At 71.8% G+C, this 112032-nt stretch carries 120 protein-coding genes and 3 tRNA genes; 48 read left to right on the top strand and 75 right to left on the bottom strand.

Features of this window, described 5'->3' with window-relative positions:
* Positions 1-81 precede the first annotated feature (81 nt).
* The 3 genes from AB0I60_RS32450 to AB0I60_RS32440 all read right to left on the bottom strand — a co-directional run bounded on the left by AB0I60_RS32450 (position 82) and on the right by AB0I60_RS32440 (position 1184).
* Positions 82-156, bottom strand: a tRNA-Val gene (locus AB0I60_RS32450).
* 40 nt (positions 157-196) lie between these two features.
* Entirely contained in the window at positions 197-661 is a 465-nt protein-coding gene (locus AB0I60_RS32445; RefSeq protein ID WP_360736646.1) for a peroxiredoxin, read from the bottom strand.
* Positions 662-752: 91 nt separating this feature from the next.
* Positions 753-1184, bottom strand: coding sequence for a DUF3052 domain-containing protein (locus tag AB0I60_RS32440; RefSeq protein ID WP_360736643.1), 432 nt, complete (start codon positions 1182-1184; stop codon positions 753-755).
* Positions 1185-1478: 294 nt separating this feature from the next.
* Between AB0I60_RS32440 and aceE the strand changes: the two genes are divergently transcribed.
* The 3 genes from aceE (at position 1479) to AB0I60_RS32425 (ending at position 7849) form a co-directional block, all read left to right on the top strand.
* On the top strand, positions 1479-4226 hold the full coding sequence (aceE, locus tag AB0I60_RS32435; RefSeq protein WP_360736640.1) for a pyruvate dehydrogenase (acetyl-transferring), homodimeric type: 2748 nt from the start codon (positions 1479-1481) through the stop codon (positions 4224-4226).
* A 400-nt stretch (positions 4227-4626) separates the two neighbouring features.
* On the top strand, positions 4627-6618 hold the full coding sequence (locus AB0I60_RS32430; protein WP_360736638.1) for a substrate-binding domain-containing protein: 1992 nt from the start codon (positions 4627-4629) through the stop codon (positions 6616-6618).
* Positions 6611-7849: an ABC transporter substrate-binding protein gene (locus AB0I60_RS32425; RefSeq protein WP_360736636.1), complete on the top strand. Its 1239-nt coding sequence runs from the start codon at positions 6611-6613 to the stop codon at positions 7847-7849. The genes AB0I60_RS32430 and AB0I60_RS32425 overlap by 8 nt, the downstream gene beginning before the upstream one ends.
* A gap of 55 nt (positions 7850-7904) precedes the next feature.
* On the opposite strand, the gene pnuC is transcribed toward AB0I60_RS32425, so the two are convergent.
* The 3 genes from pnuC to AB0I60_RS32410 form a co-directional block, all read right to left on the bottom strand.
* The gene (gene pnuC / locus AB0I60_RS32420; RefSeq protein WP_360736633.1) at positions 7905-8531 is read right to left on the bottom strand and encodes a nicotinamide riboside transporter PnuC; all 627 of its coding nucleotides are present in this window, start codon (positions 8529-8531) and stop codon (positions 7905-7907) included.
* Between the two features lie 485 nt (positions 8532-9016).
* Positions 9017-9835 (bottom strand): hypothetical protein, encoded by an 819-nt coding sequence (locus AB0I60_RS32415; protein ID WP_360736631.1) that lies wholly within the window; start codon positions 9833-9835, stop codon positions 9017-9019.
* Between the two features lie 369 nt (positions 9836-10204).
* Positions 10205-11758 carry an alpha/beta hydrolase gene (locus tag AB0I60_RS32410; protein WP_360736629.1) on the bottom strand — a complete coding sequence of 518 codons (1554 nt, stop codon included), beginning with the start codon at positions 11756-11758 and terminating at the stop codon, positions 10205-10207.
* Positions 11759-12038: 280 nt separating this feature from the next.
* On the opposite strand from AB0I60_RS32410, the gene AB0I60_RS32405 reads away from it, so the two are divergent.
* From AB0I60_RS32405 to AB0I60_RS32385, 5 genes are all read left to right on the top strand, one after another.
* Complete coding sequence (locus tag AB0I60_RS32405; protein ID WP_360736626.1) at positions 12039-13226, top strand: helix-turn-helix domain-containing protein; 1188 nt, start codon at positions 12039-12041, stop codon at positions 13224-13226.
* 170 nt (positions 13227-13396) lie between these two features.
* Positions 13397-14332, top strand: coding sequence for an ACP S-malonyltransferase (locus AB0I60_RS32400; protein WP_360736623.1), 936 nt, complete (start codon positions 13397-13399; stop codon positions 14330-14332).
* The gene (locus AB0I60_RS32395) at positions 14329-15306 is read left to right on the top strand and encodes a beta-ketoacyl-ACP synthase III (protein ID WP_360736620.1); all 978 of its coding nucleotides are present in this window, start codon (positions 14329-14331) and stop codon (positions 15304-15306) included. Before AB0I60_RS32400 ends, AB0I60_RS32395 begins: the two co-directional genes overlap by 4 nt.
* 64 nt (positions 15307-15370) lie before the next feature.
* Positions 15371-15610: an acyl carrier protein gene (locus AB0I60_RS32390; protein ID WP_360736617.1), complete on the top strand. Its 240-nt coding sequence runs from the start codon at positions 15371-15373 to the stop codon at positions 15608-15610.
* Positions 15607-16842 (top strand): beta-ketoacyl-[acyl-carrier-protein] synthase family protein, encoded by a 1236-nt coding sequence (locus AB0I60_RS32385; RefSeq protein WP_360736615.1) that lies wholly within the window; start codon positions 15607-15609, stop codon positions 16840-16842. The genes AB0I60_RS32390 and AB0I60_RS32385 overlap by 4 nt, the downstream gene beginning before the upstream one ends.
* Positions 16843-16897: 55 nt before the next feature.
* On the opposite strand, the gene AB0I60_RS32380 is transcribed toward AB0I60_RS32385, so the two are convergent.
* The gene (locus tag AB0I60_RS32380) at positions 16898-17470 is read right to left on the bottom strand and encodes a hypothetical protein (RefSeq protein WP_360736613.1); all 573 of its coding nucleotides are present in this window, start codon (positions 17468-17470) and stop codon (positions 16898-16900) included.
* Between the two features lie 501 nt (positions 17471-17971).
* On the opposite strand from AB0I60_RS32380, the gene lanKC reads away from it, so the two are divergent.
* The 4 genes from lanKC to AB0I60_RS32360 all read left to right on the top strand — a co-directional run bounded on the left by lanKC (position 17972) and on the right by AB0I60_RS32360 (position 24195).
* Positions 17972-20503: a class III lanthionine synthetase LanKC gene (gene lanKC, locus AB0I60_RS32375; protein WP_360736610.1), complete on the top strand. Its 2532-nt coding sequence runs from the start codon at positions 17972-17974 to the stop codon at positions 20501-20503.
* Between the two features lie 44 nt (positions 20504-20547).
* Complete coding sequence (locus tag AB0I60_RS32370; protein WP_360736607.1) at positions 20548-20712, top strand: SapB/AmfS family lanthipeptide; 165 nt, start codon at positions 20548-20550, stop codon at positions 20710-20712.
* A 157-nt stretch (positions 20713-20869) separates the two neighbouring features.
* Positions 20870-22462, top strand: a complete 1593-nt coding sequence (locus tag AB0I60_RS32365; RefSeq protein WP_360736605.1) for an ABC transporter ATP-binding protein — start codon at positions 20870-20872, stop codon at positions 22460-22462.
* Positions 22462-24195 (top strand): ABC transporter ATP-binding protein, encoded by a 1734-nt coding sequence (locus AB0I60_RS32360; RefSeq protein WP_360736603.1) that lies wholly within the window; start codon positions 22462-22464, stop codon positions 24193-24195. Before AB0I60_RS32365 ends, AB0I60_RS32360 begins: the two co-directional genes overlap by 1 nt.
* Positions 24196-24486: 291 nt before the next feature.
* Here the strand turns inward: AB0I60_RS32360 and AB0I60_RS32355 are convergent, their stop codons facing one another.
* A complete protein-coding gene (locus AB0I60_RS32355; protein WP_360736601.1) occupies positions 24487-24987 on the bottom strand; it encodes a DUF3145 domain-containing protein in 501 nt (166 codons plus the stop codon).
* A gap of 384 nt (positions 24988-25371) precedes the next feature.
* Between AB0I60_RS32355 and AB0I60_RS32350 the strand changes: the two genes are divergently transcribed.
* Positions 25372-26616, top strand: coding sequence for a hypothetical protein (locus tag AB0I60_RS32350; RefSeq protein WP_360736598.1), 1245 nt, complete (start codon positions 25372-25374; stop codon positions 26614-26616).
* 63 nt (positions 26617-26679) lie between these two features.
* Here AB0I60_RS32350 and AB0I60_RS32345 read toward each other — a convergent pair whose 3' ends face one another.
* From AB0I60_RS32345 to AB0I60_RS32330, 4 genes are all read right to left on the bottom strand, one after another.
* Positions 26680-27051, bottom strand: a complete 372-nt coding sequence (locus tag AB0I60_RS32345; protein ID WP_360736596.1) for a hypothetical protein — start codon at positions 27049-27051, stop codon at positions 26680-26682.
* A 117-nt stretch (positions 27052-27168) separates the two neighbouring features.
* The gene (locus AB0I60_RS32340) at positions 27169-28545 is read right to left on the bottom strand and encodes an NAD(P)/FAD-dependent oxidoreductase (protein WP_360736593.1); all 1377 of its coding nucleotides are present in this window, start codon (positions 28543-28545) and stop codon (positions 27169-27171) included.
* Positions 28546-28581: 36 nt separating this feature from the next.
* Positions 28582-29322 (bottom strand): TetR/AcrR family transcriptional regulator, encoded by a 741-nt coding sequence (locus AB0I60_RS32335; RefSeq protein WP_360736591.1) that lies wholly within the window; start codon positions 29320-29322, stop codon positions 28582-28584.
* A 130-nt stretch (positions 29323-29452) separates the two neighbouring features.
* Positions 29453-30139: a hypothetical protein gene (locus AB0I60_RS32330; protein ID WP_360736589.1), complete on the bottom strand. Its 687-nt coding sequence runs from the start codon at positions 30137-30139 to the stop codon at positions 29453-29455.
* Between the two features lie 332 nt (positions 30140-30471).
* On the opposite strand from AB0I60_RS32330, the gene AB0I60_RS32325 reads away from it, so the two are divergent.
* Positions 30472-32727 carry an AAA family ATPase gene (locus AB0I60_RS32325; protein ID WP_360736586.1) on the top strand — a complete coding sequence of 752 codons (2256 nt, stop codon included), beginning with the start codon at positions 30472-30474 and terminating at the stop codon, positions 32725-32727.
* A 16-nt stretch (positions 32728-32743) separates the two neighbouring features.
* Here AB0I60_RS32325 and crcB read toward each other — a convergent pair whose 3' ends face one another.
* The 3 genes from crcB to AB0I60_RS32310 are packed head-to-tail and all read right to left on the bottom strand — an operon-like array spanning position 32744 to position 33904.
* Positions 32744-33091: a fluoride efflux transporter CrcB gene (gene crcB / locus AB0I60_RS32320; RefSeq protein WP_360736583.1), complete on the bottom strand. Its 348-nt coding sequence runs from the start codon at positions 33089-33091 to the stop codon at positions 32744-32746.
* Positions 33088-33477, bottom strand: a complete 390-nt coding sequence (locus AB0I60_RS32315; protein ID WP_360736581.1) for a CrcB family protein — start codon at positions 33475-33477, stop codon at positions 33088-33090. Before AB0I60_RS32315 ends, crcB begins: the two co-directional genes overlap by 4 nt.
* Positions 33467-33904 carry a MarR family winged helix-turn-helix transcriptional regulator gene (locus AB0I60_RS32310; RefSeq protein WP_360736578.1) on the bottom strand — a complete coding sequence of 146 codons (438 nt, stop codon included), beginning with the start codon at positions 33902-33904 and terminating at the stop codon, positions 33467-33469. Before AB0I60_RS32310 ends, AB0I60_RS32315 begins: the two co-directional genes overlap by 11 nt.
* A 294-nt stretch (positions 33905-34198) precedes the next feature.
* Here AB0I60_RS32310 and AB0I60_RS32305 point away from each other — a divergent pair, with 294 nt between their 5' ends.
* Entirely contained in the window at positions 34199-35806 is a 1608-nt protein-coding gene (locus AB0I60_RS32305; RefSeq protein ID WP_360736576.1) for a diguanylate cyclase, read from the top strand.
* Positions 35807-35816: 10 nt separating this feature from the next.
* Here the strand turns inward: AB0I60_RS32305 and AB0I60_RS32300 are convergent, their stop codons facing one another.
* From AB0I60_RS32300 to AB0I60_RS32280, 5 genes are all read right to left on the bottom strand, one after another.
* A complete protein-coding gene (locus AB0I60_RS32300) occupies positions 35817-37175 on the bottom strand; it encodes an NAD(P)(+) transhydrogenase (Re/Si-specific) subunit beta (protein ID WP_360736574.1) in 1359 nt (452 codons plus the stop codon).
* Positions 37172-37447 carry an NAD(P) transhydrogenase subunit alpha gene (locus AB0I60_RS32295; RefSeq protein WP_041312230.1) on the bottom strand — a complete coding sequence of 92 codons (276 nt, stop codon included), beginning with the start codon at positions 37445-37447 and terminating at the stop codon, positions 37172-37174. Before AB0I60_RS32295 ends, AB0I60_RS32300 begins: the two co-directional genes overlap by 4 nt.
* A complete protein-coding gene (locus AB0I60_RS32290) occupies positions 37444-38553 on the bottom strand; it encodes an NAD(P) transhydrogenase subunit alpha (RefSeq protein WP_360736571.1) in 1110 nt (369 codons plus the stop codon). The genes AB0I60_RS32295 and AB0I60_RS32290 overlap by 4 nt, the downstream gene beginning before the upstream one ends.
* Positions 38554-38633: 80 nt before the next feature.
* Positions 38634-39785 carry a nitric oxide synthase oxygenase gene (locus AB0I60_RS32285; RefSeq protein WP_360736568.1) on the bottom strand — a complete coding sequence of 384 codons (1152 nt, stop codon included), beginning with the start codon at positions 39783-39785 and terminating at the stop codon, positions 38634-38636.
* 200 nt (positions 39786-39985) lie between these two features.
* Complete coding sequence (locus tag AB0I60_RS32280) at positions 39986-41074, bottom strand: FAD-dependent monooxygenase (RefSeq protein WP_360736566.1); 1089 nt, start codon at positions 41072-41074, stop codon at positions 39986-39988.
* A gap of 103 nt (positions 41075-41177) precedes the next feature.
* On the opposite strand from AB0I60_RS32280, the gene AB0I60_RS32275 reads away from it, so the two are divergent.
* Entirely contained in the window at positions 41178-41762 is a 585-nt protein-coding gene (locus AB0I60_RS32275) for a TetR/AcrR family transcriptional regulator (RefSeq protein WP_360736563.1), read from the top strand.
* Between the two features lie 257 nt (positions 41763-42019).
* On the opposite strand, the gene AB0I60_RS32270 is transcribed toward AB0I60_RS32275, so the two are convergent.
* From AB0I60_RS32270 to AB0I60_RS32260, 3 genes are read right to left on the bottom strand one after another with little or no spacing between them, the layout of a single operon-like run.
* Positions 42020-42259 (bottom strand): helix-turn-helix transcriptional regulator, encoded by a 240-nt coding sequence (locus tag AB0I60_RS32270; RefSeq protein ID WP_360736561.1) that lies wholly within the window; start codon positions 42257-42259, stop codon positions 42020-42022.
* Positions 42256-43110, bottom strand: coding sequence for an ABC transporter permease (locus AB0I60_RS32265; RefSeq protein ID WP_360736558.1), 855 nt, complete (start codon positions 43108-43110; stop codon positions 42256-42258). Before AB0I60_RS32265 ends, AB0I60_RS32270 begins: the two co-directional genes overlap by 4 nt.
* Positions 43107-44018, bottom strand: coding sequence for an ABC transporter ATP-binding protein (locus AB0I60_RS32260; RefSeq protein WP_360736719.1), 912 nt, complete (start codon positions 44016-44018; stop codon positions 43107-43109). Before AB0I60_RS32260 ends, AB0I60_RS32265 begins: the two co-directional genes overlap by 4 nt.
* 230 nt (positions 44019-44248) lie before the next feature.
* On the opposite strand from AB0I60_RS32260, the gene AB0I60_RS32255 reads away from it, so the two are divergent.
* Together AB0I60_RS32255 and AB0I60_RS32250 are read left to right on the top strand one after the other, a co-directional pair.
* Positions 44249-45445 carry a cytochrome P450 gene (locus tag AB0I60_RS32255; RefSeq protein WP_360736556.1) on the top strand — a complete coding sequence of 399 codons (1197 nt, stop codon included), beginning with the start codon at positions 44249-44251 and terminating at the stop codon, positions 45443-45445.
* Positions 45445-45636: a ferredoxin gene (locus AB0I60_RS32250; protein WP_360736553.1), complete on the top strand. Its 192-nt coding sequence runs from the start codon at positions 45445-45447 to the stop codon at positions 45634-45636. The genes AB0I60_RS32255 and AB0I60_RS32250 overlap by 1 nt, the downstream gene beginning before the upstream one ends.
* A gap of 72 nt (positions 45637-45708) precedes the next feature.
* On the opposite strand, the gene AB0I60_RS32245 is transcribed toward AB0I60_RS32250, so the two are convergent.
* The 5 genes from AB0I60_RS32245 to AB0I60_RS32225 are packed head-to-tail and all read right to left on the bottom strand — an operon-like array spanning position 45709 to position 48679.
* Positions 45709-46056 carry a type II toxin-antitoxin system PemK/MazF family toxin gene (locus AB0I60_RS32245; RefSeq protein WP_360736551.1) on the bottom strand — a complete coding sequence of 116 codons (348 nt, stop codon included), beginning with the start codon at positions 46054-46056 and terminating at the stop codon, positions 45709-45711.
* Positions 46043-46273: a ribbon-helix-helix domain-containing protein gene (locus AB0I60_RS32240; RefSeq protein WP_360736548.1), complete on the bottom strand. Its 231-nt coding sequence runs from the start codon at positions 46271-46273 to the stop codon at positions 46043-46045. The genes AB0I60_RS32245 and AB0I60_RS32240 overlap by 14 nt, the downstream gene beginning before the upstream one ends.
* 53 nt (positions 46274-46326) lie before the next feature.
* Entirely contained in the window at positions 46327-48192 is a 1866-nt protein-coding gene (locus AB0I60_RS32235; RefSeq protein ID WP_360736546.1) for a glycosyltransferase, read from the bottom strand.
* Complete coding sequence (locus AB0I60_RS32230) at positions 48189-48323, bottom strand: hypothetical protein (RefSeq protein ID WP_360736543.1); 135 nt, start codon at positions 48321-48323, stop codon at positions 48189-48191. The genes AB0I60_RS32235 and AB0I60_RS32230 overlap by 4 nt, the downstream gene beginning before the upstream one ends.
* The gene (locus AB0I60_RS32225) at positions 48275-48679 is read right to left on the bottom strand and encodes a DUF6542 domain-containing protein (RefSeq protein WP_360736541.1); all 405 of its coding nucleotides are present in this window, start codon (positions 48677-48679) and stop codon (positions 48275-48277) included. Before AB0I60_RS32225 ends, AB0I60_RS32230 begins: the two co-directional genes overlap by 49 nt.
* A gap of 50 nt (positions 48680-48729) precedes the next feature.
* On the opposite strand from AB0I60_RS32225, the gene AB0I60_RS32220 reads away from it, so the two are divergent.
* Both AB0I60_RS32220 and AB0I60_RS32215 read left to right on the top strand, forming a co-directional pair.
* Positions 48730-49845 carry an LCP family protein gene (locus tag AB0I60_RS32220; protein WP_360736539.1) on the top strand — a complete coding sequence of 372 codons (1116 nt, stop codon included), beginning with the start codon at positions 48730-48732 and terminating at the stop codon, positions 49843-49845.
* A 157-nt stretch (positions 49846-50002) separates the two neighbouring features.
* On the top strand, positions 50003-50449 hold the full coding sequence (locus tag AB0I60_RS32215; protein ID WP_360736536.1) for a carboxymuconolactone decarboxylase family protein: 447 nt from the start codon (positions 50003-50005) through the stop codon (positions 50447-50449).
* A gap of 31 nt (positions 50450-50480) precedes the next feature.
* Here the strand turns inward: AB0I60_RS32215 and AB0I60_RS32210 are convergent, their stop codons facing one another.
* Positions 50481-51350, bottom strand: coding sequence for an NAD(P)-binding domain-containing protein (locus tag AB0I60_RS32210; protein ID WP_360736534.1), 870 nt, complete (start codon positions 51348-51350; stop codon positions 50481-50483).
* An 89-nt stretch (positions 51351-51439) separates the two neighbouring features.
* Here AB0I60_RS32210 and AB0I60_RS32205 point away from each other — a divergent pair, with 89 nt between their 5' ends.
* Both AB0I60_RS32205 and AB0I60_RS32200 read left to right on the top strand, forming a co-directional pair.
* Positions 51440-51823, top strand: coding sequence for a helix-turn-helix domain-containing protein (locus AB0I60_RS32205; protein WP_360736532.1), 384 nt, complete (start codon positions 51440-51442; stop codon positions 51821-51823).
* Between the two features lie 21 nt (positions 51824-51844).
* Complete coding sequence (locus AB0I60_RS32200; protein WP_360736529.1) at positions 51845-52486, top strand: Crp/Fnr family transcriptional regulator; 642 nt, start codon at positions 51845-51847, stop codon at positions 52484-52486.
* Between the two features lie 395 nt (positions 52487-52881).
* Here the strand turns inward: AB0I60_RS32200 and AB0I60_RS32195 are convergent, their stop codons facing one another.
* Both AB0I60_RS32195 and AB0I60_RS32190 read right to left on the bottom strand, forming a co-directional pair.
* Positions 52882-53079 carry a hypothetical protein gene (locus AB0I60_RS32195; RefSeq protein ID WP_360736527.1) on the bottom strand — a complete coding sequence of 66 codons (198 nt, stop codon included), beginning with the start codon at positions 53077-53079 and terminating at the stop codon, positions 52882-52884.
* Positions 53080-53090: 11 nt separating this feature from the next.
* The gene (locus AB0I60_RS32190) at positions 53091-53411 is read right to left on the bottom strand and encodes a hypothetical protein (protein ID WP_360736524.1); all 321 of its coding nucleotides are present in this window, start codon (positions 53409-53411) and stop codon (positions 53091-53093) included.
* A gap of 472 nt (positions 53412-53883) precedes the next feature.
* Here AB0I60_RS32190 and AB0I60_RS32185 point away from each other — a divergent pair, with 472 nt between their 5' ends.
* Together AB0I60_RS32185 and AB0I60_RS32180 are read left to right on the top strand one after the other, a co-directional pair.
* Entirely contained in the window at positions 53884-54744 is an 861-nt protein-coding gene (locus AB0I60_RS32185; RefSeq protein ID WP_360736521.1) for a hypothetical protein, read from the top strand.
* A gap of 112 nt (positions 54745-54856) precedes the next feature.
* A complete protein-coding gene (locus AB0I60_RS32180) occupies positions 54857-55819 on the top strand; it encodes a hypothetical protein (RefSeq protein ID WP_360736518.1) in 963 nt (320 codons plus the stop codon).
* Between the two features lie 24 nt (positions 55820-55843).
* Here AB0I60_RS32180 and AB0I60_RS32175 read toward each other — a convergent pair whose 3' ends face one another.
* The 3 genes from AB0I60_RS32175 to AB0I60_RS32165 form a co-directional block, all read right to left on the bottom strand.
* A complete protein-coding gene (locus AB0I60_RS32175; protein ID WP_360736516.1) occupies positions 55844-56452 on the bottom strand; it encodes a hypothetical protein in 609 nt (202 codons plus the stop codon).
* Between the two features lie 82 nt (positions 56453-56534).
* Positions 56535-57092: an NUDIX hydrolase gene (locus AB0I60_RS32170; RefSeq protein WP_360736514.1), complete on the bottom strand. Its 558-nt coding sequence runs from the start codon at positions 57090-57092 to the stop codon at positions 56535-56537.
* Between the two features lie 104 nt (positions 57093-57196).
* Complete coding sequence (locus tag AB0I60_RS32165) at positions 57197-57796, bottom strand: YdcF family protein (protein WP_360736717.1); 600 nt, start codon at positions 57794-57796, stop codon at positions 57197-57199.
* A gap of 915 nt (positions 57797-58711) precedes the next feature.
* Here AB0I60_RS32165 and AB0I60_RS32160 point away from each other — a divergent pair.
* The 3 genes from AB0I60_RS32160 to AB0I60_RS32150 are packed head-to-tail and all read left to right on the top strand — an operon-like array spanning position 58712 to position 61658.
* A complete protein-coding gene (locus AB0I60_RS32160) occupies positions 58712-59440 on the top strand; it encodes a hypothetical protein (RefSeq protein ID WP_360736511.1) in 729 nt (242 codons plus the stop codon).
* Positions 59441-59447: 7 nt separating this feature from the next.
* Positions 59448-61043 carry a hypothetical protein gene (locus tag AB0I60_RS32155; protein WP_360736508.1) on the top strand — a complete coding sequence of 532 codons (1596 nt, stop codon included), beginning with the start codon at positions 59448-59450 and terminating at the stop codon, positions 61041-61043.
* Between the two features lie 42 nt (positions 61044-61085).
* Positions 61086-61658, top strand: a complete 573-nt coding sequence (locus AB0I60_RS32150; RefSeq protein WP_360736506.1) for an NUDIX hydrolase — start codon at positions 61086-61088, stop codon at positions 61656-61658.
* Here AB0I60_RS32150 and AB0I60_RS32145 read toward each other — a convergent pair.
* Both AB0I60_RS32145 and AB0I60_RS32140 read right to left on the bottom strand, forming a co-directional pair.
* A complete protein-coding gene (locus AB0I60_RS32145; protein WP_360736503.1) occupies positions 61626-62798 on the bottom strand; it encodes a tetratricopeptide repeat protein in 1173 nt (390 codons plus the stop codon). The genes AB0I60_RS32150 and AB0I60_RS32145 overlap by 33 nt on opposite strands.
* A 150-nt stretch (positions 62799-62948) precedes the next feature.
* Positions 62949-63323, bottom strand: coding sequence for a hypothetical protein (locus AB0I60_RS32140; protein ID WP_360736501.1), 375 nt, complete (start codon positions 63321-63323; stop codon positions 62949-62951).
* 150 nt (positions 63324-63473) lie between these two features.
* Between AB0I60_RS32140 and AB0I60_RS32135 the strand changes: the two genes are divergently transcribed.
* From AB0I60_RS32135 to AB0I60_RS32120, 4 genes are all read left to right on the top strand, one after another.
* Entirely contained in the window at positions 63474-63758 is a 285-nt protein-coding gene (locus AB0I60_RS32135) for a helix-turn-helix domain-containing protein (RefSeq protein ID WP_360736499.1), read from the top strand.
* Positions 63755-64093 carry a WhiB family transcriptional regulator gene (locus AB0I60_RS32130; protein WP_360736496.1) on the top strand — a complete coding sequence of 113 codons (339 nt, stop codon included), beginning with the start codon at positions 63755-63757 and terminating at the stop codon, positions 64091-64093. Before AB0I60_RS32135 ends, AB0I60_RS32130 begins: the two co-directional genes overlap by 4 nt.
* Positions 64090-64419 (top strand): hypothetical protein, encoded by a 330-nt coding sequence (locus AB0I60_RS32125; RefSeq protein WP_360736493.1) that lies wholly within the window; start codon positions 64090-64092, stop codon positions 64417-64419. The genes AB0I60_RS32130 and AB0I60_RS32125 overlap by 4 nt, the downstream gene beginning before the upstream one ends.
* 223 nt (positions 64420-64642) lie before the next feature.
* A complete protein-coding gene (locus AB0I60_RS32120; protein ID WP_360736490.1) occupies positions 64643-66790 on the top strand; it encodes a cell division protein FtsK in 2148 nt (715 codons plus the stop codon).
* A gap of 225 nt (positions 66791-67015) precedes the next feature.
* On the opposite strand, the gene AB0I60_RS32115 is transcribed toward AB0I60_RS32120, so the two are convergent.
* From AB0I60_RS32115 to AB0I60_RS32105, 3 genes are read right to left on the bottom strand one after another with little or no spacing between them, the layout of a single operon-like run.
* Positions 67016-67534: a hypothetical protein gene (locus AB0I60_RS32115; RefSeq protein WP_360736488.1), complete on the bottom strand. Its 519-nt coding sequence runs from the start codon at positions 67532-67534 to the stop codon at positions 67016-67018.
* Between the two features lie 43 nt (positions 67535-67577).
* A complete protein-coding gene (locus tag AB0I60_RS32110; protein WP_360736486.1) occupies positions 67578-67913 on the bottom strand; it encodes a hypothetical protein in 336 nt (111 codons plus the stop codon).
* The gene (locus AB0I60_RS32105; protein WP_360736484.1) at positions 67891-68109 is read right to left on the bottom strand and encodes a hypothetical protein; all 219 of its coding nucleotides are present in this window, start codon (positions 68107-68109) and stop codon (positions 67891-67893) included. Before AB0I60_RS32105 ends, AB0I60_RS32110 begins: the two co-directional genes overlap by 23 nt.
* Positions 68110-68266: 157 nt before the next feature.
* On the opposite strand from AB0I60_RS32105, the gene AB0I60_RS32100 reads away from it, so the two are divergent.
* A complete protein-coding gene (locus AB0I60_RS32100; RefSeq protein WP_360736482.1) occupies positions 68267-69397 on the top strand; it encodes a hypothetical protein in 1131 nt (376 codons plus the stop codon).
* On the opposite strand, the gene AB0I60_RS32095 is transcribed toward AB0I60_RS32100, so the two are convergent.
* The 4 genes from AB0I60_RS32095 to AB0I60_RS32080 form a co-directional block, all read right to left on the bottom strand.
* Entirely contained in the window at positions 69386-70672 is a 1287-nt protein-coding gene (locus AB0I60_RS32095; protein WP_360736480.1) for a tyrosine-type recombinase/integrase, read from the bottom strand. The two genes, AB0I60_RS32100 and AB0I60_RS32095, sit on opposite strands and share 12 nt — an antisense overlap.
* A gap of 90 nt (positions 70673-70762) precedes the next feature.
* Positions 70763-70837 (bottom strand) — tRNA-Ile (locus AB0I60_RS32090).
* An 85-nt stretch (positions 70838-70922) separates the two neighbouring features.
* The gene (locus tag AB0I60_RS32085; RefSeq protein WP_360736477.1) at positions 70923-71768 is read right to left on the bottom strand and encodes an oxygenase MpaB family protein; all 846 of its coding nucleotides are present in this window, start codon (positions 71766-71768) and stop codon (positions 70923-70925) included.
* Positions 71769-72018: 250 nt separating this feature from the next.
* Positions 72019-72090, bottom strand: a tRNA-Asn gene (locus AB0I60_RS32080).
* A gap of 137 nt (positions 72091-72227) precedes the next feature.
* On the opposite strand from AB0I60_RS32080, the gene AB0I60_RS32075 reads away from it, so the two are divergent.
* A complete protein-coding gene (locus AB0I60_RS32075) occupies positions 72228-72476 on the top strand; it encodes a hypothetical protein (protein ID WP_360736475.1) in 249 nt (82 codons plus the stop codon).
* A 30-nt stretch (positions 72477-72506) separates the two neighbouring features.
* On the opposite strand, the gene AB0I60_RS32070 is transcribed toward AB0I60_RS32075, so the two are convergent.
* Genes AB0I60_RS32070 through dnaG form a run of 3 tightly spaced genes read right to left on the bottom strand, consistent with a single transcriptional unit; the run spans position 72507 to position 75707 of the window.
* Entirely contained in the window at positions 72507-73253 is a 747-nt protein-coding gene (locus AB0I60_RS32070) for a trans-aconitate 2-methyltransferase (RefSeq protein ID WP_360736472.1), read from the bottom strand.
* 52 nt (positions 73254-73305) lie between these two features.
* Positions 73306-73818, bottom strand: a complete 513-nt coding sequence (locus AB0I60_RS32065; RefSeq protein ID WP_360736715.1) for a hypothetical protein — start codon at positions 73816-73818, stop codon at positions 73306-73308.
* On the bottom strand, positions 73818-75707 hold the full coding sequence (dnaG, locus tag AB0I60_RS32060) for a DNA primase (protein WP_360736470.1): 1890 nt from the start codon (positions 75705-75707) through the stop codon (positions 73818-73820). Before dnaG ends, AB0I60_RS32065 begins: the two co-directional genes overlap by 1 nt.
* Before the next feature lie 34 nt (positions 75708-75741).
* Between dnaG and AB0I60_RS32055 the strand changes: the two genes are divergently transcribed.
* Positions 75742-76647, top strand: coding sequence for a sigma-70 family RNA polymerase sigma factor (locus tag AB0I60_RS32055; RefSeq protein WP_360736468.1), 906 nt, complete (start codon positions 75742-75744; stop codon positions 76645-76647).
* A gap of 147 nt (positions 76648-76794) precedes the next feature.
* Positions 76795-77460 carry a dioxygenase gene (locus AB0I60_RS32050; RefSeq protein WP_360736466.1) on the top strand — a complete coding sequence of 222 codons (666 nt, stop codon included), beginning with the start codon at positions 76795-76797 and terminating at the stop codon, positions 77458-77460.
* 50 nt (positions 77461-77510) lie between these two features.
* On the opposite strand, the gene AB0I60_RS32045 is transcribed toward AB0I60_RS32050, so the two are convergent.
* Positions 77511-78077: a carboxymuconolactone decarboxylase family protein gene (locus AB0I60_RS32045; protein WP_360736464.1), complete on the bottom strand. Its 567-nt coding sequence runs from the start codon at positions 78075-78077 to the stop codon at positions 77511-77513.
* A 105-nt stretch (positions 78078-78182) separates the two neighbouring features.
* Here AB0I60_RS32045 and AB0I60_RS32040 point away from each other — a divergent pair, with 105 nt between their 5' ends.
* A complete protein-coding gene (locus tag AB0I60_RS32040; protein ID WP_360736462.1) occupies positions 78183-78383 on the top strand; it encodes a hypothetical protein in 201 nt (66 codons plus the stop codon).
* Between the two features lie 95 nt (positions 78384-78478).
* Here the strand turns inward: AB0I60_RS32040 and AB0I60_RS32035 are convergent, their stop codons facing one another.
* The 3 genes from AB0I60_RS32035 to AB0I60_RS32025 are packed head-to-tail and all read right to left on the bottom strand — an operon-like array spanning position 78479 to position 81432.
* On the bottom strand, positions 78479-79525 hold the full coding sequence (locus AB0I60_RS32035; protein WP_360736459.1) for a serpin family protein: 1047 nt from the start codon (positions 79523-79525) through the stop codon (positions 78479-78481).
* Positions 79526-79571: 46 nt separating this feature from the next.
* Positions 79572-80822, bottom strand: coding sequence for a deoxyguanosinetriphosphate triphosphohydrolase (locus tag AB0I60_RS32030; RefSeq protein ID WP_360736457.1), 1251 nt, complete (start codon positions 80820-80822; stop codon positions 79572-79574).
* A 28-nt stretch (positions 80823-80850) separates the two neighbouring features.
* Positions 80851-81432, bottom strand: coding sequence for a YdcF family protein (locus tag AB0I60_RS32025; RefSeq protein ID WP_360736455.1), 582 nt, complete (start codon positions 81430-81432; stop codon positions 80851-80853).
* 104 nt (positions 81433-81536) lie between these two features.
* On the opposite strand from AB0I60_RS32025, the gene AB0I60_RS32020 reads away from it, so the two are divergent.
* Together AB0I60_RS32020 and AB0I60_RS32015 are read left to right on the top strand one after the other, a co-directional pair.
* Positions 81537-82262, top strand: coding sequence for a peptidase E (locus AB0I60_RS32020; RefSeq protein WP_360736453.1), 726 nt, complete (start codon positions 81537-81539; stop codon positions 82260-82262).
* Between the two features lie 16 nt (positions 82263-82278).
* The gene (locus AB0I60_RS32015) at positions 82279-83142 is read left to right on the top strand and encodes a hypothetical protein (RefSeq protein WP_360736450.1); all 864 of its coding nucleotides are present in this window, start codon (positions 82279-82281) and stop codon (positions 83140-83142) included.
* Positions 83143-83514: 372 nt separating this feature from the next.
* Here AB0I60_RS32015 and AB0I60_RS32010 read toward each other — a convergent pair whose 3' ends face one another.
* The 4 genes from AB0I60_RS32010 to AB0I60_RS31995 all read right to left on the bottom strand — a co-directional run bounded on the left by AB0I60_RS32010 (position 83515) and on the right by AB0I60_RS31995 (position 86550).
* The gene (locus tag AB0I60_RS32010; RefSeq protein ID WP_360736712.1) at positions 83515-84963 is read right to left on the bottom strand and encodes a SulP family inorganic anion transporter; all 1449 of its coding nucleotides are present in this window, start codon (positions 84961-84963) and stop codon (positions 83515-83517) included.
* 16 nt (positions 84964-84979) lie between these two features.
* Positions 84980-85465 (bottom strand): carbonic anhydrase, encoded by a 486-nt coding sequence (locus AB0I60_RS32005; protein ID WP_360736448.1) that lies wholly within the window; start codon positions 85463-85465, stop codon positions 84980-84982.
* Between the two features lie 154 nt (positions 85466-85619).
* Positions 85620-85958, bottom strand: coding sequence for a hypothetical protein (locus AB0I60_RS32000; RefSeq protein WP_360736446.1), 339 nt, complete (start codon positions 85956-85958; stop codon positions 85620-85622).
* A 157-nt stretch (positions 85959-86115) separates the two neighbouring features.
* The gene (locus AB0I60_RS31995) at positions 86116-86550 is read right to left on the bottom strand and encodes an anthrone oxygenase family protein (protein ID WP_360736443.1); all 435 of its coding nucleotides are present in this window, start codon (positions 86548-86550) and stop codon (positions 86116-86118) included.
* 83 nt (positions 86551-86633) lie between these two features.
* Between AB0I60_RS31995 and AB0I60_RS31990 the strand changes: the two genes are divergently transcribed.
* Positions 86634-87572: an AraC family transcriptional regulator gene (locus tag AB0I60_RS31990; RefSeq protein ID WP_360736440.1), complete on the top strand. Its 939-nt coding sequence runs from the start codon at positions 86634-86636 to the stop codon at positions 87570-87572.
* A gap of 4 nt (positions 87573-87576) precedes the next feature.
* Here the strand turns inward: AB0I60_RS31990 and AB0I60_RS31985 are convergent, their stop codons facing one another.
* The 3 genes from AB0I60_RS31985 to AB0I60_RS31975 form a co-directional block, all read right to left on the bottom strand.
* On the bottom strand, positions 87577-88329 hold the full coding sequence (locus AB0I60_RS31985) for an SMI1/KNR4 family protein (RefSeq protein WP_360736437.1): 753 nt from the start codon (positions 88327-88329) through the stop codon (positions 87577-87579).
* 5 nt (positions 88330-88334) lie between these two features.
* Positions 88335-89720 carry a glycine--tRNA ligase gene (locus AB0I60_RS31980; protein ID WP_360736434.1) on the bottom strand — a complete coding sequence of 462 codons (1386 nt, stop codon included), beginning with the start codon at positions 89718-89720 and terminating at the stop codon, positions 88335-88337.
* Positions 89721-89844: 124 nt separating this feature from the next.
* Positions 89845-90222 (bottom strand): antibiotic biosynthesis monooxygenase, encoded by a 378-nt coding sequence (locus AB0I60_RS31975; RefSeq protein WP_360736432.1) that lies wholly within the window; start codon positions 90220-90222, stop codon positions 89845-89847.
* Between the two features lie 17 nt (positions 90223-90239).
* Between AB0I60_RS31975 and AB0I60_RS31970 the strand changes: the two genes are divergently transcribed.
* The 3 genes from AB0I60_RS31970 to AB0I60_RS31960 all read left to right on the top strand — a co-directional run bounded on the left by AB0I60_RS31970 (position 90240) and on the right by AB0I60_RS31960 (position 91379).
* Positions 90240-90509 carry a hypothetical protein gene (locus AB0I60_RS31970; RefSeq protein ID WP_360736430.1) on the top strand — a complete coding sequence of 90 codons (270 nt, stop codon included), beginning with the start codon at positions 90240-90242 and terminating at the stop codon, positions 90507-90509.
* Between the two features lie 67 nt (positions 90510-90576).
* On the top strand, positions 90577-90945 hold the full coding sequence (locus AB0I60_RS31965; protein ID WP_360736709.1) for a metalloregulator ArsR/SmtB family transcription factor: 369 nt from the start codon (positions 90577-90579) through the stop codon (positions 90943-90945).
* Entirely contained in the window at positions 90942-91379 is a 438-nt protein-coding gene (locus AB0I60_RS31960) for a Fur family transcriptional regulator (protein ID WP_360736427.1), read from the top strand. Before AB0I60_RS31965 ends, AB0I60_RS31960 begins: the two co-directional genes overlap by 4 nt.
* Positions 91380-91436: 57 nt before the next feature.
* On the opposite strand, the gene AB0I60_RS31955 is transcribed toward AB0I60_RS31960, so the two are convergent.
* From AB0I60_RS31955 to AB0I60_RS31900, 12 genes are all read right to left on the bottom strand, one after another.
* Positions 91437-92228 carry a TIGR03943 family protein gene (locus AB0I60_RS31955; RefSeq protein ID WP_360736425.1) on the bottom strand — a complete coding sequence of 264 codons (792 nt, stop codon included), beginning with the start codon at positions 92226-92228 and terminating at the stop codon, positions 91437-91439.
* Between the two features lie 37 nt (positions 92229-92265).
* Complete coding sequence (locus AB0I60_RS31950) at positions 92266-93276, bottom strand: permease (RefSeq protein WP_360736422.1); 1011 nt, start codon at positions 93274-93276, stop codon at positions 92266-92268.
* A 42-nt stretch (positions 93277-93318) separates the two neighbouring features.
* On the bottom strand, positions 93319-93591 hold the full coding sequence (locus AB0I60_RS31945; protein WP_360736420.1) for a hypothetical protein: 273 nt from the start codon (positions 93589-93591) through the stop codon (positions 93319-93321).
* Between the two features lies 1 nt (position 93592).
* Positions 93593-94018, bottom strand: a complete 426-nt coding sequence (locus tag AB0I60_RS31940; protein ID WP_360736706.1) for a hypothetical protein — start codon at positions 94016-94018, stop codon at positions 93593-93595.
* A 14-nt stretch (positions 94019-94032) separates the two neighbouring features.
* Positions 94033-94857, bottom strand: coding sequence for an isoprenyl transferase (locus AB0I60_RS31935; protein WP_360736417.1), 825 nt, complete (start codon positions 94855-94857; stop codon positions 94033-94035).
* 90 nt (positions 94858-94947) lie between these two features.
* Positions 94948-95700, bottom strand: a complete 753-nt coding sequence (gene recO / locus AB0I60_RS31930; protein ID WP_360736415.1) for a DNA repair protein RecO — start codon at positions 95698-95700, stop codon at positions 94948-94950.
* Positions 95701-95724: 24 nt separating this feature from the next.
* Positions 95725-96621, bottom strand: coding sequence for a GTPase Era (gene era / locus AB0I60_RS31925; protein ID WP_360736412.1), 897 nt, complete (start codon positions 96619-96621; stop codon positions 95725-95727).
* A 310-nt stretch (positions 96622-96931) separates the two neighbouring features.
* Positions 96932-97216: a (2Fe-2S) ferredoxin domain-containing protein gene (locus AB0I60_RS31920; RefSeq protein WP_360736409.1), complete on the bottom strand. Its 285-nt coding sequence runs from the start codon at positions 97214-97216 to the stop codon at positions 96932-96934.
* 41 nt (positions 97217-97257) lie between these two features.
* Positions 97258-97602, bottom strand: a complete 345-nt coding sequence (locus tag AB0I60_RS31915; RefSeq protein WP_360736406.1) for a cytidine deaminase — start codon at positions 97600-97602, stop codon at positions 97258-97260.
* Entirely contained in the window at positions 97595-98899 is a 1305-nt protein-coding gene (locus tag AB0I60_RS31910; protein WP_360736403.1) for a hemolysin family protein, read from the bottom strand. Before AB0I60_RS31910 ends, AB0I60_RS31915 begins: the two co-directional genes overlap by 8 nt.
* A gap of 10 nt (positions 98900-98909) precedes the next feature.
* Positions 98910-99464, bottom strand: coding sequence for an rRNA maturation RNase YbeY (ybeY, locus tag AB0I60_RS31905; protein WP_360736400.1), 555 nt, complete (start codon positions 99462-99464; stop codon positions 98910-98912).
* 5 nt (positions 99465-99469) lie between these two features.
* Positions 99470-100546, bottom strand: a complete 1077-nt coding sequence (locus tag AB0I60_RS31900; RefSeq protein ID WP_360736397.1) for a PhoH family protein — start codon at positions 100544-100546, stop codon at positions 99470-99472.
* Between the two features lie 315 nt (positions 100547-100861).
* On the opposite strand from AB0I60_RS31900, the gene AB0I60_RS31895 reads away from it, so the two are divergent.
* On the top strand, positions 100862-102226 hold the full coding sequence (locus AB0I60_RS31895; protein ID WP_360736395.1) for an FAD-binding oxidoreductase: 1365 nt from the start codon (positions 100862-100864) through the stop codon (positions 102224-102226).
* Positions 102227-102281: 55 nt separating this feature from the next.
* Here AB0I60_RS31895 and AB0I60_RS31890 read toward each other — a convergent pair whose 3' ends face one another.
* The 5 genes from AB0I60_RS31890 to hrcA all read right to left on the bottom strand — a co-directional run bounded on the left by AB0I60_RS31890 (position 102282) and on the right by hrcA (position 106501).
* Entirely contained in the window at positions 102282-102623 is a 342-nt protein-coding gene (locus tag AB0I60_RS31890; protein ID WP_360736393.1) for a histidine triad nucleotide-binding protein, read from the bottom strand.
* 10 nt (positions 102624-102633) lie between these two features.
* A complete protein-coding gene (locus AB0I60_RS31885; RefSeq protein ID WP_360736391.1) occupies positions 102634-103314 on the bottom strand; it encodes a prolyl oligopeptidase family serine peptidase in 681 nt (226 codons plus the stop codon).
* A gap of 202 nt (positions 103315-103516) precedes the next feature.
* Complete coding sequence (locus AB0I60_RS31880; protein ID WP_360736389.1) at positions 103517-104251, bottom strand: 16S rRNA (uracil(1498)-N(3))-methyltransferase; 735 nt, start codon at positions 104249-104251, stop codon at positions 103517-103519.
* Positions 104248-105399 (bottom strand): molecular chaperone DnaJ, encoded by a 1152-nt coding sequence (dnaJ, locus tag AB0I60_RS31875; RefSeq protein ID WP_360736387.1) that lies wholly within the window; start codon positions 105397-105399, stop codon positions 104248-104250. Before dnaJ ends, AB0I60_RS31880 begins: the two co-directional genes overlap by 4 nt.
* A gap of 79 nt (positions 105400-105478) precedes the next feature.
* Positions 105479-106501, bottom strand: coding sequence for a heat-inducible transcriptional repressor HrcA (hrcA, locus tag AB0I60_RS31870; protein ID WP_360736384.1), 1023 nt, complete (start codon positions 106499-106501; stop codon positions 105479-105481).
* 123 nt (positions 106502-106624) lie between these two features.
* Between hrcA and AB0I60_RS31865 the strand changes: the two genes are divergently transcribed.
* The gene (locus AB0I60_RS31865) at positions 106625-107365 is read left to right on the top strand and encodes a GNAT family N-acetyltransferase (RefSeq protein ID WP_360736382.1); all 741 of its coding nucleotides are present in this window, start codon (positions 106625-106627) and stop codon (positions 107363-107365) included.
* 62 nt (positions 107366-107427) lie between these two features.
* Here the strand turns inward: AB0I60_RS31865 and hemW are convergent, their stop codons facing one another.
* The gene (gene hemW / locus AB0I60_RS31860) at positions 107428-108642 is read right to left on the bottom strand and encodes a radical SAM family heme chaperone HemW (protein ID WP_360736380.1); all 1215 of its coding nucleotides are present in this window, start codon (positions 108640-108642) and stop codon (positions 107428-107430) included.
* 296 nt (positions 108643-108938) lie between these two features.
* On the opposite strand from hemW, the gene AB0I60_RS31855 reads away from it, so the two are divergent.
* From AB0I60_RS31855 to cysD, 4 genes are all read left to right on the top strand, one after another.
* Positions 108939-110621 carry a nitrite/sulfite reductase gene (locus AB0I60_RS31855; protein WP_360736378.1) on the top strand — a complete coding sequence of 561 codons (1683 nt, stop codon included), beginning with the start codon at positions 108939-108941 and terminating at the stop codon, positions 110619-110621.
* 49 nt (positions 110622-110670) lie between these two features.
* Positions 110671-110829 (top strand): Insertion element protein, encoded by a 159-nt coding sequence (locus AB0I60_RS31850; RefSeq protein ID WP_360736376.1) that lies wholly within the window; start codon positions 110671-110673, stop codon positions 110827-110829.
* Positions 110826-111527 (top strand): phosphoadenylyl-sulfate reductase, encoded by a 702-nt coding sequence (locus tag AB0I60_RS31845; protein WP_360736374.1) that lies wholly within the window; start codon positions 110826-110828, stop codon positions 111525-111527. Before AB0I60_RS31850 ends, AB0I60_RS31845 begins: the two co-directional genes overlap by 4 nt.
* Positions 111524-112032 (top strand): sulfate adenylyltransferase subunit CysD (gene cysD, locus AB0I60_RS31840; RefSeq protein ID WP_360736372.1); only part of this gene is annotated, 509 nt, incomplete at its 3' end. The genes AB0I60_RS31845 and cysD, both read left to right, overlap by 4 nt.

Genomic DNA, 112032 nt, shown 5'->3' with positions numbered 1-112032 from the left:
GTGACCTGCGAAGGACGATAACGGGCGAATTTCGGTCCTATTCGGGAAAAATGTGAAACCGCACACAGCGACGTGGACCGGTGGTGGGCGCGACAGGATTCGAACCTGCGACCGCTCGGGTGTAAACCGAGTGCTCTTCCGCTGAGCTACACGCCCGGGGACGCCGGCCCCGAGCGGGGCGGCGCCGGGAACGCTATCAGGACTTCAGCGCGGCCACTGCCTTCTTCCACGCCTCCTGGTCGCGCGCCTCGCCGGGCGCGTTGACCTCGGCGTAGCGCACCACGCCCGCCGTGTCGATCAGGAACGTGCCCCGGTTGGCCAGGCCGGCCGCCTCGTTGAACACGCCGTACTTCGCGGCGACCTCGCCGTGCGGCCAGAAGTCCGACAGCAGCGGGAACGAGTAGCGCTGCTGCTCGGCCCACGCCTTGAGGCTGAACGGCGTGTCCACCGACACCCCGAGGACCTGGACGTTCTCGTCCTCGTAGGCCGCCAGCTCGTCGCGCACCTGGCACAGCTCGCCGGTGCAGATGCCGCTGAACGCGAACGGGTAGAACACCAGCAGCACGTTGCGCCCACCCCGGAACGACGACAGCGCCACCGGCTGCTTGTTGTAGTCGTCCAGCGTGAAGTCCGGAGCCTCCGAACCGACCTCGACCGCCATCCCACACCCTTCCGCGAACCAGCCCGAGAAGACGGGCCCCACCCCTGTGGAGCCCGCCGTCGAGCCTAGCGGCAGCGCGGTCGGGCCGTGGTCAGCGCTTGGACTTGGCCGACTTCGGGGACACCAGCCTGGTGGCCGTCCAGTCGGCGCTCGCGGTGATGTTGGAGGTCTGGGCGAGCCCCGCGGTGGACACGCTCTCGGCGATGTCACTCGGCTCCACGTGGCCCTCGCGCCCGGTCTTGGGCGTCAGGACCCAGATCACGCCCTCGTCGGCGAGCGCCGTGGTGGCGTTGATCAGGGCGTCGGCCAGGTCCCCGTCGTCGTCGCGCCACCACAGCACGACCACGTCGACGACCTCGTCGGAGTCCTCGTCGATCAGATCACTGCCGATGCGTTCTTCGATCGCGGCACGCAGGTCGTCGTCGACGTCCTCGTCCCAGCCGATCTCCTGGACCACGTTGCCCGGTGCGAACCCGAGCCTGTCGGCGACACCGATCTTGCCGGCGTCTTCCGCGGCGACCACGGCTTCCACTCCTCCAAGTACACAAGAGCGGCAGCCGGGTTCGACTGCCGCGCGATGTCACTACCAGTCGCGGTTAGCGAACACTGTCGGGCCTGCTAAGCGCAACCGTAACAGGCGGGACACGCCGCATCGGGTACCCCGGGATGCGTTCCTCCATCCGGATGAGGCACGCTGTGCACACCTCCTATTCGCGCGCGCGAGGGGCACGATCCGGAACTACCCGCGGGTAGCACTGCCCGGATCGGGCACCTCGGGTGACGATGGGAGTCAGAGACCCCGGAACGAGGAGATCCCTTGAGCCCCCAGAACACTCCCGAACGGGTGCACGTCATCCGTGACGGCCTGGCCGCCCACCTCCCGGACATCGACCCGGAGGAGACCGCGGAGTGGCTGGAGTCCTTCGACGCCGCGCTCAAGGGCGGCGGGCAGCAGCGCGCCCGCTACCTGATGCTGCGGCTGCTCGAGCGGGCCAGGGAGAGCCACGTCGGCGTGCCGTCGCTGACCAGCACGGACTACGTCAACACCATCCCCACCGAGCGCGAGCCGTGGTTTCCCGGCGACGAGGAGGTGGAGCGCCGCTACCGGGCGTGGATCCGGTGGAACGCGGCGATGACGGTGCACCGCGCGCAGCGGCCGGGGGTGGGTGTCGGGGGCCACATCTCGACCTACGCCTCCTCCGCGAGCCTCTACGAGGTCGGCTTCAACCACTTCTTCCGGGGCAAGGACCACCCCGGCGGCGGCGACCACGTGTTCATCCAGGGCCACGCGTCCCCCGGGGTCTACGCGCGGGCGTTCCTGGAGGGTCGGCTGTCCGCCGAGCAGCTCGACGGGTTCCGCCAGGAGTACTCGCACGCGGGCCCCGGCGGCGGCCTGCCGTCGTACCCGCACCCGAGGTTGATGCCGGACTTCTGGGAGTTCCCGACCGTCTCCATGGGCCTGGGCCCGATGAACGCGATCTACCAGGCCCGGTTCAACCGGTACCTGCGCGACCGGGGCATCAAGGACACCTCCGACCAGCACGTGTGGGCGTTCCTCGGCGACGGCGAGATGGACGAGCCCGAGTCGCGCGGCCTGCTCCAGATCGCCGCCAACGAGCAGCTGGACAACCTGACCTTCGTGGTCAACTGCAACCTCCAGCGCCTCGACGGGCCGGTGCGCGGCAACGGCAAGATCATCCAGGAGCTGGAGGCGTTCTTCCGGGGCGCCGGCTGGAACGTCATCAAGGTCATCTGGGGCCGCGAGTGGGACTCGCTGCTGCACGCGGACCGCGACGGCGCGCTGGTCAACCTGATGAACCAGACGCCGGACGGCGACTACCAGACGTACAAGGCCAACGACGGGGCCTACGTCAAGGAGCACTTCTTCGGCCGCGACCCGCGGACGAAGGAGCTCGTCACGCCGATGTCCGACGACGAGGTGTGGAACCTCAAGCGCGGCGGCCACGACTACCGCAAGGTCTACGCGGCGTACAAGGCGGCCACCGAGCACCACGGGCAGCCGACGGTCATCCTCGCCAAGACCATCAAGGGCTACGGCCTGGGCCCGCACTTCGCCGGGCGCAACGCCACGCACCAGATGAAGAAGATGACCCACGAGGACCTGAAGCTGTTCCGGGACAGCCTGCGCATCCCGATCGCGGACGCGGACCTCGACCCGTACCTGCCGCCGTACTACCACCCCGGCGAGGACTCGCCGGAGATCCAGTACCTGATGGAGCGCCGCAAGCAGCTCGGCGGCTTCGTGCCGGAGCGCCGCACGAAGTCCAAGGCGCTGGTGCTGCCCGGTGACAAGGTCTACGACGTGGTCCGGCGCGGCTCGGGCAAGCAGGAGGTCGCCACCACCATGGCGTTCGTCCGGCTGGTCCGCGACCTGGCCAAGGACCCGGAGATCGGGCACCGGATCGTGCCGGTCATCCCGGACGAGGCGCGCACGTTCGGCATGGACTCGATGTTCCCGGCGCAGAAGATCTACAACCCGAACGGCCAGCTCTACACGTCCGTGGACGCCCAGCTCATGCTGGCGTACAAGGAGTCCGAGCAGGGCCAGATCCTGCACGAGGGCATCAACGAGGCGGGCTCGACGGCGTCGTTCACGGCGGCGGGCACGTCTTACGCCACGCACGGCGAGCCGATGATCCCGATCTACATCTTCTACTCGATGTTCGGCTTCCAGCGGACCGGCGACGGCCTGTGGGCGGCGGCCGACCAGATGGCGCGCGGCTTCGTGCTGGGCGCGACGGCGGGCCGCACCACGCTGACCGGCGAGGGCCTCCAGCACGCCGACGGGCACTCGCTGCTGCTCGCGCACACCAACCCGGCGGTGATCGCCTACGACCCGGCGTGGTCGTTCGAGGTGGCGCACATCGTGCGGGACGGCCTGCGGCGGATGTACGGCGAGGACGCCGAGAACGTCTTCTACTACATGACCGTCTACAACGAGCCCTACCAGCAGCCGGCCGAGCCGGAGGGGCTGGACGTGGACGGCCTGCTCAAGGGCCTGTACCGGTACCAGGCGGCGCCGGGGACGGGTCCGCGCGCCCAGGTGCTGGCGTCGGGCGTGGCGATGCCGTGGGCGCTCAAGGCGCAGCGGCTGCTGGCCGAGGAGTGGGGCGTGCACGCCGACGTCTGGTCCGCGACGTCGTACTCCGAGCTGCGCCGCGAGGCGGTCGAGGTGGACCGGCACAACCTGCTCAACCCCGACCAGGAGCCGAAGGTGCCTTACGTCACCCAGGCGCTGTCCGAGGCGGCCGGGCCCGTGGTCGCGGTGTCGGACTGGATGACGGCGGTACCGGACCTGATCCGGCCTTACGTGCCGACCGACATGACGACGCTGGGCACGGACGGGTTCGGCTTCTCCGACACCCGCCCGGCGGCGCGGCGGCACTTCCTGGTGGACGCCGAGTCGATCACGGTCGCCACGCTGGCGGCGCTGGCCAAGCGCGGCGAGGTCCAGCAGTCGCTGGTGGTGCAGGCGGCGCGCAAGTACCGGATCGACGACGTGAACGCGGCCGGCCCGTCTACCTCGGACGCGGGTCTGGCGTAGCGGTCGCGCCGGCGGCCCGGTGGACCGGGCTCGTGCGGCGACGTGCGGAGGCGTGTGGGGCTCACCCGAACGGGTCGAGCCCCACACGCCTTTTGCGGTAGAGCGTGCGGTGGTCGCTCCTACGATCGGCGTCACGGATCGCGGCGGAGGCGGGCGCGACCGCGCGATGCCCGTAAGAGCCCCTGGGAGGGCGCTCAGGCCCCGCGCGGCCGTGACAGCGGGCCCGGGGAGGGGTCGGCGGTCACGAGCGCCTCAGCGGCGATCAGACACGCGTGCGGCGGGTGTTGCGCATCGCCGCGTCGCACGCGACTGTGATCTGCACCATGGAACCGGCGGAACAGGTCCGACGAGGGGGGCAATGGGGACGCCGCGGCCCGCGGTCCACCGGACGATGCTGGCGGTGGACGTCTCCGGTTTCGGCGCGCTCGACCTGAGCCAGCAGCAGGCCGTGCGGCACGGTCTGTACGGGGCGCTGGAGGCCGCGTTCGCCGAGTGCGGCGTGCCGTGGACCGACGACTGGGACGGCACCTACCACGAGGACCGGGGCGACGGGCTGTTCGTGCTGGTGCCCGCCGGCGTGCCGAACAGCCGCGTGGTCAGCGCCCTGCCCCACGCCCTGGTGGGCCAGCTCCGCCGGTACAACGCGATGTTCCGGCCGCAGACCGGGATCAGGCTGCGGGCCGCGATCACCGCCGGCGAGGTGCTCAACGACGGCAACGGCGTGATGGGCGACGGCCTGGTGCTGGCGTTCCGGCTGCTGGACTGCGCCCCGCTGCGCGAGGAGCTGAAGCGGCGGCCGGGCGAGCTGGCGCTGATCGTGTCCGACCGGTTCTACCGGGACGTGGTCCGCGAGGACGCCGGCTGCGACCCGGACTCGTTCCGGCGGGTCGCGGTGGACGTGAAGGAGGTGCGCGGCACGGCGTGGATCGGCCGTCCCGACCACCCCCGCGCGCCGACCCGGCCGCGTCCGGCGCTGCCCCGCGTGCGGTGGGCGGTGCCGGTGCTGGTCGCCCTGCTCGTCGCGCCGCTGTCCTGCGACGCGCTGCTGGCCGCGCCCGCGCCGGAACCGCCGTGCCCGGACCCGGTGCAGCTCAACGTGCTCACCTCGGCCGAGAAGGCGGACGTCGTGCGGACGCTGGCGGCCGAGTTCGAGGACCGGTCGCGCTCCTTCGACGACACCGGGTGCAAGCAGGTCGACGTGCACGTGGCGGTCGGCGCGTCCGAACCGAGCGCGGCGGCGCTGGGCCGGGGCTGGCCGGACGGCGACACGGCGGCGATGAGCCCCGAGCCGCACGTGTGGCTGCCGGACACCCGCTGGGAGCTGGACGAGGTGCGCGCGGTGCTGGAGGGCAGCGGGCGCAGCGACGTCGAGCTGGTCGACCGGGAGCCGGTCGCGTACTCGCCGCTGGTGCTGGGTGTCGCCCCGGGCCGGGCGCGGGACGGCGCGTTCCAGTGGCGCGACCTGGCCGCGTTCCGGACCCTCGCGCCGGTCGACCCGGCCGGGTCGGGCGCGGACCTGGCGGCGGCCGTCGCGCTGGAGCGGGCCGAGCTGGGCGGCGAGGTGCTCGACGCGCGGGTGCTGGGCGGCGCGGACGTGGCGCGGCGGCTGCGGGACGTGGCGCTGCGCACCGCCCCGGAACCCGCCGCCGTGTGCCCGGCGGGGGACCGCGCGGTGCTCGGCTCGGAGAAGGCGATCCGCGACCTGACCTGCCTGCGGGTGCTCTACCCGGCCGAGGGCACCGTCCACCTGAACCACCCGTTCGTGGCGGTGGTGCGGCACGACCGGCCGCCGAACCGGCGGCGCGACGCCGTGGTCGAGCGGTTCCTCGGCCACCTGCGGGACGGGCCGGCGCAGGAGGCGTTCCGGCACGCCGGCTTCCGCGACCGGGACTGGGTGCCCGAGCCGCACGAGGGCATCCGGCCGGAGCGCCCGGCCGAGCTGCCGCTGCGGGTGGACGCGGCGGCCGTGCGCGCGGCGTGGCGGGCGGCCGACCCGCCGACCCGGGTGGTGCTCGCGGTGGACGGGTCGGAGCGCGCCGAGCAGCTCGCCGTCCGGCTCACCGAGCTGGTCGGGCCGCGCGGGCGGGTGCTGCGGCTGGACTTCGCGCCCGACGAGCTGGCGGGCGTGGTGGAGCGCGGCGTCGCCGAGTTCGGCGCGGACCAGCCGATCGTGATCCTCAGCGGCGGTGCGCCGGCGGCTGCGGCGGTGCGGCCCGCCGTGCTGGACTCGCCGGTCACCGTGTTCGGCGTCGGGTTCGCCGACCGGGCGTGCTCGGCGGTCAGCCAGCTCGGGGTCTTCCAGGCCGCCTACCGGGGGGACTGCTTCGAGGAGCGGGACGTGGACGGGGCGCTGGACCGCGTCGCGGACGGGCTGTGGGGTGCGGGTGGCTAGGTGGCTGGTGCTGGTGGCGGTGCTGCTCGCGGGGTGCGTCGCGCCGACCGCCGACCCCGCGCGCGACGGCCAGGGGCGGATCACCTTCGTGGACAGCTGGGACCTGTCCAAGCGGCAGATCAAGCAGCGGGTGGACGAGTGGAACGCCCGTGCGGGGCGGCACGAGCAGGTGACGTACGTGCCGCTGCCGTCGCCCACGGACGCCTACCGCGCCCAGCTCATGGCCCGCGCGCAGGACCTGGTGGGCGCGCGGGGCGACTACCAGGCGCAGTGCTACGACGTGATGACGTTGGACGTGGTGTGGACGGCGGAGTTCGCCGAGGCCGGCTACCTGGCCCCGCTCACGCCCGCCGAGTTCGACGTGGACCGGTTCCTGCCGGCGGCGGTGGAGTCCTCCACGACCGGGGACGGGCGGCTGTGGGCGGTGCCGTGGCGGGCCGACGCCGGGGTGCTCTACTACCGGTCCGACCTGCTGTCCGCCGCGCACGAGGTGTCGCCGCCGACCTGGTCGGACCTGGAGCGGATCGCCGAATCGCTCGGGCCGGCGAACGGGATGGCCGGGTACGTCGGCCAGCTCGACCGGTACGAGGGGCTGACCGTGAACGCCCTGGAGGCCGTGTGGGCGCACGGCGGCGGCCCGGTCCCGCAGTGGGACTCGGCGGAGGCGCGGGCCGGGATCGGGGCGCTGGCGCGGGGTGTCGAGGAGGGGTGGATCCCCCGCGACGCGCTGACCTACGACGAGTCGGACAGCCTGCGGGAGTTCGCGGAGGGCCGGGCGGTGTTCCTGCGCAACTGGCCGTACGCGCGGGCGCTGCTGGAGGCGTCGCCGCTCAAGGGCCGGTTCGGCATGGCGGCGCTGCCCGGCCCGGCGGCGCTGGGCGGGTGGAACGTGGCGGTGTCGAGGTGCTCGAAGCACCAGGCGACGGCGCGCAAGTTCATCCGGTTCCTGACCGGCGAGGACAGCCAGCGGGCGCTGCTGGAGCAGGCGGGCTACCCGCCGACCCTGCGGGCGCTGTACCGGGAGCCCGCCCTCAACGCCCGCCTTCCCCACCTGGGCGTGCTGAGGGGCGCGCTGGTCACCGCCCGCAACCGCCCGCCGACGGCGCACTACGACGAGGTGTCGCGGGTCGTGCAGGGCGCGGTGCACGCGTCCCTGCGCAACCCGGGCTCGCTGGACGCGGAGCTGGGACAGCTCACGAGCGACGTGACCCGGGCCCTGAGCGGGCGCTGACCGCTGCGCGCAGCCGACCGGTGCGGGCGGGTCGAGGGCGAGGCGGGTCGGGGGGTCAGTGGGTCGGTGCGAGGGCGGCGGCTCGTTTCGCCTCGCGGTTCCAGCCGATCCAGCCCCGGACCACCAGGGCGGCGAACACCGTGTAGACCGCCGCACTGAAGTACAGGCCCGCCTGGAGCTGCAACGGCACGCCGATCGCGTCCACCACCAGCCAGACCAGCCAGAACTCCACCAGGCCGAGCCCCTGCAGCGCGAACGCCAGGACCGTGCCGACGAAGATCGCCGCGTCCGGCAGCGGGGCCCGGGACGCGTCGAGCGCGGACAGGGCCAGCGCGAACACCGCCGTGCCGACCGCGAACGCCGCCACCACCGCGATCCGCTCCCGCAGCGTGCCCCGGCGGACCACGACGCCGAACACCGGGTCGCGCCGCCGCGTCCACGCCCACCAGCCGTACACCGTGATCAGCGCGATCACGACCTGCCGCGCGGCGGTGCCGCCGAGGTGCGCGGACAGGTAGACCACGAACAGCAGCGTGACCGAGACGAGCTGCACGGGCCACGTCCAGAGCGTCCGGCGCTGCGCCAGGTACACCACGACCAGCGCGAACACCTGGCCGATGAACTCGGCGTAGGACACGAACTCGCCGAACACCGTGAAACCGTGGTCCATCAGGGCCCGCATCGCGCTCTCCCATCGTCTCTTCGGCGGGAACACCGGACCGCGCCGGCGGATTCCCGGCGTAACGCCGGCCACAGCTCTCGTGGACACCTCGACTCCGGCCGGACCACGCCTCACGCCCACCTTCCCACCGCACGGGACCGTCGTCTTGCCCCTGATTGCTCTCTTCGCCGCCGCCACGCGGGCGGCGCGGTCGTGCCCGTGCCGGCTCGCGGGCGACCCGGCCGGCGGTCGGGAGCGACCTCGGGCCGCCGGCGACCGGCAGGCGGCCCGGGTGTACGAAGTGGACGGTGGCTGGTCTCGTCCACTGTGGAAAGAAGTCCGGACGCGAAGGAGCCCCGCCTGGGTGAAGGCGGGGCTCCTGTTCTTCCGCTGTTCGGGTGGTTCCGCGCGACGTCGAACGGGGCGCGAGCCGGGGGTCCGGGCCGTCGGTGGACCCTCTGCGACCCGGCGGTTCCGCCCGGACGGGCGGGCGGAACCCGGGGTGCTCAGCGGTCCGTCGGGGGGATCTGCATCCCGGCGGGCGGGGTCGGGGCGTCCGGCTGCACCGGGTGGGTGGAGCGGGTCGTGGCCGAGGCGGACGCCGTCGCGCGGGGCGGCGAGGACATCGGGTCCTGGGACTGGCGCGGCGCGGGGGTGCGGTTGGCGGTCTCCTGCTGCATCCGCTGGAGCCAGCCCTCCCACCGCTGCTGCATCGGCCGCACCAGGCCGCCGCCGACGCCGACCACGATCACGCCCGCCACGGTGGCCAGCACGGTGATCAGCACCGGCAGGGTCACCGAGACGGCGATGCCGAGCTGGTTGAGGGCCGCGATCACGCCCAGCGCCAGGATGAAGCCGTAGGTGATGCCGCCGAGCACCCTGGTGTACGGGCGGTTGCCGAGGGCACCGGTGACCAGGCCGCGCAGCGCCTTGCCGATCGCCGCCGCGACCAGCACGAGCACCATCGCCACCACGATCCGGGGCAGGTACGCGATCACGTCGTTGAGCAGCGCGCTCACCGCGTTGTCGGTGCCGAACACGCCGAACGCCAGTTGCAGCGCGATCAGCAGCACGAAGTAGTAGACGATCTTGACGATCAGGCCGGACGCGTCGATCGGCGACTGCGCCATCGCACCGCCCAGGCCCGACTTCTCCACGAGGCGGTCGAAGCCCACCCGCTTGAGCAGGAAGCCGACCCCCTTCGCGAGCGCCTTGGCGATGAGCCAGCCGACCAACAGCACCAGCAGGAAGCCGAGGAGTTTCGGTACGAACGTGGCGATCATCGCCCACGCCTGTCCGAGTCCATCGGTGATCTGGGAGCCCACGACGCCCCTCCTCGATTGTCGTTCGATGTCGCTTGGAGAGATCGTTTCCCAGCCCGCTTCACCCGGCAACCTGAAGTGGTGGCACGAAAGAGTGACTGACGTGGCGCGTTCGGCCGGAACAGTCCAGAGTGGAATCACCGGTGGGGACCGGGGAGAGGGAAACGCCCGATGCGCTTCGTGCGCGTCGGGCGTTTCCGGTTTCCGGGCCCTGGCTCCGAGCCCTGGCTCCGAGCCCTGGTTCCGAGCCGGTCCGGAACCCGGTTTCGCCGGGCCGGTGTGCCGCTCCCCGGTCCGGCGGCGTTCCGGGCCACCGGGCCGTGGGACGACGACGCCCCGGGGGTGGTGCCCCGGGGCGTCGGTGAGCGCGCGTCAGGGGCGGGGGCGGGGTGGGCGCGGTGCGCCCGGCCTGGTCCACCCGGCGACGCCGGCCCCGTCCAGGTAGGACCGCACGTCGACGCGCGCGCCGACCGCCGGGCGGGGGTCGCCGGGGCAGGTCGAGCTGCTGTCCGGCAGGACGCCGTCGACCAGGTAGCGGTCGACGGCCGCGTTCACGCACCGGTTGCCGCTGCCGTACACGCCGTGCTTGCCCTCGTCCTTCACGGTGACCAGGCTGTGGCCCAGCCGCGACGCCATCGCCGGGCCGCTCTCGTACTGGGTCTGGGTGTCGCCCTCGGCCTGCACCACCACCCCGATCGGGTAGCCGTCGCGGCGCAGCTCCACCGGGGGTTCCGGCGGGGTGAACGAGCGGTACGTGCAGGTGGTCGGGGCCGCGCGGACCACGCCGAAGCCGTACGGGTAGCGGTCGCGGAAGATCCGCATGTCCTCGTAGTAGGTCTCGACGTCGGTCGGCCAGTCGATCTCGCAGACCACCGTGTTGAACACCCCGGAGACCAGCTCGGGCTGCTCGGCGCGGGCCATCTCCTCCAGGGCGGGCACCGACGCGCGGGCCGCCTCGCCCGGGGTGGTGCCCAGCAGCCGGCTCACGTTGTCGGCGAGTTCGGCCCACAGCGGCCGGTAGCGGGTGCCCACGCCGAGGGCGGAGTCGAACGTGGTGCGGGTCTGCTTGGCGGTCGGCTCGGCGGCGAGGCGGGCGGCGATCCGCTCGACGGCGGCCACGACGGCGGTGGCCGACTTGCCCAGGCCGTACTTCTGGTCGCGCGCGGCGGCCCACTCGGCCCACTGGTCGACGTTGCGCCGCAACGCGATCGCCTGCGCGCGGAACTGCCCGCGCCACACCCAGTCCGGGTGGACGGAGGAGTCCAGGACGCTGCGGTCGAGGCGCTCGGGGAACAGGCTGCCGTACACCGCGCCGAGGTAGGTGCCGTAGGAGTAGCCGAGGTAGTTCAGCTTCTCCTCGCCCAGCACCGCGCGGATGACGTCGAGGTCGCGCGCGGTGTTCGGGGTGTTGACGTGCGGCCGGATCGCCCCGCCCGACTCCCGGCACGCGTCCTCGGCGGCCCGCGCCTCGGCGGCCCACTTGGGGAAGTCCGCGTCGGACGGCCGCGAGTCGGGCGTGGCGAACTCGGGCGAGGTGCGGCAGTTCAGCGCGGTCGACGTGCCGACGCCGCGCGGGTCGAACCCGATCAGGTCGTAGACGGCGGCGGGCGCGGACTGGGCGAGCAGCGTCGGCATCTTCAGCCCGGAGCCACCCGGCCCGCCGGGGTTGATCAGCAGGACGCCGCGCCGGGCGGCCCGGTCGGTGGCCTTGCGGCGGCTGATGCGGACCGAGATGTGGTCGGTGGCCGTGTTCCGGTAGTCGAGCGGGACGACGACGTCGGCGCACTCCAGCACGGTCTCGCACGGGGACCAGGTGAGCTGCTGGGTGGTGAACGGGCTGAGGTCGGGGAAGTCGGGGCGGGTGTCGGCGGCGGCGGTGGGGAGTTGGACGGACAGTGCAGTGGCGATGGCCAATCCGGCTGACACGTGCCTGCGCACGGCGTACCTCCCGGGTGGTGGCTGGTGGCCACCCGAAGGTAGGGCGGTTGGCGGGGGGCGTCAGGTTGTGTCACTCGTTGGTGTGGGCCGGTGCCGGCGCCGCGCGGTGGTGGGCGGGAGCGGCGGCGCAGCCCGGTTCCGGCCGGGCAGCGGGCGTCGGCGCGGCGCGCGGCACCGGGTGCCCGTCCGGTGGGCGGGTGGGTGCGGCGGTGGTGCACGGGTGGTGGTCGGCGGGGGTGGGCGTGGGAGCGCGTGCGATCGTGGTGGCATGAGCGGGTCTGACGAGGTGGTGCCGGCGCTGTCTCGGGAGACGTTGCGGACCCTGCAACGGGCGTCCGGGGACCTCGCGGGTGCCAGCGTGGCCGAGATGGAGGCGCGGCTGCCCTGGTTCCGGCGGATGCCGGCCGACCAGCGGGCCGGGGTGCTGCTGCTGATCCAGAACGGGGTGGCCGGGTTCGTGTCCTGGCTGCACGACCCGCAGCAGGCGATCCGGCTGACCGCCGAGGCGTTCCGGTCCGCGCCCAAGGACCTGTCCCGCTGGGTGAGCCTGCGGCAGACCGTCGAGCTGGTCCGGATCGCCCTGGAGCTGTTCGAGCAGCTGCTGCCGAAGCTGGCCGACGGCGACGCCGAGCGGGCGCTGCTGACCGAGGGCGTGCTGCGCTACGGCCGGGAGATCGCGTTCTCGGCCGCCACCTCCTACGCGGCGGCGGCCGAGGCCCGGGGTGCCTGGGACGCCCGGCTGGAAGCGCTCGTCGTGGACGGGATCGTGCGCGGGGACGCCGAGGAGTCGCTGCTCTCCCGCGCCACCGCGCTGGGCTGGGACCCGGCCGCCGAGGCGACCGTCCTGGTGGGCAACCCGCCGTCCGACGACCCGCCCGCCGTCGTGTTCGAGGTGCGCAGCCGGGCGGCCCGGATGTCGCGGCCGGTCCTGCTCAGCGTGCAGGGGTCGCGGCTGGTCGTGGTGCTCGGCGGGGAGACCGGGACCGGTGACGCGCTGGCCCGGCTCGCCGAGGCGTTCGGGGCGGGCGCGGTGGTGGCCGGGCCGTCGGTGTCGAGCCTGGCCGAGGCCCACCGCAGCGCCAGCGACGCGCTGTCCGGGCTGCGGGCGGTCGTCGGGTGGCCGGCGGCACCCCGGCCGGTCCGGTCGCTGGACCTGCTGCCGGAGCGGGCGCTGGCGGGCGACCCCGAGGCCGAGTGGCAGCTCGTGGACCGGGTGGCCCGGCCGCTGGAGGACGCGGGCGGCGCTCTGCTGGAGACGGTGGACGCGTTCCTGGAAGTCGGGGGCGTGCTGGAAGCCTGCGCGCGGCGGCTGTTCGTGCACCCGAACACCGTCCGCTACCGGTTGCGCCGGGCCACCGAGCTAACCGGGAGGAACGCCACCGACCCGCGTGACGCGCTGGTGCTGCGCGTCGCCCTGGCCGTGGGGCGGCTGGCGCGGGCTCGCGGGTTGTGGTGACACCCGGAGGGGTGTGATGCAGGACGCACGTCCCGGGTCGTCCCGGATCGGCCGCCCTCCACAACACGGGACGTCGTTCGACGTTCATCTTTGAGTCACGTTTGTGGGGACCCTACAAACGTGGACCCGTCGTTTCGTCAGCGGCGGCATCCCGGGAGACCGCCGAAAACGTGTTCAGTGGTCGGGTGATCGCGCTCCTCGCCCCCGGACAGGGGTCCCAGACGCCCGGCATGTTCACCCCCTGGCTCGACGTCGAGGGGGCCGCCGGGCGCATCGCGGCGTGGACCGAGGCCACCGGGCTGGACCTGCTCCGGCTGGGCACCACCGCCGAGGCCGAGGAGATCAAGGACACCGCCGTCACCCAGCCGCTGGTCGTGGCGCTGGCGCTGCTCGCGTTCGAGGAGCTGCGCCGTCGGGTGGAGCTGCCGCCGGGCACGGTGGTCGGCGGTCACTCGGTCGGCGAGCTGGCCGCCGCGGCCATCGCGGGCGTGCTGAGCACCGACGACGCCGTGGCGCTGGCCGCCGTGCGGGGGGCCGAGATGGCCGCCGCGTGCGCGCTCGCGCCGACCGGCATGGCCGCCGTGCTCGGCGGCGAGCAGGACGAGGTGCTGGCCCGGCTCGACGAGCTGGGCCTGGTCGGCGCGAACCGCAACGGCGCGGGGCAGGTCGTGGCGGCCGGGCCGCTGGACGCGCTGGACAAGCTGGTCGAGAACCCCCCGGAGCGGGCGAAGATCCGCAAGCTCCAGGTCGCGGGTGCCTTCCACACCGAGTACATGGCGCCCGCCGAGGAGGCGCTGCGCGCACGCGCCGCCACGATCTCCGTGGCCGACCCGGTGCTGCCGCTGCTCTCCAACGCCGACGGGGCCGTGGTGACCTCCGGAACCGACGTGCTGAACCGACTCATCTCCCAGGTGACCCGCCCCGTGCGGTGGGACTCCTGCCAGGCGACGCTGGGCGAGCGGGCCGTGACCGCGGTGGCCGAACTGCCACCCGCGGGCACGCTGACCGGCCTGGCGAAGCGCGAACTGAAGGGCACCCCCACGTTGGCAGTCAAGACCCCGGCCCAGCTCGACGCGCTGGTGGAGCTGCTGGAGGCATCCGCATGACCTCCATCGCCACCCGAACCGGGCCCGCCGGGACCCGGATCCTCGGCCTGGGCAGCTACCAGCCCGAGACGATCGTCAGCAACCACGACCTCGCGCAGACCATGGACACCTCCGACGAGTGGATCCGGGACCGCGTGGGGATCGCCAACCGGCGCTTCGCCAAGCCCGACGAGCGCCTGGTCGACATGGCGGTCGCCGCCGGCGCGAAGGCGATCACCGACTCCGGCCTGGACCCCGCCGACATCGGGGCCGTGCTGGTGGCGACCTGCACCATGCCGTCGATGATCCCGAACGCCGCCGCCCAAGTCGCGCACGCGCTGGGCGTCCCGGCCGGTGCCGCGTTCGACGTCAACGCCGCCTGCGCGGGCTTCTGCTACGCGCTGGCGACGGCGTCGGACCTGGTCCGCGCGGGCACCGCGCAGCACGTGCTGGTGATCGGCGCGGAGAAGCTCACCGACTGGGTGAACCCGGTCGACCGGTCCACCGCCATCATCTTCGGCGACGGGGCCGGCGCGGCGGTCGTCGGACCGGCCGACGAGCCCGGCATCGGGCCGGTCGCGTGGGGCAGCGCCGGCGACCTGGCGGAGATGATCCAGGTGCCCGACCGGAACTCGTTCATCTTCCAGGAGGGCCAGTCGGTCTTCCGCTGGGCCACCACGCAGATCGCGCCCATCGCCCTGCGGGCGGTCGAGCTGGCCGGAATCGAGCTGTCCGAAGTGGACGTGTTCGTGCCGCACCAGGCGAACCTGCGGATCATCGAGGCGATCGCCAAGCGCTTGCGCGCCAAGGGTGCGCGTGAGGACCTCGTGGTCGCGCGTGACATCGTGGACTCCGGCAACACCTCGTCGGCCTCGGTCCCGCTCGCGCTCGACCACATGCGCGCGGCGGGCGAGTTCCGCTCCGGGGACGTCGCCCTGCTCGTCGGCTTCGGTGCCGGCCTGTCCTACGCGGGACAGGTCGTCCGACTGCCGTGACCCGACACCAGACTCCGGTGGGACAGCCCAGCCGGCGGATGCAAGAAGAAGGAAGGGATTTTCAGTGAGCAACGAGGACATCCAGAAGGGGCTCGCCGCCATCGTCGAGGAGGTCGCCGGTGTCGAGGCGGCCGACGTGACGGTCGACAAGTCCTTTGTGGACGACCTGGACATCGACTCGCTGTCCATGGTGGAGATCGCCGTGCAGGCCGAGGACAAGTTCGGCGTGAAGATCCCGGACGACGAGCTGGCCAACCTCAAGACCGTGGGCGATGCGGTGAACTACATCGCCAGCAACGCATGACCACTTCCAACGACGTCGTCGTCACCGGGCTGGGTGCCACCACCCCGCTCGGTGGCGACGCCGCCTCCACCTGGGATGCTCTGCTCGCCGGCCGCAGCGGTGTCAAGCCGCTGGTCACGGACTGGGTGGAGCGGTTCGAGCTGCCGGTGCGGATCGCCGCGCGGCTGGCCGTCGAACCGACCGAGGTCCTGCCGCGCGTCGAGGCGCGGCGCCTGGACCGCTGCGAGCAGGTCGCGGTGGTGGCCGCCCGCCAGGCGTGGGCGGACGCCGGGCTGGGTGAGGACGGCGTCGAGCGCGAGCGGCTCGGCGTGATCATCGGCACCGGCATCGGCGGCGCGATGACGCTGCTGGAGCAGGACGACCTGATCGAGAGCTCGGGCCTGCGCAAGGTGTCGCCGCTGACCGTGCCCATGCTCATGCCCAACGGCCCGGCCGCGCACGTCGGCCTGGACCTGAAGGCGCGGGCCGGGGTGCACGCGCCGGTCTCGGCGTGCGCGTCCGGCGCGGAGGCCCTGGCCTGGGCGTGGCGGATGCTGCGGGCCGGCGAGGCCGACGTGGTCGTGGCGGGCGGCGCGGAGGCGTGCATCACCACGATCACCATGGCGGGCTTCGTCCAGGCCCGGACCATGAGCACCCGCAACGACGACCCGGAGCGGGCCTCGCGCCCCTTCGACGTCAACCGGGACGGCTTCGTGCTCGGCGAGGGCGCCGGCATCCTGGTGCTGGAGCGCGGCGACTTCGCCCGCGCCCGGGGCGCCCGGATCTACGGCACGCTGGCCGGCATGGGCACCAGCTCGGACGGCCACCACATCACGGCGGCCGACCCGGAGGGCCTCGGCCAGTCCCGGGCGATCGCCACGGCGCTGCGCAACGCCGACGTGTCCCCGTCCGACGTGGGGCACGTCAACTGCCACGCCACGTCCACCCAGGTGGGCGACGTGATCGAGCCGCAGGCGGTGCGCCGGGCGATCGGCGACCACCCGCTGCTGACCGCGCCGAAGGGCAACCACGGCCACCTGCTCGGCGCGTCCGGCGCGGTGGAGGCGATCACCACGCTGCTCTCGGTGCGCGACGGCGTGGTGCCGCCGACGCTGAACCTGGACAACCAGGACCCGAAGGTGCAGCTGGAGGTGGTCACCGGCGAGCCGCGCAAGGTCGACCTCGTCGCGGCGGTGAACAACTCGTTCGGGTTCGGCGGGCACAACGTGTCGCTGGTGTTCACCAACGGCTGAGCCCGGTGTCGCGCGTGTGAAGGGTCGTTCCCCGGCGGAGCGGCCCTTTTCCGCGTCAGCAGGCGGTTGACTGGGAGGTGGAGCCCTCGGTGCCGAAGTCGACCCGCAGCGAGCCCGCGTCCTCCTGCACCGGGTAGACGACCCGCCAGCGGATGCAGTCGGCCTGGAGGTCGGCGGGAGCCTTGGCGAGGGACTGGGTGCTGACGAACGTCATCAGCACGCGCAGCCGGGTCGGTGACACGGTCTCCACGCGGTGCACCAGGATGGTCCCGTTGCGGGTGGTCTCGTAGTCGGACTCCCAGCGGGCGCGCGGGGTGCGGGCGACGCGCTCGCCGGTGACGGCGGTGGCCCACTGGTCGTAGTCGCCCGCGTTGATGGCGTCGAAGTAGCGCTGGAGCAGGTCGCGGACGCGCTCGCCGTCGGGGTGCAGGGCGGCGTCCGGGCTGCGCTGCACGGTGGTGCCGCCGGGCTGGGCGGAACGCGGCACGGGGGACGAGTCGGACGGCAGCGCGATGCGATCGCCGGCCGCCTGGGCGGGCCGCTGGTAGAGGTCCCGGGCCAGCACGCCGGTGGCGGCGGTCAGCGCGGCGACCACCAGCACCACGGGCAGCAGCAACCGGGACGGCACACCGATCAGCGTGCCATATGCGGCCGAACGCGCGCTTGACCACCCGATCGGCTCAGCGGCAACCCCGATCCGTACGGTCCGGGCCGCCCGCGACGAGGGTCCGCAATTGCCCAAACCCGAATTTCGGACCACTTTCCGCACCCGCTCGGACGAGCCGGTCACCCAACGGCCGAACAACGCCCCGAGAGGACCAGACCACCACGGCCGGTGACCGGATCCGCAGAACAGCGGAAATACAGCCGATTTCGCAGGCCGCCCCCACGGGAGAACGGGAACGATCGCGTGCCGTTTAGCGCCGCTCCCCCAAGGACCCCCTATAGAGCAGCGCCAAACCTGGCGTCCGGGTGATCCTGCTGCATCCGAGACAACGCAAAGTGTCGCTGCGCGCAGTGCGGACCGGCACGAACGGCCCAGTCGGCTCCCCGATCTGGCGGATTGGCTCCCACCGGCCGCCCGTGCGGGAATACACCGGTCGCGCAAATTAACAGGAGGCGAATTCCCGTGGATCTCCGCTATGAGGCTTACTGCTTCGCGGACCGTCTGTTCTACGACGTGCAGAGTTCCACGGAAACCGCTGCCGACGATTTCTCGCAGGTGCTCCCGGAGCTGCCGGCGGACTGGGCCCAGGTCGATCTCACGATCTGGCGCTACCTCCAGCCGACCGGTGCGGCCCTGCCCCGCCAGGGCTGGAAGATCCACGTCTCGGCGACCGTCCGCGACGCGGGCGAGGTGCTCCTGACCTGCTACGAGCACCTGGTCGCGCGGCGCATCCCGTTCAAGTACCTGCGCACCCGGTCGATCGTGCTGGCGCGGAACTCGAAATACGCGCCGCGCGAGGCGAGCGGCAAGCTGATCACCATCTACCCGGCCGACGAGGCGCAGTTGGAAACGATCCTGCGCGAGCTGGACGAACTGCTCCACGGGCGGCCCGGCGCGTACATCCTGAGCGATTTGCGGTACGGCGCGGGCCCGTTGTTCGTCCGTTACGGCGGTTTTGTCGAGCAGTGGTTGGAGGTCGACGGCAAACGCGTGCTGGCGATCGAGGGCGCGTCCGGCGAACTGGTCCCCGACCAGCGCAAGCCGACGTTCTGGGTGCCCGACTGGGTGACCCTGCCGCGCTGCCTGGAAGATCACCTGGCGGCGCGCAAGGCCGGTGACGCGGACGCGTTCCCCTTCCGGGTGACGCAATCGCTGCACTTCTCCAACGGCGGCGGCGTGTACCGCGCGACCCGCAAGTCCGACGGCGCCGAGGTGGTGCTCAAGGAGGCACGGCCGCACGCGGGCCTGGACCGGGAGAACGTGGATGCCGTCGCCCGGCTGCGCCGCGAGCACGACATCCTCGGCGTGGTGTCCGGCGTGCCCGGCGTGCCGACCGCCCACGAGCGGTTCTCGGCGTGGGAGCACGAGTTCTTCGCCATGGACCCGGTGCCCGGCCGCCCGATCGGGCAGTGGCTGGGGCAGAACTACCCGCTGACCCACCACGAGGTCGGCGACCTCGGCGGGTACACCGCGCGCGCCCTGGCGATCATCGCGCAGGTCGAGCGGATCGTGGCCGACGTGCACGCGCGGGGCGTGGTGTTCGGCGACCTGCACCCGTTGAACGTGCTCGTGGACGACGACGACTCGGTGTCGCTGATCGACTTCGAGCTCGCGTTCCGGGTCGAGGAGGACCGCCGCCCCACGCTCGGCTCCCCCGGCTTCCAGGCCCCGCCCGACCGGTCCGGGTTCGAGATCGACGAGTACGCGCTCGCCGCGCTGCGGCTGTACGTGTTCCTGCCGCTCAACGCGGTGGTCGAGCTGTCGCCGGCCAGGCTGCCCCACCACGTGGACTTCATCCGCCGCCGGTTCGACCTGCCCGCCGAGTACTGCGACCGGATCGTCGAGGTGCTCACGCCGCGCGTCGACCCGCCGGCGGTGGTGTCGACCGCGCTGGACGAGCCGGTGCCGGACTGGGCGGTGGTGCGCAAGTCCATCGCCGCGGCGATCCTGGCCAGCGCCACGCCCCACCGCCACGACCGCCTGTTCCCCGGCGACGTGGAGCAGTTCGAGGTGGGCGGGGCGTGCTTCGCCCACGGCGCGGCGGGCGTGCTGCACGCGCTCGACGTCGCGGGCGAGGGCCGCTTCCCGGAGCACGAGCGCTGGCTGCTGGACTCGCTGCGCCGCGACCCGCCGAAGGAGCCCGGGTTCTACACCGGGGCGCACGGCATCGCCCACGTGCTGGAGAACTTCGGCCACCACGACGTGGCCGGCGAGCTGGTCGACGCGTACGCCGAACTGCTGCCCGGCACGAAGGACCACGGCCTCAACGCCGGCCTGTCCGGCGTGGCGCTGAACCTGCTGCACTTCGCGCGGACCCGCGACGACGAGTCGTACGCCGACCGGGCGCTGGAGCTGGGCGACCGGCTGGTCGGGATGCTCGCGGACGCGCCGCCGCCCGGCGACAAGGCCCGCGCGGGCCTGCTGCACGGCTGGTCCGGCCCGGCGCTGCTGTTCACCCGGCTGCACGAGCTGACCGGTGACCAGCGGTGGCTCGACCACGCCGAACGCGCGCTGGAGCGCGACCTCGCGGAGTGCATGACCGCGCTGGACGGCTCGACCCAGGTCCGCGACGGCACCCTGCGCACGCTGCCCTACGTGGGCATCGGCAGCGCCGGGATCGCGCTGGCGCTCGACGAGTTCGCCCGGGTCGCCCCGGACGCCGCGTGCTCGGCCAGGCTGCCCGAACTGGTCTCCGGGCTCACCTCGGAGTTCGTCATCCAGCCCGCGCTCGTGCTCGGCCGGGCGGGCCTGCTGGCCACGCTCGTCCAGGCGGGCGGCGCACGCGACGCGATCGACCGGCACCTGGCGGCGCTCGCCTGGCACGCCGTGCCCTACCAGGGCGGGTTGGCGTTCCCGGGCGTCCAGCTCCGCCGGCTGTCCATGGACCTGAACACCGGTGGCGCGGGCGTGCTGCTCGCGCTCGCCGCCGCGCTGGACGGCGTGCCCGCGCTGCCGTTCCTCAGAGCCCCGGCCCCGACGGGCCGGTTGCAGTAACCCGTTTCCCCCACAGTTCCACCCGACGATCCCAAGGAGTCGACATGGAGTTCATCCTCGACCTGCAGGACATGGACACCCCCGAGGTGCAGTCCAACGCGATGGCGAGCGGCGGCAGCAGCGGCGGCGGCGGTGGCAGCACCACCGCGTCGAGCGTCTCCCTGCTGCTCCCGTGCAGCCACTCCTCCGCGAGCCTGCTGCTCTGCTGACCTCGCCCGAGGACGAGGACGGGGTGAGCGGCGCAGGCGAAGTGCGCCGCTCACCCGGTCCGACGAGGGCCCGGCGGCGGTCCCCCGGTTCACAGCCGGGTGGCCGGCCCCGGGCCCTCACCCATGATGCGCCCCGCCTCGACCGCCTGGAGCACCGATGCTGTTGAGAACGGTCGCACTGCGCGACCCGCGCTGGCTGCTGCTGGCCCTCAACGCCCTGCTGGCCACCACCGCCGGGCTGCTGCTGCCGACCGCGCTCGCAGGCGCGGTGGACATGGCGCTGGGCGGCCGGCTCGACGCCGCGACCGTGCTGTACCTGGTCGGGCTGGTGGGCGTCGAGGTGGTGGGCGACGCGGTCGGCGTGGTGCTGGCGGCGTCGATCGCCGCGCGCGGCACGGCGTTCCTGCGCCGCACGCTGATCGGCCGGCTGGTCGAGCTGGGGCACCCCGGCCGGTTCGAGGCCGGCGACGCGGTGAGCCGGCTGACCGGGGACGCCGCGATCGCGGGCAACGTCGCGGTCCTGCTGGTCAACCTCGGGATCACCGCGCTGACGGCGGGCGGCGCGGTGGTGGCGCTGGTGCTGCTGGACTGGCGGCTCGCGGTCGTGTTCCTGCTCAGCGTGCCGCTGGCGCTGCTGCTGGTGCGCTCGCACCTCCGGCTGACCGCCGACGACGTGGCCACCTACCAGGAGGTCTCCGGCGAGCTGTCGGCGCGGCTGCTGGACGCCGTCGGCGGCCTGCGCACGATCGCCGCGTCCGGCCGGGCCGACCAGGAGGCGGACCGCGTGCTGCGCCCGCTGCCCCGGCTCGCCTCGGCGGGCGTGGGCATGTGGCGCACCCAGGCGAAGATGATCTGGCGGGCCGGCCTGCTGCTGCCCGTCGTGGAGCTGGCGGTGCTGACCGCCGCCGGGTTCGGCGTGGTGGCCGGGCGGCTGAGCGTCGGCGACGTGCTGGCCGCGCTGGCCTACGCGGGGCTCGGCCTGACCGTCGTCGGCCAGGCGACCGTGCTCACCGCCGTGCAGCGGGCGCGCGCGGCGGCCGTGCGGATCGACGAGGTGCTCGACGCGCCGGGCGCCGCTGCGGGCACCCCCGGCTACGCGCCGCCGGGCTCGGTGGAGCTGCGCGGGGTGTGCGTGCCGGACGCGCTGCACGACGTGGACCTGCTGGTCCCCGCCGGCGCGTTCCTGGCCGTGGTCGGCCGTTCCGGGTCGGGCAAGTCGGCGCTCGCGGCGGTGATCGGCGGGCTGACCGCGCCGTCGTCCGGGCAGGTCGCGCGCGGCGGGTCCGTGGGCTACGCGTTCGAGCGGCCCGCGCTGCTCGGCGCGACCGTCGCGGACACCGTCTCCTACGGCACGCACCTCGGCCGCGACGAGGTCGAGCGGGCGTGCCGGGCGGTGCGGGTGCACGACGTCGTCGTGCGGCTGCCCGAGGGCTACGACACGCCGATGGCGGACACCCCGCTGTCCGGCGGCGAGGCGCAACGGCTCGGCCTGGCGCGCGCGGTCGTCCGCGACCCGCAGGTGCTGGTGCTGGACGACGCGACGGCCAGCCTGGACACCGTGACCGAGACCGCCGTGGAGCGCGCGGTGGCCTCGGCGCTGCCGGGCCGGACCCGGGTGGTGGTGACGCACCGGGCCGCGACCGCGCGCCGGGCGGACGCCGTGGTGTGGCTGGAAGAGGGGCGGGTGCGCGCGCTGGCGTCGCACGCGTCGCTGTGGGAGGACGCGGACTACCGGGCGGTGTTCGGCTGATGGGACCTTATCTGCGGGCGCTGGCCGGACGGCGGCGCGCGGTGCTGGCGCTGCTGGGCTGGTCGGTGCTGGAAGGCGTGCCGGCCCTGCTGTCCGGCCGGTTGGTGGGGCTGGCCGTGGACCGGGGGTTCGCGGTCGGCGACGTCCGGACCGGCGTGGGCTGGCTGGTGGCGTTCGCGGTGGTCGCCGTGCTCGGCGCGTTCGGGCTGCGGCAGGTGTTCACCCGGCTCGGCGACGTCGTGGAACCGCTGCGCGACGGGCTGGTCACCACGATCGTCCGGGGCGTCCTGCACGACGGCCGGTCGCACCGCAGGCAGCCCGACGCGAGCGCCGTCGCCCGCATCACCCGCCACGTCGAGGTGGTGCGCGACGCCACGGCCGGCCTGCTGATCCAGGCCCGCGCGCTGCTGGTGACGACGGTGGCCGCGCTGGTCGGCCTGGCCACGGCCGTGTCGTCGCTGGCGTGGCTGGTGGTCCTGCCGGTGGTCGCCGCGCTGGTGCTGTTCGGTGCCCTGCTGCCGTCGCTGGCCCGTGGGCAGCGGGCGCTGGTGGTGGCCGACGAGGACGCCGCCGAGGCCGCCGGCACGGTCCTGCTGGGGATGCGGGACGTGGTGGCGACCGGCGGCGGCGACCGGGCGCGCGAGGACGTGGCGCGGCAGGTCGACCGGCAGGCGCGGGCCACCGTGCGGATGGCGTGGGCGTCGTCGCTGCGCGGCGTGGTGATCGCGGTCGGCGGTTTCCTGCCGCTGGTCCTGCTGCTGGTGCTGACGCCCGGCATGGTCGCCGCCGGCACGCTCACCGCCGGCGAGGTGCTCGCGGCCGTGGTGTACCTGAGCACCAGCGTGCAGCCGGCGCTGCGCCGGCTCGCCGACACCACCAGCACGGTGGTGCTGCGGCTCGCGGTGGCGCTGCGCCGGATCGCCGAGGCCGTGCCCGCCGTGCCGCCGCCGGACGGCGACCTGGTGCCGGCCGGCAGCGGGATCGCGCTGCGCGGCGTGACGTTCGGGTGGGGCGAGCACGCCGAGCCGGTGGTGCGCGACCTGGACCTGGACCTCGCGCCCGGCGCGCACCTGGCGGTCGTCGGGCCCAGCGGCATCGGCAAGTCGACGTTGGCCGGCCTGGTCACCGGCCTGGTCGCGCCGCAGGCCGGGACGGTCCTGCTCGGCGGTGCCCCGGTGCGCGAGGTGCGCCCGGCCGAGCGGCACCGGCGGATCGCGCTCGTGCCGCAGGAGACCTACCTGTTCACCGGCACCGTGCGGGAGAACCTGGCGCTGTTCGCACCCGGTGCGGGGGACGACGAGCTGCTCGCGGCGGTGGCGGCGGTGGGCGCGTCCGGCGTCGTGGAGCGGCTGGGCGGGCTGGGCGGGCAGGTCGGCCACGCGGGCGGCAGCCTGTCGACGGGCGAGGCCCAGCTGCTGGCGGTCGCGCGGGTGTACGCGTGCCCGGCGGACGTGGTGGTGCTGGACGAGGCGACCTCCAACCTCGACCCGGCGGCGGAAGCCGTGGTGGAACGGGCCTTCGCGGCCCGGGGCGGCACCCTGGTGGTGATCGCGCACCGGCTGTCCTCGGCGCTGCGGGCCGACCGGGTGCTGGTGATGGACGGCGGCCCGCCGCTGCTCGGCTCGCACGAACACCTGATGACCGGGTCCCCGACCTACGCGGACCTGATGGCGGCCTGGCAACCGGCCCTGGTCCAGCAGGACCGGCCGATCACGGGTGCGCCGCGCGCCTGATCGCGGCAGGCCGAGAGCACGGCGTGATCGCACCCTCACGCCGGGGACCCGACCACGCGGCGGACGGCCGAGAGCCGCGCCGGGCGCACGTTCACCACGGGCTCGACCACGCGGCAGGAGCCAGGCCGTCATGCCGGGCGCGCGGCGGAATCCGCCGCCCGGCACGGGTTGGGATCCCGCGCCGGACTCGCGGCCGGGCACGGGCCGGAACTCGTGCCGGGCTCGCGCGTCCGGCTGCGGGCGCGTTCGTACCCGGTGGGTGCGCCGGCCGCGTCCGGGGACGCGGCCGGATCAGCCGACCCGGTGCAGCCAGGTGACCGGTGCGCCGTCGCCCGCCCTGCGGAACGGCTCCAGGGCGTCGTCCCAGGCCGCGCCCAGGATCTCGTCCACGCCGTGCGCGAACGACTCGCCGCCCCGGCTGCGGGCGGCCAGCGCGCGCAACTGGTCCTCGGACACGACGATGTCGCCGTTGGCGCTGGTCCGGGCGTGCCACAGGCCCAGCACGGGCGCGAAGCAGTAGCGGACGCCGTCGGTGCCGGGGCTCGGGTCCTCGGTGACCTCGAACCTCAGCATCGGCCACGCGCGCAGCGCGGCCACCAGCCGGGCGCCGGTGCCGGCGTCACCGACCCAGTTGCACTCGGCGCGCAACTGGCCCGGAGCGGCGGGCTGCGCCACCCACTTCAGGTCCGCTCGCTCGCCGAGGGTGCCCGAGATCGCCCACTCGACGTGCGGACAGACCGCAGACGGCGACGAGTGGACGTAGACCACGCCACTGGTGCTGCGGGTGCTCACAGCTGACCTCCGCTACTCGACGAGGGACGTCTTCCCCTACGGCCTGTCGAAGCGGACGATCTTGTGAATTCCCGACATGGTCATTCTGCCCGCTGTCGGAGCGGTCCGCCAGAAGAACCAGCACGTTCATCACCCAGGCGAGTCGGATACAGGACTTTCGACCCTGAATTGCGACGTCCGGGGCCGCGAGCGCGATCACACCGTCACATTCCGAGATCAATTCGTCACGCTCGCGTGATCATTCACCGCCGACCCGGACCTGCGGCGCGCGGCCCCCGCTTTCGGCGGCGGCACCGGACCCCGCGCGACGGGACCGCCGATCCACGGGACACGACCACCCCCTGCGGCGCTACCGTGTTCGACCGTGAGGAACGGTGTGATCTTGTGCGGCTGATCCGGCTGGGTGCCGAGCCGACCCTGGTCGGCGTGGACGTCCGGGCCGCGCTGAGCACGTGGGGTGCCGGCGACTCGGTGCTGGGCGGCGTGGCCATGCTCGGCGTGACCCCGCCGGACTGCCCGCGCGCCCTGGACGCGGTGGTCGTGCTGCCGCGCGGGGTGCTCGTGGTGGTCGGCGTCGACCTGCCCGACCCGGCGATGCGGCTGGAGGCGCCGCTGTCCGGGCAGTGGCGGATCGACGGCTGGCCGCTGACCCGCCCGGACGGGGCGACCAACCCCGCCGCCGAGGCGCTGGAAGCCTCCACGGCCGTGGCGCGGCGGATCCAGGACATGCGCGGCGAACCCCTGCCCGTGACGACCGTGGTCGCGGTGGGGCCCTACGTGGCGCAGGTCGTGCAGCCGACCGGTGACCTCAACCGGGGCGTCCGGGTGCTGCACCCCAAGCCGACCACGCTGCTCGCCGCCGCGCGCGAGCTGGCCACCAGCGACCGCCCGTGCTCGGCCGACCACGCCGCCAAGCTGCTCGCCGTGCTCGCGCCCACCGGCACCCCGCCGGACAACCGGCAACTGCGCGCCGAGGGGTTCCCGGACGCGGCGGCCGACCTCGCCTCCGCCAGCACCGTGCTGCTGCCCAGGGTCCCGCCGGCCGCACCCCGGCGCGGGTGGCTGCCGTGGGCGGCGGCGGCCGGTGTCGCGGTGCTGCTGGTGGTCGGGCTGGTCGTTGCGCTGAGCACCGGCGGCTCGTCCGAGGCGACCCCGTCGTCCAGCACCGCACCGCAGCCCACGACGGTCGTCGTGGACGGCCGGAACTTCTCCCCCCGGGGCGCGGACCGGACCGAGGACTGCGCGCAGCACGCGTTCGGCGACGTCCAGGCGTGGCTGGCCGGGCACCTGTGCCTGCAACTGCGGCGGGCCCAGTACGAGACGGCGGTGGACGGCCGCAAGGTCGGCGTCGCGGTGTCCGAGCTGAACCTGCCCGACACCGCCCGCGCCACCGAGCTGCACCGGGTGGCGTCCGCGACCGGCGCGGGAGGCGTGACGGCCCTGGTGAAGGAGGGCCGGACGTGGCCGGGCGGGCCGGCGTCGTTCGACCGGTCCGCGATCAAGGTCGTGACGAAGACCAACCAGGTGCGCATCGCCCAGGTGGTGTGGGCGGAGGGCGACTCCGACCCGGCGGACCCGGCGCTGGCCGCGCTGCTCGACCAGGCCCTGCGCCTGCCCGCGACCCAGTGACCGCCCCCGCCGGCTCCTGACCGGCGCGCTCACCCGGTGCGGTGGGCGACCGGCGCGCGGGGGTCAGCGGCCGGTGCGGGCGAGGCCGACCGCGATCAGCCCGAACGCCACGTGCAGCACGATCGCCAGACCCGCCACCGTGCACAGCATCTCGGTGCCCGGCCGGCCGGTCAGCGCGCCGCAGGAGAACAGCCACCCCGCCACGGCCACCGCGAAACCCAGGCCGAGCAACGCCCTCGGCACGTGCGCCAGGCAGAGCAGCGCGTTCGAGCGGGCGCGCAGCAGGGTGTACCCGACCACGGGGGCGACCAGGAACCCGGGCAGGTGCGCCGCGATCGGCGCGAACTCGGGCCCGCCGGGCGCGAGCGTGGTGCCGATGAGGAAGGCGCACCAGACGACCGCTGCGGTCGCTAGCGCCACGGTTCCTCTGGTCACCTGCGCAGTGTAGTGACGCAGGCCGCTCGACTTCGGCTTTGACGCCCATCGGGGCAGGCGGTGTACGGCAGTCGGCGTACCGCCGATCTCGTTGCGTGAGCGGCGATCCACCGACGGTCAGAGGCCGTAGGACTCCAGCAGCCGCAGCCACACCTCGCTGATCGTCGGGTACGCCGGGACCGCGTGCCACAGCCGGTCCACGGTCACCTCGCCGACGATCGCGATGGTCGCCGCGTGCAGCAGCTCGGCGGTGTCCGGGCCGACGAACGTGACGCCGACCAGCGTGCGCCGCCGCTCGTCCACGACCATCCGCGCCTTGCCCCGGTAGCCGTCGGCGTGCAGCGACGAGCCGGCGACCGCGATGTCGAGGTCGACCACCCGGACGTCGAGGCCGGCCTCGCGCGCCTCCCGCCCGGTCCGGCCGACCGACGCGACCTCGGGGTCGGTGAACACGACCTGCGGCACGGCGGTGTGGTCGGCGGTGGCGACCGGCGCGGTCCACGGCTCGGGGTCGGTGGCACCGGTGACGATGGCCGTGCCGACCGCGCGCGCCGCGTACTTGCCCTGGTGGGTCAGCAGGGCGCGGCCGGTGACGTCACCCGCCGCGTAGAGCCAGTCCAGGCCCTCGACCCGGCCGGTGTCGTCCACGGGCAGCGCGTCGCCCGCGCCGAAGCCGAACTGCTCGACGCCGAGGTCGGCCGTGGCGGGCTGCCGCCCGGTGGCCACGAGCAGGTGCGCGCCGGTGACCGACGTGCCGTCGGAGAGCGCCAGCTCGATGCCGCCGTCCACAGTGGACGCGCCGGTGGCCTTGACTCCGGTGCGCGCGGTCACGCCGTCCTCGCGCAGCCCGTCGAGCACCAGGTCGCCCGCGAAGTCCTCCATCCTCGGCAGCGGGCGCGCGCCGGACACGACCAGCGTCACCGCCGATCCGAGCCGGGCCCACGCCTGCGCCATCTCCACGCCGACCACGCCGCCGCCGAGCACCACCAGCGACGACGGGACCTCCTGCGCGGACGTGGCCTCGCGCGAGGTCCAGTACGGGACGTCGGCGAGTCCGGGCAGCCCCGGGATGCGCGGGACGCTGCCGGTGCACACGACGACGGCGCGGGACGCCGTCAGCACCCGGCCGTCGACCTCGACCTGCCGCTCACCGGCCAGGCGACCGCGACCGCGCACGACCTCCAGGCCGGCTCCGACCGCCCAGTCCACCTGGCCGGAGTCGTCCCAGTCCGACGTGAAGTCGTTGCGCCTGCGCAGCACGGCGGCGGCGTCGAGCCGGTCGCCGACGGGCACGCCGGGGACCCGGCGGGCGGCGGCGAGCGCGTGACCGGGCCGGAGCAACGCCTTGCTCGGCATGCAGGCCCAGTACGAGCACTCGCCCCCGACCCGCTCGGCTTCCACCAGCGCGGTCCGCAGGCCACCGGCGGCGGTCCGGGCGGCGGCGTTCTCGCCCACCGGTCCGCCGCCGATCACGATCACGTCGAAGTCGCTCACCGGTCCAGCCCACACCACCCGGACCGGTGCGGCAAGTCATGCCGGGTCGAACACCCCGGAGAGCAGGCGCAGTATCACGCCGTCCGCGGTGCGCAGGACGACCGTGCGTTCGGCGGGTTCGACCCGTTCGGCCAGTTTGTACATCGCGTCGGCGGTCTGGGTGGCCATCCGGAAGGTCAGGGCGACCGGCGCGTCGCCCCGGACGCCGAAGCGGTTGACGAACAGTTCGCGGAGCCGTTCGGCCATGAGCTCGTACTGGTCGACGCTGGCGTCGAGGTGGTGGCCGTCGAACAGGTCGCTGAACCGAACCCTCCCAAAACCGGGCAACTCGACCAGCATCCGCAGGTAGACCTCCACGACTTGTTGCACCGCTTCCCGCCAGTTCGCGGCCAACTGCCCTTCGTTGAAGAGCGTTTCGACGCGACTGAGGTACTGCTCCATGCCGCGCAGCGCCAAGGCGTGCACAACAGAACGCTTGTCCGGGAAGTATTGGTAGAACGAGCCGATCGGCACTCCGGCCAACTCGACGATCCGGGCTGTGGTGATGTCGTCGTAGTCGTACTCGTTCAGCAGCCGGGCGCACGCATCGACAATGGCGGTCACCGTGGCGGCACCCCGCTGCTGGACAGGCTGACGGCGCATCACCTTGGCTAAGCGGTTTTCGGCGGGATTTTCATGCACCTGCACATCTTGATGGATACGGACCGGTAATCCCAAACACCGGATTGGGACAGGTTCATCACGGATCGTCGCACCTGGGCGCAGGACTGCGGTCACCAGGTGAGCGGTGCTCACTTCCGGCGGCGTCCCGCCCGAATGGACTCGGCCGACAACCCGCAGGTGGCAGAGCAATTACCGGTGATCCGATTCCCGGCCGGACAATCGCCGGTACCGGCGGGTAACAGCGCTAGCCCGCGTCCCGGCCGGAAGTCGTGCCGAGCGGTGTGCGCGGAGCCGGGCGCGGAGCGGGCGGGGCGTGATCCGACTTCGCCGCGACCGGCTGTTCTTTCGGTTCAGAACGCGAGCGTGGCGGTCTCGTCACATAGGGTTTCAGCAATCCCGCGACCACCACCCCGGGAGCGATCAACGGCACCACCGCCGACAACGCGACGGACGTGGCGGCGGCCCGCGCGACGTCCTTCGGGATGATCGCGATCCGGTCCACCACGAAGGCGCGGCGGCCCGGAATCGACAGCACCCCGACCACCGCGAGAAACACCGCGAACGTCAGCAGGGCCCGGTGCACCGCGCCATATCCCACCGACTCGGCCGCGCACATCACGCAGACCCACCCGAGCACCGCCGACACCTGCTGCCGCGCGGTGGTCATCGCCCACGCCAGGCCCCCGACCACCGCCAACCACCCGGTGCGCCCCGCGCACCAGGCGCCGACCGCGTCCACCCAGCCCACCGGGACCCCGGCCCACCGCAGCGGCGCGCGCACCACGTCGAGCGGCCCGAGCGGCCCGAACACCTGCCCCACCACCCAGACCAGCGCCCAGGCGGACACCAGCAGGGCCGGCCCGAGCTGCCACGGCGACCTGTCCACGACGACCCGGGCGAGCCGTTCCAGTTCCCGGCGGTGCTCCTTCACGTCCCCCAGCCTGCCGGGGCCCGCACCCGGCCGCCCGCGCTGTCACCCGCGTGCCGCGCGAGTGCCGCTCAACGGGTGGCGCCCCGGTCCCCGCACCTCACGCGGCGTACCGCGAGGACGCCACCCGCGCGGTCGTGGGACGCCGGCCGAGCCGGGCCGCAGCTCGCGGCGGGAGGCGTGACGGGACGGGGTGCGGACTTCGCCGGACCGGGGTCACAAGTGGAGGCGCGCTGACGAAAGACGGTGTAGATTGGACTTTCTGCGCGCGCAGAAGAGTTTCAGGCGAAAAGCGGCACAGCCTGATAAAACACGCTATCCAGAAATGAGGCACGTTGTCAAGCCCCTCCGACGACCTCCGACTCGCGGACATCGAGTCGGAGCAGGAATACGTGTCGATGCTGTACGGCAGGCTGGACGACCTGCGCGAACTGAGCTCGAAGCGGCTCGCCGGGGCGCTGCGGGAAACCGGCGGCACGCACCAGATGCGATCCGAGCGGGACACCTCGGTGGCCCTGTACTCCGACCAGCTCGCCCAGTACAGCGCGGTGGAGAACGGGCTGTGCTTCGGCCGGCTGGACTTCCACACCGACGACCGCTTCTACATCGGCCGGATCGGCTTGTTCGACGAGGACAGGGAGTACGAACCGCTGCTGATGGACTGGCGCGCGCCCGCCGCTCGGCCGTTCTACCTGGCCACGGCCGCCGCGCCGGACGGGGTGCGGCGGCGGCGGCACCTGCGCACCAAGCAGCGCCGGGTGGTGGGGTTCGACGACGAGGTGCTGGACATCAACTCGGTGGACCCCGGGCGGCACACCGAGGGCCTGACCGGCGAGGCGACGCTGCTGGCGGCGGTCAACGCCAGCCGGACCGGGCAGATGGGCGACATCGTCGCCACCATCCAGGCCGAGCAGGACCGGATCATCCGCACCGAGCTGAACGGCGTGGTCGTCGTGCAGGGCGGGCCGGGCACCGGCAAGACGGCTGTCGCGCTGCACCGGGCCGCGTACCTGCTCTACACGCACCGCCGCCAGCTCGCCAAGCGCGGCGTGCTGGTGGTCGGCCCGAACTCCACCTTCCTGCGCTACATCGGGCAGGTGCTGCCCTCGCTCGGTGAGACGGGCGTGCTGCTGTCGACGGTGGGCGAGCTGTTCCCGGGCATGACGGCGGTGGGGCGCGAGCCGGCCGCCACGGCGGCGCTCAAGGGCCGCATCGGGATGGCCGACGTGGTGGCGCACGCGATCAAGGACCGCCAGGAGGCGCCGCCGCTGGTGGAGGTGCCGTTCGAGCAGGACGTGCTGCGCCTGGACCGCCGCGCGATCACGGCCGCGCGCGGCCGGGCCCGGCGGACGCGCCGCCCGCACAACGAGGCGCGGCGGACGTTCGCGCGCGAGATCGTGTCGACGCTCGCGTCGCAGGCGGTGAACCGGCTGGGCCGGCACCTGCTGGACCAGGCCGACGTCGACGACATCCGCCGCGAGCTGCGCGAGGACCCCGAGGTGCGGGCGGCGATCGAGCGGCTGTGGCCGACGTTGACCCCGCAGAAGCTGCTGGAGGACCTGTACGCGTCGCCGAAGCGGCTGGCGAAGGCGACGCCGAAGCTGTCGGCCGACGAGCGCGCGCTGCTGGCGCGACCGCGCGGCGCGGAGTGGACGCCGGCGGACGTCCCGCTGCTGGACGAGGCGGCCGAGCTGCTGGGCGAGGACGACACCGAGGCCAAGGCCCGCGCGGAGCGGCAGCGGCGGCAGGCGATCGACTACGCGCAGGGCGTGCTCGACATCCTCGACCTGGAGGACGACGCGGACCCCGACATCCTCATGGCGACGGACCTCGTGGACGCCTACCGGCTGGCCGAGCGGCACGGCGCGGAGCGCTACGAGACGGCGGCCGAGCGGGCGGCGGCGGACCGGACGTGGACGTTCGGGCACGTCATCGTGGACGAGGCGCAGGAGCTGTCGGCGATGGCGTGGCGGACGCTGATGCGGCGCTGCCCGAGCAAGTCGATGACGGTGGTCGGCGACATCGCGCAGACCGGCGACATCGCGGGCGCGTCGTCGTGGCACGAGGTGCTGTCGCCGTACGTGATGGACCGCTGGAAGCTCACCGAGCTGACGGTGAACTACCGGACGCCGTCGGAGATCATGGCCGTGGCGGCGGACGTGCTGGCGAGCGTGGACCCGGACCTGGTGCCGCCCACGTCGGTGCGCGACAGCGGGGTCGAGCCGTGGAGCGCGCGGGTGCCGTCGGCGGCGGAGGCGCTGCCGGCGCTGGTGTCGGCGGAGGTGTCCGCGATCGGCGACGGCAAGCTGGCGGTGATCGTGCCGGCGGAGCGGGTGGCGGCGCTGCGGTCGGTGGTGCCGGGCGCGTCCGACGACCTGGACGCGCAGGTGGTGGTGCTGGGGGTGACCGACGCGAAGGGCCTGGAGTTCGACTCGGTGCTGGTGGTGGACCCGGCGGGCATCCTCGCGGAGTCGCCGCGCGGGGCGAGCGACCTGTACGTGGCGCTGACCCGGGCGACGCAGCGGCTGGGCGTGCTGCACGAGGACGACCTGCCGGCGGTGCTGGGCAGGCTCAAGGGCCGGACCGGCTGACCGGCGCGGTCGGGCGCTAGCCGGTGCAGAGGAGGTGGCCGGCGGCGGCTGCGGCGACGCCGGCCGTCACGCTCACCGCGACGTTGGCCACCGCCTGCCGGTAGGCGCGGTCCTCCAGCAGGCGGACGGTCTCGAAGCTGAACGTGCTGTAGGTGGTGAGGCCGCCGCAGAACCCGGTGCCGACGAGCGCGGCCCAGGCCGGTGCCGCACCCGCCACGCAGCCCAGCACGAACGAGCCGACGAGGTTGACGGCGAGGGTGCCGAGGGGGAACCCGGAGCGGTGCCGGGACTGGACGGCGCGGTCGGTCAGGTAGCGGGCGACCGCGCCGGTGGCCGCGCCGCAGAACACCAGCAGCGCGGTCACCCGGCGACCCTCCGGGTGACCGCCAGGCCGCACGCGGTGGCGGCCAGGGCACCGACGAGCGTGCCGACGAGGTAGGCGGCGCCCCAGGCCGGCCCGAGCCGGACCACGTCGAGCGCGTGGGCGGAGAACGTGGTGAACCCGCCGAGGAAGCCGACGCCCAGCAGCGGCCGGGCGAGCGGGTGCAGCCGGGGCAGCAGGGCCATCAGCACGCCGATCAGCGCCGAGCCGAGCACGTTGACCGCCACCGTCCCGACGACCCCGAGCCCGGCGAACGCGTGGCGGGCGAGCCCGCCGAGTCCGCCGCCGAGGGCGATGGCGGCGAGGACGGCGGGCGAGAGCGCCCGCCCGGGGACCGGGGCGTCGGGGTCGACGGGCTCAACTGGCACGCAGGTGGTCTACCAGGTGGTCGAGGGCGGACAGGGCGCGGACCACGTCGGCGCGCTCGCCGGGGTCGAGCCGGTCGAGGGCGGAGCCGATGCGCTTCTCGTGCGCGGCCTGCCACACGGCGAGCTGCTCGTGCCCCTGGGGCGTGACGGACAGCCGCGCGACCCGGCGGTCGGCGGGGTCGCCGCCCCGGGCCACGAGCCCGCCCTCGATCAGCTGGCCGACCAGGCCGCTGACCGTGTTGGGTGCGAGCCGCAGCTCGGCGGCGAGGTCGCCGACCCGCATGGGCTTGCGCTCGGCGAGGGTCTGGAGCAGCTCGACCTGGGCCATCGGCAACGAGTCCCACGGCCATTCCGACCGGATGCTGGTGCGCAGGGCGCGACGCAGTCTGGTGACCACGTCGGTGAGCGTGCGTGCCTCGTCTGACATGCGCGAAGGGTACTGAGTTCCCAGTGCCCGCCAGGCGTTGTCCGCATCGCGGGACGAGCGCGGCGCAGCGTGCACTCCCCGTGGTGGCCACCCCGCTCGCGCTAGGCCGATCGGGGACAAGCGCGGCCGAGCCCTCCCCCTACGCGTGACTTGCTCAGTACCCTCTGCGCGCGGGGCACCGGATCGGGTCCCCGTCACCCGAACAGGGGTCGCGGGTGGCGCCGGTCGACTCCGCCGACGGCGCGGCCGGCACCGCGTCCGGGCGACCCAGGTCCTCCCGGAGGAGTGCAGCGGGTGTCGGAGGTCGGCGCAGCCCGGTTCCGCGAGGTGTTCACCACGTCGGCGTTCGGGATCGCGGTGACCGACCTGCGCGGCGTGTGCGTCGAGGCGAACGAGGCGCTGGCCGAGGTGGTCGGCCTGCCGCACGCTTCGCTGCCCGGCCGGCGGCTGCTCGAACTGCTCCACCCGGCCGACGCCGACGCGCTCGCCGCGATGTACCGGGCGGTGGGGTCGGGCCGGGTGGACCGGTTCCGCGAGCAGCGCCGGCTGCTGCGCGAGGACGGCGAACCCGTGTGGGTGCGCCTGGCCGTCTCGCTGCTGCGCGACGCCGACGGGGAACCCGCGTTCCACGTGACCGTGGTGGAGGACGTCACCGACCTGCACCTGCTGCAGAGGAGCCTCGACCACCAACTGCTGCACGACTCGCTGACCGGCCTGCCGAACCGGCAGCACTTCACCACGCGGCTGGAGGCGGTGCACGGCGCGTCGCCGGGCGGGATCACCCTCTACCACCTCGACCTGGACGCGTTCGCGGTGGTCAACAACGGCCTGGGGCACGCGGTCGGCGACCGGCTGCTGCGCGAGGTCGGCCGGCGGCTGGAAGCCGTCGTGGCGCAGGAGGACGCGCTGGTGGCCCGGATCGGCGCGGACGAGTTCGCGGTGGTGGTGACCACCGGGCCGACCACGCCGCAGGTGCCGGAGATGGTCGAGCGGATCACCGAGGCGCTGGCCCGCCCGGTGGAGTCCGGCGCGGCGCTGTCGGCGAGCATCGGCGTGGTGGACCGGCCGCCGGCGGACTGGGACGTCGACGAGCTGCTGCGCGCGGCGAACGCGACGCTGCACCGGGCCAAGGCCCGGGGCAAGCGCCAGTGGCTGCCCTACGACCGGCACGAGGACGCCCGGTCGCGCAGCCGGCTGGCGCGGGCCGCGCGGATGCCGGGCGCGCTGGCCGACGGGGAGGTCGAGGTCGAGTTCCGGCCGGTGGTGGACCTGGCCTCCGGGCTCGCGGTCGGGCAGGTGGCGCGGCTGCGGTGGGACGAGCTGGGCCACGACGAGTGCGCGGAGCTGGCCGAGGTCAACGGGCTGTCCCCGGCGCTGGGGCAGTGGGCGCTGCGCGAGGCGGCCGAGGCGGCGGCGGGCTGGTCGGCCGGGCCGCTGCACGTCGTGCTGTCGCCGATGCAGTCGCGGGACGAGGACCTGGTCGGCACGGTGAAGCGGGTGCTGGACGAGACCGGGCTGCCCGGCGCCGGGCTGCGGGTCTTCCTGGACACCCGCTCGCTGCTGGTCGAGGACGGCGACAACGCGCAGGTGCTGCGGGACAACGGGATCGCGGTCGGGCTGGCCGGGTTCAACGGCGGCCAGGCGGAGCTGTCGCTGCTGGGCGAGCAGGTCGCGGACGCGCTGCTGCTCGCGCCCTCGGTCGTGCGACGCCTGGCCGGGCAGCGGGAATCGCTGCCGCACAAGGCGATCGGCCAGATGCTGCGGGCGATCCGGGAGGCCGGCACGGCGGTGTTCGTGCCTGAGGTGGAGACCGAGGAGCAGGCCGAGTGGTGGCGGGAGGTCGGCGTGGACGGCGCGTTCGGCCCGTTCACCGGCCCCGCCGTCCCCGGCTACGAGCTCTAGCGCCCGGTGGTCAGACCTGCTTCACGGCGGCGAGCAGCTTGGTCAGCGAGTCCTTGGCGTCGCCGAACAGCAGGGTCGTCTTCGGGTGGTAGAGCAGACTGTTGTCCACGCCCGCGAAGCCGGGCCGCATCGAGCGCTTCATGAACACCACGGCCTTGGCCCGGTCGACGTCGAAGATCGGCATCCCGTAGATGGGGCTGGTCGGCTCGTCCCGCGCGCCGGGGTTGACCACGTCGTTCGCGCCGACCACCAGCACCACGTCCACGCTGCCGATGCCGGGGTTGACGTCGTCGAGTTCCTTGAGGTGCTCGTAGGGCACGTCCGCCTCGGCCAGCAGCACGTTCATGTGTCCGGGCATCCGCCCCGCCACCGGGTGGATGCCGTAGTCGACGGAGATGCCCCGGGTCTCCAGGAGCTGCGCCAGCTCGCGCGCCGCGTGCTGCGCCTGCGCCACGGCCAGCCCGTAGCCGGGCACGACGAGCACGGAGTGCGCGTACCCCAGCAGGATGGCGACGTCCTCGACCGTGCCGGAGCGGACCGTGCGCTGCTCGCCGGACACCGCCGCCTGCGGCACGGCCTTGAACGCGCCGAAGAGGATGTTGGTCAGCGAGCGGCCCATCGCCTGCGCCATCAGCCGGGTCAGGATGGTGCCGGACGCGCCGACGAGCGTGCCCGCGACGATCAGCAGGGTGTTGCCCAGCACGTAGCCGGACGCGGCGACCGCGAGCCCGGTGAACGCGTTGAGCAGCGAGATGGCGATCGGCACGTCCGCGCCGCCGACCGGCAGCACGAACAGCACGCCCAGGGCGAGCCCCGCCACCGCCAGCAGCACCAGCAGCGAGGTGGAGCCGGTGACCAGCGCGGCGACCGCGAGCAGGGCGCTGAGGCCCGCCACGCCGAGGCCGACCCACTGCCCGGACGGCAGCAGCACCGGCCGGGTGGTCATGATCTCCTGGAGCTTGAGGAAGGTCACCAGGCTGCCGGAGAAGCTGACCGAGCCGATCAGCACGGTGAGCACGGTGGCGACGAGGAACAGCGCGCCGCCGTCACCGCCCTCCAGGAACTCGGCCAGCGCCACGATCGCCGCCGCCGCGCCGCCGACCCCGTTGAACAGGGCCACCATCTGCGGGATGGCGGTCATCTTGACCTGCCGGGCGGCCGGGATGCCGACGACCGTGCCGAGCACGACCGCCACCACGATCAGCACCGAGTTGGCGGGCACCGTGGCGAACGCGGTGACCACGGCGAGCGCCATGCCGCCCGCGCCGACCAGGTTGCCCAGCCGGGCGTACCGGGGCGTGCTGAGGCCCTTGAGCGCGAGGATGAAGCACAGCGCGGCGGCCAGGTAGGCGAGCTGGACCCACGTCATCGCTTGTGCCCCTTGAACATCTCCAGCATCCGGTCGGTCACCACGAAGCCGCCGACCACGTTGACCGTGGCCAGGAACACCGCGAGCAGGCCGAGGACGAGGGTGAGGGCGTCGTGGGCCTGGCCGGTGATCAGGATCGCGCCGACCAGGATGACGCCGTGGATGGCGTTCGCGCCGGACATCAGCGGGGTGTGCAGGATCGTGGAGACCTTCGAGACCACCTCGAAGCCCACGAACACGGCCAGCACGAAGATCGTCAGCAGCTCGATCACAGCAGCTCCCTGGTCGGCGCGTGGCGGACTTCGCCGCCGTGGGTGAGGCACGCCCCGGCCAGCACGTCGTCGGACAGGTCGGGCGCGACCCGCCCGTCGCGGGTCATCAGCCCGAGCAGGTTGGCGACGTTCTTGGCGTAGAGCCGGCTGGCGTGCGCGGGCATGGAGCTGGGCAGGTTGCGCGCGCCGTGCACCAGCACCTCGCCGACCCACACGTCCTCGCCGGGCCGGGAGCCGACGACGTTGCCACCGGACTCGGCGGCCAGGTCGACCACGACCGAGCCCGGGGCCATCGCCTTGAGCATGTCCGTGGTGACCAGGACCGGCGCCTTGCGGCCCGGCACGGCGGCGGTGGAGACGACGACGTCGCTGGCGGCGACCCGTTCGGCGATGAGGTCGCGCTGGCGCTCCAGGAACGCTTCGGACTGCTCGGCGGCGTACACGCCGTCCTGCGTCTCCAGGTTCAGCTCCAGGAACTTCGCGCCGAGGCTGCGCACCTCCTCGGCGGCGGCCTTGCGCACGTCGTACGCCTCCACCACGGCACCGAGCCGGCGCGCGGTGGCGATCGCCTGGAGGCCGGCCACGCCCGCGCCGAGGACGAGCACCTTGGCCGGCGGCACGGTCCCGGCGGCCGTGGTGAACATCGGCAGGAAGCGCGGCAGGTGCTGCGCGGCCAGCAGGACGGCCCGGTACCCGGCGACCAGGGCTTGGGAGGACAGGGCGTCCGCGCTCTGCGCGCGGGTCACCCGGGGCAGCAGGTCGAGGCTGAAGGCGGTGACCTTGCGCTCCGCGAGGACGCGGACGAGGTCGAGCTCGGAGGCCGGTTGGAGGAAGCCGACGGTGATGTCGCCCTCGCGCAGCAGCCGGGCCCGGTCGAGGTCCAGCGGCTGCACGGTCAGCACGACGTCGGTGGTGCCGGCGGGGTGGTCGGGGATGATCTCCGCCCCGGCCGCGCGGTAGGCGGCGTCCGAGGCGTGGGCGTGGCGGCCCGCCCCGGACTGCACGTCGACCGCGAGACCCGCGCCGAGGAGCGAGGTCACCGTTTCCGGCAGACCTGCCACGCGGCGCTCGGCGGGCCGCGATTCCGCGGGGATGCCCACTCTCACGAGAACGCACGCTAGCGATCAGAGGTGATCCACACCACACCAGGCCGTTCACTTTCACCGTACAGGCGTACTGCGCGCGGTCAGTGGATCACCGGGCACACGCCCTCCGTGTCGCCGGGGAAGAAGTTCGGCACCAGCTCGCGCTTGTCGTAGTAGCGGTGGAACACGCCGGTGATGCCGCCGGACATCGGCGGCACGATCCACGTCCAGTCCGCCGGGCAGGACCGGCCGGCCGCCTCCTCCCGCGCCAGGTGGGTGAGGAACCGGTCGGACTCGGTGTGGTGGTCGGTCACGGTGACCCCGGCCTCGGCGAACGAGTGCAGCACCGCCCGGTTCAGCTCCACCAGCACCCGGTCGCGCCACAGGGTCTGCACCCGGGAGGTGTCCAGCCCCATCCGCCGGCCGAGGTAGGGCAGCAGGTCGTAGCGGTCGGTGTCGGCGAAGTTCCGGGCCCCGATCTCGGTGCCCATGTACCAGCCGTTGAACGGCGCGGCCGGGTAGTCGACGCCGCCGACCCGCAACCGCATGTTGCTGATCGCGGGCACCGCGTGCCACTTGAGGCCCAGGCTCGCCAGCCACGGGTACTCGGGGTGCTCCAGCGGGACTTCCAGCACGGCGTCGCGCGGCAGCTCCACCACCGCCGGGTCGGCGTCCTCGCGCTCCACGATCAGCGGCAGCACGTCGAACGGCCCGCGCTCGGCCGGCGGTCGCCAGCCCTGCGCGAGGGCGTGGTCGGTCAGCTCGGCGTTGCGGCGGTCGCCCAGCACACCGCCGTCGCGCCCCCGGTAGCCGGCGTAGCGGATCAGCTGCTCGTTGCGGATGCGCGGACCCGGCCGACCGGGCTCGTCGGGCGCGAAGACGGTGATGACGGGACGCACTTTCCCGTCGTTCGTGGCGAGTTTCAGGTGTTCGACGCACTCGTCGGCGACTTCTTTCGGGTCGCGCAGTTCTCTCAGGTCCCGAACTCTCAGGCTGCGCCAATAGAGACGCCCGATGCAGCGCGCGCTGTTGCGCCACGCCACCCGCGCGCCGAACGCCAGCTCGTCGGGCGTGTGCCGGTAGGTGCCGGTCGCCGCGACCTCGGCGTGCACCTCGGCCAACCGGTCCTCCACGGGCCCGGCCTCGGGGTGCTCGGAGCGGTGCAGGCGGAGGAACTCGTCGGCTTCCGACAGGTCGACGGCGCTGGTACGCAGGGGGATGGCGTCAGCCGGACAGGCGGGGACGGGGGCCATGGCGGGACACCGTAGTTGCCCCGCGGGGGAAACGGCACCGCCGTGCCGGGCACGAGTGCCCGACACGCCCGGCGACCGGTACCACACGGTGAGTGCTTGATCCGGCGAAAGAGTGACAAATCCAGGGAAAACGAGTGATATCGGATCGTTACCCCACCGAATCACCCCAGTGATTCGTGAGATGCGTCACGACGTATTTCTCACCGATCGAGTGACAGCGCCGGCGGACGCCACGACGTGAACCGCTCGGCCCCCTTCTCCGCCGCCCACCCGGGAACCGCGCGCATGGCCAGATCCCGCGCCGCGACCGCCACCGGGTTCCGCAGGCGGAACCCGAACCGCCCCGCCACCCGGGACGCCCGCGCGACCGCCTGGGTGCGCGGCCGGCGGACGCGGTCGTACGCCTCCAGCGCCGCACCGACCGTCGGGAACCGGGCGCAGGCGTCGGCCAGCACCACCGCGTCCTCGAACGCCATGCACGCGCCCTGCCCCAGGAAGGGCGTCATGGCGTGCGCCGCGTCCCCCAGCAGCGCCACCCGCCCGGACACGTAAGACGGCAGGGGCGTGCCCAGCTCGTAGATGTCGTGCCGCAACACCGAACCGGCGGGCGTCGAGTCCAACAGCGAGGGAATCGGCGCGTGCCACTCCCCCACGACCTCACGCGCCGCCGCGAGCTCGTCCTCGGCGGACCCACCCTCCGGCGCTGCCGTGGCCGCGTACCAGCAGACCCGCCCGTCCCCCAGCGGCAGCACGCCGAACTCCGACCCGGCCCCCACCGTCTGGGAGATAGCCAGGTCCGACGGGAAGCGCGCCTCGGTGACGCTGCGCCACGCCGTCACCCCGGCGTACACCGGTCCGGTGACACCCGGGAAGAGCGCCTCCCGAAGCCGACTCCGGACACCGTCCGCAACCACCACGAGGTCACCGTCGAGCGAGTCGGGGGAGGTCACCTCGACCCCGGTCACCAGACAGGACTCCGGCAGGGCGGCCCGCAGCACCCGGTGCAGGTCGGCCCGGTGCACGGCCACCACCCGCCCCGCCACCCCGGCCCCCACCCGGACCAGCGCCCGACCACCCGGGTCCACCACCCGCGCCGCACCCCGGGGCGTGCCGATCCGCCGCACGTCATCGGCCACCCCCAACACCTCCAGCGCGCGGAGGGCGTTGGGCATCACCCCGATCCCGGCTCCCACCTCCCCGAAGCACCCGGCCCGTTCGAACACCACCACCTCCCACCCCACGAGGCGCAGGGCCACCGCGACGGCCACCCCGCCCAACCCACCGCCCACGACAACGGCCTTCCGCCGCCTCCCGCGCACAGCCACGGCCACCCCTCCCACGCTTCTACACCTGTAGAGGTCGTACTCTACAGGTGTAGAAGGAGGCTTCGACATGACCGACCGCGTGACCCTCATCGCCGACACGGCCATCGACCTGGTGGCCACCCGGGGCATGAGGGGCCTGACCCACCGGGCCGTGGACGCGGGGGCGGGCCTGCCGCAGGGCTCCACCTCGGCCTACTTCCGCACCAGGAAGGCCCTCATCGAGGCGGTCGTGTCCCGCCTGGCCGCGCTGGACCTGGAAGAGGCGGCAGCCGCAGAGCTGCCCGGCACCCCGAACCCGGACCTCTTGGCCCCCGCCATGGCCGCAGTCCTGGACCACTGGATGACCACCGCGAGGAACCGCACCCTGGCCCGCTACGCGTGCATGGTGGAGGCCACCCACCACCCGGAGCTGCGCAGCATCCTGAACCACGGCACAGAAGCCCGTGCCCGCGCACGCGACCTCCTGGCCCGAGCAGGCGTCACCAACCCGGACCGCCGAGGCAGGGCTCTAGTCGCCCACCTGGACGGCCTGCTGTTCGACCGCCTGGTAGGCGCAGGGGCACTACACGCCCCACCCCCAGGCACAGAAGAAAGCAAAGAAGAACTAACCGAAGCAATAAAAACGGCCCTACAAGCCGCCCTAACCCCTTAACCCCCTACCCCCACCCACAAACACCACCCACCAAGCCCCCAACCCCACCACTCCACCCCCAGAGTGTTCTCCCCGTATGGCCTGCACGCAGTGAACCGCGCTTGGTCGGGGAGTGCAAGCACGCTCTTCGCTTGCACTCCCCGACCAAGGGTGGTTGTCTCCTGACCAGGCCACACGGGGAGAACACGGCGCGCGCTCCTCCCCCGGCGGCCTGCCCGGCGGCGAGCGCTCTTTTCCCGCCGCCCCCACACTCCACCTCAAGCAGACTGCGACGAACTACCCAACCGAGGAAACGGATCAGTGGAGAACACAACCTCCACCGGCACCTCGAAGTACTGCGCAATGCGCAGAGCGAGGTAGAGGCTGGGGCTGTACTCGCCGCGTTCCAGGTACCCCACCGTCTGGTAGTGGATCCCCAGCGCTTCGGACAGCTGCCGCCGCGACACCCCGCGCTCGGCGCGCAGCATCGCAATCCGGTTGAAGACGGTCTCGCTCACCCCACGCCCCTCTGGAGCGCGGCGTTGCGCCGCTGCTCCATGTCCGCCCCCGACTCACGCCGTGCCATCCGACGCAGAATCGTAGGCGCGAGCAGGAACCCGACCACCGCCCACACCCCCAGCACGCCGAACATCTCCAGCGCGCGCCACGACCCGCCGATCTCGGCGGCGACCGCCGAGTCGGGCAGGACCGCCCACCGCGTGCCCAGCCCCAGCCAGTAGACCGGGAAAACCTGGGCCACGACCTGGAGCCAGCCGGGGATGGCCGAGATCGGGTAGAAGATCCCGGAGATGGCGATGATCGGCATCAGGGGCAGCATGGTGAAGCCCATCGCGCCCTGCGGGCTCCTCGCCAGCGACCCGACCACCGCGCCCCACGGCAGCGTGGCGAGCAACCCCAGCGTCAGCACCAGGAGCAGGTGCGCGAACCCGCCGATCCCCACCCCGGACAGCCCGCCGATCAGCAGCGCGCCGGGCAGCAACACCACCACCAGGCTGAAGAACGTGTCCAGCGAGGTCTGGGTGACCCTGCCGACCAGGTAGCCGGTCATCCCGTTCGGGATCGCCTTGGCGCGCAGCAGCGTGCCGTCCTCCCGGTTCACCGACAGCGCGCCCGCCGGCCCGACCAGGCCGCTGAACGCCACCGACATGCCGACCATGCTGGGCAGCGTCACCGACGCGAGCGACAGCGCCGTGCCCTCCACCGACGAGTCGCGCTGGAACCACAGCACCGTCAGGAAGCCGATCGCCGTGAACAGGTTGAACACCTGGTCGGAGCTGGCCAACGAGTGCCGGAACTCGAACCACCCCCGGCTCAACCCCAACCGCACCGCGTAGACAGTCGCGTTCACAGCCCTTCCCCCACTCCGACGCCCATCCCGGCACCCACTCCGACCCCTGATCCAGCACCACCACCAGCACCGCTCTCGAACCGCTGGACCAGCTCCAGGTACGTGTCCTCCAACGTGCTGCGCCGCACCTCCAGCTCCGACACCCCGGTGCTGTGCTGCGCGAACAGCTCCCGCACGAACCCGGTCGCGTCCTCGGTCGCGTGGACGTGCCGCTGCCCGTCATGGGTCCACCGGACCTCGGTCAGCCCGGCGACCTGCCGGCTGAGCTGGTCCGGGCTGCCGTCGGCGATGATCCGGCCGCCGGCCAGCACCAGGATCCGGTCGGCCAGCTTCTCCGCCTCGGCCAGGTCGTGCGTGGTGAGCAGGATCGTCATGCCCTCCAGGTCCGACAGCCGGTGCACCAGGTCGTGGAACTCGCGCCGCGCGTGCGGGTCGAACCCGGCCGTCGGCTCGTCCAGGAACAGCAGCTCCGGCTTGCCGACGATGCCGATCGCCACGTCCAGCCGCCGCCGCTGGCCACCGGACAGCTTGCTCACCTTCTTGGCGGCGTGCTCCTCCAGGCCCACCGTCTTGATCAGCTCGTCCGTGTCGAACGGCCGGACGCGGTCCGGCGTGCTGAACGGGGCGTAGTACCGCCCCAGGTGGTGCAGCAGGTCCCGCACCCGCCACCGCGCGTGGTCCCGCCAGGACTGGAGGACGACCCCCAGCTTGGCCCGCCACGCCTCGTCGCCCTTCACCGGGTCGACGCCGAGCACGCGGACGTGCCCGGCGGACGGCACCCGGAACCCCTCCATGATCTCGATCGTGGTGGTCTTGCCCGCCCCGTTGGGGCCGAGCAGGGCGACCACCTCCCCCCGTTCGGCGGTGAAATCCACCCCGCGCAGCACGTCTGCGGTGCCGTAGCTCATCCGCAGGTCGCGCACCTCGATGACCAAGGCACTCCCCCACTTCCACACCCTGCCGGGTCCCGACCGATCCCCACCGGCCCATCCGACTTGTCCGCTTATATGTAGCACACCTGCTATCACTCGTACTAGCAGCAATTCATCCTGGTTCTTACGGGTTATTTACTTCACGAGTTAGTGAATCTTCTGTAGCTTGCAAAGGAGGTCCCTTAACGCACTGGGAGGTGTGCGAGATGACCGAGAAACTGCACCCCGAGCTGCCGCTGGAACGCAGCTCTCCACTGGATCCGCCCGCACGGCTGGGGGAACTCCGCGCGAAGGAGCCGGTCAGCCGCCTGCGCTACCCGTCCGGCCACGACGGGTGGCTGGTCACCGGCCACGAGCAGGCCCGCGCGGTGCTCGCGGACCGCAGGTTCAGCAACCGGGCGGAGATCACGCACTCGCCGATCCGGGTGGGCGGCCAGGCCGTGCCGCCACCGCCGCCCGCCAAGCCGGGCATGTTCATCAACATGGACGGCAAGGAGCACTCGCGCTACCGCAAGCTGCTCACCGGCCAGTTCACCGTCCGCCGGATGAACCAGCTGATCCCGCGCGTCGAGCAGATCGTCGCCGACCACCTGGCGCAGGTGCGGGCGCAGGGACCGGGCGTCGACCTGGTCGAGGCGTTCGCGCTGCCGGTGCCGTCCATGGTGATCTGCGAGCTGCTCGGCGTGCCCTACGAGGAGCGCGACCAGTTCCAGCGCAACACCCGGACGGGCTTCAGCCTGGACAACGACTTCGACGAGATCATGGCCGCGTTCCGGGAGATCGAGGACTACGTGGCGGACCTGGTCCGGCGCAAGCGCGACGACCCCGGCGACGACATGCTCAGCGGCCTGCTCGACACCGGCGAGCTGACCGACGAGGAGGTCACCAACATGGGGCTCCTCCTGCTCATCGCCGGGCACGAGACGACCGCGAACATGCTCGGCATCGGCACGCTCGCCCTGCTGCAGAACCCCGACCAGTTCGCGGCCCTGCGGGACGACCCGTCGCTGGTCGACAACGCGGTCGAGGAGCTGCTGCGCTACCTGTCGATCATCCAGTTCGGCCCGACCAGGGTCGCGCTGGAGGACCTGGAGCTGGACGGCTCACCGATCAAGAAGGGGGACAACGTCACGATCTCCATCCCGGCCGCGAACCGGGACCCGAACAGGTTCCCCGACCCGGACCGGCTCGACGTCCGGCGGCCGGCCTCCGGGCACGTGGCCTTCGGGCACGGCGTCCACCAGTGCCTGGGGCAGCAGTTGGCGCGGATCGAGATGCGGGTGGGGTATAACGCGTTGATCCGCGAGTTCCCGCACCTGCGGCTCGCCGTACCGGCCTCGGAGGTGCCGATGCGCAAGGACATGGGGATCTACGGCGTGTACCGGCTGCCGGTGGAGTTCTGATGAGGATCGAAGTCGACCCGGACCGCTGCGCGGCCTCGGGGATGTGCGCCCTGACCGACCCGGACGTGTTCGACCAGGACGAGGTGGACGGCACCGTGGTCCTGCTCGACCCGACCGCCGTCGGCCACGAGCGCGAGGCGCGCGAAGCGGCCCACCTGTGCCCGGCCGGCGCCATCACCGTCATCGAGTGACCCCAGGCGGTCGTCGAGGACACTCGGCGACCGCCCTCTCCCACCGGCCCTCTTCCTCGAACTCGCCGACGGTCACAACGCGAGGTGGACCCGCATCGCGTCGTCCAGCTTCTTCAACACCGCCGGCGGCAACTCCCCGATCCGGGCGCGCAACCGCGCCGCCGAGACCGTCCGCACCTGCTCGGCCTGCGCCTTCGAGTCCGCGCCGAGACCGCACTCCCGGGCCGGCAGCAAGACCTGGAACGGGTACACCCGCGCGGTGTTGGAGGTGATCGGCACGATGGTCACGACACCCCGGCCGCCCCGTCCGGCGGCCCGGTTCGCCGCGTCGTTGCTGACGACCACGGCCGGTCGGATCTTGTTGGCCTCCGCACCCACGGACGGCTCCAGATCGACCCAGTAGATCTCACCTCGACGCATCGACGACACCGTCTGGCGCTGTCACGTCCCACATCTCGGCTTCACCGTCGGCTTCCCACTCGTCCCACGCGTCCGCGTAGGCGTTCTCCAACCCGGCCTCCCGCAACAGCGCGATCGCCTGGTGGATCACCGACGACCGCGATGAACTGCGATGTTGCAGAAGGTAGCGATCAACGAACTCTACGTCTTCCTCCGGCAGACTCACACTGATTTTCACACCCCCGATGCTACCTCCGGTACTACCACCCTTCCACCCCACCGCCACCGGCCTCACCGCGCAGCCCCGCCCACCGCATCCGCCGCCAACCCCTCCCGCCCCGACGACTGCCACCGCACAGGCGTCCCGTGCAATGCCGTCACCAGCGACTTCACCACCACCAGGTAGGTCAGCTGCCGGTACGCCACCTGCTGGAGCGGGAAGGTCCAGAGCGGCTTCAGCGACTCCCCGTCCAACCGCAGCGCGTACCCCGCGCTGACCGTCTGCATCAGCAGGAAGCCCGCCCACACCACCAACGCCCACGGCGCGTCCGCGATGAACGCCCCGTACACCACGAACACGTCCAGCGCGGGCGCGAGCAGCGGCAGCAGCACGTGGAACAGGAACAGGTACAGCAGGCCCAGCCGCCCGATCCGGCCGCGCGCCGCCCGGTGCTTCCACATCGACTGGAACGTCCCGTACGACCACCGGTACCGCTGCTTGTACAGGCCGCGCACCCCGGTCGGCACCTCGGTCCACGCCCGCGCGCCCGGCTCGTACACGACCTTCCACCCCGCGCGGGTGATCGCCATGGTCACGTCGGTGTCCTCGGCCAGCGTGTCCGCGCTGATCCCGCCGACCTGCTCCAGCGCCGCGCGCCGGAACGCCCCGATCGCGCCCGGGATGGTCGGCAGGCAGCCCAGGGCGTTGAGGATCTGCCGGTCGAGGTTCGAGCCGGCGCAGTACTCCAAGTGCTGCCACCGCCCGAACACCCCGCGCCGGTTGGCGACCTTGACGTTGCCGGACACCGCGCCGACGCCGTCCGCGCCCAGCGGCCGGACGACCTGCGACACCGTGTCCGCCCGGAACACCGTGTCCCCGTCGACCAGCACCAGCACCTCGTGCCGGGCCAGCGCGATCCCGGCGTTCAGCGCCGCCGGCTTGCCCGCGTTCTCCTGGCGGTGCACGCGCACGCCCGGCAGCGCCAGCGCCCCGACCAGCTCGCCCGTGCCGTCGACCGACCCGTCGTCCACGACCACGACCTCGACGTCGCCGGGGTGGTCGGACGCGACGATCGACCGCACCGCCGCCACGATGTTCGCCGCCTCGTTGTAGGCGGGCACCACGACCGACACGTCCGGCGCGTACTCCAGCCCCACCACGGCGTCGTCCCGGCGCAGCCGCCGCGAGGTGTGCGCGAGCCCCAGTTGCAGGATGGTCCGCAGCAGCGCCAGGACTGCCACGATCGCGCTCAGCACCCCCAGCACCACGACGATCGTCCCACCGTGCCACTGCGCGAACGCCAGCGCGTACCCGGTCGTCCGCACCCCGATCCCCGCGTCTTCACCACCCGCGACCACGCCGCCCCGGGCTTCGGAGAGCGACACGAACCGGGACCCGGCGTGCTCGCGCACCAGCAGCTCCACCACGTCCGGCGCGCTGCTGTTGACGTGCAGCCGCACGACCTGGCGCACGTCGGTGCGCGCCACGACCGCCGGAGGGTCGCGCACGGTCAGGTCGAGCGTGTCCTGGTCCGGTTCGGACAGTCCGCTGTGGACGCCTGCCGCCGCAGCCAGCGCGGCCCGGGTGAACGCCGGGTCCAACGCGCCGTCCGGCCCGTTGCGGAAGGTGCCCACGCCGACCTCGTGACCCTCGTCGACCATGCGCCGCACCAGTTCCGGGTGCGCGTTGACCGCCGCGCCGACCACGAAGAACGTCGCCCGGACCCTCAGCGCGGCGAGCCGGTCGAGCAGCTTGGGCGTGTACCGCGCGTCCGGACCGCCGTGGAACACCAGGGCGACCGTGCCGCCCGGCACCGGTTCCGCGACCGCCGCCGGCCTCGGCGACTTCGGCGGGATCGCGGTCGCGTAGGCGTGGAAGGCCAACGCTCCCAACAACAACGCCAACCCGACCAGCAACGAGATCCAGTGCGCTCTCACGGCAGGTGCTCGAACACGGTCGTCACGATCACCCCGGCGAACCCCAGCAGACCGACCGCCAGCGCGACGCCGAGGACCGCCATCAGCCCCCGGCGTCTGCCGGTCTCGTCGACGAAGACCTGTTTTGCCACCACTTTCCCCCCACCCGCACCGCCGCGACGGCCACGCCCGCCCCGACCGCGACGGCCATCGGCGGGAACCCGCGGATCACCAGCGGCGCGGCGGTGACGAGCACCTCGCGCAACGACCTTCCCCCTGCGGCGGCCACCCCGACCACCACACCCGAGCACACCAGCGGCGGCGCGGGCACCACCGCCCACAACCCGACCGGTCGCACCACGGCGGCGGCGAACACCGCACCCGCCACCAGGAACCCGCCGAACAGCCACCCCGGCTGCCCGCCGTCCAGCCAGTACCCCACACCGGCGAGCACCGAGGACGACGCCAGCGCGGCCAAGCTCGGCAGGTGTGAGATTCGGTCGACCACGCAGCCCCCAGCGTCTGAACGGCCTTAGGCTACGCGACCGGGGGGTGGGGATGGTGCGTCGGTTCTCGCTGATCGTGACCAGGATCGCCTGGATCGCGACGGCGGTCGCGGTGCTGGTGGCGTCCGGGGTGGCGTGGGCCACCTACCAGGACCTGGACAGCGGTGTGCGGCGTTCGCGGGCGATCCCCGACGACGCGCCGCGCTCGACCGACGGGGTCAACGTGCTGCTGATCGGTCTCACCACGCGGCGGGACCTGGACGGCGGTGCACCGCCGGACGACGTGCTCGACCGGCTGCACGCCGGCGACGTGGACCGGGGCGGGTACAACGCGAACACGCTGATCCTGGTGCACGTGCCCGGTGACGGCGGGGACGCGACCGCGATGTCGGTGCCGCGCGACAACCACGCCGTGCTGCACGGGGTCCCGGGCACGCCGACCGACAAGATCAAGGAGGCGTACGGCCGCGCCAAGGAAGCCGAGGAGGATCGGCTGGTCCAGGAGGGCGGGCACGACGCGGCCGAGCTGGAGTGGCTGGGCCGCGAAGCCGGGCGGCGCGCGCAGGTGGCGACCGTGCGCGAGTTCCTCGGGGTGCCGGTGGACGCGCTGGCCGAGCTGAGCCTGGCGGGTTTCTACCACCTGGCCGACTCGCTGGACGGCGTGGACGTGTGCCTGAACCGGGCCACCCGGGACCGCGAGTTCTCCGGTGCGGACTTCCCCGCCGGCCGGCAGCGCCTCGACGCCGCGCAAGCGCTCGCGTTCGTCCGGCAGCGCCACGGCCTGCCCAACGGCGACCTGGACCGGACGCGGCGGCAGCAGGCGTTCCTCAAAGCCGTGCTGTCGCGGGTGAAGGAGCAGGGCGTGGCCGCGCTCGGGCCGGTGGTCTCGGTGGCGAAGCAGAACGTGGTGCTGTCCGAGGGCTGGGACGTGCTCGACCTCGGCGGCCGGGTGACCGGGGTGCGGTTCCTGACCCTGCCGATCACCGGCCTGCCGGGCGTGGACGGGCAGCCGGCGATGCGCGGCGCGGTGGACGTGGCCCTGGGCCGCGCCGAACCGCCGAAACCGGTGTCGCCACCACCGAGCCCGACCGCCCCGCCGCCACCGTCCGACCCCCCACCACCGCGCGACCCGCCCGCCACCGCCGACGGCATCCCCTGCGTGGACTGAACACCCCCTTCCACCCGCCCGGACCGCACCTCCCCGCCAGGCGCTCCCCCGCCCCGCCGAGCGCTCCCACCGGCCCCGTCCCCATCCCTCCGGGAACTTCCGGCGAACCGGTCACACCCCGCGACCGGCGATCCGTCAGGGGAGCATGGAACCGAGGATGAAGAACCCCGCCCTGCTCCTGCCCGACGCCAAGAAGGGCATCGGCAGCTTCTTCAAGGCCGTGCACTCCGGCGGCGTGCCGCAGTCCACCCTGGAACTGGTGCACCTGCGCGCCAGCCAGATCAACGGGTGCAGCGCGTGCGTCGAGTCGGGCACGCGCGCCGCGCGCGAGGCCGGCGAGGACGTCGAGCGCCTGCTGCTGCTCCCGACGTGGCGGGAGACCGACAAGTTCACCGACGCCGAGCGGGCCGCGCTGGAGCTGACCGAGGCCGCGACCCGGCTGGCCGACCGGCCGAACTCCGTCACCGACGAGATCTGGGACGCGGCGGCCGACCACTTCGACGAGCAGGGCCTGTCCGCGATCATCTTGATGATCAGCCTCACGAACATGTTCAACCGCATCAACACCACGATCCGCGAACCCGCCGGCGCGGACTGGTCCTGACCGCGGGGGCGGCCTCTCGGGGCCGCCCCCTTCACCCCTTGCGGATCTGGTCGATCACCGCCGCGTAGTCCGACCCCGCGTGGCCGTCCGCGACCGCCCGCGCCATCAACGACTTCACGTGCTCCAGCACGGTCGTGTCGACCTTGCGCACCCGTCCGGCGTCGATGACGTGCTCGGCCGCCGAGAGCTGCATGTCCAGCCGCGCCGACCGGCTCGCGTAGTGCCCGCTGTCCACCTGCCCCGCGATCTCGCCCAGGAACGACGAGGTGGCGGTCAGCATCTCCCGGGCCATCGGCGTGAACCCCGCCGCCGACACCCCTTCCCGGCCCACCAGCGCGACCGCCTGGAGGTAGCCGGTCAACGCGGAGTACATGATGCCGAGCAGCGCGGCGTCGTAGAGCGCCGCCAGGCCGGCGTCCCACCCGAGGAACCTGGCGTCCCCCAACGCGGAGAGCGCCTCGTGGTGCACCTGGTAGGACTCCGCCGACCCGCTGAAGAGCATCATCGACGTCGGGTCGCCGACGCCCTCCGGGTTCGACATGATCCCGCCGTCGAGGTAGTCCGCACCCCGCCCGGTGATCCGGTCCGAGGTCTCCCGGGCCTGTTCGGGCGTGCCGGTGGTGAGGTTGACGACGGTCTTGCCCGCCAGGCCGCCGTCGGGCACGCGGGCCAGCACCGCGTCCACCGCGCGGTAGTCCAGCACGCACAGCACCACCAACGGGCTCGCGGCCACGGCGTCGGCGGCGGACGCCGCCGCGGTGGTGCCGTCCGGCCCGGGGCGGTTCGAGCGGGTCCACGTGGTGGTGGGGTGGCCGGAGCGGCGGAACGCCTGCGCCAGCGCCGTGCCCATGAGCCCGAGGCCGAGCACGGTCACCGGCTGCTTCTGCTGTTCGTTGGTCACCGCACCATCGTCACGGGGGTGTTTAGACTGATCAAGCACGCACAATGAAGTAAGCACGCACCTCGGGGTAAGCAGGGGGAGATCGGCGGATGAGCCGGAAGCGGTCCTACGAGTGCGGTATCGACGCGGCCATCGACGTGATCGAGGGCAAGTGGAAAGTGCTCGTCCTGTGGGCCCTGGACACCGGCGAGAAGCGCTTCGGGGAATTGCGGCGCGGTCTGGTCGGGGTGAGCGAGAAGGTGCTCGCGCAGCAGTTGCGCGAGATGGAGGCGGACGGGCTGGTGCACCGCCACGACTACGCCGAGGTGGTGCCCCGGGTGGGGTACGCGCTGACCGATCTCGGCCGTTCGCTCAACCAGGCGCTGGCGCCGCTGGGCGAGTGGGGCGCGCGGAACCAGGCGCTGATCGAGGCGCTGCGCGCCGACTCACCTGAACGTGTGAACGCGGCGGATTCCGGCCCCCGGCACGGGTGACCGTCGGCACCATGGTGCGCCATGCCGGACCACGCAGCCGACCGGGGCCGGGCGGAGATCCGCTCCGCCGGGCGGTCCGCGCCGTTCCACAAGGGCGACCGGCTGATCACCGCCGGCACCCGCAGCGACGAGGTGGTGCTCGTCGAAGCGGGCCTGCTCAAGGCCCTGCTGCCGGGCGGCGAGGTGGAGCCGCTGGTCAGCCTGCTCGGACCGGGTGACCTGGTGGGCGAGCTGGGCGTGATCGGCGGCCGGCCGCGCAGCGCGCACGTGGTCGCGCTGCGCGCGGGCCGGGCCGTGCACCTGGCCGGGACGACGTTCCTGAGGCTGCGCGCGCAGAGCGAGGACGTGCGCGCGCTGGTCGACCAGACGAGCCACAAGCGCCAGCGCGACGCGGACGAGCGCCACCTGTCGCAGACCCGGGACGTGCCGTTGCGGGTGGCGGCGGTGCTGCTCAAGTGGGTGACCGAGCAGGGCCACCGGACCGACGCCGGGCTCCGCCTGGACGGCCTGAGCCAGCGCGACCTGGCGGACGCCGTGGCCGCGTCGGAGAAGAGCGTCGAGACCGCGCTGGGGAGCCTCCGGTCCAGGGGCCTGCTGCGCACCGCGCGGATGAGCTTCACCCTCCCCGACCCCCGCGCCCTGGCCCGCCTGCTCGAAGTCTGACCTTTCCCGCCGACTCCTTTCCACCGAACTTTCCTACCGCCGCGACCTCCATTCCCCCGCCACACGCTCCATCTCCGCTTCGGCCATCGCAGTAGCCACCCTGATCCGCACACGCCGGCGCAAACGGCACCGAGCCAGCCTCCGCAACTCCCGCCTCAACTCCCGTTCCGCGCCCCGCACCGAACCACGCCCCGCACCTCGCACCGGATCTCGGCCGGCTCCCAGCCGGAGGTGCAGCCACACAGCACCGACGACCAGCACCGACAGCAACAACTCCGGCCAGTGGTGCGTGACGACGTGGACGACGCCCCGCACCCCGAGGCCGACACCGAGGAGCACCGCCGCACTTCGCACCCCGCACCAGCCCTCCTCATCACCGATCCGAACCACCCCCGTCACCGATCCGAACCACCTCCGGCCTCCTCCGGCTCCACTCCTGCCCCGTGGCCCAGCTCCTTTCCCCGTCCCTCCACGATCACGAACCCGTCGTCGCCGCCGCACGGGGCGGCGTGCGCCTGGGGGCTGAGCGAGTACGTCTTCCGCCCGGTCCCCCACTCGACCACCTTGGTTGCCGCGTAGCGGATGTCCCACATGGCAACGCCCTTCAGTACGCGCGACCGCGCAGCACGCGCGTGACGCGATTCACGTAATCCACCTCGACGTCGAACAGGAGGCGGTTGAGGACCTGGTCGTCGCCGGCGAGGCTCCTGCGGTGCGCGTCGACCGCTTTCACCCCGTCCATGACGTCCATCGCCGCCTCCGTGGCGGCGGCGACGCGCGCCTTGTCGAGCAGCCCGTCCACGGCCTGCTCACGCAGCGACGCCCGGAGCCGCCGTCCTGCGGCCGACCGGGCAGGGCTGCCGTGCGCACGGGTGGACGGCGGCGTGTCCGCCTGCGCCGTGAAACGCCGGATCTCCCCAGACACTGTGGTGCTCCTTCGCTGCTCAGCCGCTGTTCCCGGGCTGCTTGGAGAACATCGTCTAGGGAACTTGTCACAGACTTGTCGCACCGAGCGACGCCGGCACCCATCCGACTGTCTACAATCTTTTTCGCATTTTGCCGACCGCACGCCCGTCGGTTCGACCGAGCGTTCGGAATACCGGCGGTCGGCAGACCATAGGGATGATCACCGGAACGGTCAACCCCGGACTTCTATTCCAATCGACCGCGCCACGGAGTAGGGCCGATTGGCGGGATTGACACGTGGCGAGGAGTGCGCCGACGATCTACGGGCAGGGCCGTCTCACTCGTGTCACAGTCGCCGTGGAGTGGAATTGAGTAGGTCGGAGCAACCTCGACTCGCCGCGCGGGCTGCTGCGTTGTACGTCAAGCACCTGCTCTGCGACCCTTCTCTGCCGTATCGCCGGAAATGGGTTCGGCGCGCGGGTTTCGAAAACGTGGCCACCGCCGAAAAAGACCCGAGCTACTTCAACCAGGACGCGGTGGCGGCGGTGTACGCCGACTACTGCTTCGAACTCGGCGAACTGAAGGAGAGGCAGCAGCAGGCATATCTCCAGAGCCGGCACGGGCACAAGGGGAAGCGGATCTTCCACCAGAAGATCGACCGGGCCCTGGAGGGCCAACCGCTCACCCTGGAAACGCTCCGCAGGCTGTGCGCGGCATTCGGGTTCAGCGAGTTCCACCGCAGCCGCTCGGAACGCATCTGGCACGGCGAGGAGTACGGCCCGGTGATCGAGGGGAAGCTCGAACGCCCCGACGACCTGCCCGCGCCGGAGCACGAGACCGTTTCCGTGGACGAGGACCACCACATCGGCGCGGACGGGCTGCCCGCGCACCACGAGGTCCGCCAGACGATCCTCTCCCACGTGGACGGCCTGGCCTACTTCCCGTACCGGTTCAACACCGACCGGATCGACGTCGCGCTGACCTACGGCGGGGTGCAGGGCGGGATACTGCCCTACGGCAACAGCCTGTGGGAGGTCCGCTTCCTGTTCCACAAACCGATTCCGCTCGGCGCGACCGCGCATTTGCAGTACCGGCAGTCCTTCCGGTACGTCGAGCCGCCGGCCCCGGAATACCGGCGGTGCGTCTACAACAGGTACAACGGCTGGAACGTCCGCGTGCACTTCCACCCGGACCGCATTCCCGAACAGGTCTGGTGGGCCGAGTGGGACGGCCGCGACGGCGACAGCCTCGTCCTGTGCCAGGACCCGGTCGAAATCGACGGCGACCGGTCGGTCCACCGCTCGCTCAGGTCCGTCGAACGGGCCTGCGCCGGGTTCATGTGGAAGTGGTAGTGGCCGGTCGCCGACCCCGGGCTCACCGGACAGCGCCCCCTGCGGCGGTTCCGCCGGTCCCCACCTCGTGGCAGACTACCCAGGCTCGACCCACGCCTGCTGGAGGACTGCCATGCCTGGTACAAACCTGGCCGGAGCAGATGTCGCGGCAGCCTTCTTGCGGGAACTGCTCAACCGTCCCGGCCGCTACCGGGAACGATGGGTGAAACAGGTCGGCAAAGCGCGGGACGGCGAGATCAGCCAGGCGGCTGTGGCCCGGGTGATCGTCGACTACGTGCGATTGCGGAGCGGTGCGACACCGGATTACCGCACACTCCGCAGCCGCGTGCACCGCGCACTGGCCGGAACGAGCCTCACCGCGGACACGCTGGCTTTGTTCGTCGGCGCGTTCTCCATCGCCGACCGCGACGTGCGCACCCTGTGGGCCCGCTTCGCGGGCACCGGCTCCGAGGAAGTCGAGGCGCTGCGCACCCTCGCCCCGCCGCCCCTGGAGGCCGTCGGGTTCCAGGCGTCGAAGTTCGAGGTGCTGTCCTCCAACGAGATCCACTACGTGGACGAGAACGGCTCGCCGATGCGCCACTCCATGCACCAGCTCCTCGTCGCCCGAGCGGACGGCCTGGCCCGCTTCCCCGTCCAGTTCGACACCCCGGACATCGCGGTCACCGACGCGTCCCACCGGTGCTCCGAGCTGTACCGCAGCACGTCCGACACGTACGCGTTCGACCTGATCTTCACCAAGCCGCTGCGGCACGGCGACGAGGTGGAGATCAGCTACGAGGTGGCCCTGTCGTACGTGGCCCCGCAGTCGGACTTCCGGCGCATCGCCGTGCGCCCGATGAGCGACATGTCGATCGCCGTGCACTTCAGCAGCCACAACCTGCCCAGCCGCGTGTGGTGGGCGAGCTGGCGCGACCCGTCCCCGGACAGCGAACCCCTGACCCGCGAACCCGTCCCGGTCGACGAGTCGAAGGTGAGCAAGCGCCTGTCCTTCGCCGCGTCCAGCAGCATCGTGGGCTTCTGCTGGACGTGGAGCGACAACATCGCCACCTCCCGCCTCACCGCCCGCGCCATCTGACAGCCACCGAGCGTCCCGAGGGCCTCAGCGGAAGTCTGCCGGGAAGACCACGCGGTAGACGTCCGACTCCGCCGCGACCTCCGCCTGAGAAGCCTCTTCCCACACGTTCCGCACCTCGGTGAACAACCGGTCGATCCGTGCACCGACGACCGCGCCCCTGGACCGGCTCCTCGTCCAGTCGACGCTGCGCCAGTTCCCGCCCGGAGTCCGGCGCGAAGCGTTCGCCAGGGGCTGGAGCCAGGCTTGCAACCGGTGCTCCAAACCGAGCCCGACCTCGTCCGGCTCGACCTCCGCGACCGCCGACGCGGCCTCGGCGAGCTTCGGCCAGGACACCACCACGACCCGGTGCCAGATCTCGGGCGGGAACGTGTTGGCGAGGTGGTGGCTCTCCCCCACCGGGAGGTCCCGCAACCGCCGCTCCGCGCCGCGGGTCTGCCCGACGTAGAGCAGGCCCCACTTCAGCCACACCCCGTAGACGACGTGACCGGACACGACCGGCTCACCGGTCTGCCGGTCATCCGTCAGGGCGTGCCCCAGCCGGTGCGCGAACTCGTAGCGGTTGTGCCGCCAACTCTCCGCGGCCTCCTTGGTCGCAGTCAGCTCGCGGAGAGCCCCCGCCCACTCCTCGAACACCTTCGTGCCCTCCTCCGTTAAGAGGCCGTCACCGCCTGCTGGCAGTCACCGACTCCCGTTACTACCAGTCTCCGCAACCGCTTCACAGCGCATGACCGAACTCGGCGTAGATGGGGTGGCCGCCTTCGGCGGCTTCGACTGCCAGGATCAGCCGGCGGTGCAGGGACGGGTAGATGAGGGGGCGGGCTTCGGCGAGGGGGAGGAAGCGAAGGCCCGCGAGTTCCTCGTCGTGAGTGCGGAGGTCGGCGACCCGGTCGGCCGGCAGGATCCCGCCGTCGAAGATGAACTGGTGGCTGTCCCGCCAGAGACCCTTGCGGGGCACCCAGTCCACGACCAGGAGGGCTCCCACGGGGATGCCCGGCCCCAGTTCCTCTTCCAGTTCGCGCGCGCACGCCGCCCTCGGGGACTCGTCGGCGTCCGCAACGCCTCCCGGGATGTCCAGCACCGGCTTGTAGCGGGGCGTCACGAACAGGATGTGGCCGTCCTCGTCCCGGATCAGCGCGCCGCCCGCCGTCGCCTTGGCCGGGAGCCGGGCGGCGATGCCGGGGTCGAACTCGGTCTCCGGCGGGCCTTCCAGCTCCACGGCGGCAGCGAACGTCTCGGCGTCCACGCACGTGTTCGGGGTCAGGTCGGTCTTCACGATGCGGCTCTTTCCCATTGCAGGCGGCAGGTTCGTGCTCGTGTGCTCGAAGAGAATCGAACCCGTGCACTATGCCGTGCCACGCACGGTGCGGCGAGGAGCGCCTAGTGGGTTGCGATATACCTGCTGGTGTACCCCGCCGCCACCAACCGTCCGCAGGCGTCGTGCACCTCGTCCGGGACGTGCTGCGCGATGGCGTGCCCGGCCTCCGCGTACAGGGTGATGCGCTGCGTATCGCCGACCAGCGTGGAGATCACCAGATCGACGTCACCGACACTCGCGACGTACTCGTCGACGTCCGGTCGACGGGATGTGCACACGACGTCGAGACCGGGCCACAACATCCGGCACGTGGCGTACACCCGCCGCTCCTGGGACGGGCGCGAGATCAGCACCGCCGATCCGACCTCGACTCCGTGACGCCGCAGCACTTCCCGGCTCAGCGTCACGTTCTCGCCGGTGTTCCCGGCCTCGGTCTCCACCAGGATCGCACCGTCGGGCACCGCGTGCGCCAACGCGTGCTCGCGGTAGTGGACGGCCTCACCCCGGGGAAATCGCGTGACAGTCGTCGGAGCGTTGGCCCCCGTGAACAACAACTGCGGCACGACACGCGCGTGGTACAGCTCGACTGCGCGCACCGCAACACCGATGTCATGGCTGCCGAACCCGATCCCGATGTCGGCAGGCCGCACGGGGTGCTTCATGTCGTGGTAGTCCCACAACACGAGCACATCCGCACGGTGCTCTTCCGGTATCAACCCGACCCGGTCGCTGCGCCCAAGAGAGGGGCTCCTGTCATCCCGTCGACCTGGCGCAGCCCTATCACGCGAGTCGGGGTCCTGCGACATGCACGCCCACCCGGCGGCCGAGGTGCCACCCTCGCAGGACCCCGGCTCGCGTGATAGCCCTCCGGGAGGTCGACGGGATGACACGACCCCCGCCCCACCACGCAACGCAAGATCACCACCCACCCCGTCATCCTGTTGGCCTGCCGCGCGGCGAGCGCTTCTCTTGCTCTTCCGCGCTTCGCTCTCTACGGGCATTGCCCCACCCGCGCTTCGCCCACCCGTGCACCCACGGGGTCCTGGCCATAAACAGTGGCAAAAGCGTGGCGACGATCTTGTTCGTGCGAGCCGTCACCACGCTGACCAGCGCGAGGAGTGGGGCGGGTGGGGTTCGAACCCACGACCTGACGGATTATGAGTGTCCAAGGTCACACCGCACACAGCCTTGATCAGCGGCTACCGACGACCGCCTGTCTAGAAGTTACGCCTCCAGGCGCCTTCTCGGCGGAGGTTCATGGACAAGTTCGTGGACGATGCGAAGACCGGGCCGAGGGCCTCTCCGGCCCGTCGCAACCCAGTATGCCCGTAGCAGACGGTCGTTCATAAACGCGAAGACTTTTCACGTCCACTATTGCATCTCTGCAATAATCACGAAACGCCAGCTAACGAGAAGCGAGGGAAGAGCGATAAAGCTCTTTCGTGAAGCAAAGCAACAGGCAGTAGCAGTAAGTTGCCATTGTGTCACCCATGTGACTGGTGAAGACCAAGTTCTAGTCGCACCACGACTGACGAGGTACCCTCCCGTCAACGTACGGGAGCAAGCGGGGGGCTGAGATGTCCGGCAATGACGCTTCTACCATATTGCAGCACCTTCGCCATCTACACGGCGATGCTCATGAAGCAATAGAGAAAGCCGCATCCGAGCATAAAGACGGACTTGGATCTATTCTCCAGCTTGACCTCGATATAAATAAATGGGAAAAGTTCCTGATTGACCGCCCTGAGGTAGCGCAGATAACTGCGGCCCGACGTGACCTAGCTTTTTCCATATATGCTGGCGCTAGTGGCTCATACAGTCATGCGTGCGCAGGACTTCGAACCTTTCTAGAGCTAGCCTTTGCAGCGGTCTATTTTTCAGCGAATGAACTCACACGGAGGCAGTGGCTGTCCGACAGGATCGACTTTTCCTGGTCGAGAGCTATCGACGAAGAGACAGGAATCCTCAGCGCATCCTTCGTGCAAGAGTTCAATGCTGACGCAGTGCAGGACGCGAAAGAGTACGCATCACGCGCAGCACGCTGCTACCGCCATTGCTCTCAGTTCATCCACGGCAAAGCGGCAGTAACGCAACGCTTGCCAGACACTCTGAAGTACTCCAAGAACGTAATTGAGGACTGGATACAAACGGCTCGCGACGCAGCAGAATCGGTCCTGTTCCTACTCTATTGCCGATACGGCTCCCAGATCGACATAGAGGCAAACAGCTCACTCGGAGCGACGCTCGAACATTCATTCTCGCACATGAAGATTGTCCGCCAGACTCTTGGCCTCCCAGTGGACTAGGAAAATTATGGGATCAGACTTTTTCTTTCGAACCGAAGATATTCGTCGCGATGAGATCCTCGACTACCTGGTGGAAACCTCGACTGATCGGATTGCCGTAGATATCTTGAAAAGCCGCTCACCAGTAATCCTGCGCGGGAGCCGGGGAGTAGGAAAGTCCTTTCTCCTCCGAGTCGCAGAAGTAGAGCTTCTGAATAGTCTGAGGACCGAGGGGATTCTGCCAGTCTATGTCACTTTTGCCACAGCAACATTGATCAAACGACCTACAGCCGACCAATTCTCAGCCTGGATGCTTGCGAAAATCTGCAATCGCATCGTACGAGCTGCATTGGCGGCGGGTATTACGCTTCCAAGTGGCTCCGCGATATCCGCGATCCGAGGCCAGTCAACTGATGACCAGCCTTCTCGACTGGAAGCAGTGGAGCAAGGTTTTGAAAGTGCGTGGCGCGACACTAACACAGATGTCGAATCCGTGAAAGTACCCGGTCCTGAAGTAGTTGCCGAGGCAGTTGCGGACCTTTGTGAACAAACCGGCCTACGTCGCATAACTCTCCTGGTGGATGAAGCTGCCCATGTTTTCATACCCGAACAACAACGACAATTCTTCACTTTGATGCGCGAGCTCCGCAGCCCATATCTTGCCGTCAAGGCGGCCGTGTACCCTGGCGCAACAGCATTTGGCGATTTCTTCCAACCCAACCATGACGCCACCGTGGTCTCCATTGATCGGGCAATCTTTGATCAGGAGTATGCGGGAACCATGCGCGAAATCGTGTACAAACAAGAAAAAGATCTGCGGCGAATTCTTGACTCGCAAGGTGACCTTTTCGACACTCTCGCATATGCAGCTACAGGAAACCCGCGAATCTTGCTTAAGACACTGTCACGCAGCCTGCCGCTTAGGCGAAAGAGTGCACAAGAAACCATCCGACAATACTACCGTGAAGAAATCTGGGCTGAACACTCTGGCTTGTCTGAGAGGTACCCCGGTCACAGTAAGCTGATCGACTGGGGACGATGGTTCATGGAAGGAACAGTTCTCCCTGATCTCTACAAGAGAAATAGTGGCCGAGATAGCCAGACTTCGACCCATATCTGGATTCACCGCAATGCGCCCGGTATCGTAAAAGAAGCACTACAACTGCTTTGTTACAGCGGCATTCTTCAAGAGGGTGTTTCCGGTATTCGTGGTACGAGAATGGCCGTCGGCACACGATACATGGTAAACCTCGGGTGCCAGTTTGCCTTGGATAGTGACCCCATCAGTTACGGTTCCAAGGTCAGGCGCTCTCTATCCATTAAACGAGTGGTAGAATTTGGGGCAAATCACCCGGCTTTTGACCCCATCAAGAATCTTTCCCTACAAGACTTTGATGCGACTAACAATGTCGCACTTGAAGCTCGCTTGCGGACTCCCAGCACCGTTCTAGATCTCACAGCTTTTCAAAAACAGAAGCTCGAAGAACTTAATCTTACAACTATCGGAGACGTCCTCGTGGCAGACGAATCCGTCTTCAAACAAGCACGTTACGTCGGCAAGGTAAGGACTCGCCAAATGCGAAGTGCCGCTATTACCGCAGTGCTTGAGTACCTCTCAGGTTGAGATACTTTGCCTCCGCATCGGCGACTTGACTAGCAGGGAGACATGGACGATCATCCAAAAAATCTTACGTGGAAGGTGCATGGGAAGCGCACCATCTACGACAACAAGTGGGTACGACTCGGGCTTGTCGATGTCGAGCCACCCGATGGCACTCGTTTCGAACACCATGTTGTAGAACTAGATCATGTCGCTGTAGCCCTCCTCCTAAACGAGCATGAAGAAGTTCTGACACTTTGGCGGTACAGGTTCGCCGTCGACCAGTGGGGCTATGAACTTATCGGTGGCCTTGTCGAAGACGGAGAAAGCCCGGCATCAACGGCTGCTCGGGAGGCTGAAGAGGAGACCGGTTGGCGACCGATTGGCGAACCTGAGCACATCGCAACTTTCCAACCGTTGCCCGGCATGGTTAACGCTCCGGTGAACGCTTACATCTGGCGCAAAGCCGAGAAGGTCGGTGAGCCGACTGACGCCGAAGAAGCCGCTCGCATCGAGTGGATTCCGATTGATCGGATGCTGGAGCTGATCAAGCGCGGTGAGGTGCTCGGGTCAGGAGCAATCGTGCCGCTGCTGTTCTACCTGGCTTCACGCAATGCCGGGTCCACCGATCTCGGGTAGCTGCAACGTGGCTAGGCGTTGACGTTGGCGGTCAGAGCCGATGCGGGAGGCTAGTTGGCGGGCCTTGGCTGCGTAGTTCAGTGCTCCCTTGCTGTCGCCAGCCCTGGCGTAGGCGAAGGCTAGGTCTGCGTACATGTGGAGTTGGGCGCGGATGGCTGAGTGCGGGGACGTCTCTAGTTCCCGCACTGCCGCTTCCAGATTGGTGACCGCGTTGTGGTCGGCGAGTCGCACGAGTGCACTGCCGCGCCACCTCGCCAAGTGACCGTCGTTGAGCATCAGGTGCGGTAGCTCGGGATCTATCGGGTTCGACGGCAGGAGTGTTTGGGCCTCATCGAACGCGCGTAGGGACTCGCCGTGGCGTCCGGCCGCTGCGAGTCCTTCTCCATGTGCTGCGGCCAGCCAGGTGCGCAGGAGCGACGGAGCGCGGTTCTCGGCTACGTTGCGCGCGTACTCCAGCAGCTCGACGGCTGCGGCCGGTTCGCCGATGTCCAGGAGGATGACGGCTTGCTGTGCTGTGGCGTGCGCCAACAGGAAGGGTGAGTCGGCTTCGCGTGCAGAGACCTTGGCGTCTTCGTGATATTGCCACGCCTGGAGTTGGGAACCTCGGTCGAGTGCCGTCCAGCCGGCTAGTGTGCGCGCGTCTGTGAGGATGGCTGCCAAGCGTTCGCGGAGACGGGTGCTCACACTGAAAGTCTTAACACCCTCCATCTGGCGAACGAGGTTGTTCAACTGGTCGAGCACTGCAACCGCACCGAATCTCGCATCCGAGTGGCGCAGGTCGTTCACCTGTCGTTGGAACAGGTCGACCGTTCCACGGTCGACGCTCCGGGCTACGAACAGTCGGTCCCGAAGTTCCTCTGCCGATTCGTTCACGTGCTCCGCTGGGAAGCCTAGTTCTTCGTTGCTTCGGCCGTAGAACTCGCGGAAGAGGCGTTGGTAGCCAGGGTCCGTCACCTCTACGTGACCGTTCTCCCAGCGGGACAGCATCACGGACAGCGCCGACTCGCTGGCTACCGGGATGCCCAGCGTCTTACCTCGTGTGAGGAAGTAGCGGACGACCTGGGCTTGGGTCCGTTGAAGCTCCTTGCGTATGGTCTGGAGCCGCGTTCGCGGCGGGTCTCCGCGTCCCTGTCCTGCCACGTTCTCCCCTGTCCCCTGAGGCCGTGACCTGCGAACTTAACTCCACCTAACACGTGGAGCGTTAGCCGCTGACAATTATTTCGTCCCTCTGTTCGGCGGTCTGCTGTTGTCATGACAGCGACGCAGGCATCGCCGAACGACTTCCGCGAATCAGTCCTTTCTTCGCGGCTCGTCGTCAAGCCGGTTGGTCAGTGCGCCGAGCTGGGCTCGCAGCCCTCGAATCTCGCGGATGATGGTGTTCAGCAGTGGGATCACCGGGTTGTCGACCTGGGTCGCGGTCGCGTCTGCTTCCGGTGGGTGCTGGCCGTTGAGAACTGCGGTCAGGTGCTGCGGGTGCCAGTCGAGCGCGATCGACAGCGCTTCGAGAGTGCGCGGGTTGCGTCGGCGCTGGATTCGGCCTTGTTGGATCTCGCGGACGATCGCAAGCGAGACTCCCGACTTCTCCGCGAGTTCCCGCTGCTTCAGCGCCAGCTCGCTCGCGCGGGCGTTGACTGCCTCCGCGACCGCCGACCAATCCTCTTTCACGTACGCCTCCGTGCTCCGCCCTCAGCGCCGACGTTAGCGCGCAGCTTGGCCCAGATCCGGAGCAATGACTGACATCAGCGGTGATTGACCGATAATCAACGCCTATGTCAGCGCTCCGAGCGGTGAAATCAGTCTTCGGAGGCGTGACCAATGAGTACAACAAGTGGAGCGGCAGGACGTTCGCCACTGTTCTACACAGTCGCCGAGGCCGCGCGCATCCTGCGCGTCGACCCCGCGACGGTCTACCGGGCGATTCGTGAGAACGCGTTCCCCGCTGTCCGGCTGCGGACTCGCTACGTGGTGCCGGCACGGGCGGTTGAGGAGTTGGCCGAGCAGGCCGCTGCGTCCGGCGAAGTCGTGGACGTGGCCCGCGCGGCTGCCGAGCGGCGGACGGCCCGTGAGGTCGCCCGGCTGAACGGGGGTGCCTCGTGGTGAACCCCGAGAACTACTACGAAGTCATTGCGGTAGAGCTTGATCGGTTCGCGGCGGTACCCGACGAGGTGTTGTGGGAGATCGTCACGCAGGACGGGTGTCAGCGGCCGGCATCGGACGACTGGGCTCTTGAGTGGGACGGGGAGGGGTTGACCGATCGGGAGTTGGCAGCCCGGTTGTGTGCCGACTGTCCAGAGCGGCTTGCGTGCCTGGAGCTGGAGTTGCGCACGGCCGGTGTCGAGGCGGTCGGTGTGCGGGGTGGGCTGTCGGATGACGACCGGCGTGCCCTGTACCTGGTGTGGGTCGCGCGACGTGACCGGATGGGCGGGTCGTCATGACAGTCGACCTGACGGCTACCCAGGTGCTCGCTGGTGTCGGTGTGCTGCTGGCGGTGGTGATGGTGTGGCGGGCCGGCTCGCGCAAGGCTAAGGCGGCAGCGGACGCGGCACGTACCGGTGCCCGTTTGTTGTCGCTCACGGGTCGGGTGCTGGTCATGGCCAGTGTGATCGTGGGTGTTCAGTGGTTGGTGATCGCTCACGGGCGCGACTCGACGTTGTTGTGGGTGGTGCTGGGTCTCCCCGCGCTGTTCTCCGCGTACACGCTGACCAAGGCGTTGACGGTGACTGCGGTGGACGGGCCGCAACGTCGAGGTGATCGACGGTGAGCGCCCCGAACCGGTCGGGTGTGGGAAGGGTGGTCGCCTTCGGGCGGCCACCCGCCGCGCCTGAGAGGAACAAGGCGGACGGCTGGGCGGCACCGCGGGTTGGGTGGGCACCAGAAGCCACAGTGGCGGCCTCGTGGGTTCCTGAGGTCACTGGATGGTCACCCGGGCTGTCGTCACGTCTGAGGGCCACGCTGATGCACGAACTGCAACGGGGCGAGCCGTCATGAACCCGGACAACGGCTCGCTCCCGGTCCATACGTCGAGCCGTGAGTTGGTGAACGCCGTACTTGACGGTGAACTCGTGGACGAGCAGCCGGCGACACCCGTGAAGTCGTGGGTGCGGAGGCTGGCCGAATGGTGGCAGCGCTCGCCACGTGTGCCGGTCGGGTTGAAGTCGCGGCGGCTGGTGATGCAGGCCGTGAGGGACTTCGTGGTTGCGGTGCTGCGGTCGCCGTTCCGGTTCGCCCGCGCGGTAGTGCGTGGGTCGCTGGTGGCGGTGCGGTGGTGGCGGTCGTGGGTGCGGGTCGCCGATTACCGGGCGGCTGCCGAGCAATCGGAGAAGTTGGCGGACAAGTTCGGCGACATCCGGGCCTTGACGCTGTTCCGGTGGAAGGTCACCGGTGCCGTCCTCGCGGCGACTGGTGTGGCGGTTGCGGCTTTCGATCTCGTTTACGGGCATCTGGTGCTGTGGATCGGTGGCGGAGTGGTGTCGGTCGGCCTGGCGGTGCTCGGTCGCCGCAAGGACGGCTCGCCGGGGCGCAAACCGGCTTTGGCGGGTCCACGGACGCTGACGTGGACGATGGACCCTCAGGTACTCGTGGACGCGTTCCGAGACGCCAAGCTCATCGGCAAGGACGAGACGCTCCGGCTGGTCGAACGCGCCACCAGGCAGGGTGACGGGTGGGCGGTCACCGCAGACCTGCCGGCGACCCGCAAGGCTGCCGACGTGATCAAGAACCGGGATGCGTTGGCATCGGCGCTCGCGGTGGACGAGGTCCAGCTCATCGCCGAACGCGTACGCGGCAACGGCGGCCATGCCGGCAGGGTCGCGCTGTGGGTCGCTGACGAAGACCCGTACGGCACACCTCCACTGCGGACGCCGTTGCTGAGGGTCGAGCAGTGGGATGCGTGGCGGCCGGTGCCGTTCGGCCGTGATGCCCGACAACGGCGGGTCGACTTGCCGTTGGTCTGGACGTCGCTGCTCGTGGGCGCGATCCCGAGGCAGGGCAAGACTTTCGCGGCACGGTTGGCAGCGGCGGGTCTGATTCTCGATCCACACACCCGGCTGTACGTGGCTGACTTCAAGGCCGGGAAGGACTGGCACGCGGCAGCACGGGTTGCGCACCGGTTCATGGCCGGCGACGAACCCGCGCACGTCCTGGCGCTCGCTGACTGGCTCGTGGAGCTGGTGGCAGAGGTGCAGGGCCGCTACCGGCGGATGCAGGACCTCGATGACGAGACGTGCCCGGAATCGAAGATCACGCCCGCCATGTCCCGCGACCCGAACCTGAACATGCCGGTGACGGCACTTTTCGTCGACGAAGTACAGATCCCTCTGGAGGACCGGACACCGCTGGATGTGCAGGGGAAGAAGCTCACGGCAGGCGAGTACGTGGGCGAGTTGCTCACGTGGCTCGCTCGCAAGGGACCGGCCGCCGGCATCGTCCTCGTGCTGGCGACCCAACGACCGGACAGCAAGACCATCCCCAGCAACCTCCGTGCCGTGCTGGGCTCGCGGTTCGCGCTGCGGGTGATGGACTGGAGGGACAGCAACATCGTGTTGGGCGAGCAGATGAACACACGTGGCTACGACAGCAGCCGGCTAATGGCCACGCACAAGGGCGTCGGCATCCTCCGGCCGGACGGAGAGACCACGGCGGGGGCCGACCTTCTCGCCACCACCGTCCGGACCTACTACATGCCCAACGAGGACTGGCGAACCATCTGTGCCAGAGGTCGTGCGCTCAGGGAAGCGGAGAGCACCTTGAGCGGTCACGCGGCCGGGCAAGACGACCGACCGGTGCTCGATCGCGCGGCGGTCGCCAACGCAGTCGAAACCGTCGCAACGCGCGCTCACGAGACGAAGGTTCCCGAACCGCTGGCGTCTGTTGTGGACTACCTCGGCGACGACATTCAACCCGGCGGACGCGACTTCGTGCCCACAGCGGAACTGACGGCCGCGTTGGACATCGAGCCCACTGCATTTGGCCTGAGGATGGGCGAGTTCGGCTGTCGGCCGACCCGCGACCGGATCGTCACCGACGACGGTGTCCGACAGGTACGCGGCTACCTCATCGCCGACCTCCGGGCAGCCTTGGCCTCCGTCTGGGACGGGACGGTGGATGGGGAGGCGGTGGAAGATGACCTTTGACCCGTCACGCGACCTGTCCCGAGCCAGTCACCGCGTCACACCTGGTGGGACACCCACCGAAGCGCCTCTGATCAGCGCAAACAGGCTATTGTGACGGGCGGGACACGGGACGGGGCACCTGTCCCAGACATACGAAAAGGCCGTGTGCGGTGCCATCCGGGTGGATGGTCCGCACACGGCCGTCCCGTCGTGCACAGGTACCGGTGACGCTTCCGGTGCCTCCGCTCAGCCAGTCGGAACGCGCTCAACAGACGGGGTCTCCGGCACCAACAGCCGCGCCAACTCCGGGCCGCTCATCAGCCCGTCACACTCGTCCGGCGACACCAGCCACCGTGCCGCGCCTCCCTCGATCACCACGGGCGGCAACGGCAGCAACGCGCCTTGCGAGAGGACGAACTTCTCGTCCAGCCCTCCCACCGACGACACCACGAACACCGCCGACTCGATCATCGTGCTGAACATCGGCACCGGGAGCACGACTACCGGAGTGGGCGAGGCACGGAATGCCTCCGACTCGACCAACCGCCCCGCCGGCTCCAACTCGACCACCACCGCAGTCATCGATGCCCCGAGGACGGCCAGCGTCGAACGCGTGGCGCCCTGCTCCGTCACCGGCCACAACCGCCGGACCTCCTCCGGGTCCAACGTCGCCATCGCCGGAGACGACAGGGCCAGCGAGTCGCACTCGGAGCCCGTCACAGGATCGACGTAGGCGTCCCGCACCCACAGCGCGCCCGGAACCACCGGCCACCTTCGCGCCACGCACTCCAGGGCCGTCTCAAGCCCGTTACTCCCCACGCCCGCCCCCAACCCAGAAGATCCGGGGAGTCGCCTGCCCACCGACCCTGAAGAAGAACAACGTGCTCTCCACGCTCTGAAGACTCATGTGCATCCCGCCGTGCACCGAGGACACCTCTACACCGTCCTTCGTCGTGATCCCCCACGCGACGAGTTGCAGGTCCGCCAGAGGTTCGAGCGTCTCCTGCATGACCGCGAAGACTCGCGGTGCCTGCTCGTCCACGAACTTCTGCACCTCGATGACGACTTCCGGATCATCGAACAACGATCCGGGCGTCTTCCCACCCTCGCCCGTACCGCCTTCACCCACCAACGTCAGAGTCATAGCTCTCTTCTCTCTGTTCCTCGCGGATCTGGCTCACCTCGTCACGCGCCCACGTCGCCGCTTGAGCGCTCTCCCGGCTTTGCCGCACGTAACGCCTGCCGAAGGCGACGAGGTAGAGCAGAGGGATCACGAGCCACACCAGGAACAGCACGATCCCGCCGAGATCACTCGCCAGCTCACCCCACACCACGATCATCACCACCTCAGACGATTCGCTGACCTCAGCTTTACCTGTGGCTTGATCAAGGGGAATGACCTGCCAGTGCCCCTGTCGGACCTATGGGGTCTAGAATCATCAGCGCTGACATTGGCGACATGGAGACGACCCGATGGAGTCAGGGCACCGACGCACGTTGCTCAGCGAACTGCTCCACGAGCGTGGGCTGACCGCTGAGGAGTTCAGCGAACACGCCAATCGGTACGCGTACGAGCACGGGATAGACGCCACGTTGAGCGCCCGTCACGTCCACCGGTTGGCCTCCGGTCACCGGGCCGATGGTCGGCCCCTCGGAGCACCGCGAACCGGAACCAGGCGACTGCTGGAGCAGATGCTCGGCGTGCCGGTCGACCGACTGCTCAAGCCGTCGTCCGCGTCGGCTCCCGAGGCGCGGAACTGGTCGTCCGAAGCGCTCGAACTTCGGGCGCGCATCTCGTCCGGACGCAATGTCGACCAGCAAACGGCCTCACTGCTGCAAGAGAAGCTGAACCTCACACGGGTGATCGACCGACGACTCGGAGGAGCGACGCTCCTCGATGAGCTTCGCGCGCAGATCAACCAGATGTGGCAACTGCTCGGCGACGTGCTCGACCACCAGGTGCGCGCGAGGCTCGCCAGCGTGATAGCCGATGCCTCGACACTTGCCGGATGGCAGTCACTGGACCAGGGCATGGTGCGCGAGTCGTGGGAGCACTACGACAAAGCGCGAAGTGCGGCACGGGTGGCGGAATCCCGATCGTTGGAGGCGTACGCGTGCGCCGGTCAAGCAGTCGTCCTGCTCGACATAGGCGACATGCCGGCAGCTCTCGACCTCACGGATCATGCGCTCGACATCGCGCGCGGTCACGCTCCCACATTCCTCGCCGCCTGGCTGACGGCCGCTCACGGCGAAACGCTGGCAGCGAACGGACGTGACTCGGACAGCTTGCGAGCGTTCGACGTGGCCGCGCGGTTGATCACTGACGAATCCGATCGCGCGAGTGCGCCTTACCTCGTTTTCGACGTGACCCACCTGACCCGGTGGCGCGGAAGTGCACTTGCGAGACTTGGCAGCCGAGAAGCGATCGACGTGTTGATCTCAGTACTCGATCAACTCGACCCTACGTTCACCCGGGCAGAAACGGCCCTGAGGGTGGATCTGGTGCAAGCATTGTCCGCGAACGGTGCACGGGCTGAAGTCGAAGCACACGCGGAACGTGCCCGGCTGCTCGCCGCTCAAATCGGGTCGAGCAGGCAGCGCAGACGACTGGAAGCACTAATCCGCTGACTCGCCCCGCTTGCGCTTGGGCATCCGCGAACCCAGGATCTCCGCCGCCTTCCGATCCGAGGCCGCCACCCACGCCGCGTACACCCGCAGGGTCGTTGCTCCACCACCGCCGTGTCCCAGACGTCCGGCGACCGTGCGGAGATCGACCCCGGCCGTCAGCAGCTCCGTCGCGGAGTAGTGCCGCAGGGCGTGGAGATGGGTACCGATCTTCAGCCGCTCCGCCATGTCCTTGTAGCGACTCGACACCGCGTGCGGCGAGTACGGCACGGTCGGGTCCGCCTTGCGCACGCCCAGAAAGACGTACGTGTCCGGCGTCAGCTCGACGTCGAGTTCAGCGAGCCGCTCACGGCAGCGCTGGCGGTGCTCCATGAGCAACACAAGAGTTTCGTTGTCCAGTGCGATACGGCGCATTTGATGCGTCTTGGTGTCCTTCTCCTTGCCGACGCCCCGACGCAAGGTGTAGCTCCGACGGATCTCGACCGTTCCCTCTTCAAGGTTCACGTGCGACCAGCGGAGCGCGCAGACTTCACCACGCCGGACCCCGGTGGTCATCACCAACCAGACGAGGGTTCCCCAGTCGTCATCCATCTCGAAAGCTGCTTCAACCAGCCGTGCGGCATCGGCGGGTGATGGTGGGTCGGGCTGGGGCGGCTTCTGCTTCGGCTTCTGCGCCACCTTCGCCGGGCTGTGGGGTATCCACTCCCACCTGACGGCGGCGTTCAGCACGCCGCTGATGATGGCGTGGATCTGCCGCACGGACGACGCGGCCATCGGGTTGCACTTGTGCGGCTTGCACTTGGCTTCAGCGCAGTCGTGCTCACTCTCGGCCCGGTGCCGCTCGATGAACGGCCGGCCGTCACAACGGGCACGGCACCGCCGCAGGTCCGAGTACAAGCTTTCGAGCGTCCGGGCCGACAGCTTGCGAACCTGCACTTTGCCCAACGCCGGGCGGATCGACCGCTCTATGTAGCCCACATAGCCGTCTCGCGTGTTGTCCTCAAGCTCCACGTTCTTCAGCCACTCGTCAATCGCGTGGGAGAAGGTCACGCTGGTGCTGGTCGAGCGCTGCCGGTCCACTTCGGCCAGCAGCCTCGTCATCACTTTGTCAGCCTGCTTGTGAGCCGCCTTGGTGGTGCCCTTGACGGTCTCCGAGAGGTAGACGTCTTTGCCCGTGACGGGGTCGACGCCCGCGAAGACGCGGACCTGAAGTGAGTTGCCGCGCTGCCGGACGCTGCCCCGCCGGCGGCGCTCCTCGCTGGTGTCGTTGGTGGCCATGGCTCATGGTCACCCGGGGGTTCATGGACGACAACATGGACAGTTGATCTTCAGTCGATCACCGACGACACGTCCACGCTGCTCACGGGGTGGGGCGGGTGGGGTTCGAACCCACGACCTGACGGATTATGAGTCCGCTGCTCTGACCAGCTGAGCTACCGCCCCCTGATGTGCGGTTCAGGAGAGTACAGATCGGTGGGGCGCGCGTCTCGGCAACCCGGCAGCACGTGACCAACCCGTGTGCAACCTCCTACGGGGCTCCGAGGTCGGACGGCCGGTACCCGGTCGGGTAGCCGGGGTACGTGCGGTTGTGCGGGTCGTTGGTCAGGCGGGGTGTGCGGCGTGGTGGGAAGTGGCGGACCAGGCGGGCGCGGAGGCGCAGGGCACGGCGTTCGAAGGCGCCCAGCCACGGTGGCGGCGCGGTGAAGCCGAAGGCCCTGACCATGCGCTCGTCCAGCAGCGCCACGACGGCCCGGGACGTCACCGCCTTCGGCGCGGGGTACCACGAGCAGAACAGGTCCACGGTGTACTGGCCGATCCGGTGGTTCGTCTCGTCGTAGACGAAGTGGCGCTCCTCGTAGGACTCCTTGAACGCCCGGTACTCGTCGAAGTCGCCCGGCACGTCCCGGATCGCCATGCGGGCACCGACCGCGCGGTAGAAGTGGAACGCGGCCAGGCGCTCCTGCGTGGTCAACGGGCGCCAGCCGTAGCGGTCCAGCCAGTCGATCGGCTCGTAGACGAACGTCGACAGCACGTACTTCATGTCGTCGTTGTCGATCTCGTACCGGCCGTGCAGGCGGTTGACCACGCGCAGCGCTTCCCGGCCCCTGGGCGAGTCGTAGCCGTGGTCCACGAGCTCGGCCATGAGCAGGGACGTGTCGTCGTACCGCTGCTGGGCCCGGCGCTCGAACTCGCCGGTCTTGGCCAGCAGGCCGGAGATGGAGGGCACGCAGTAGGTCTTGAACAGCGCGAACTCCAGCGAGCGCACGTAGTCCCAGGGGAACTCGTAGCCGGACGACACGCGCAGGATGCGCTGGTGGTCGCGCACGGGGTCCAGGGACTCGATCAGGCGGCGGTTGGCGAAGCGGTCCGGCATGGGGAAAGCGTGCCGCACGCGCGGCGGCGGGTGATCGGTCCGAACGGGTGGTCCCGCTCGGACCGGGGACGCGCCAATCCGGGGCCGGGGCCGCCGCCGGCAGGTTTCGCGGGCCGCCCCGCCGGCCACCCTGGGGGCAGGACGAGCCAGGAGGAGGACGGCGGGAAATGGACAGGTCGCGCAAGCCCGAGCCGCCCCACCTGACGCGAGAAGCCCCAGGTCGGAGACCTGGGGCTGCGCTGCGATCCTGCTCCCCCTACTGGATTCGAACCAGTAACCCTTCGATTAACAGTCGAATGCTCTGCCATTGAGCTAAGGGGGAATGTTCGGTTGTCCACCGGGCCTTGCGGCCCGACGGGACATAACTCTAGCGCATCCGGAACAGTGCTCGCACACACCCCCTCCTTCTCCGGCAGGACGGTGCGTGACCAGGCACTTCGCCAAGCAGAGGAGACCTCGATGAAGGGCATCCTGTTCGGGGCCGCGATCGGCTACGTGCTCGGCGCGCGCGCCGGTCGGGCCCGGTACGACCAGATCGCGCGGGCCTTCCGCGCCATCGCCGACCACCCCGCCGTGCAGGGGGCCGCCGGGATCGTGCGGGCCAAGGTCGGTGAGAAGACCGGGTTCAAGCGGTCGTCCACCCCGTCGACCAACGGGCACCGGCCCGACGCCTTCCGGCGCGATCCGGTCATCCCGCGCGCGGACTGAGTCCTCCCGCGCGGTCATCCCGCGCGCGGACTAGCGCACCCTGGCCACGGCGAAGACCCGGCGGAACGGGAACCACGTCGTGCCATCGGGGCGCTGCGGGTACTCGGCGCGCAGCAGCGGCGCCAACTGGGCCCGGAACTCGGCCCACGCGGTGTCGTCCAGCGCCGCCCGCACGGGGCGCAGCGCCGTCCCGGTGATCCACTCCAACACCGCGTCCTCGCCCGTCAGCCGCTGGAGGTAGGTCGTCTCCCAGGCGTCCACCTCGGCGGCGGCCAGGACGTCCGCGTAGCCCTCCGGACCGAGCACGGGCGACACCCGCACCGACCCGGCCAGTTCAGGCCACGAGCGGGCGATCAGGGCCCAGGTGACGGCGTGCGACGGGCCGTCGAAGTTCCCCGGCACCTGCATCCCGAGCCAAGCGCCGGACGGCAGCGCGCCGACCCAGCGCCGTAGCAGCGCCTCGTGCCCCGGCACCCACTGGAGGACGGCGTTGGTCACCACGACGTCCGTGTCCGGTTCGGGCTCCCACGTCGTGACGTCCTGCACCCGCGCGTCCAGCCCGCGTTCCCGCGCCGCCGCGACCATTTCGGGCGAGGAGTCCAGCGCCTCCACGACCGCACCGGGCCACCGCGCGACCAGCGCGCCGGTGAGGGTGCCCGGCCCGCACCCCAGGTCCACGACCCGCCTCGGCGTCGTCGCGCCGATCCGGGCGACGAGGTCGTGGAACGGCCGCGACCGGTGGTCGGCGAACGCCAGGTACTTCGCCGGGTCCCACATGCGACACCCCCATAGCAGTACGGACGTACTACTACGGTACCCGGAGCGGCCGTCAGTCCGAGTCGGGCCGCAAGGACGCCAGCCTGGCCGCCGTCTCGGCTGCGATCTCACGCACCCGCGCCACGTCCGCCCCCGGGTCGGGCCGGACCTGGAGCACCACGCCGTCACGCCCCGGTACCTTGCGCTGGAGGAACCACGCACCGGGGTCCTCGTTGCGGTGCCGCGAGCGGATCGAGCCGGTCACCCGCGCGTGCACCACCTCGGGCACCTTGCCCGGCGCGGCCAGCGGGTACTTCACCGCCGGCAGGTCGCGCAGCAGCACGGCCCCGCCCGCGTCGCCGTCCTCCACCGCCTCGACCACGCTCAGCGCGCTCCCGGTCCACGACGCCTTGGACACCAGGTGCCAGCCCAGCCGGCGCGGGCCCGGCAGCCACAGCCCGAGCGTGGTCGCCACCAGAAACCCGTCACCGGTCGCGGCCGACGCCAGCACGTGCTCCTCGGCCGCCAGCCCACCGGTGAAGCCCTCGGGCGCACCCGAGCCGAACAGCCTGCGCCAGATCCCCATCACAGCCCGCCCACCGATTGGTCGCGCAGTTCCTTGTTGTACTCCTCCAGCGCGATCAGGTCACCGAACAGCGCGCGGTACTCGTCGGCGTCCTCGACCGGCGACACCCGCCGCAGCCGCGACTTGATCTCCACGATCTGCGAGCCGACCAGCCGCTGCTGCAAGCGCGCCAGGACGCCCTGCACGTACCGGTACTCGTCCGCGCGCACCTGGAGCGCCTCGACGGACAGCTCCGTGAGCACCGACCGCGCCACCTGCTGGTCGCAGCCCCGGTTGACCGCGTCCACCAGCGCCGGGCCGGACAGCCCGCCGGACACGCCGCCGGCCTCCCGGATCGCCCGGTGCAGCGCCTGGTAGACGGGGTGCGTGAAGACCTCGTCGGGCAGCGAGTCGTAGCCCGGCCCGGCCATCTCGGGCAGTTGCAGCGCGGCTTTCAGCGCCTCGCGCTGGGGCCGCAGCTCGGGGTCGCGCGGGTCGGGCCGCGCCGGGCCGTCGGCCTCGACGGCCAGTGCGCCCTGGTTCGGGTCGACCGGGCGCGGACGGCCCTTCGCGGGTGCCCGGCCGGTCGCGGTCTCGCGCACCCGCCGCACCACGGCCGACTCGTCGTCCCAGCCCACCCACCAGGCGAGCTTGGTCGCGTAACCGTCCCGCTTGGCGCGGTCCTTGATCTGGGCGACGAACGGCACCATCTTCTTGAGCGCCTCGACCCGGCCGTCCACCGAGTCCAGGTCGTAGGTCTGGAGCTGGGTGCGGATGGCGAACTCGAACAGCGGGGTGCGCCGGGCCACCAGGTCGCGCACCGCCACGTCGCCCTTGGCCTGGCGCAGCTCGCACGGGTCCATGCCGTCCGGCGCGACGGCGATGTAGGTCTGGGCGGAGAACTGCTGCTCGCCCTCGAACGCCTTGAGCGCCGCCTTCTGGCCGGCCGCGTCGCCGTCGAAGGTGAAGATCACCTCGCCGTTGAGGTCGTCGTCGATCAGCAGCCGGCGCAGCACGTTCATGTGGTCCGCGCCGAACGCCGTGCCGCACGAGGCGACGGCCGTGGGCACGCCGGCCAGGTGCATCGCCATCACGTCGGTGTAGCCCTCGACCACGACGGCCTGCCGGCGCTTGGCGATCTCCCGCTTGGCCAGGTCGAGGCCGAACAGGACGGTCGACTTCTTGTAGATGGGGCTCTCGCCGGTGTTGAGGTACTTGGCCTGGATCTGGTCGTCGTCGAAGATCCGCCGCGCGCCGAAGCCGACCACGTCGCCGCCGAGGTCGCGGATCGGCCACAGCAGCCGGCGGTGGAAGCGGTCGATCGGCCCCTGCCTGCCCTCCTTGGACAGCTGCGCCTTGATCAGCTCGGTCAGCTCGAAGCCGCGCCCCAGCAGGTGCTTGGTGAGCCGGTCCCAGCCGGCCGGGGCGAACCCGCAGCCGAACGTGCGGGCCGCGCCCTCGTCGAAGCCGCGCTGCGCCAGGAACTCCCGGGCCGGCATGGCGTCGGGCGTGGCGAGCTGCTCGGCGTAGAACTCGGCGGCGGCGCGGTGCGCCTCCAGCAGGCGGGACCGGGTGCCCCGGTCGCGCTGGACGGTCGCACCGCCGCCCTCGTAGGTGAGCTGGATGCCCGCGCGGTCGGCGAGGCGTTCGACGGCCTCCACGAACCCGAGGTGCTCGATCTTCATCACGAAGGCGATCGCGTCGCCGCCCTCGCCGCAGCCGAAGCAGTGAAACGTGCCGTGCGTCGGGCGGACGTTGAAGCTCGGCGACTTCTCGTCGTGGAACGGGCACAGGCCCTTCAGCGCGCCGCCGCCGGCCCGGCGCAGCGACACGTGGTCGCCGACGACCTCGTCGATCCGGCTGCGGTCCCGCACCAACGCGACATCGCTGTCCCGGATTCGTCCTGCCACGGTCGCCGAGTCTAGTGCCGGCAGACTGGGTGCCGTGACCGCCGCCGACAACAGCGCGGCCGGGCCGGGCCTGGCCGCCGCGTTCACCGCGCACCGCCCGCACCTGGTGGGTGTGGCCTACCGGCTGACCGGCAGCGTCGCGGACGCCGAGGACGCGGTGCAGGAGGCGTGGCTGCGGCTGTCGCGGCTGTCCGAGCGGGGGCGCGCGGAGATCGAGGACCTGCGCGGCTGGCTGACCACCGTGGTGGGGCGGCTGTGCCTGGACCGGCTGCGCTCGGCGGCCGTGCGGCGGGAGCGGTACGTCGGGCAGTGGCTGCCCGAGCCGCTGGTCACCTCGTTCGAGGACGACCCGCTGGAGGCCGTGGTCCGCGACGACGGCGTGCGGATGGCGGCCCTGGTGCTGCTCGACGAGCTGACGCCCGAGCAGCGGGTGGCGTTCGTGCTGCACGACGCGTTCGGGGTGCCGTTCGACTCGATCGCCGAGACGCTGGGCTGCACGCCGGCCACGGCCCGCCAGCACGCGTCGCGGGGTCGGCGCGCGGCGTCGGCCGCCCCGCCGCCGCCCCGGGTGGCGCTGGACGCCCAGCGCGAGGTGCTGGAACGGTTCCTGGCCGCGCTGGCCTCGGGCGACGTGGACGCCGTGGTCGGGCTGCTGCACCCGGACGTGGTGCTGGTGGGCGACGCGGACGGCAAGGCGCGCACCGCGCTGAACGTGATCACCGGGCCGGACAAGGTGTCCCGCTTCCTGCTCGGCCTGATGCGCCGGTACGCGGGCCTGCCGGGCGGGGTGCCGGTGCTGGTCAACGGCGACCTCGGCGTGCGGTTCCCGGCTCAGGGAGACCTCGCCGCACGGGTCACCTCGTTCACCCTGCGGGACGGGAAGCTCGTGGCGCTCTACGACGTCTCGAACCCGGACAAGCTGGGCCACGTCCGGTTCTGAGCGCCCCACCACCGCTTTCGATCACCCACACGGCCACGCGGAGCAACCGACCCGCCACTGGGAGTGAACTGAACGGTAGATCCGTGGTGGTCTAGACCTGGATACCGTGAAGCGCGCCGCCTTTCTCCTCGGAAAGGAAAGCTCCACATGACCGAAGAGCTCAACGACGACGGCACCACACGTCGGTCGTTCATCGCCACGGGCACGGCCGCCACGGCAGCCGTGGCGCTGACCGCCGCAGGCGTGGGCTTGGCCGGCATCCCCCTGGCGGAAGGGCAGACCCTGCCCCTGACGCCGCAGTGCACGGACGGCGATGACACCCCTCCCGTCATCGAGGGTCCGTACTTCCGGCGCAACTCGCCGCTGCGCACCAACCTGCGCACGGCGGGCGTGTCCGGCGTGCTGCTCAGCCTGACCGGCTTCGTGTACGACCTGCGGTGCCGGCCGCTGGCCAACGTCCTGGTCGACTTCTGGCAGGCCGACCAGCGCGGGCAGTACGACAACAGCACGACCGCCTACCGGGGTCGCGGCCACCAGTTCACGGCCGCGAACGGCGCGTACACCCTGGAGACGATCGTCCCGAACGAGTACCCGGGCCGCACGCCGCACATCCACGTGAAGGTGCAGGCACCGCGCGGTCCCGTCCTCACCACGCAGCTCTACTTCCCGGACGACACCAAGGCGTACGGCGTCAACTTCGCCGCAGCGAACCGCCGTGACGCGTACTACATCCGCGACACGGTGATCCCGCTCGGCCCGCTCACCGCCAACCGGTACCAGGGCAAGTTCGACTTCGTGGTGCGCACCGCCTGAGCACGGGGGTGGATGGCCGTCCGGGAGACCCGGCCATCCACCCGCACCGGTCACGGCAGCGGCACGCGGCAGGCGTCGCCGGAGGTGAACCCCTGGTCGGTGATGCCGAACGCCGAGTTGAACCGCCCGCGCTGGTTCTCCAGGGCGATCAGGTAGGTCAGCTCGACCAGCCCCCGGTGGCCCAGCCGGCGGTCCAGCTCGGCGACCTGCTCGTCGGTCACGGTGACCGGGGTGTCGGTCATCGCCTCGGCGTAGGCGAGTGCCAATTTCTCGGTGGCGGTGTACTTCTCCGAGGATTGGTACACCCCGATCTCGCGCAGCCGCTCGACGTCGAGCCCCTGGTGCTTGATCAGCATGGTGCCGAAGTCCACGCACCACGAGCAGCCGAGCTTGACCGCCGTCGCGTAGACCACCAGGTCCCGCAGCGACGCGGGCAGCACCTTCGCGCCGCGCTCGACGGCCAGTTCGTGCCGGGAGCCCGCCACGAGCAGCCGCCCGTGGTGGGCGAACACCGCCACCGGCTCGGGCACCGCGCCGTAGCGCCGCCGGGTGACCCAGTACGCGAACTTGACCAGCGGGTTCGCCTGCTTCGCGGTGACCTTGGGAATCCTTGCCACGGCCCCTCCTCGTCTCGGTCCTCTCCCCCTGGACGGGGCGGGACCGGCGAACGTGACACCTTCAGGTGACCCGGCGGAGGTGACGGAGGGCATAGCGTCGATCCCATGAGCAGCCTCACCCTCGAACTCGACCCCGAAGCCGCCGGACTGCTGGCGGGCACCCTGATGGCGGGTGACTCGTGCGCGGTGCGGGTCCGCCACGGCGAGCGCGGCACGGTGCTGCTGTGCGCGCTGCCCGGCCGCGACGGCGAGGGGATGCGGCTCCAGCTCCGGTTCCCCGACCAGGGCTCGACCGCCAGGGCGTGACCCGCAGCGCGCCGACCCGGACGTGACGGTCAGGGCGTGACGGGCGGAGCGCCGGTCAGGGCCTGGCCGCCGGGGCGCTGGTCGACGCCCGGCCGTCAGGGCGTGACGACCTGGGCCAGGAAGTAGATCGCGCCGGTACCCCGGTGCCGGACCAGCAGCAGGTGCGGGCGGTCCACCCGGACCGTCCGGGCCGGCGGGTGCTCGACGACCGAGGTCAGCCGCATCATCACGGCGGTGGCCGCCGCGCCCTCGAAGCCCTGCTCGTCCAGGCGCAGCACGGCTTCGTGCAGCACCTCGTCCACGTACAGCCGGGGGTCGGGGCTCAGCCCGGTCAGGTCGGCGTCCCGGGTGAACAGCTCCCGCACACCGACCTCGCGCAGCGCCGCGCCGAGCGTGGTCGGCACCCGCAGCGAGAGCTTCGGCAGGAACAGCTCGACCCGCCGCTGCTCCAGCGCCCCCAGCACGGCGGGCACGCCCGCGAGGTCGCCGAGGTCGCCGTCGGGCAGCAGCACGACCGCCTCCACGTCCCCGCGCGCGGGGATCGCCACCGCCTGCCAACCGGCCGCCTCGGCGTGCCCCAGGGTGGCTTCCAGCCGCATGGTGGGCACCTCGCCCGCGCCGGCGAACGGCCGGGGCGCGGTGTCGTGCACCGGGAACTCCTCCTTCCAGGCGCACTTCAGGTACAGCGCGTTCACCAGCGAGGCGACCGTGTCGGCCTTCACCGCGCCGACCGGCAGCAGCTCGGGGACCAGGTCCCGGGTGGTGTCGGCGACGTCGGCGTTGATCAGCTCGCGCGCGCCCTCCGGGTCGTCGGTGAACGGGGCGGAGCGCACCCGGCCGCCGGGCCACCGGGCCAGCTCGTCGAGGAAGCCCTCGTTGAGCGGGAGGGCGTCCCACGCCCAGAGCGTGTTCGCCACGGCGAACCCGGCCTCCTCGCCGGGGGCGGAACCGCGCAGCAGCTCGGCGTTGCCCGCGCCGAGCAGCACCTCCAGCTCGCGCCGCGTCCGGCCGCGCGCGGCGTCGGCGGCCATGCCCAGCGCACTGGCCACCGAGTACGGCGACCAGACCGCGTCCCGTCCCCGGTCGGGGGCGACCGCGTCGTGCAGGGTCAGGGCGAAGCTCAGGTGCGCACGGTCGGGCACGGGGTCTCCTCGGGGATCGGGCGGGCACGGTCGAGTGTGCCACCGCTCACCCGGCGACGCCCTTGGCCGCGTGCCACGCCCACGCCTGCGCGTCGGTCAGCAGCGACACCTGGTCGACCACCACGCGCAGCCGCGCCGCGTCGTCGCCGGCCAGCAGCCACGCGGGCACGAACGCCGGGTCGAGCACGTCCGGGCCGCCCGCGAGCAGCCCGGCCACCAGCTCCGCGATCGCCTCGCGCTGGCGGCGCTGCAACCGCAGCCGCTCCGGGTCGCTCATCACGTACCGGACCGCCATCGCCTTGAGCAGCGCCACCTCGGCAGCCACCAGCGGCGGCACCACGAGGTCGGCGGCGTAGCGGGTCAGCGGGCCGTCGCCGTGCGCCGCGCGGGTCGCGCCCACGGCGGCGGACGCGAACCGGCCGACCAGCTCACTGGTGAGCCGCTTGAGCGCGACCTGCGCACCCAGCGACCCGTCGTAGGTGGCCAGCTCCGCGATCACCGGCAGCCGGGCCAGCTCGCCCGCGACCTCCTCCAGGTCGGCGACCGACTCGGCGGAGAAGTGCGCGGCGGCCAGCTCCGCGACGGCCGCGCGCTCCTCGGCGTCGCCGAGCGAGGACAACGCGATGCGGTGCGCGAGCACGCCGTCCTCCACGTCGTGCACGGAATAGGCGACGTCGTCGGCCCAGTCCATCACCTGCGCCTCCAGGCACCGCCGGCCGTCCGGCGCCCCCTCCCGCACCCACCGGAGCACGTCCAGGTCGTCGGGGTAGGCACCGAACTTCACCAGCCCGGCGCGGCGCGGCCACGGGTACTTGGTGGCGGCGTCCAGGCACGCCCGGGTGAGGTTGAGGCCCCGGTCCGTCTTGGGTTCCAGGCGGGTCAGGATGCGCAGGGTCTGCGCGTTGCCCTCGAACCCGCCGCACGGGCCGGCCAGCTCGTCCAGCGCGCGTTCCCCGTTGTGCCCGAACGGCGGGTGCCCGATGTCGTGCGCGAGGCCGGCGGTGTCCACCACGTCCGGGTCGCAGCCGAGCTCCTCGCCGATGCCCCGGCCGATCTGGGCGACCTCCAGCGAGTGGGTGAGCCGGGTGCGCGGCACGCCGGTCACCTCCGCGCCCTCGCCGGGGCCCACGACCTGGGTCTTGCCGGCCAGCCGGCGCAGCGCCGCCGAGTGCAGCACCCGCGCCCGGTCGCGGGAGAACGGCGTCCGCCGCTCGCCCGTCACGCCCGCCAGCACCGCGCCCTTGGGCTCCTCGGCCAGCAGCCGCGCGGAGTCGGAACCGGTGTACCCGCCGCTCATCCGCACAGCGTAAGGAATGCGCCGGCGTTCAGAGCAGGATGCCGTCGAACGCGTCCACGGGGGCCTTCATCAGGTGGTAGTAGAGCAGCGCCCCGGTCTCGCGCTTGATGTAGAAGAACTGGGTCTCGCGGGTCTGCACGTTCGGGCCGCTGCGGGTCGGCGACGTCCAGGCGTCCAGGCCCTGGTCCTCGGCCATGGTGCGGGCGCGCAGCGAGTGCCACGGGTCGGAGACGATCACGGCGGTCTTCAGGGACTTGGCTCGGGCCTTGGTCGCCAGCGCCTGGAGGCTGCCGAGGGTGTCGGTGCCCTCGCCGATCTCCAGGATGCGGTCGGCGGGAACCCCGTTGGACTCCAGCCACATCCGCCCGGCCTGGCCCTCGGTGAAGTTGTCGCCCGGCTGGCGGCCACCGGTGGTGGCGATGTAGCGGACCACGCCCTGCTCGTAGAGCCGGCGGGCGTGCTCCAGGCGGGCCTCCAGCACGTCGGAGGGCACGCCGTTGAACTGCGCGGCACCGAGCACCACGGCCATGTCGGCGTGCGTCCGGTCGTCCTCGCGGGCCACCTGCCAGACCCGGAACGCCGTACCGCCCACCACGAGTAACCCGACCACCAGGGCACCGATCACGGTTCGTTGGACCAAGCGGCGGATCCGGGCCAGGAACGTCACCCCGCCGATGATTCCACACCCGGCGGCAGGGCTGCGAGGATCACGGGATGCCCGCAGAACAGCCCACGATCCTGGCCACCTCCGGCGGTTTGAAGGCCGGTTCCCGCACGACCCTGGAGTTCCACAAGCTCGTCCACCACGCGGTCGAGCTGTCCGGCGCGGCCAAGCCGAAGGTGTGCCACGTCGGCACGGCGGCCGGCGACCAGCGCTCGTTCCAGGCGGAGCTGGGCGAGGCCGCGCGCCTGGCCGGCTGGCAGCTCAGCCACCTGAACCTGTTCGTGATGCCCGCGACCGACGACATCGGGGGGTTCCTGCTGGAGCAGGACGTGGTGTGGGTCGGCGGCGGCAGCGTGGCGAACCTGCTGGCCGTGTGGGAGGTGCACGAGGTCGGCAAGGCGATGCGCCGCGCGTGGGAGGCGGGCGTCGTGCTGGGCGGCGTGTCGGCGGGGTCGATCTGCTGGCACGCCGGCGGCGCGACGGACTCGTTCGGGCCCGACCTGAGGGTGGTGACGAACGGCCTTGCGCTGCTGCCTTACGGCAACGGGGTGCACTACGACTCCGAGGCGTTGCGGCGGCCCACCATCCACGCCGCCGTCACGTCCGGCGTGCTGCCGAAGACCTACTGCACCGACGACGGCGCGGGCCTGCTGTACCGGGGCACCGAACTGGTCGAGGCGGTCTCCGAACGGCGCAACGGCGGGGCCTACCTGGTCGAGCGGGACGGGTCTTCAGGAATCGCACAGGAGGAAACGCTCGACATCCGGCGGCTGTGACTCGGAGTCTGGAAACGTGGGACGAGGACGTGGGGTCGCCGGGCTGGCGCTGGTCGTCGCGCTGACGACGGCGTGCACGGCGGCGGGCCCGGTCGGCGTGCGAGTGCCCGCCGGCGCGTCCGCGCCCACCTCCGGCACGACCCCGCGCCCGGCCGTGCCACCCGTCGACGGGGCCACCGCCCCGGACCTCGCGGCGGCCGTGGCGCGGGCGGTCGAGGGTGCGGACGGCGTCGACCTGGCGGTGTCCGTGCTGGACCTGGCGACCGGGGCGTCCGCCGGCCACCGGGGCGACGTGCCGTTCCACACCGCGTCGTTGAGCAAGCTGCTGGTGGCCGTCGACCTGCTCTCCTCGGGCGAGGTGGACGACGCCGACCGGGAGCGGCTGCGCCGGGCGTTGAGCGACAGCGACGACGAGGCCATGAACGAGCTGTGGACCGGGCACGACGGCCCGGGCGCGGTGGACCGGGTGTCCGAACTGGTGGGCCTCCGGTCGACCCGTGCCCCCGTGGACCCGTCGCAGTGGGGCGACGTGGAGATGTCGGCCGACGACCTGGTCCGGCTCTACCGCTACGTCCTGACCACCCTGCCGGAGGCGGCGCGCACGTTCGTGGTGGACGCGCTGTCCACCGCCCCGGCCACCGCCGCCGACGGCTTCGACCAGGCGTTCGGCCTGCTCAAGCCGGGTGTCGACGGGTACGCCAAGCAGGGGTGGATGTGGTACTACCCGACCGACCTGTACCTGCACTCGGCGGGCGTCGTGGGCCACCGGTACGCGGTGGCGCTGCTGTCGGTGCAGAGCAGCATCTCCCCCGACGACGCGCGCGGCCACCTGGACGACATCACCCGGGCGCTGCTGTCGTCCTTCGCACCGGAGCACTGAGACGCCGGGCGCACCGAAGATCCTGTTCCCTGAGGGGGAACGCGCCGGCCGAACGGCGCTCCAGACCAAGGACACGTCCGAGCTGCCGGGTCGGTGTTCGCGGGTGCGGAGGTCCGGTTCGTCGGGGCGTCGGTCTCCGGCCCGGTCGCGGTGCTCTTCGACGAGGTGGAGTCGGCCTCCGGGGAGCTGGACCTGTCCGGCCTGGCGGTCGAGGGGCGGGTGGGGGACGGCGACCGCCCGCACCTCACCGTGTCCGTCCCGACCACCGGACGGGACGTGCTGGTCCTGCCGCCCACCCGGCTCCGGGGTTCCGGGTCGAGCGGGGCGGGAGGTCTCCCGGCCGGTCGGCGTGACCGGCCGGGGACCCCCGTCTCACGCCGGGCGGATCAGGTCCACCGTCCGGCCGGCCGTGCGGTGGGCCGCAGCCCACTGCTCGATGGCCTGGCGGCACGCCTGGTCCGAGTGGCGCAGGTCGCGCAGGTCGACCCGGACGTGCTTGGTCGCCGGCAGGGCCTCCAGCGCCTCCAGCAGCCTCGGCAGCTTCAGGAACGTGGCGTTGCCGCGCAGCGTCACGTGCTCGTGCTCACCGCCGTCCGGGGCCACCGTGACGGTCAGCCGCGACACGTCCCACGCCGTCTTCACCACGGCCGCCAGCACGCCGACCAGGGTCCCGGTCAGCAGGTCCGTGGTGACGATGAGCCCGGCGGTGAGCAGCAGCACCGCGCTCTCCGCCCGGTCGGTGCGCGCCAGCTCCACGACCCGCCGGGGCTCCAGCAGCTTCCACCCGGCCTGCACCAGGATGGCCGCCAGCACCGCGAGCGGCACGTAGGACAGCACGCCGGGCAGCGCCACGACGAACACCAGCAGCCACACGCCGTGCAGCACGCGGGACGCCTTGGTGCGCGCCCCGGCCTGCACGTTGGTCGCGCTGCGGACGATGACGGCGGTCATGGGCAGCGCGCCGAGCACGCCGCACACGGTGTTGCCGACGCCCTGGGCGACCAGCTCGCGGTTGTACTGGGTGCGCGGACCGGTGTGCATCCGGTCCACGGCCGCCGCGCTGAACAGGCTCTCCGCCGAGGCGACCAGCGCGAACGTCACGGCAGCGCCGAGCACGCCCGCATCGACCAGCGAGAAGTCGACCAGCCGCACCACATCGGTCAGCGGACCGACCTCGATCCTGGGCAACGGCAGGAACACCCCGACGGCACTGGCCGCCACGACGGCGACCAGCACGCCCGGCACGGCGCGGAACCTGGTGCGCTTCCACACCGAGGCGACCACGAGCGTGAGCACCCCGACGCCGATCCCGGCGGGCGAGCCGACCGCCGCGACCACCAGGCCGGGCAGCCCGGTGAACTTCTCCCAGGTGGTGGCGGGCGCGGTCAGGCCGGCGAACGGGTAGAGCTGGCCGAGCACCAGGACCAGGCCGATGCCGGCCAGCATCCCCTGCACGACGGCGGGCGAGATGGCCCGGAACCACCGCCCCAGGCGCAGCAGGCCCATCGCCACCTGGAGCAGGCCCGCGCCGAGCACGATGACGCCCAGCGCGGCCGGGCCGTGCGTGGCCACCGTGTCGGCGACCAGCACGGTGAGCCCGGCGGCGGGGCCGCTGACCTGCAACGAGCTGCCGGGCAGGAGGCCGGCGACGAGGCCGCCGACCACGCCGGTGACGATGCCCAGCTCGGCCGGGACACCGGAGGCCACGGCGACGCCGACGCACAGCGGCAGCGCCACCAGGAACACCACCAGCGACGCCCCGACGTCGGGCCAGTAGGAGGTCCCGCCGGACGGGCGGGACACCGGTTCTTCGATGCGCATGGTCACGCCACTGCTCCTAGAGCGGCTGGAAGCGGTCGGCGGCGAAGGCCGACACGTCGCCGGACTCGATGTCGTAGAACCAGCCGTGCACGCGCAGGTCGCCGGCGTCGAGCCGGTCCCGCACGAACGGGTAGTCCTGCAACGCGCGCAGTTGCGCGACCACGTGCTCCTTGCCCTCGGCCCGCAGGCCGTCGGTGGGCGTGCCGGTCCGGAACGGGGCGTGCGTGGCGAGCCAGCGCAGCATCGTCGGCAGGTGGTCGAGGGCCGGCCGGCCGCTGTGCAGGGCGTTCACCGCGCCGCAGTGCGAATGCCCGCACACGACGATTTCGGCGACCCGCAACTGCACGACCGCGAATTCGATGGTGGCCATCTCGCTGGACGCCGAGTGGGGGCTGAACGCGGGGATCACGTTGCCCGCCGTGCGCAGCTCGAACAGGCTGCCGGGTTCGGCCCCGGTGATGGCCGCGGGTTGGATGCGCGAATCGGCGCAGGTGATGAACAAGGCGGTCGGTGACTGCCCGGCTGCGAGTCGCCGCCCCGTTTCGGGGGAGCGCCGCTGCGAATGCGTCCGGGCGTGCTGAACTAGGTGACGGAAATCCACGGGATTCCTCACAGGTCAGTAGTGGCGAGGATGCGGTTGTGGCACAGCGGTGGGATCAGTTCCGGAACACCTGGAGCGCGGAGGGTGTCGGCCGGTCGGGCCGGCGGCCCCTGGCCGGTGGCGCGGGTTCGGGGTGCCGGGCCCGGCGCGCGGCCGGGTAGTCGGCGGTCGTGGCGGGGCGGTCGGGGCCGAGGCGCTGGGCGGCGGCGGAGAACGCCCGGGTTTCCGGGATCTTGCGGCTCTCCCGGTTCGGCTCCTCCTCGGACAGCGTCTCGGTGACGGCGGGCCGGTGGCCGGTCGCCGCGAGGGCCACGAGGTGCCCGGCCCCGGTGGGCGACGGGGTGAGGACGGCGACGAGTGCCAGGAGCACCGCCGTTACCGCGACACGCGCCATGACACCCCCCGATGATCCGCGCCGGTAGGGATAGTTTTGCAGCGCGGGGTGACGTCAGGGTTAATGGTGCGCCCGATCGACGGCTCAGGCGTCGACATTCACTCGTTTGTGCGTGAGCTAGATCATTCAAAATCGTGAAAACTACTCATCGTGACGGCTAGTGCAGCTGGGCTGCGGCAAGCGTGAAGGCCAGTGCGGCACCGAGGCAGGTGAGCGCACGAACGTGGTTCCCGGGCACCCATTCCCTCAAGTACCGGGTCCAGTACGCCGTCGTGCCCTCGCGCTCCAAAGCGTTGTTGCGCGGAATGTGATATGCGGCGGTGAACACGATGCCGCCCAGCAGGTACAGCGCCGCACCGACCCAGCCGGCCGCCGTCCCGGCGAACGCCGCCGCGACCGACACCGCGCCCGTGCCCAGGAACACCACCAGGAACACCGGGTTGACCACGGCGAGGTTGATCGCCCGCATCGCCGCCAGGCCCTCGGCGGGCGCGGCCCGCCGCAGACCGGGCATGACCATCGCGGAGAACGCGAAGAAGACGCCTGCCATCAGGCCGCAGCCGAGGGCCGCGATGATCGTCAAGGTGAACATGGGGACAGTCAAGACCACCGCAGCGCGGCTCTCCATGGCCGACGGGCTCGATCCCATGTCCGTTCGTCTCTAGGGTTGCGGTCGTGGACGCACTGGCCGGACTGCTCGACGGACCCCGGGCGCGCGGCGCGTTCCTGCTGCGCACCGTCCTGAACCCGCCGTGGTCGCTGCGCATCGAGGACCGCGCCCCGTTGACCGTGGTCGCCGTCGTGCGCGGCGACGGCTGGGCGCTCCCCCGTTCCGGCGACCCCGTGCGGCTGCGTGCGGGCGACGTGGCGGTGCTGCGCGGCCCCGACCCGTACACGCTCGCCGACGACCCCGGCACGCCCGTGCAGGCCGTCGTGCACCCCGGCGGCATCAGCACCACCCCGGACGGCGCGGCGCTGTGCGAGCGGTGGGACCTGGGCGTGCGCACCTGGGGCGGCGACCCGGACGGCTCGGTCGTGCTGCTGTCGGGCACCTACCAGCTCGACGGCGAGGTGAGCCGCCGGCTGCTGTCCGCGCTGCCCCCGCTGCTCGTGGTCGGCGAGTCCGACCTGCCGCTGGTGCCGCTGCTGGCCGGCGAGATCGCCCGGGACGAGCCCGGCCAGGAGGCCGTCCTGGACCGCCTGCTGGACCTGCTGCTGATCTCCGTGCTGCGCGCGTGGTTCTGCCGGCCGGAGGCGGGTGCGCCGGGCTGGTACCAGGCGCACGGCGACCCGGTCGTGGGCCGCGCGCTGCGCCTGCTGCACGCCGACCCGGCCCGGCCGTGGACGGTGGCGTCGCTGGCCGCCGCCGCCGGCGCGTCCCGGGCGGTGCTGGCCCGCCGGTTCACCGAGCTGGTCGGCGAACCGCCGATGGCCTACCTGACCGGCTGGCGGCTGGCGCTCGCGGCGGACCTGCTGCGCGAACCGTCCGCGACGCTCGCCGCCGTGGCCCGCCAGGTCGGCTACGGCACGCCGTTCGCGCTCAGCGCGGCGTTCAAGCGGGTGCGCGGCGTGAGCCCGGCCGAGCACCGCGCCCGCGAGGAGCGCAGCGCCTGACCGGTCAGCCGCTGCGCTCGTGCGGGGCCCGGACCAGCCAGCCGAGCAGGTCGTCCGTCACGTGCTCGCCAACCGCCGCCACGTCCCGGTCGAGCGCGCCGAGCCCGAGCAGGTGCACCGACTCCCGGTCGCGGCCGTGGCGGCGCATGAAGAACCCGGACCCGCCGCTGTCGTCGCCGACCAGCACCCAGTCCGGCGCGTGCTCGCGCACCCCGAAGGTCTCGTTGCGCTCCCGGATCGCCTGCGGCCCGTAGATCAGCACACCGTCCTCGCGCAGCACGCCCGGCGTGGAGTTCCACAGCCGCGCGACGGTCGGGTTCGGGCCGTCGCGCAGCCCCGCCGCCAGCGCCTCGCGCACGGCCAGGAACCCGGCGAACGACCGCGCGCACGGCTCGTCGTCGCCGGTGGCCGCGTCCCGCCGCACCACCGCGTGCTCACCGTCGACCACGTCGTCGAGCGCGAAGCCGTACCGGTCGCCGCAGTGCTCCTCGTAGAACCACAGCCGCGCGCCGTCCAGCCGGTCGGCGAGCCCCGCCGGCGCCTCCGCGAAGCCGTCCGGCCGCAGCGAGGCGATCGGCTCGCCGTCGAGCGCGCCGGACCCGTACTCGGCCAGCCACCACCGGAAGGACGGCGACAGCGGCCCGACCACGGCCTCCGCCGCGCCGATCTCCCCGGCCGACGCGCCGCGACCGGCCACGGCGGTCACCGCCGTCCCGTGCTCGACCAGCTCGCGCAGCAGGACCAGGTCGGGCCGCACGACCGTCAGGCCCCGACCAGCCGGGCCGCCAGGTAGGACTCCAACTGGTCCATCGACACCCGTTCCTGCGACATGGTGTCGCGCTCCCGCACGGTGACCGCGTGGTCGGTGAGCGTGTCGAAGTCGACCGTCACGCAGAACGGCGTGCCGATCTCGTCCTGCCGGCGGTAGCGGCGGCCGATCGCGCCGGCGTCGTCGAACTCGATGTTCCAGTGCCGGCGCAGCGCGTTGGCCAGGTCCTTCGCCTTGGGCGACAGGTCGGCGTTGCGGGACAGCGGCAGCACGGCCGCCTTGACCGGCGCGAGCCTGCGGTCCAGCCGCAGCACGACCCGCTTGTCCACGCCGCCCTTCGCGTTGGGCGCCTCGTCCTCGGTGTACGCCTCCAGCAGGAACGCCATCATCGGCCGGCCGACGCCCGCCGCCGGCTCGATCACGAACGGCCGGTAGCGCGAGTTCGTCGCCTGGTCGAAGTACGACAGGTCGACGCCCGAGTGGTTGGAGTGGGTGGTGAGGTCGAAGTCGGTGCGGTTGGCGATGCCCTCCAGCTCGCCCCACTCCTGGCCGCCGAACCGGAACCGGTACTCGATGTCGACGGTCCGCTTGGCGTAGTGGGACAGCTTCTCCTTCGGGTGCTCGTAGTGCCGCAGGTTCTCCTTCGACACGCCCAGCTCGGTGTACCAGCGGGTGCGCTCGTCGATCCAGTACTGGTGCCACTCCTCGTCGGTGCCGGGCTCGACGAAGAACTCCATCTCCATCTGCTCGAACTCGCGGGTGCGGAAGATGAAGTTGCCGGGCGTGATCTCGTTGCGGAAGCTCTTGCCGATCTGGCCGATGCCGAACGGCGGCTTGCGGCGCGACGTGGTCTGCACGTTCAGGAAGTTCGTGAAGATGCCCTGCGCGGTCTCCGGGCGCAGGTAGTGCAGGCCCTCGTCGGTCTCGACCGGGCCGAGGTGGGTCTTGAGCAGGCCGTTGAACATCTTCGGCTCGGTGTACCGGCCCCGGTTGCCGCAGTTCGGGCACGGCACGTCGGACACGTCGCCCTCGGCGACCTGCTTGCCGGTGCGCTCGGCGTACTCCTCGGCCAGCGTGTCCTGCCGGAACCGCTTGTGGCACGAGTTGCACTCGACCAGCGGGTCGACGAACGCCTCCACGTGACCGGACGCCGCCCACACCTCGCGCGGCAGGATGACCGACGAGTCCAGGCCGACCACGTCCTCGCGGCCCCGGACCATGTAGTTCCACCACTGCCGCTTGATGTTGTCCTTCAGCTCGACGCCGAGGGGACCGTAGTCCCAGGCCGACCTCGTCCCGCCGTAGATCTCGCCGCACGGGTAGACGAACCCCCGGCGCTTGCACAGGCTGACGACGGTCTCGATGCGATCGGCTGCCACGGACGACTCCATCGGAGGGGCGGGTAATCGGGGGTGCCAGGGTAGTCCTCGGCGTCGCGCCTCCATCGGGCGACCACGCCCCGCGCCGGCCGCGGCCTCCCGCGCTCCCGGTGCCCGGCTGCGGCTAGCGCGGGGTGGTGGGACCGGCGGCCTCCCCCAGGCGGACCGTGCCGGCGTCGGCGGCGACCAGGCTGGTCAGCCGCTCCACCTCGCCGCCGCCGGCGACCAGGAGCGGTTCGAAGGCGGCGGGCTCGGCGATCGCCTCCGACAGCAGCGGCACGACGTGTTCGCGCACGTCGAACGGCGACAGCGCGCGCCGGTAGGCCACCACCGAGTCGAACTCGACGGTGAGCACGAACAGGTCCTCCTCGTCCGTCGACCGGCCCAGCGAGCCGCGCGGGCAGCCCGGCCGCGCGGTCAGCAGCTCCAGCGCCCGGCCGACGCGCGCGGTGAAGGACGGGACTTCGGACACGGGCACGGTGAACCGGCAGACGAGCAGCACGGTGCAAGGATGCCACGGTGGCGGATTCGAAGCGGACGCTGATCCCCGGTGCCGGACCCCTGGCGAAGGTGCCTGCCCCGGTGGTGTTCCTGCTGGTCCTGGGCCTGTTCGGGGCGGGGGTGTGGGTGCGCGGCCCGGTCGGCGCGGCGCTGCTCGGGCTGCTCGCGCTCGGGGTGGCCGCACTGCTCGCGGCGACGTGGCGGTTCCTCGCACCGGGCGGGCGCGTCCTGCGGCTGTTGGTACTTGCGGTTCTTGTGCTTGTGACCTGGTCTGTGCTGGGAACGTAGTATTGGGGCTGAAAATCCATACCACGTGGTCGGAGGCACCGTGACGGTCGAAGTGCGGAGCGAGCACGTGCACTCCCCGACGCGCGGCGCGGCCCGCCCCGTGCCGCCGAGGCCGGCGCACACGCTGTCCGCCGCCGGCGAGCTGCTGCGCGCCCTGGCCGCGCCGGTCCGGATCGCCATCGTGCTCCAGCTCCGCGACGCCGACCGGTGCGTGCACGAGCTGGTCGAGGCGCTGGGCGTGGCCCAGCCGCTGATCAGCCAGCACCTGCGGGTGCTCAAGGCGGCCGGGGTCGTGCACGGCGAGCGGCACGGCCGGGAGGTGGTCTACCGGCTGGTGGACGAGCACCTGGCGCACATCGTCGTGGACGCCGTCGCGCACGTCGACGAGGGCCCGCGTGGTATCAACTCGGGAGTACTCGGGACGGAGGAACTGTGACCACGAGCGAGCGCCCCAACACGAACGTGCCGGGCCTGCGTTCCACCAAGCAGCGCACCGCCGTCTCCCGCCTGCTCGATTCGCTGGACGACTTCCGCTCGGCGCAGGACCTGCACGAGGAGCTGCGCCGGCGGGGCGAGGGCATCGGCCTGACCACGGTGTACCGCACGCTCCAGTCGCTGGCCGACGCCGGCGAGGTGGACGTGCTGCGCACCGACTCGGGCGAGGCCATCTACCGCCGCTGCTCGTCGCACCACCACCACCACCTGGTGTGCCGCACCTGCGGGCGCACCGTGGAGGTGGAGGGGCCGACGGTGGAGCGCTGGGCCGACCGGGTGGCCGAGGAGAACGGGTTCTCCGAGGTCAGCCACACCGTGGAGATCTTCGGCACGTGCTCGGAGTGCGCCAAGGCGGCGAAATCCGACCCCGCCTGACGGCTCCCCCCGCACGGCGGTGCGCCGCTCGCCCGGGGCTCGGTCCCCGGGCGGGTCTCACCCCTCGTAGGTGTCCTCCGGCGGCGTGATCGGCGTGATGTCGCGGACCGTGAACGTCGGCACGTAGGCGTTCTCGCGGGTCGCCGACCCGGGCACGACGCGGCCGACCGCCTCCACCCACTGGTCGGTGGGCAGCCCGGCGAAGTCCTGGCCGGTCATCAGCGCCTTGACCGGGGCGGCGTCGGCGGCGCAGCACGAGATGGTCAGCCGCGCCAGGTAGACGTTCTGCTCCTTGCGCACCACGAAACCGGTGAGCTTGACGGTCCGGTCGTTCAACGACCCCGAGTCGTCCCACGCGGTGCGGGTGACGAACTCGCCGATGGTCAGCGGGACCACCTCGTCCTTCGGCAGCGGCGCGAACCCGTTGCCCGCCTTGGACTCCTGCGCGGCGTTGCGGTCCGACCGGTTCACCGTGTCCGCGCCGAGCGCGGGCGGGCTGATCAGGAACACCGCGAGCACCGGCAGCAGCAGCATCCACGGGCTGCGGGACGAGCCGTGCTCGTGCCCGTCGTGGTGCACGTGACCACCCGCCGCCGCACCGCCGGCGTTGTCGCCGGCCGCGTCCTCGGCGGTCCCACCGGACTCGGCGACCGGGCTCGCGGCCGGCTGCCCGCGCCGCAGGTCGCGCGCGATGGCCACGACCGCCAGCAGGATCATCACCGCGCCGGTGCCGACCAGCCACGGTTGAAGCGACTCCTTGACGTAGCGCAGGTAGGTGCCGCTGAGCGCGAGCTTGAGCAGCGCGCCGCCGAGCAGCACCAGCAGGACGTTCTGGGTCTCCCGCCGCATCAGGACTCCCGCCTCGCCGGAGCGCCCGCCGGGGCGCTCACAGGAACACCGCACCCGCCGCCAGCGCGGACAGGATGGCCACCACGAACGTCACCGGGGCGAACCGGGCCGCGAACCCCCGGCCGAACGCCCCGGCCTGCAACGCGACCAGCTTCACGTCCACCGCCGGACCCACCACCAGGAACACCAGCCGGGGCAGCAGCGGCAGCGCGGACATCGACACCGCGACGAACGCGTCCGCCTCGCTGCACAGCGCCAGCACCACGGCCAGCAGCGCCATCACCAGCACGCCGAGCACCAGTTGCCCGCCGAGCGTCTCCAGCCACTCCGCCGGCACCAGCACGTTGAACGCGGCGGCGAACACCCCGCCGAGCACCAGGAAACCGCCGGCCTCGACCAGGTCGTGCCGGGCGGTCTCGGCGAACACCAGCCAGCGGGACGTGCCGTCGCGGTCGGGCAGCCGGCGCAACGCCCGTTCGGCGATCCACCCGGCCTTGCCGAACCGGGTCCACAACCAGCCCATCACCACGGCGGTGAGCAGTGAGCCGAGGAACCGCGCGGGCACCATCAGCGGCGCGTCCCGGAACGCCACGGCCGTGGAGACCAGCACGATCGGGTTCACCGCCGGCGCGGCCAGCAGGAACGACAGCGCGACGGCCGGCGCGACCCCCTGCTGCATCAGCCGGCGCGCGACGGGCACCGAGGCGCACTCGCACCCCGGCAGCGCGATTCCGGCGACCCCGGCCACCGGCACGGCCAGCGCCGTCTTCGACGGCAGCAGCCTGCGCAGCGCGCTCGGCGGCACGAAGGCCGCGATCGCGCCGCTGATGAGCACGCCGAGCACGAGGAACGGCATCGCCTGCACGCACACCGCGACGAACACCGTCGACGCCGTGCGCAGCACCGGCACGTCCAGCGCCGCCACCAGGCGGTCCTGGAAGAGCAGCGCGAGCACCAGCACCACGCACAGGACCTCCAGCGACGTCACCCGGAGGCGGGGCGGCGTGCGGCGCGGGCGTGACCCCCGGATTTCGCCAGTGATTGTCACTTTCGAGATGATGCCAGGTGCCGGCCCCGCCGCCGAACCGACCTACGTCGGGTCCTCGACCTCTTCGCGGAGCTCGTCGATCGTGGACAGCACGTCCATCGCGCTGCGCACCGGCAGCAGCGGCTCGACCACCGCCGTCACGCCCCGGCCCTCGGCGATCACCGACTCCGCCAGCGCCACCGCCTCGTCGCGCTCGTACGGGCCGCACACGAACGAGTCCCAGTCCTCACCCGCCGACGCCTCGAAGGTGATCGCCCACGGCAACCCCTCGACCTCCGCGTCGTCGTCCGGCTCGTACACGATCACCCCGGCCACGTCACGCACCGCCTTCCACGTCCGCGAGCAGTTCCGCCCGCAACTGGGACGCCGTGGACACCACCAGCATCAGCAGCGTGCTCAACGGCTCGGTGCGCATCCCCTCGGCCGGGAACGCGTACCGCAGGGTCACGTCCACCCCGCGTTCGGTGTGCACCACGCCCAGCGTGCCGAACAGGCCCTGGCCCGCCCGTTCCGCCGCCGACGCGGCCAGGTGGGGGCTCTTCGGCAGGTCCCACGCCACCACGCAGGTCAGGCTCAGCACGGTCAGCCCCTCGGCCAGCCGCATCGCCTGCACCGCGCACGGGACGTCGCCGTGCCGGAAGCTCAACGCCCCGTCGTCGTCCACGTGCACCTCGTGGAACAGCTCCAGCGCCTCGCGCGCCGAGGTGAGCAGCCGCCCGGTCACCTCGGCGTCGTCGGTCAGTGCGGGGTCGTCGGTCACTCGTCCTCCTCGTCCACGTCGGGCTTGTCCACCGCGCCCCCGAACCTCCGGTCCCGCCGGGCGTACGACTCGCACGCCCGCCACAGGTCCAGCCGGTCGAAGTCCGGCCACAGGATGTCCTGGAACACCATCTCCGCGTACGCCGACTGCCACAGCAGGAAGTTCGACGTGCGCTGCTCCCCCGACGGCCGGATGAACAGGTCGACGTCCGGCATGTCCGGCTGGTACAGGTACTTGGCGACGGTCCGCTCGTCCACCTTGTCCGGGTTGATCCGGCCGGCGGCGGCCAGCCGGGCGATCTCCCGCGCCGCGTCGCCGACCTCGGCCCGGCCGCCGTAGTTGATGCACATCGCCAGGTTCAGCACCCCGTTGTCGCGGGTGCGCTCCTCGGCGACCTCCAGCTCGTTGATCACGCTGCGCCACAGCCGGGGCCGCCGACCCGCCCACCGCACCCGCACGCCCAGCTCGTCCAGCTCGTCCGTGCGGTGCCGGATGACGTCGCGGCTGAAGCCCATGAGGAACCGCACCTCCTCCGGGCTGCGCCGCCAGTTCTCGGTGGAGAACGCGTAGAGCGACAGCCACTTCACGCCCAGCTCGATCGCACCCTTGGCCACCTCGACGACCACGGCCTCACCGCGCTTGTGCCCCTCGATGCGGGACAGGCCGCGCTGGTTGGCCCACCGGCCGTTGCCGTCCATCACGATGGCGACGTGCTTCGGCACGAGGTCGGCCGGGATCGGCGGCGGGACGGCGCCCGACGGGTGCGGTTCCGGGGGCCGGGGAACGCGCGCGACGCGTTCGGCCCGCCTTCGGCGAAGCATGTGGGCAGGTTCCTCTCGACGATCCGGTTCCCCGGGGTGCGGGCGCGATCGGCCACGCGGGCAGAGGGGGATGCGGTGCGGCTGGCGACTCTATCCGTCCGCCAGGGGTGCTTTGCGCTCGACCAGCGGCAGCGACCGGAGCTGCCGTTCGAGGTGCCACTGGAGGTGGGCCGCCACCAGGCCGCTGGCCTCGCGGCGCGGCGCGTTCGGGATGCCGTCCACCACGTCCCACTCACCGCGCAGGAGGGCGGCGAGCAGCCGCAGCGTGGCCTCGTTGGGCTGGGCGCTGCCCGGCGGCCGGCAGTTGTGGCACACCAGGCCGCCCGCGTGCACGTTGAACGCCCGGTGCGGGCCCGGGTCGCCGCAGCGCGCGCACTCGTGCACCGCCGGGGCCCAGCCCGCGAACGACATCGCGCGCATCAGGAACGCGTCCAGGATCAGCGAGGCGTCCCGCTCCTTCGCCGCCAGCGCCCGCAGCGCGCCGGTCACCAGCAGGTAGAGCCGCAGCACCGGCTCGCCCTCCTCGGCGGTGAGCCGGTCGGCCGTCTCCAGCACCGCGCACGCGGCGGTGTAGCGCTGGTAGTCGTCCACCAGGACGACGCCGAACGCGTCCAGCGTCTGCACCTGGGTGACCACGTCGAGCGAGCGGCCCGGGTAGAACTGGACGTCGACGTGGCCGAACGGCTCCAGCCGCGCGCCGAACCGCGACGACGTCCGCCGGACGCCCTTGGCGACCGCGCGCACCTTGCCGTGCTTCTGGGTCAGCAGGGTGATGATCCGGTCGGCCTCGCCGAGCTTCTGCACCCGCAGGACCACACCCGTGTCCCGGTACAGGTTGGCCATCGCGCCCCGCTCCCCCTCCCGCGCTCAGAACCCGAGTCTACGGAGCTGCTTCGGGTCGCGCTGCCAGTCCTTGGCGATCTTGATGTGCAGGTCCAGGTAGACGCGGGTGCCGAGCAGCTTCTCGATGTGCCGGCGGGCCGTGATGCCCACCTGCTTGAGCCGCTCGCCCCGGTGGCCCAGGATGATCGCCTTCTGGCTGGGGCGCTCCACGAACACGTTGGCGTGCACGTCGAGCAGGTCGTCCCGGCCCTCGCGGGGCAGCATCTCCTCCACCACCACCGCGATCGAGTGCGGCAGCTCGTCCCGGACGCCCTCCAGCGCGGCCTCCCGGATCAGCTCGGCGACGAGGGTCTGCTCGGGCTCGTCGGTCAGCTCGCCGTCCGGGTAGAGCTGCGGCCCCTCCGGCAGGCGGCCCACCAGCAGGTCGGTGAGCGTGTCGACCTGGAAGCCGTCCTGCGCGGACACCGGGATCAGCTCGGCGAAGTCCATCACGTCCTGCAGCGCGAGCAGCTGCTCGGCCACCTGCTGCTGGCCCACCAGGTCGGTCTTGGTGACGATCCCGATCACCGGCGTCCGCTTGGCGATCTTCGCCAGCTCGGCGGCGATGAACCGGTCACCGGGTCCGACCTTCTGGTCGGCCGGGACGCAGAACCCGACCACGTCCACCTCCGACCAGGTCTCCCGGACCAGGTCGTTGAGCCGCTGCCCGAGCAGCGTCCGGGGCCGGTGCAGGCCGGGCGTGTCGACCAGGACCAACTGGCCGTCGGAGCGGTGCACGATGCCCCGGATCGTGTGCCGGGTGGTCTGCGGCTTGCTGGAGGTGATCGCAACCTTGGTCCCCACCAGCGCGTTCGTCAACGTCGACTTGCCGGCGTTGGGCCGACCGACAAAGCAGGCAAACCCGGAGCGATGACCATCCATCCCCCCATTGTCCCCATCCCGCCCAACCCCGCCCCTCCACCCCTCGCACGACCGCTCACGGGCGTGTGCTGCACGAACGCACCACCCCCCGACCCGCCCGCGCCGCGGGCTCGCGGACGGGTCGGATCGAGGGGTGCGGATCCGGCGACAGGCGGCGCGGTGGCTGCGCGTGGACGTGAGGCGGCACTTCCCCGGAAAACCGGTGCCGCGCATTACCGGGGCTCGTTCCCGCACTGGTTCAGCGCGGGAACGAGCCCCCCGTCCCGCCGAATGCCGGCCGCCGATCGGCAAGCAACCGGACAGTGGCCGGTCAGGGGGAAATCGCCGGCGGGGTCACGCGGTTGAGTTCCAACTTCGGCGGCAGCGGACCACCCGTGACGAGCCACTGCTCCAGGTCGTCCATCACCGCGTCGTGCAGCACGAAACCCAGCCACACCGCCTTCGCGCCGGGTGGTTTGACCACGACGATGTTCGAGTTCTCGCACGCGTCCAGGCAGTCCGCCGTGCGCACGCGCACCCGGCCCCCTGAACGTTCCGCCACCGCTTCCAGCCGGCGCAACTGTTCCTCGTGGTCGTATTCCGGGTGTTTCTTCACCGTGCCGCAGCAACAGCCCCGGCACACCGTCACGTGCGCCACTACACGGTTTCCCGGAGCGTTCCCGTGCCGTCCGCGCGCAACACCGGGACGCCCGCCGTCAGGTCGCGGGCCGCCGCCACCGACTCCGCGTCGACCGCCTCCGCGCCCGTCACCACGGCCGCCGCTTCCAGACCTTCCGCACCGCTGGACACCGCCGCCGCCACGGCCGCCTGGAGCGCCGTCAGCCGCAACGACGGCAGCGCGACCGTGGTCGCCGCGTAGGTGCGGCCGTCGGTGTCGCGCACCGCCGCACCCTCGGCGGCACCGGTGCGCGCCCTGGCCGAGCGGGCCAGGGTGATGATCTTCGCGTCCTCCGGGTCGAGGTCGTGGTCGAGGTCAGTCACCGGGGGTTCCCTCCGCCGAAGTGTCACCGTTGTCGACCGGGCGCACGAGCACCGTGGTGATGCGCATCCGCCCGCGTTCGTCCTTGCCGCCCTCGGCCCGCATCCGCAGGCCCGCGATCTCCGCCTCGGTGCCCGGCAGCGGCACGCGGCCCAGCCGCTGGGCCAGCAGACCGCCGACGGTCTCCACCTCGTGGTCGTCCAGCTCCGTGCCGAACAGCGCGTCCAGGTCGTCCACCGGCAGCCGCGCGCTGACCCGCACCGAGCCGTCGGCCAGGTGCTCGACGGGCGGGCGGTCGTCGGTGTCGGACTCGTCGGTGATCTCGCCGACGATCTCCTCCAGGATGTCCTCGATCGTCAGCAGGCCCGCCGTGCCGCCGTACTCGTCCACCACGACCGCCAGGTGGTTGCGGGAGAGCTGCATCTCGCGCAGCAGGTCCGCGATCGGCTTCGAGTCCGGGATGAACGACGCGGGCTTCATCACGTCCGCGACGGACGTGCCGTTGGGCTCCTCGGCCAGCGTCAGGCGCACGAGGTCCTTCAGGTTCACCACGCCGACGATGTCGTCCACGCTCTCGCCGATCACCGGCACCCGGGTGTAGCCGGTGCGCAGGGACAGCGCCAGCGCCTGCCGCACGGACTTGGCCTGCTCGATCCACACGATCTCGGTGCGCGGCACCATCACCTCGCGGGCGATCGTGTCGCCCAGCTCGAACACCGAGTGGATCATCTCGCGCTCGCCCTCGTCCACGACGCCGCGCTCCTGCGCCATGTCGACCAGTTCGCGCAGCTCGACCTCGGACGAGAACGGGCCCTCGCGGAAGCCCTTGCCGGGCGTGATCGCGTTGCCGACCAGGATCAGCAGCCGCGACAGCGGCCCGAGCACCCGGCCGAGCACCCGGATCGGCGCGGCGGCGACGAGGCTCACCGCGTACGGGTGCTGCCGGCCGATGGTCCGGGGACCGACGCCGACCAGCACGTACGACACGACCAACATGCTCAGGCCCGCGACCAGCACGGCCACCCAGCCGGTCGGGATCAGCTCCAGGCACACCACGGTGACCAGCACCGTCGCCGACAGCTCGCAGCCCAGCCGCAGCAACAGCAGCAGGTTCACGTGCCGGGGCCGGTCGGCGAGCACCTGGATGAGCTGCCGGGTGCCGGCCCGGCCCTGGCGCTGGAGCGCCTCGACGCGCGCCCGCGACACCGTGCCCAGCGCCGCGTCCGCCCCGGCGAACGCGCCGGCCGCCAGCACGAGCGCCACGGCCAGCACGATGAGGCTGGTGGGGTCCCCCGTCACCTCGGCCGCCTCAGGCGGTCGGGTCGGGCCGGTCGGCGTCCTCCAGGCCCACCGCCCCGAGCAGCTTGGAGTCGGCCTCGCGCTGCGCGGACTTGCGCTCCGCCTCGGCGGCGGCGGTGCGGAAGTCGCCCAGGATCCGGTTCTGCAGGGTGAACATCTCGCGCTCCTCGGCGGGCTCGGCGTGGTCGTAGCCCAGCAGGTGCAGCACGCCGTGCACGGTCAGCAGGTGCAACTCGTCCAGCAGGCCGTGGCCCGCCTTCTTCGCCTGGTCCTTGGCGAACGCCGGGCACAGCACGATGTCCCCGAGCAGCGCGGGCCCGAGCCCGGCCGCGTCGGGGCGGCGGGCCGAGTCCAGCTCGTCCATCGGGAACGCCATGACGTCGGTGGGACCGGGCAGGTCCATCCAGCGCTGGTGCAGGTCCGCCATCACGTCCAGCTCGACCAGCAGGACGGACAGCTCGGCCAACGGGCTGACGCCCATCCGGTCCAGGGCGAACCGGGCGGCGGAGACGATGGACGGCTCGTCCACCGTCACGCCCGATTCGTTCGCGATCTCGATGCTCACGACGCCTATCGTCCCCGGCGTTGCCCGTGCGACCGCGCACCGGGTCCCGGGTGCTGCCTCCGGTCGTCGGCGAGGGCGTGCTCGTCCTGCTCGACCTGCCACTTCTCGTAGGCGTCCACGATGTCGGCGACCAGCCGGTGCCGGACGACGTCACTGCTGGTCAGCACGGAGAAGTGCACGTCCTCGACGCCGTCGAGGATCTCCCGCACGACCTTGAGCCCGGACCGCTGCCCACCGGGCAGGTCGACCTGGGTGATGTCGCCGGTCACCACGATCTTGGAGCCGTAGCCGAGCCGGGTGAGGAACATCTTCATCTGCTCGGGCGTGGTGTTCTGCGCCTCGTCGAGGATGATGAACGCATCATTCAGGGTACGGCCGCGCATGTACGCCAGGGGGGCGACCTCGATCGTCCCGGCCTGGGTGAGGCGCGGGATGGACTCCGGGTCGACCATGTCGTGCAGGGCGTCGTAGAGCGGGCGCAGGTAGGGGTCGATCTTCTCGTACAGGGTGCCGGGCAGGTAGCCGAGGCGTTCGCCCGCCTCGACGGCCGGGCGGGTCAGGATGATGCGGTTGACCTGCTTCGCCTGCAACGCCTGGACGGCCTTGGCCATCGCCAGGTAGGTCTTGCCGGTGCCGGCGGGGCCGATGCCGAACACGACGGTGTTCTGGTCGATCGCGTCGACGTAGTGCTTCTGGTTCAGCGTCTTCGGGCGGATGGTGCGGCCACGGCGGGAGATGATGTCGAGGCTGAGCACCTCGGCGGGCGACTCGCCGGTGCCCTCGGACAGCATCGCCACGGTGCGGCGGACCGTGTCCGGGCCGACCTGCTGGCCCCGGCCGGCCAGGGTGATCAGCTCGCTGAAGACGCGTTCGGCGAACGCCACGTCGGCGGGCGGGCCGGAGAGCGTGATCTCGTTGCCGCGCACGTGCACGTCGGCGTCGAGCAGCTCCTCGGCGAGCCGGAGGTTCTCGTCGCGCGAACCGAGCAGGGCGAGCACCGCGCCGTCGGGCACGGCGAACTTGGACTGGGCGTCAGCCGCGGCGTGGCCGGACTGCGGCTTGTTGTCAGCGGTGTCGGCCACGTGGCCTCGGGCCTGCTTCCTGCGCGTTCGCGCCGAACTGGGGTGTACTTGACCTACTGCCGTCGATGCTAGCCGCCACCACCGACACCGCGCACCGGAGTAAGAGCCGGTCGGACGGCACGACCGCCCGGCGGGGCGCGGGCTCGCGGTTCAGGCGGGCTGCGGGGCCGCCGGCCGGGGGCGCGTCGGTCGTCACTCGTTTCGGTGACCCGCAACCACGGGTGCGGGCCGGTCGCGCGGGGTCCGGGGACAACCCGGTAGGCGGATGTGTCCCAGCTCACAGCAGGCGCACCATGGGTCCCGGGGGTGGGTCACGTGGACTTCCGGCGGAGGACCTTCATCGGCGCGGCGGGGCTGGCGTTCACCGGCTGGGACCGGGACTGGCACCGGCTGCGGCTGTCCGGGCGGCTGGTACTGCCGGGCGACCCGGACTACGACGTGCAGCGGCGGCCGTTCAACACGCTCTACGAACAGCGCCGGCCGGCCGCGATCGCGCTGTGCGCGACGGAGGACGACGTCGCCCGGTGCCTGGAGCACGCGTCCCGGGAACGGCTGCCGGTCGCCGCGCGCAGCGGGCGGCACAGCTACGCCGGGTACTCCGTGCCGGAGGGCGGGCTGGTCGTCGACCTGGCGGCGCTGGCCGGCGTCCGACCCGGCCGGGAGGCCGTGGTGGGCGCGGGCACGTCGATGATCGAGCTGTACGAGCGGCTGGGCGCGGCGGGGCGGCTGCTGCCCGGCGGGACGTGCCGCAGCGTCGGGATCGGCGGGCTGGCGCTGGGCGGCGGGATCAGCGTGGTCGCCCGCGCCTACGGGCTGACCTGCGACCACCTGGTCGGCGCGCGGGTGGTGACGCCGGACGGCTGCCTGCGGCGGGTGGACGCGGAGCACGATCCGGACCTGTTCTGGGCGTTGCGCGGCGGCGGTGGCGGCAACTTCGGGGTGGTCACGTCGTTCCGGTTCGGCACCGCCCCGGCACGCGACCTGGTGCCGTTCGTGCTGATCACCCCGCCGGGTGCGGAGGTCGACGTGTTCGGCGCGTGGCAGGAGTGGCTCGCGGACCTGCCGGACGAGCTGTGGACGGCGTGCCGGCTGGAGATGGGCCGGCCGCCGTCGGCCCTGGTGTCGGGATGCTGGGTGGGCACGCCGGAGGGGCTCGCGCCGTGGCTGGACCGGTTCGCGGCGAAGGTGCCGGTGCTGTCCCGGGACGTCCGGCCGATGGACTACCTGACGGCCATGCGGCACTTCGCGGGCTGCCTGGACGGCTGCCCGCCGGTCGAGGGCAACCGGTTCGTCGCCTCCTCGCGGGTGCTGCGCGGACCGGTGGACCCGGCGACGGCGGTGCGGCTGGTGGACCGGCCCCGGTCCGGGGCGATCCTCTTCGACTCGTTCGGCGGGGCGATCGCGCGGGTGCGGCCGGACGCGACGGCGTTCCCGCACCGGGACGCGTCGGCGAGCGCGCAGATCTTCGTGGACGCCACCGGGGTGGCGGAGGCGGAGGCACGGCGGGAACTGGCCGAGGTGCGCGACGGGCTGGGCGCGTCGGGCGGGTACGTCAACTACATCGACCCGGAGATGCCGGACTGGCGGGCGGCCTACTACGGGCGCAACCACGCGCGCCTGCACCGGGTGGCCCGCCGCTACGACCCGGACCGGGTGCTGGCGTTCCCGCAGGCCGTATGACCAGAAGCGGGCCGTGGTCGACCGACCGACCTCGGCGCGGGACGCGCCGCCGGTGCTAGGCGAGCGCGCCGAGCTTGCGACCGCCGAGCAGGTGCAGGTGGGCGTGGAACACGGTCTGGCCGGCGTCGGCCCCGGTGTTGAACAGCAGGCGGTAGCCGGTGTCGGCGACGCCCTCGGCCTCGGCGACCCGGCCGGCGGCCAGGAACAGGTCGTCCAGCACGCGCGGCGCGGCGGCGGCCAGGGCTGCCGCGTCCGGGGCGTGCTCGCGGGGCACCAGCACGACGTGCGTCGGGGCCTGCGGCGCGATGTCGCGGAACGCCACGGTCGTCTCGGTCTCGTGCACGATCGTGGCCGGGATCTCGCCCGCGACGATCCGGCAGAACAGGCAGTCGGACATACCGCGCAGGCTACCGGGCGGTCTCGCGGACCAGGCGGAGCGCGGCGCTGCGGCAGGCGACCCAGGCGGACGTGCCGGGCGTGATCAGGTCCATGTGGCTGACGCCCGGCAGCACCACCAGTTCCGCTCCCGACGCCTCGGCGAAACCGATGCTCTGCTCCACCGGCACGTCCTCGTCCTCCTCGCCGTGCACCAGGACCAGCGGCTTGGCGATGGGCAGCAGGGCGGCGGGCGAGGCGTCGGCGTAGCGGTCGGGCACCTCCTCGGGGGTGCCGCCGAGCAGCTCGCCCGCGCGGCGGGTGACCTGCGGGTGGGCCAGGAAGTCCAGGACGCCCGCCTGGGCGACCGCGCCGAGCACCCGGGGGTGCCGGGCCGCCGCCCACACCGCGAGGTGGCCGCCCGCCGAGTGGCCGAGGGTGATCACGTCGGAGTCCAGCGCGTCGATGGCGGCCAGGACGTCGTCGCCGGTCTGCGGCCACCCGCCGCCGCCGTCCACGCGGCGGTACTCGACGTTGCACGCGGAGACGCCGTGCGCGGCGAGGTCGGTCGCCAGCGGGCGGCCCAGCTCCAACCCGTAGCGCTGGTGCCAGAATCCGCCGTGGATGACCACGACGACGGGGGAGCCGTCCGGTTCGCGGCCGGTCGACAACTCGGCGAACTGGCTCGGGTGGTCGCCGTACGAGATGCGCAAGTCATACCCCTGACGCAAAAAAGGGCCGCGTCGCGATGGGACCTGGGGGTCGCCCCACCGCGACGCGGCGACGCCGGACCGAGGGGGGAGGTGTCCGGCGAGACTGTGGTCTGAAGGGCCGATAGCGACTAGACCAATGCAACCCCTCAGGCCATGAGCGTAACCCCTATTCCGGCGGTTCGCCAGAAGTCCGGAACGCCCATCACCGCCAGCGATCGGTCAATGCACCCAGAGCACCCAAAGCCACCGCCGCGGCTGTCGACGCTCGCAGAACGGTAGGGCCCAGTCGCACCGCGTGCGCACCTGCCTCGGTCAACGCCGCCAACTCGTCGTCGGTGATGCCGCCTTCCGGACCCACCACCACCAATACCTCCCCCGCTTCCGGGAGCGGTACCGACTTGATGGTGTCCGAAGCCGATTCGTGCAAAACCAATGCAACTGCGGAAGACGCCGCCAAACGGGTCAACGCGGCGGTGCCGACGGGGTCGGCGACCTCCGGCACGCGCGCCCGCCGGGCCTGTTTCGCAGCCTCCCGCGCGGTCGCGCGCCAGCGCTCCAGGGCTTTCGCGCCGCGCGGGCCGTCGTCCCACTTCGCCACGCACCGCGCGGCCCGCCACGGCACCACGCCGTCGACGCCCGCCTCGGTCGCCAGCTCCACGGCCAGCTCTCCCCGGTCGCCCTTCACCAGCGCCTGCGCCACCACGACCCGCACGGCCGGCTCGGGCACGACCCAGCGGTCGACGACGGCGAGCCGCAGCGAGTCCTTCAGCGCCTCCTCGACCACGCACCGCACCTGCGCGCCCGTGCCGTCGGAGAGCACCAGCTCCTCCCCCGCCCGCAGCCGCCGCACGGTCGCCGCGTGCCGGCCCTCGGGGCCGTCCAGCAGCGCGGTGCCGCCGGACGGCAGCGCGGGCACGAGGAAGACGGGCAGGGTCACCGGTGGCCGCGACCGGCGCGCAGCCGCGAGAACAGGCCGCCGCCGCCCTTGCCGTTGTGGGCCAGGGTCGGCTCCTCCTCGCCGCGCGCGGCGGCCAGCTCGCGCAACAGCTCGGTCTGCCGGCCGTCGAGCTTGGTCGGCACCACGACCTCCAGGTGCACGTGCAGGTCGCCGCGCCCGTCGATGCGACCCGAGGAGCGCAGCCGGGGCATCCCCCGGCCGGTGAGCACCAGCTCGGTGTTCGGCTGGGTGCCGGGCTCGATCTCCAGCTCCTCGTCGCCGTCGAGGGTCTGCAGCGGCAGCACCGCGCCCAGGGCGGCGGTGGTCATCGGGATGCGCACCGAGCAGTGCAGGTTCGAGCCGTCCCGCTCGAACACCTCGTGCGGCACCTCCTCGACCTCCACGTACAGGTCGCCGGCGGGCCCGCCGCCGGAGCCGACCTCGCCCTGGCCCGCCAGCCGGACCCGCATCCCCTCGGCCACGCCCGCCGGGATCTGCACCGAGATGGTGCGCCGGGAGCGCACCCGGCCCTCGCCCGCGCACTGCCGGCACGGGTCGGGGATGACCTCGCCCAGCCCCCGGCACACCGGGCACGGCCGGGCCGTGACGACCTGGCCGAGGAACGAGCGCTGCACCGACTGCACCTCGCCGCGCCCGCCGCAGGTGTCGCAGCGCACCGGGGACGAGCCCTCGGCGCAGCCGCTGCCCACGCAGACGTCGCACAGGATCGCGGTGTCCACGGTCAGTTCGCGCGACGCGCCCGCAGCGCACTCCTCCAACGTCATCGACAGCCGGATCAGCGCGTCCGAGCCGGGCTGCACGCGGCTGCGCGGACCGCGCCCGCCACCGCCCGTGGCACCGAAGAACGCGTCCATGATGTCGCCGAGGCCGAAGCCCGAGAACGGGTCGCCCATGCCGCTGCCGCCACCGCCGCCGGACTGGAGCGGGTCCCCGCCCCGGTCGACGACCTCGCGCTTCCTCGGGTCCGACAGCACCTCGTAGGCAGCCGTCACCTCTTTGAAGCGCGCCTCCTCGTTGGGGTTGACGTCCGGGTGCAGCTGGCGCGCGAGCTTGCGGTAGGCGCGCTTGATCTCCTCGGGAGTCGCGTTCCTGGAGACCCCGAGCGTGCCGTAGTAGTCCCTCGCCACCGTGTGTCCTCCTGCGGGCGCGTTCAGCGCGCGTCCGCTCCCTTGCGAAACGTCCTGTCGGCCCGGGGTGTTCCCCCGACTAGCGTGCGGTCAGGATGTCCCCCACGTAGCTGGCGACCGCGAGCACGGCCGCCATCGTCCCGGGGTAGTCCATCCGGGTGGGCCCGACCACTCCCATGCCCCCGAGCAGGTTGTCCCGGCTCCCGTAGCCGATGGACACGACCGAGGTGCTGCGCATCTCGGCCGCCTCGTTCTCCTCGCCGATGTGCACCAGGACGGTGCCGGGGTCGCGGGACGCGGCGAGCAGCTTGAGCACCACGACCTGCTCCTCCAGCGCCTCCAGCACCTGGCGCAGCGAACCGGGGAAGTCTGCCACGTTGCGGGTGAGGTTCGCGGTGCCACCCAGCACCAGGCGCTCCTCCGGGTGCTCGACCAGCGATTCGATCAGCACCGTGCTCACCCGCAGCACCACGTCCCGCAGCTCGGCGGGCGCGCGGCCGGGCAGCTCGGCGACCTCGGCGGACGCGTCGGACAGCCGCTTGCCGACCATGGCCGCGTTGAGCATGGTGCGCATCCGCGCGACGTTCTCCTCGGTGATCACGTCCCCGAGGTCGACCGAGCGCTGGTCCACCCGCCCGGTGTCGGTGATCAGCACGAGCATCAGCCGGGCCGGTGTGATGGCGAGCACTTCGAGGTGCCGCACGGTGGAGCGGCTCAGCGTCGGGTACTGCACGACGGCGACCTGGCGGGTGAGCTGGGCCAGCAGCCGCACGCTGCGCCGCAGCACGTCGTCCAGGTCGTACGCGCCCTCCAGGAAGCTGCGGATCGCCCGGCGCTCCGGCGAGGACAGCGGTTTGACCTCGCTGAGCCGGTCGACGAACAGCCGGTAGCCCTTGTCGGTCGGCACTCGGCCGGCGCTGGTGTGCGGCTGGGTGATGTAGCCGTCCTCCTCCAGCGCCGCCATGTCGTTGCGGACCGTGGCGCTGGACACCCCCAGGTTGTGCCGTTCCACCAGGGCTTTCGACCCCACCGGCTCCTGGTTGGAGACGTAGTCGGCGACGATCGCGCGCAACACTTCGAACCGGCGCTCATCGGTGTTCACCGCGTGTCACCTCCACTCCGACGGACCTGCCCCCCACGAGTTTACGAAAGGCGGTGGCCCCGCGGTGACCGGTCGAGGGGAAAGTGGGTGGCACGGGCCCGGCCGGCGTGGGAGCGTCGGCCGGTGCTGACCGAGATCCAGGCGTCCCTGCGGGCGTCGCTGCGCCCCGACGCCGAGCGGATCGGGCCGTTCCTGGTCCGGTTCGACGCGCACAGCGACAACCCGTTCATGAACTACGCGGTGCCCGAGGAGGGCGCCGCGCCGACCCCCGCCGACGTCGAGGCCCTGGTGGCGGCGTTCCGCGCGCGGGGGCGCACGCCGCGCCTGGAGTACCTGCGCCCGTTCCCGGCGGTGGACGCCGCGCTGGAGGAGGCCGGGTTCACCGTGGACCAACTGCTGCCGATGATGGCCGTCGAGCGGGCCGACCTGGTCGTGCCGGACGTGCCCGAGGGCGTGCGGCTGGTCGACGCGACCTCGGACGACGAGCTGGCCCGACTGACCGAAGCGCAGCACCGGGCCTTCGGAGTGGACCCGATCCCGCGCGACGCGGCGGTGCGGCGGCAGCGGTCGCTGCTGGACGACGGCGGTTCGCTGCTGCTGGCCGTGGTCGACGGGACGGCGGTCGGCGGTGGCGCGATCACCGGGCCCGCCAACGGGCTGGCGCAGGTCGCCGGCATCGCCGTGGTGCCGGAGCACCGGGGGCGCGGCATCGCGTCGGCGGTGTGCGGCGAGCTGACCCGGCGGGTGTTCGCCGCCGGGTGGACGCCGTTCCTGGAGACCGAAGCGGACGGCAAGGCGGGCCGGCTGTACGGGCCGATCGGCTACCGGACGATCGGCCAGTCGGCGGCCATCTCGCTCAAGTGACGCACCCCGCCGTCCGCGCGGCAGCCGTTCGCCGGAAGCCGGCCGGGTGAGGCGGCAGCCGGTCAGGTGAGGCGGCGGACGACGGCGTCGGCGAGCAGCCGGCCCCGGTCGGTGAGCACGCAGCGGCCCCGGGCCAGGGCGTCGGGGTCGAGCAGGCCGTCGTCGGCGGCGGCCTTCGCCTCGGTGCGGGCGGCCGGGTCGAGCACCTCGACGGGCAGGCCGGTCGCCAGCCGCAGCTCCAGCAGCACCCGCTCGACCCGCCGGTCCTCGGCGGACAGCGCCTCCCGGCCGGCGGCCGGCGACGCGCCGGCGGCCAGCAGCTCGCTGTACTTGGCCGGGTGCTTGACGTTCCACCAGCGGACGCCGCCGACGTGGCTGTGCGCGCCGGGGCCCGCGCCCCACCAGTCCGCGCCCTGCCAGTACAGGACGTTGTGCCGGCACTCGGCGGCGGGCGAGGCGGCCCAGTTCGACACCTCGTACCAGTCCAGGCCCTGCGCGGTGAGCGCGGCGTCGACCAGCTCGTACTTGTCGGCCAGCACGTCGTCGTCGGGCATCGGCAGCTCACCCCGGCGCACCCGGCGGGCCAGTGCGGTGCCCTCCTCCACGATCAGCGCGTACGCCGACACGTGGTCCACGCCCGCCTCGCCCACCGCGTCCAGGGACGCGCGCAGGTCGTCGGCTGTCTCCCCGGGCGTGCCGTAGATGAGGTCCAGGTTCACGTGGTCGAAGCCGGCGGCGCGCGCCTCGCGGGCGGCGGCCGGCGGGCGTCCGGGGGTGTGCGCGCGATCCAGCACGGTCAGCACGTGCCGGGCGGCGGACTGCATCCCCAGCGACACCCGGGTGTAACCCGCGTCACGGATGCCGGCGAAGAACTCCGGCGAGGTCGACTCGGGGTTGGACTCCGTGGTCACCTCGGCGTGCTCCGAGAGGCCGAACGACGACCTGACGGCGGACAGCACGTCGGCGAGGCCGTCCGCGCCGAGCAGTGACGGAGTGCCACCGCCGACGAAGACCGTGTCGGCCGGCGGTGGGCTGCCCAGCACGGCCGCCGCGAGGTCCAACTCGCGCCGCACGCCCTCCAGCCACGAGCCGGGCGACGCGGAAGTGCCCAGCTCACCGGCGGTGTAGGTGTTGAAGTCGCAGTAACCGCACCGGGTCGCGCAGAACGGGACGTGCACGTAGACGCCGAACGGGCGGGTGCCGAGACCGGCCAGGGCGGTCACGGGCAGTGAGCCGTCGGGCGGCGCGGGGTCGCCGATCGGCAGAGCGGAGGGCATGGCCCCCATTGTCCCATCTACCAGCACCGGGACGTCCGTCCCACCATGCGGATGGCGGTGGACCACGGGGTGGACGCGTGGCACGCTGACTGGCATGACGTCGAACGGAGTGCGCCTGGTGGTCCGCCGCCACGTCGACTTCCGTCGCGTCTCCAGCGCGATGTGCCGTCCTTCGGCATAGCCCGCGCCTGACACGTGCTGTTCCCGTCGGCGCCGGGTGCGCTGACGAGACCCCCACCACATGCCCCACCGGGACTCGCACGCGCACCAGCGCCCCGAATCCCCGGAGGACGAGGATGGTCCCCCCGACGAGTGCGCCGCAGCGTGCCAAGCAGCGCCGAGGTGAGGGGCAGTGGGCGCTGGGCTACCGCGAACCGCTGAACCCCAACGAGCGGAGCAAGAAGGACGACAACCCGCTCAACGTGCGGGCGCGGATCGAGAACATCTACGCCCACGGCGGGTTCGAGTCGATCGACCCGGCGGACCTGCGCGGCAGGTTCCGCTGGTACGGCCTCTACACCCAGCGCAAGCCGGGCATCGACGGTGGTCGCACGGCCACCCTGGAGCCCGAGGAGCTCGACGACGAGTACTTCATGCTGCGCGTCCGGATCGACGGCGGGCGGCTGACCACCGCGCAGCTCGCGCTGGTGGGTGAGCTGTCGCAGCGGTACGCGCGCGACACCGCCGACATCACCGACCGGCAGAACGTCCAGTACCACTGGATCCGCATCGAGGACGTGCCCACGATCTGGCGGGAGCTGGAGGCGGCGGGGCTGACCACGATGGAGGCGTGCGGCGACAGCCCCCGGGTGATCCTGGGCTCGCCGGTCGCGGGCATCGCCGAGGACGAGGTGCTCGACGGCTCGGGCGCGATCGACGAGATCCTGACCCGCTACATCGGCGACCCCCGGTTCGCCAACCTGCCGCGCAAGTTCAAGACCGCGATCTCCGGCCTGCCGGACGTGGCGCACGAGATCCACGACGTGGCGTTCGTCGGCGTGCAGCACCCCGAGCACGGCCCCGGGTTCGACCTGTGGGTCGGCGGCGGGCTGTCCACCAACCCGATGATCGGCAAGCGGCTGGGCGCCTGGGTGCCCGCCGACGAGGTGCCCGACGTGTGGGAGGGCGTGATCAGCGTCTTCCGCGACTACGGCTACCGCCGGCTGCGGCACCGGGCGCGGATCAAGTTCCTGGTCGCGGACTGGGGCCCGGAGAAGTTCCGGCAGGTGCTGGAGGACGAGTTCCTGGGGCGCAAGCTGGTGGACGGGCCCGCGCCCGTGGTGCCGGAGATCCCCTACGACCACATCGGCGTGCACCGGCAGAAGGACGGCCTGCACTACGTCGGCGCGGCCCCGATCGCGGGCCGGGTGTCGGGTTCCACGCTGGTCGAGGTCGCCAGGGCGGCCGAGCGGGCCGGGTCGAACCGGGTCCGGCTGACCCCGCAGCAGAAGCTGATCGTGCTCGACGTCCCGGAGTCCGGGGTCGCCGCGCTGCAGGCCGAGCTGGCGGGGCTGGGGCTCCAGACCGAGCCGTCGCCGTGGCGGCGCGGTGTGATGGCGTGCACCGGCATCGAGTTCTGCAAGCTGGCGATCGTCGAGACCAAGGCCCGCGCGGTCGACCTGGTGTCGGTGCTGGAGGAGCGGCTGGCCGACGTCGTCGAGGGCGTGACCGCGCCGATCTCGGTGCACATCAACGGCTGCCCGAACTCGTGCGCCCGCATCCAGACCGCCGACATCGGGCTCAAGGGCCAGATCGTCACCGACGCGGACGGCAACCAGGTCGAGGGCTTCCAGGTGCACCTGGGCGGCGGGCTGGGCCTGGACGCCGGGTTCGGCCGGAAGCTGCGCGGCCACAAGGTGACCGCCGCCGAGCTGTCCGGGTACGTGGAGCGCGTGGTGCGCAACTTCGTCGGGCAGCGCAAGGACGACGAGCGCTTCGCCCAGTGGGTGGCCCGCGCCGACGAGGCCGACCTCCGATGAGGGCGGCCACGTCCCCGGCGTCCGCGCCGCGCACCGGTCGGGAGAGGTCATGAGCGAGCGCGCGACGCCGTTCTACTGCCCTTATTGCGGTGACGAGGACCTCCGTCCGCAGGAGGAGCCGGCCTACTCGTGGCTGTGCTCCTCCTGCCGCCGCGTGTTCACGGTGAAGTTCGTGGGTCTCAACCTTCCTCAGGAGGTGCAGCGATGACCGCCCCCACCAGGGTCGAGGAGCTGAAGGTGATCGCCGAGGCGGCCTCGGCCGAGCTGGCCGACGCGTCCGCCGAGGAGGCGCTCGCCTGGACCGCCCGGACGTTCGGCGAGAGCTGGATCGTCGCGTCGAACATGCAGGACGCCGTGCTGATCGACCTGGCGGTGAAGGTCAAGCCGGACGTGGACGTGCTGTTCCTGGAGACCGGCTACCACTTCGCCGAGACGATCGGCACCCGCGACGCGGTGGACCTGGTCTACCCGGGCGTGCGCATCGTCAACGCCTCGGCCGAGCAGTCGGTGGCCGACCAGGAGCGCGAGTTCGGCCTGCTCAACCAGACCGACCAGGCCCGGTGCTGCCACCTGCGCAAGGTGGTGCCGCTTCAGCGCACGCTGGGCAACTACGACGCGTGGGTCACCGGGGTGCGCCGGGTCGACGCGCCGACCCGCGCGAACACGCCCGTCGTGCAGTGGGACGAGCGCAACGGGCTGGTGAAGGTCAACCCGATCGCGCCGTGGTCGGACGACGAGTTCAACGCCTACATCGCCGAGCACGGGATTCTGGAGAACCCGTTGGTGCAGGCCGGTTATCCCTCCATCGGCTGTGCGCCGTGCACCGCGAAACCCCTGCCGGGGGCGGACCCGCGCAGCGGCCGGTGGGCGGGCACAGCGAAGACAGAATGCGGGTTGCACGGATGACGACGACCGAGGTCCCGGTTCCCGGGACGGACACGTTGGGACGCCTCGAATCCGAAGCGATCCACATCTTCCGGGAGGTCGCGGGCGAGTTCGACCGGCCGGTGATCCTGTTCTCCGGCGGCAAGGACTCGACGTTGCTGCTGCACCTGGCGGTGAAGGCGTTCTGGCCCGCGCCGGTGCCGTTCCCGCTGCTGCACGTCGACACCGGCCACAACTTCGACGAGGTCATCGAGTTCCGCGACCGCGTCGTGGCGCGGCACGGGCTGCGCCTGGAGGTGGCCAGGGTCCAGGACTACATCGACGACGGCCGTCTCGCGGAACGCCCGGACGGCACCCGGAATCCGTTGCAGACCGTTCCGCTGCTGGACGCGATCACCTCTCACAGATTCGACGCGGTGTTCGGCGGCGGACGCCGCGACGAGGAGCGGGCGCGGGCCAAGGAGCGCATTTTCAGCCTACGGAACGCATTCGGTCAGTGGGAGCCCAGGCGGCAGCGTCCCGAATT

Source organism: Actinosynnema sp. NPDC050436 (genome assembly GCF_040655415.1).
Lineage (GTDB): Bacteria > Actinomycetota > Actinomycetes > Mycobacteriales > Pseudonocardiaceae > Actinosynnema.
Note: the sequence above shows the minus strand (reverse complement) of the source record. Positions and strands in the feature narration are given on the sequence as shown.

Excerpts from the sequence above, each read along its gene's own strand:
- AB0I60_RS31955 (WP_360736425.1), bottom strand. The coding sequence starts at position 92,228 with ATGCGGCGGGAGACCCAGAACGTCCTGCTGGTGCTGCTCGGCGGCGCG.
- AB0I60_RS31890 (WP_360736393.1), bottom strand. The coding sequence starts at position 102,623 with ATGTCCGACTGCCTGTTCTGCCGGATCGTCGCGGGCGAGATCCCGGCC.
- AB0I60_RS32365 (WP_360736605.1), top strand. The coding sequence starts at position 20,870 with ATGCTGTTGAGAACGGTCGCACTGCGCGACCCGCGCTGGCTGCTGCTG.
- AB0I60_RS32300 (WP_360736574.1), bottom strand. The coding sequence starts at position 37,175 with ATGACGTGGGTCCAGCTCGCCTACCTGGCCGCCGCGCTGTGCTTCATC.
- AB0I60_RS32070 (WP_360736472.1), bottom strand. The coding sequence starts at position 73,253 with ATGTGGGACCCGGCGAAGTACCTGGCGTTCGCCGACCACCGGTCGCGG.
- AB0I60_RS31935 (WP_360736417.1), bottom strand. The coding sequence starts at position 94,857 with ATGCTTCGCCGAAGGCGGGCCGAACGCGTCGCGCGCGTTCCCCGGCCC.
- pnuC (WP_360736633.1), bottom strand. The coding sequence starts at position 8,531 with ATGCGGGCCCTGATGGACCACGGTTTCACGGTGTTCGGCGAGTTCGTG.
- AB0I60_RS32205 (WP_360736532.1), top strand. The coding sequence starts at position 51,440 with ATGAGCCGGAAGCGGTCCTACGAGTGCGGTATCGACGCGGCCATCGAC.
- AB0I60_RS32195 (WP_360736527.1), bottom strand. The coding sequence starts at position 53,079 with ATGTGGGACATCCGCTACGCGGCAACCAAGGTGGTCGAGTGGGGGACC.
- AB0I60_RS32110 (WP_360736486.1), bottom strand. The coding sequence starts at position 67,913 with ATGACTCTGACGTTGGTGGGTGAAGGCGGTACGGGCGAGGGTGGGAAG.
- AB0I60_RS32075 (WP_360736475.1), top strand. The coding sequence starts at position 72,228 with ATGAAGGGCATCCTGTTCGGGGCCGCGATCGGCTACGTGCTCGGCGCG.
- AB0I60_RS31850 (WP_360736376.1), top strand. The coding sequence starts at position 110,671 with ATGAGCGAGCGCGCGACGCCGTTCTACTGCCCTTATTGCGGTGACGAG.
- AB0I60_RS32395 (WP_360736620.1), top strand. The coding sequence starts at position 14,329 with ATGACCTCCATCGCCACCCGAACCGGGCCCGCCGGGACCCGGATCCTC.
- AB0I60_RS32120 (WP_360736490.1), top strand. The coding sequence starts at position 64,643 with ATGAACCCGGACAACGGCTCGCTCCCGGTCCATACGTCGAGCCGTGAG.
- AB0I60_RS32085 (WP_360736477.1), bottom strand. The coding sequence starts at position 71,768 with ATGCCGGACCGCTTCGCCAACCGCCGCCTGATCGAGTCCCTGGACCCC.
- AB0I60_RS32275 (WP_360736563.1), top strand. The coding sequence starts at position 41,178 with ATGACCGACCGCGTGACCCTCATCGCCGACACGGCCATCGACCTGGTG.
- AB0I60_RS32135 (WP_360736499.1), top strand. The coding sequence starts at position 63,474 with ATGAGTACAACAAGTGGAGCGGCAGGACGTTCGCCACTGTTCTACACA.
- AB0I60_RS32370 (WP_360736607.1), top strand. The coding sequence starts at position 20,548 with ATGGAGTTCATCCTCGACCTGCAGGACATGGACACCCCCGAGGTGCAG.
- era (WP_360736412.1), bottom strand. The coding sequence starts at position 96,621 with ATGGATGGTCATCGCTCCGGGTTTGCCTGCTTTGTCGGTCGGCCCAAC.
- AB0I60_RS32020 (WP_360736453.1), top strand. The coding sequence starts at position 81,537 with ATGCCCGCAGAACAGCCCACGATCCTGGCCACCTCCGGCGGTTTGAAG.
- recO (WP_360736415.1), bottom strand. The coding sequence starts at position 95,700 with ATGGCCAACCTGTACCGGGACACGGGTGTGGTCCTGCGGGTGCAGAAG.
- AB0I60_RS32200 (WP_360736529.1), top strand. The coding sequence starts at position 51,845 with ATGCCGGACCACGCAGCCGACCGGGGCCGGGCGGAGATCCGCTCCGCC.
- AB0I60_RS32150 (WP_360736506.1), top strand. The coding sequence starts at position 61,086 with ATGGACGATCATCCAAAAAATCTTACGTGGAAGGTGCATGGGAAGCGC.
- AB0I60_RS32405 (WP_360736626.1), top strand. The coding sequence starts at position 12,039 with ATGAGCGGGTCTGACGAGGTGGTGCCGGCGCTGTCTCGGGAGACGTTG.
- AB0I60_RS32010 (WP_360736712.1), bottom strand. The coding sequence starts at position 84,963 with ATGCGCATCGAAGAACCGGTGTCCCGCCCGTCCGGCGGGACCTCCTAC.
- AB0I60_RS32385 (WP_360736615.1), top strand. The coding sequence starts at position 15,607 with ATGACCACTTCCAACGACGTCGTCGTCACCGGGCTGGGTGCCACCACC.
- AB0I60_RS32250 (WP_360736553.1), top strand. The coding sequence starts at position 45,445 with ATGAGGATCGAAGTCGACCCGGACCGCTGCGCGGCCTCGGGGATGTGC.
- AB0I60_RS32360 (WP_360736603.1), top strand. The coding sequence starts at position 22,462 with ATGGGACCTTATCTGCGGGCGCTGGCCGGACGGCGGCGCGCGGTGCTG.
- AB0I60_RS32105 (WP_360736484.1), bottom strand. The coding sequence starts at position 68,109 with ATGATCGTGGTGTGGGGTGAGCTGGCGAGTGATCTCGGCGGGATCGTG.
- AB0I60_RS32220 (WP_360736539.1), top strand. The coding sequence starts at position 48,730 with ATGGTGCGTCGGTTCTCGCTGATCGTGACCAGGATCGCCTGGATCGCG.
- AB0I60_RS31845 (WP_360736374.1), top strand. The coding sequence starts at position 110,826 with ATGACCGCCCCCACCAGGGTCGAGGAGCTGAAGGTGATCGCCGAGGCG.
- AB0I60_RS32160 (WP_360736511.1), top strand. The coding sequence starts at position 58,712 with ATGTCCGGCAATGACGCTTCTACCATATTGCAGCACCTTCGCCATCTA.
- AB0I60_RS32165 (WP_360736717.1), bottom strand. The coding sequence starts at position 57,796 with ATGAAGCACCCCGTGCGGCCTGCCGACATCGGGATCGGGTTCGGCAGC.
- AB0I60_RS32125 (WP_360736493.1), top strand. The coding sequence starts at position 64,090 with ATGACAGTCGACCTGACGGCTACCCAGGTGCTCGCTGGTGTCGGTGTG.
- AB0I60_RS31855 (WP_360736378.1), top strand. The coding sequence starts at position 108,939 with ATGGTCCCCCCGACGAGTGCGCCGCAGCGTGCCAAGCAGCGCCGAGGT.
- AB0I60_RS32065 (WP_360736715.1), bottom strand. The coding sequence starts at position 73,818 with ATGGGGATCTGGCGCAGGCTGTTCGGCTCGGGTGCGCCCGAGGGCTTC.
- AB0I60_RS32030 (WP_360736457.1), bottom strand. The coding sequence starts at position 80,822 with ATGAGCGGCGGGTACACCGGTTCCGACTCCGCGCGGCTGCTGGCCGAG.
- AB0I60_RS32040 (WP_360736462.1), top strand. The coding sequence starts at position 78,183 with ATGAGCAGCCTCACCCTCGAACTCGACCCCGAAGCCGCCGGACTGCTG.
- AB0I60_RS31995 (WP_360736443.1), bottom strand. The coding sequence starts at position 86,550 with ATGTTCACCTTGACGATCATCGCGGCCCTCGGCTGCGGCCTGATGGCA.
- AB0I60_RS32155 (WP_360736508.1), top strand. The coding sequence starts at position 59,448 with ATGGGATCAGACTTTTTCTTTCGAACCGAAGATATTCGTCGCGATGAG.
- AB0I60_RS32260 (WP_360736719.1), bottom strand. The coding sequence starts at position 44,018 with ATGAGCTACGGCACCGCAGACGTGCTGCGCGGGGTGGATTTCACCGCC.
- AB0I60_RS32310 (WP_360736578.1), bottom strand. The coding sequence starts at position 33,904 with ATGTCAGACGAGGCACGCACGCTCACCGACGTGGTCACCAGACTGCGT.
- AB0I60_RS32245 (WP_360736551.1), bottom strand. The coding sequence starts at position 46,056 with ATGCGTCGAGGTGAGATCTACTGGGTCGATCTGGAGCCGTCCGTGGGT.
- AB0I60_RS32180 (WP_360736518.1), top strand. The coding sequence starts at position 54,857 with ATGCCTGGTACAAACCTGGCCGGAGCAGATGTCGCGGCAGCCTTCTTG.
- AB0I60_RS32050 (WP_360736466.1), top strand. The coding sequence starts at position 76,795 with ATGACCGAAGAGCTCAACGACGACGGCACCACACGTCGGTCGTTCATC.
- AB0I60_RS32095 (WP_360736480.1), bottom strand. The coding sequence starts at position 70,672 with ATGGCCACCAACGACACCAGCGAGGAGCGCCGCCGGCGGGGCAGCGTC.
- AB0I60_RS32215 (WP_360736536.1), top strand. The coding sequence starts at position 50,003 with ATGAAGAACCCCGCCCTGCTCCTGCCCGACGCCAAGAAGGGCATCGGC.
- AB0I60_RS32000 (WP_360736446.1), bottom strand. The coding sequence starts at position 85,958 with ATGGCGCGTGTCGCGGTAACGGCGGTGCTCCTGGCACTCGTCGCCGTC.
- AB0I60_RS32445 (WP_360736646.1), bottom strand. The coding sequence starts at position 661 with ATGGCGGTCGAGGTCGGTTCGGAGGCTCCGGACTTCACGCTGGACGAC.
- AB0I60_RS32255 (WP_360736556.1), top strand. The coding sequence starts at position 44,249 with ATGACCGAGAAACTGCACCCCGAGCTGCCGCTGGAACGCAGCTCTCCA.
- AB0I60_RS32285 (WP_360736568.1), bottom strand. The coding sequence starts at position 39,785 with ATGGCCCCCGTCCCCGCCTGTCCGGCTGACGCCATCCCCCTGCGTACC.
- hemW (WP_360736380.1), bottom strand. The coding sequence starts at position 108,642 with ATGCCCTCCGCTCTGCCGATCGGCGACCCCGCGCCGCCCGACGGCTCA.